A 106,863-nucleotide genomic window follows, 5' to 3' on the forward strand; every position below is an offset into this window, starting at 1 on the left:
CCTTTCGATGTATTCCAAGCTCGAGAAGGTGGGCGATGGGGCGATCGACGACTACGTGACCTTGCTCACCGATCTGGATTTGAACGCTTTGCCGGACAATCCCCGCGAGAAGCAGAAGGCGATGGCCCTGGCGGTGACCGCCAGCCGCCATGGGATCGAGGCGGCCACGAAGGCTCAGGCCGACGCGGCCACGTTGGTTGGGGGCGCCGGTGATGCGGCGGCGGAGGTGCCGGAGGCGTCTCTGGCGGAGGTGAACTTCCCTGCTAAGGCCTTTTATCTGCTCAGCGCCGTTGGCATCTGCGCCAGCAGCAGTGAAGCCCGCCGTCAGATCCAGGGTGGCGGCGTGAAGCTCGATGGCGAGAAGCTCAGCGATCCCAATCAGGAATTTGCAGGCCCCGATCAATTGGCCGGCAAGGTGCTGCAGCTGGGCAAAAAGACCTTCCGCCGTTTGGTGGGCTGATGACGAGCTTGCATCCCGCTGATCGGATCATTGTGGCTCTCGATGGCATGGCGCCCGAGCAGGCGCTGGCCTTTGCCGCTCAGGTGGAAGGGCTGCGCTGGGTGAAGGTGGGCCTGGAGCTGTTTGTGCAGGCGGGCCCGGAGGTGGTGGCCCAACTGCGTGAGCAGGGGCTGCGGGTGTTTCTCGACCTCAAATTTCACGACATCCCGGCCACGATGGCCGGGGCTTGCCGGCGGGCAGCGGCGCTGGGGGCGGAGCTGATCACGGTGCATGCCTGCGCCGGCAGTGAAGCACTCCAGGCGGCCCAGGCCGCGGCGGTGGAAGGAGCAAAAAGCGCTGGCCAACCCGCCCCCACCCTGCTGGCGGTGACGGTGCTCACCAGCTGGGAGGAGCAAAGGCTGCAACGGGAACTCGCCATTGCCCAAGGCATCGCCGAACGGGTGCCGGCGTTGGCACAGTTGTCGGCAACCGCCGGCATCGGCGGCTGTGTGTGCTCACCCCTGGAGGCCGAGGTATTGCGGGGGCAGCACCCCGAGCCGTTTGCCTTGGTGACGCCAGGCATTCGACCCAAAGGAGCCGCAGTGGGCGATCAGGCCCGGGTGATGGGGCCTGCCGAGGCGATTACAGCAGGCGCCAGTCAGCTGGTGATCGGCCGGCCGATCACCAAGGCTGAGGATCCCAGCGCTGCGTTTGCGGCCTGTTGCGGGGAGCTCATCGGAAGCCCCCAGCCAAGCGAGTGATCAGAACTTGACGTTGAGACCGCCCCAGGCGCGCCAGCTGGTGCCCAGAGCATTCCCGTAGAACACCGGCCCCCCGCGCAAGAACACGACCACCGCGGCGCTCACGGCTTTTGTCCCACCTTCGGTTCAGTGCCGTCGATCAGGCGCTGCAGGTTGCTGCGGTGACGCCAGAGCACCAGCAGCATGGCGATGAGGGCAATCAACACGTAGGGAGGGCTGCCACCGGGGTAGCTCACCATCAGCAGGGGCAGGCTCACGGCGGCGATCACGCTGGCCAGCGACACGATTCGACTCAGGCTGAACACGGCCATGAACACCCCGAAGCAGGCGAGGCCCACCGGCCAGGCCAGCCCCAAAAACATGCCCAGGCCAGTGGCCACGGCCTTGCCGCCTTTGAATCCCAGCCACACGGGCCAGATGTGACCGGCCAGGGCCGCCAGACCGGCCAGCACCTCAAGCCAGGCGCTCCAATCGGATCCATGGCCGAGGGCTCGGGCCAGCAGCACAGCCGCTGCTCCCTTGCCCACATCCACCAGAAACACCACCAGGGCTGGGCCCTTGCCCACGTTGCGCAGCACGTTGGTGGCGCCGGTGGAGCCTGAGCCGATCGTGCGCAGGTCGATGTCTTTGAGCCAGCGGCCGGCGAGGTAGCCGCTGGGAATGGAGCCGAGCAGATAGCCCAGGAGCAAGGAGAGGAAGCCCATCAGAGCAGGTCGTCGTCGTCGTAGGTCTCGCCTGGCCCGGCCGCGAAGGCCAGCCAGAGAGGGAACTGAAGCACGGGAATGTCGACCACCCGTTCGGCGGCATCAATCAGGATCAGCGGCACCTCGCCCCGCTCCTCCAGGCGGTCAGCTCGCTCCACCAGCGCATCCCCCCGCTCGAACAGCACGATGCCGCTGTTGGGGCCGAAATCCTCCCGGCCTAGACCCAGCGCATCCTGGAGGCCGCGTCGCCACTCGCCGAGTCGTTCAGGCTGGCCCGCCAGCACCAGGGTCTGGAACTGGTCGCCATAGAGCTCGCCGATGATGGCGATCAGGGCTGCACTCAGCAACACATTGCGTGGCCGGCTGCCGCGGCTGGGCTGGGCCCCGCGCCCCCCCTGATTGAAGAACCAGTCCTGCAGCAGGGCTGTGTCGGGGGCTTCCAGGCTGCGGCGCAGTTTCCAGGGATCGGCGTAGAAATCGGGTTGCCCGAGGAAGCGCTCGAGGTTGTTGCGGATCAGCGTCTCGTCTGGGCGGAAGGTGTCGGCAACTGCGGCCGGGGCTGGGGCTTCAGTTGCCTCTGTGGTGGCGGCAGCGGCCTGCTGATCGAGGGGAGAGGGCTGCACCACCACCGGCTGCACGACCAGTTCGAGGTTGTCCACCGACTGAACCAGGCCCTGGAGTGCTCCGCCCAGGTACTCCTGGAAGCCCTTCACGCGGCGGGCGATCGCATCGGACTGACCGGCAAAGCTGGTGTTGATCTCTCCCTCGAGCTGCTGTTTGCGCGCACTCAGTGTCTGGATCTCCTCTTCCAGCTCCGCGCGGCGCGCCTGCAGATCAGAGAGAGCCAGTTGGATCAACTGTTCTTTGGCTGCGGCGTCTGATTCGCCCGTGGATGGCGCTGTCCCAGCGTCCTGCGCGTCCTGGGGATGCAGGTCGGTGGGATGCAGGTTGGTGGGATTCAGGTCGGTGTCGTCAGGCATGGCAGACCGGTCCTGGCTCCATTTCAGCGGATCACGGCAAGGCCGACTGGTGAGACACGTTCCCGTAGCTTTTCTGTTGCGTCTGCGATACGAGAACGTGCCATTGGTTCAAGGCTTGCCTGTCTCCAGGGCGCCCACCCGCAGCTCCAGCTGGGCGCGCAGCTGTTGCGGATCAAAAAGGATCGGCAGGAAATGAATGCTCTTGACTTCGCGGAAATACAGCAGCCCAGGGAGCCATGGGGCGAAGAGGCGCCAGGCCTGCCAGTCGCTGTAGGGGAAGCGACGCAGCTCCTGCCCGCCGCGCCACACCACCAGGGTGTCGGGGCAGAACTCCAGGCGCAGGCTGTAGGTCTGCAGCAGTAGAAACAGGCTGAACAGAGCCACCGGCAGGGTCGGCCAGGGGCTGAGCGGCAGCGGCAACAAAGCCAGGCTGAACAGCAGCACCAGCAGCGGCAGGCGAGGGTTGGCGCTGAGGCTCACCGCCTCCAGGTTTGGGTTGGGATGGTCTTGATGCATCACGGTGGAGGGTTTAGCCGAACAGGAGTTCGGTGAGCAGCACATCCATCAGAGCCACGGTCACCAGAATCATGACCACCGAACCGGTGGTGCTGGTTCCTACCTCCTTCGGGCCTCCTTCGGTGGTGAGGCCCCAGCCGCACGAGAGCACAGCGATCTGAAGGCCGAACACCAGAGCCTTGATCAGCATGAACGGCAGGTCATCGGGCTGCAGCCAGGTGCGCACCGAGTTCCAGAACACCGCAGGCGGGATGTTGTAGAAGGCCGTGCTGGTCATCTGGCCTGCCCAGACGGCGACGCCAAAGAAGAGCAGGCATTGCACCGGTGCCATGACCACCATGGCGATCAGTCGAGGCACCACCAGGTATTCCACCGGGTCAGTGCGCAGCATCGTGATCGCATCGATCTGTTCGGTCACCTTCATGGTGCCCAGCTGGGCGGCGTAGGCCGTGGCGACCTTGCCGGTGAGCAGCGTGGCGGTGAGCAGGGGTGCGATCTCCCGGGCCAGGCCGATCGCCAGCACGCCACCCACGGTGGAGCCGGCTCCCATTCCACTCAGTTCCGCGGCCACCTGGATGTTGAACACCGAGCCTGCGGCCACTCCGGTGATCAGCACAATCAGAAAGGTGCTTGGTCCCGCTTCCAGCAGCTGATCGAAGAGGTCAATGGTGTTGATCTTGCCGCGGGAGGCGGCGGTCACGGCCTGGCCTCCGATCAGCAGACTGCTGCCGAGACGTCGTAACCAGCGGGGGGCTTGCATCAAAGGTCTCGCCTGATCAGGTGTGCTGAAGATGGGCGCCGCGGTCGGGCCAGCGACGCATTACCAACAGGCCGAATGCCACGAGTGTGGCGGGAATCAGACCCATGCACAGACGGATCGCGAGCAGAGCCGTGGCTGGTTGCTCGATGAAACTGAGGGCCCCGCTGCAGGCTTCGCTCGAGATATAGCCGGTGAGCGAAAGGAGTGCGCCGAAGACCGACATGCTCAGGCCGATGATCAGCTTCTGCCCGAAGACCATCCAGGCCGTGTAAAGGCCAGCGGGCCTGGCCGGATCGGCATCAATGGCGTCAGGCAGCAGCGACCAGGGGATCAGATAAGCGGTTGAGGCCCCGAGTCCTACGAGAAGGATGAGGCCGATCAGCGGGGCGAGCTGGGCAGCATCGGCGCCAGCGGGAAGCACCGGAAAGAGCATCGACAGCAGGCAGGCGGCAATCCAGAGGCCACCACCCCAGTGCAAGGCCTTGATGCGTCCGCGACGGTTGGACAGCAAGCTCCAGAGCTGGAGGCCCACCAGGGCGCTCAGTTGGAAGGGAAGCAGGATCCAGGTGGAGAGGCTTGGGGGCACATGGATCACCTGCACCAGCCAGATCAGAGCCACCACCTGCATCAGCTGCAGGGCGAACCAGAGCAGCAGATACAGGCCGAGAACCATCAGAAAGCGTGAATTGGCTCGAATCCGGCGCAGTTGCTGCAGGGGAGGCTCGGCGTGCCCGCCTGGTCGCTGGGCTTTTTTGGCGTAGGGGGCGAGACCCCAGCAGCAGGCGAGCGTTGCGAGAGCTGCAATCGTTCCGGTAATCCTGCCCATGCGCAGGTAGCCATCGGCGCCGTCGCTCAGCACCAACGAGGCAACGATCAGGCCGCTGAGGCCAGCGATGATCGACCCAGTGAATCGGGCGGCGTTGAGTCGGGTGCGGACGGCTGTGTCGCTGGTGAGCTCGGTGGAGAGGGCCGCATAGGGCAGGTTGACGCTCGTGTAGGCGGTCATCAGCAGGATCGCCATCACCACGTAATAGAGCGTGCGCTGCAGGGTGTCGCCCTCAGGCACCCACCACATCGCCGCTAGGCTGATCCCCAAGGGCAGGGCGGCGCCAAGCATCCAGGGCAAGCGTGGGCCCCAGCGGCTCTGGGTGTGATCGCTCATCCAGCCAATCAAGGGATCATTGAGCGCATCCCAAAGCTTGATCACCGTGAGCAGGGAGCCGGCGATGAAGGCAGGCAGTCCTGCGGCGCAAGTGAAGAAGGGAAAGAGGTAAAAGCCCAGTTGGGTGGCAGCCAGTCCGGTGCCGGCATCGCCGAGTCCGTAGGCCACCATCAGGCGGCGCCGGGAGCCCTCGGATGCAACGTTGGAGGTGGTCAAGCGAGGGGGTGTGGCAGGCGGACCGTCATAATGCTGGAGCACACATCCAGTGGCCTCACCCATTCAGGGTAACTGGTTCGGGTGTATTAGTGCGGGCGTAGTTTAGTGGTAAAACCTCAGCCTTCCAAGCTGATGATGCGGGTTCGATTCCCGCCGCCCGCTTGTCCTTCAGCTCTGATGGATCAGATCTGAACCCTCAGGTCTGGTTGCCTCCGAGCATGTCCTCGTAGCCCTCATAGGGGTCGTATTCAGCCCAGCCAGGACTGGCCTGATCTAAAAGGCCATATTCGCCATCGATCATTTGCATGCGGGTGTTCCCATAAGGAACGGTGTTGCAGGTGATGCCTCCACCGGCCACCGGCTGGCAGTCATCGAAGCTCACTTGGGCCAGGGCGGCTCCAGTGCCGGCGGAACCCCAGAGGATGAGGAGGAGCAGCACTCGTTGGGGGCAGGGGCGTGGCACGGCGGCAGCGCAACGATTGCTCGCCATGGTGGCGGTTTTTTGCCTTAGAGACCCTGGCAGTGGCGTTGAACGTCGCGCAGCGTCTCGAAGGCCTTGTCGCCTCGACCGTTCTTGATCTGCACCATGAGCACGTCGGCCTGGAGACCCAGCGTCATGCTCTGGCAGCTGTTGCGCTCGGCCCTCGCCGCCTTCCGTTGCAGGGATTCAGCCAGCACCAGCGCCTGGTGGCAGCTGGCTTCCCTACCGGTCTGCAGGCAGTCCTGCGCCGATGGCAGCAGGTTTGTGGTCAGCCCCGCCAGCACCGCCGTTGGCTGCACCAGTCCCAGCCCCATCAGCAGCCACGGGATTGAAAGGTGCGCTGTTGAACGACAAGGCTGGGTTTTGCCCCTAAACCAGAGAGAGAGCGACTGGCACCAGCGATGAAAGTGTGGATGGCGAGTGCTCGCCACTACGACATTGAGAGTTTTGTGCGTGCCCTGCAGGCGGGCTCCGACCATGTGTTCGTCTACAGCCGCGAGCGACTCACCCCGGAGACCGCGGTGCTTGCCGAGGGCTGTGATGCCGTTTGCAGCTTCGTGAATGACGATCTCTGTGACGCCACCCTGGAGCAATTGGCGCAGTTCGGGGTGCGGGTGATCGCCCTGCGCTGCGCCGGTGCCGACAGTGTTGATCTGGAGGCCGCCCGTCGGCTGGGGCTGCGCGTCGTCAATGTGCCCTCCTATGCCCCTGAGTCGGTGGCCGAATTCGCCCTGGCTCTGCTGCTCTGCTTGGGGCGTCGTCTGCATCGTTCCTACAACCGGGTCAGGGAGAACAACTTTGATCTCAGCGGTCTGGTGGGACTGCAGCTCCATGGCAAGACCGCAGGCGTGGTGGGCACGGGCAGGATCGGCGCCGCAACCGCGCTTTTGCTTCGGGCCTTTGGCATGAAGGTGATGGCCAGCGATCCTGCCCAGCAGGACCCGCGGCTTTCTGACGTGGGAATCCAATACGTGGGTCTTGAGGAGCTGCTCGCCAACAGTCAGGTGGTCAGCCTCCACTGTCCGCTCCTCCCAGCCACCCATCATCTGATCAACGCTGAGCGTTTGGCCATGATGCCCCGGGGGGCTCTGCTGGTGAATACCAGTCGAGGCGGTCTGCTCGATACCAAGGCGGTGATTGCCGCACTCAAGGCCGGTCAGCTCGGAGGTCTCGCTCTGGATGTGTATGAACAGGAGGGAGGCCTGTTCTTTGCCGATCACAGCGATGAAGTGATCGGGGATGACACCTTTGAGCGCTTGCTCACCTTCCCCAATGTGCTGGTGAGCGCCCATCAGGCCTTCCTGACCGATGCGGCCCTGGAAGCGATCGCGACCACCACCCTCAGCAATCTTGATCAGGTGGCCGCAGGCTTGCCGTGTGGGAACGATCTCCTGAGATGATGCAGCGGCTTTCTCCTTGACCGGATGTATACCGACTGGACTGCCGTCGCGCTGCTGCTGTTCACCACGGTGCCCCTGGTGGCGGTGGTCGCCACCGCTGCCTTCTTTATTTGGCAGCAGAAGCGGAAACAGCTGCGCTGAACGCTTCGGTCATCCCCAGTTCACCCGGAGGAAAGCGCAGGGACTCCTGGCCGACCTCCAGCCCTTGGCCATCGCCATGGCCTAGGCAGTCGAGACAGGTGCGGAACCGCTGATCGGAGACCCGCTGGATGCCGCTCCCCCCGCAACGCGAACAGATGGCCATGCCTGATCTGAAAGTGAATTGACTTCAGTGTGGAGAGATTCCACCTCCTTGATCCCGAAGCCTTTGTGAAGAATTGGCGCTGAGGCGTGCCTTCAGCTTCGTCGGGTCGTGATTCACGTCCTGGAGCAGCTCCTTAGCGGAGAGAGCCGAGCCTGGCGCGATCAGGCCCAGGTCAGCGGCCAGCAGTCCGATCACCTGATCCGACTGGATGCTGTGGGCCTTCAGCGGCGCAAGCCCTTCGCTGCCATCCCGTTTTGACAGCTTGGCTCCGCTGGCATCGCAAAGCAGCGGCCCGTGCCGGTAGCGCGGCGGTTCCAACGGCGTGAGGGCGGCGATGACCGCCTCTTGGGCTTCTCGCACTGCAGCAAGGTCAGCCCCGCGCACCACCTCGCTGATGCCCAGAGCGAGCTCATCCACGGCGGTGGCCAGGTGATAGGCAATGAAGCCATCAGCACGGCGCAGCACCAGATCCCCGCAGCGCTCCGAGAATGGCTCGGGAACCCTGAGCCGCCAGGCCGGAAGGCGAGCCTGTTGCCAGCCCCAGTCCAGCCTGCGGTTGCGGCAGGTGCCGGGATACAACGGCTGGGCTGCCAGTTGGCGTCGACTGCAGCGGCAGGGGTAGAGGTCTCCGCTCCGACGCCAATGGGACAGCACAGAGTTGTAAAGCCCCCGGCGCTGGCTTTGCAGGATCGGAGGGCCATCCCAGTGCAATCCCAGCCAATGCAGATCTGCACAGGCGCTGTCGATCGCTCCGGCGCGCAGACGCGGCGTATCGAGATCATCGAAGCGCAGCAGCCAGGTGCCGTTCTCATGGCGTGCCGCTAGCCAGGAGAGCAGGGCGGTGGCCAGGTTGCCGCGGTGCAGCGGTCCAGAAGGGGTGGGTGCGAAACGACCCCGATAGCCCTGAGTCCGCAGGCGCTGGCCTTCCGAGATCCATTGCTCTAGATGGTCAGGGGTCGGGCGCATGCCATCGGCCATCAAAAAAGCGGCCCCAAGGGGCCGCTTCGATCCTGAACGATGGATGGGATCAGCCCTGGACGCGATCCTTGAACATCTTGCCGGCGGTGAAGGCGGGAACGCGCTTGGCGGGAATCTTGATCTTTTCGCCGGTCTTGGGGTTCAGACCCTGACGGGCGGAACGCTCGCGGGGCTCGAAGGAGCCGAAACCGAGGATGGAGACCTTCTTGCCTTCAACAACGGAATCGATGATGGTTTCGATGGCGGCGTCGACCACCAGGGAGACGTCGGTCTTGGTCAGCTCGGTGCGAGCGGCAACGAGGTTGACGAGGTCAGCTTTGTTCATGTGAGGAGGCGTGGGATGCGGAAGCGGGTTGGCGATGCGGAAGGCGACATCCGCATGGGCTTGTCCAAGCGCGACAATCGTATGGAGGCTGCGCCGGTGCGGCAACCGAAAGACCCCGCGCCGCAACGCTTTACGACGGTAGGTCTGCGAAACCTGCCGTTGGGCTTGAGGGCATCCAGCTCTCCCAGGGGCTGAGTCGCTCGCCGCGCAGGGCGCCAAGCCCAGCGCCAGATGCCAGTGCTGGCCTTTGATCTGGAGGAATCCAATCGCGCAGTCGCTCGAGGCTGCGCTGCTGACGCGGCCAGTGGAAGCTGCGGCGATGGCGCAATGGGGCCAGCTGACCCACTGCCACAGGGATGAGCAAACGGCCACAGAACAGCAGGTCCCAAGGGGGTGGAGCATGCAACACGCAGCTGCCGGGAGAGGGGCCAGGCGTCCAGAGCAGGCGCAGGCCTGCCGCGGTGGTGTGCGTGTCTGCGAAAGTCTCGAGCGGATCGACGCCTGGCAGCAGATAGGCCTCCTGTTCCTGCACCAGCACCGGCCAGCCCAGGTGTTCCTGCAGGCGTCGCACGCGCCCATGGCCCTCTCGACTGGTGAGAACGATTCGGGGTGTACGGCCTGCCGCCAGCTCCTGCAGGGCCTTGAGGCTGCTTTCGGTCAGGGGCGGGCAGTCGATCAAGACCGGCTCCGGATCGCTGTCAAGCCACCAGGCGGAGCCCCCGCGACAGTCGCGATTGGGGGGAAACAGCCATAGGAAGGGGAGGATCTGCTGCGGCGGACGTCCTGATTCCAGAACCGAGGGAAGAGGCATGGGCTGATGGGAACGGCCGCAAGCATTAGTTTGAGCGCAGTGAGGACCGCGCCCTGCGGTCGGGGATCCTTGAGCACGATCCAGCGCGGCAGACCCTGGCCCCTGGGCAGTTCGCTCACGTCTGGAGGGGTGAACTTTTCCCTGGCGGCACCGGCGGCCAACCGGGTGGAGCTGTTGCTGTTCGCCGATGGCGATGCCCCCCAGCCCGAGCGCATTATTGACCTTGGCCCCGAGCATCGCTCCGGTGATTACTGGCATGTGGAGGTGGAGGGCCTGCGGGCCGGTGCCTGTTATGGCTACCGGGTGTTCGGTCCGCTGGAGCCGGGTGGCCACGGCTTCCGTCCCGCCAAGGTGGTGCTGGACCCATGCGCGCGGGCGATCAGCGGCTGGGGTGTCTATCGCCGGGCTGCGGCGACGGGCGCTCCCCCCAACACCGACTGCTGCTTGAAGGCGGTGGTGTGCGAGCGGGATGCCTTTGATTTCAATGCCCATCCCAGGCCACGCCACCCCTGGAATCGCACCGTCATTTACGAGCTGCATGTGGGTGGCTTTACCCGCCGCAGTGACAGCGGCGTCGCCCCTGAGCGTCGGGGCACGTTGAGAGGGGTGATCGACAAACTTCCTTATCTCAAGGATCTGGGGGTCACAGCGATCGAACTGCTGCCGATCCAGGCCTTTGATCCCCAGGACGCTCCGATCGGTCGCGACAACATTTGGGGATACAGCCCCCTGAGCTGGTTCGCTCCTCACCACGGCTACATCGACGGAAACGATCCGCTTCAAGCTCGACAGCAGGTGCGAGAGCTCGTGGCCGCTTGCCACGATGCCGGCCTCGAGGTGCTCCTGGATGTGGTCTACAACCACACCACGGAGGGCAATCACCATGGCCCCACGCTCAGCTGGCGGGGCGTGGGTGATCGTCTCTACTACCACCAGAACGCCAAAGGCGATTACCTCGATGTGAGCGGGTGCGGCAACAGCATTGCCGCCAATCGCCCCCTGGCTCGGCAGCTGATCCTCGAGTCGATGCGCTGCTGGGCAATCGAGCTGGGGATTGACGGCTTCCGCTTTGATCTCGGTATCGCTTTGAGTCGTGGGGAGGGGCTCAAGCCCCTCGACCATCCGCCCCTGTTTGAGGCGATCGAAGCCGATCCGCTCCTCAGTGATCTCAAGTTGGTGAGCGAACCCTGGGATTGTGGCGGCCTTTATCGGCTCAGCGACTTCCCGGCGGAGCGGATCGGAGCCTGGAACGGACGCTTCCGCGATGACGTTCGCAGCTTCTGGAAGGGAGATGAAAACAGCACCTGGAAGATCGGTCAGCGAATGCGCGGTAGTCCGGATCTGAACGGTGGTCGGCCCCTGACCCTGGGGCGGTCGGTGAATTTCATCACCGCCCATGACGGTTTCACCCTGATGGATCTGGTGAGTTTCAACGGCAAGCACAACCTCGCAAATGGGGAGGACAACCGCGATGGCGAAAACCACAACAGCAGTTGGAATCACGGGGTGGAAGGCCCAAGCAGCGATCGGGCGGTGACCGCCCTGCGCCGCCGTCAACAGCGCAACCTGCTCACGTCTCTGCTGCTCAGTCGGGGTGTGCCGATGCTTCTGATGGGCGATGAAGTGGGGCGTAGTCAGGGGGGCAACAACAACACCTGGTGTCAGGACAGCCCCCTGAGCTGGATGATCTGGGGCGATGACCATTGCGATCGGGATCTGCAGACCTATGTGCGGCGTTTGCTGCGCCTGCGTCAGCAGATGGAGGATTTGATCAACCCAAGCCAGCCGATCGCTGAATCACCGTTGCCGCGGTCCGGTGATCCTGATCAGCTGTGGCGCCAGTGGCACGGGGTGGAACTGGGCAAGCCCGACTGGGCCAGCTGGTCCCATTGTCTGGCCGCCAGCCTGCAGCGCGGTACCCGCGGCGCGGTGCTCTGGATTGGCTTCAACAGCTACTTCAAGGCGATGCATTTCGATCTGCCTGAACCGGCCTCCCCCTGGCATCGCCTCATCGACACCGCCCTGCCAGCAGGAGATGACCTGCCCGAGCGACCGGAGAGCTGGAGTCCCTCCGGGGTGCCCCTGGAGGCGCGCAGCCTGGTGGTGATGGTGGCCAGGGAGATGCTCAGCCCGCTCAGCTGAAGGCGGCGGCGGCCTTGCGTTGGATGCTCAGTTCAAGCTGCCTGCGCTTGTCTTCCACGAGATGGAAGCTGCTGACCACCGTGCAGGCCTCGATTCCGTCCTGCCGCAGGCAGACCCTGATCGCTCCATCGTCGAGCTGTTGTGTTTCCAGTGGCATCGCGAACCCTCGGATCATTCAGCCTGCCGCCGTTGGCGGAGCGCAGCCAGTGGTGCGCCCTAAAATCATTCCGATGAATGGCGGGCTGATGAACGGTTTTCCCCGGTTTGGGGCAGCGCTGCTGGTCACCGTTGCAGCTGTTGGAACTGCCAATGCAGCGATCTCTGGTGACTGTGATTTGCCATTGGGTCAGACCTGGGCGCCGATGTTGCCTGCTCAGGCTTCCTTGCGGCTCGCCAACCATGGCTTGATTCCCTGCCGGGAGCGAGGTGACGCAGTGACCGCCCAGGCTGGTGCGGCCTTGGCCTTTCAGTGCGATCGCTTTCAGATCGATCTGACCGAACAGCACTCTGGCACTGGGGTGTCCGCAGTGGCACTGAACCAGTTCATGGATCAGCGCTTTGTGTTTCAGGGCCCCAAGGTGCGGATCAAGAAGCAGTGCGATCCCGGTCGAAGCGTGACACTCACCCGCTTGATCAAGCTCAGAGGTGAGGGGGTGAGTGTGGACTTCTCTCAGACCTGGCAATGGCGTCCCCAGGAGCAGCCATTTCCTGCGGATCTCTGATTCGGTTGCTGTTGCCACGCTCTCCAGAGCCGATGGCTGATTGACTGCGCTCAATCCAGGGAGAGTTTGCATGGAACTGCTCGTCATCGCTGCTCTGGCGATTCCTTTGTCGACCCTGGTGATGCAGGCGCTCTCCAATGAGCATGAGGACGATTACGACTTCCTTTGATGGCTCAACGCCCCCTGTTGGATTCGAACCAACGACCGGCTGCTTAGAAGGCAGCTGCTCTATCCAGCTGAGCTAAGGGAGCATCGGCTCATCTTGGCAGCTTGCATGGACTGCAACGCCTAAGCTGATGAGCTTGCAGTCCATGGCAGATGGCGCCTAGCCGGCTCAGCGACAGGCAAAAACAGGAGCTGGTGGAGCGCTATCGCGCTGGCGAGAGCAGTGCTCAGCTTGCCGAGGCGTTCGGTTGCAGCCCCAACACCGTAAGCCGCACGGTTCGGAGCGCGCTCACTCCTGAGGAGTACGAAGCCCTCAAGAAGGGGCGGGGGGGGCGTCCCTTCTTGAAGGTTTCAACGCCGACGCTGGCTCCACCTGCCGAAGACACGCCAAGTGCTGAAGTCTCAGCAGAGGAGGATCCCGCCAGCCTGGCCCTCGATGATGCCGACGATTTCGCCGATGATCCCGATCCTGGCGACGACCTCGAGCCAGGGGACCCTGATTCCGGCAGCGAGCCCGAGCAGGAATTCCATACGGTGGCTGTCCTCACCGATCAGATCCCCGCGGATCCTGGTCTCCCGGCCGAGTGCCGTCCGATCGGCCCTGGCGTGCTTCCGGAGAGCGTCTACATGCTGGTGGACAAGCTGGTGGAGCTGGATCCCAGGCCCCTCAGTGATTTCCCCGAGCTCGGCGCGATCGCCAGTGAAGATCAGGAACGGCAGTCTCTGGCCCTGTTCGCCAGTCCCCGTACTGCCAAGCGGCAGTGCGGTCGCAATCAGCGCGTGATCAAAATTCCCGACAGCCAGGTGTTCGAACGCACCACCTCTTATCTCGTCGCTCGGGGCATCACCAGGCTTGTGCTGGATGGGTCACTGATCGCTCTCGACGCCTGAGTCGTCCGTTCAGGGTTCTCTGGGGGGCATCAGCACCGCCGCCAGGCTGCCGCCACTGAGCACACCGATGACCAGGCTCACGCCTACGAGAAATCCGGAGGGCAATGGCGCCGTGCGGCCGAAGCCAAGATTGAGCGCATGGCGTTCGTTGAGGTTCTGGGCACCAAGGCAGAGCACCAGCAGCAGGAGTCCGGCACCCCCGAGGCTCAGCAGTAGCAGGCGCAGCCGTAGCAGCATCAGTCCCGATCGCTCTGCGCACAGTCTGATCGCTCGGGGATGGCTGTTGAGCTCGAGTGGCCTGTCGAGCTTGGGGGCTCCTCCTGGTGCAGCAGGGCATAGAGCTCCCGCTTGGAGCGGTCACCGCCGCTGGCTAGTTGTTTGGCGGCGGCATTGGCGCTGAGACCGCTTGCAATCAACACCTGCAATTGGTCGCGCCAGTACTGGTCATCATGCGTCTCCTTGCGTGGCGCGGGCGCGCCTCCCAGCACCAGGGTGAACTCCCCCTGGGGCGCCAGGGCATGAAAGTGCAGACGTGCTGCTTCCACGGTGGGGCCCACCTGTTGTTCATGGCGTTTGGTCAGTTCCCTTGCCACCTGCAGCGGCCGTTGCGGGCCGCAGAGTTCTTCGAGCTCATCCAGGAGCTGCAACAGGCGATGCGGCGCTTCGTAGAGAACGCTGGTGCACGGTTGCTCGCTGATCTGCTGCAGCCGCTCCCGTCGTTCCCGCCCCTTGGCGGGCAGAAAACCCTCAAAGCAGAACCTGGCGCTGGGCAGGCCGCTGCTCACAAGGGCGGTTGTTGCCGCGCAGGGGCCAGGGATGCAAATCACGTCATGCCCGGCGGCGCGCGCGGCGGCGACCAGCTCCTCGCCCGGGTCGCTGATGCCCGGTAAGCCCGCATCACTGATCACCGCCACGCTTCGGCCCTGCTCCAGTTCTGCCAGCAGCTGGGGCAGGCGCGTGCGGGTGTTGTGTTGATGAAAGCTGCAGCGGCGGGCTGTCGATCCAAGACTGCTCAGCAGCTGGCCGCTGTGGCGGGTGTCTTCGCAGGCAATGGTGTCAACGGCCAGCAGCAGCGCCTTGGCTCGAGGCGAGAGATCCCCGAGATGTCCGATCGGTGTGCCCACCACGTAGAGCACTCCGGCATCCGGTTCAGCCCGCTGCTTCACAATGGCTCCGCCCAGAGATCTCCATGATGCCGAGCCCCCTGACCTTGCCCGCCGGGATCGATCAGGAGGCCCTGTTGCAGGCCCTGCGTCCCCTCTGCTGGGGAGCCGCTGACATCCTGCGGGCCTATGCCCGCGGCGAGCAGCCCCCGCATGGTTTTCCCAAGGCGTTGAGTGTTGATGACGGCGGGGAGGGCCCGGTGTCTGCGGCTGACCTCGCCGTGAACAAGTGGTTGCTGGACGGTCTGTCCGCCGCGTTCCCCGATGCCGATTGGACGCTGCTCAGTGAGGAGACCGCTAAAGAGCAGCTCACGGAGGGGCAACCTGTGCCGGCCGAATGGCTGTGGATTCTCGATCCCCTGGATGGCACCAAGGATTTTCTGCAGGGCACAGGCGAATACGCCGTTCATCTGGCTCTGGTGCGCGACAAGCGGCCGGTCGTTGGTGTTGTATTGCTGCCGGAAGCTGATGAGCTGTGGATCGGCATTGTTGGTGAGGGTGCCTGGTGTGAAGACCGTCAGGCTGAGCGGTCACCGGTGCGTTTCAGCGACAGAACCGCGGTTTCGGATCTGATCTTGGTGGCCAGCCGCAGCCACCGCGATGACCGTCTGGTCAGGTTGATTGAGGCCTTCGAGCTCGGCGGTTCCAAAGCCGTGGGCAGCGTTGGCTTCAAGGTGGCCACGATCCTGAGAGGCGAAACCGATCTCTACATCTCCCTGTCCGGTCGGAGTGCCCCCAAGGACTGGGACATGGCGGCTCCCGAGGCCGTCTTGCTGGCCGCTGGTGGCGCTTTCACGCACGCCGATGCTCGTGCCCTCGGCTACAACACGGGCGACGTGCGTCAGGCCGGCTGCCTGATCGCCAGCCATGGGAAAGCCCATGCCGCGCTTTGTGAGCAGGCGACATGGGCGATGGCCTCGATTGATCCTGGCTTTCAGGTCTGAGGGAAGGCTGAGGTGTGCGCCCCTCAGGTCAGTGGCGCAACGGGGGTGGGAGCGGGTTCAGGCTCGGGCTCTTCCCCGTTCTGAGGAACACCGCGTAGCGTGAGGTTGATGCGGCCGCGATTGTCGATTTCGCGGACGCGCACGGTGACCTCGTCGCCCACCTTCACCACGTCTTCCACCTTCTCCACCCGAGCTTCGGAGAGCTGGGAGATGTGGATCATGCCCTCCTTGCCGGGGAGGATCTCCACGAAGGCACCGATCGGAATGATCCGGGTGATGGCGCCGCTGAACACCTCGCCCTCGTTCACTTTGCGGGTGAGGCCCTCGATGATCTTCTGGGCTTCTTCAGCGGCAGCTCCGTCGTGGGAGGCGATGGTGACAATGCCGCTGTCTTCGATGTCGATCTTGGTGTTGGTGCGCTCGGTGATGCCCTTGATCGTGCGACCACCAGGTCCGATCACCGTGCCAATCAGCTCAGGATCGATGCGGAAGCTGAGCAGACGCGGCGCATGGGGAGAGAGGCCCTCCCGTGGCGTGTCGATCGCCTCCATCATTTTTTCGAGGATGTGCAGACGGGCCGGGCGTGCCTGATTCACCGCTTCGGCGATGGTGTTCACGGCCAGACCGGTGATCTTCATGTCCATCTGCAGGGCGGTGATGCCCTTGTCGGTGCCGGCCACCTTGAAGTCCATGTCGCCGAGGAAATCCTCGATGCCCTGGATGTCGGTGAGGATGCGCACCTCATCGCCTTCCTTGATCAGACCCATGGCCGCGCCGCTCACCGGGGCCTTGAGCGGAACGCCGGCGTCCATCAGGGCGAGGGTGCTGCCGCAGACGGAGCCCATGGAGGTGGAGCCGTTGGAGCTCAGCACCTCGCTCACCACTCTCACCACATAAGGGAAGGTGTCCTTGGCGGGCAGCACGGGGATGATGGCCCGCTCCGCAAGAGCGCCGTGGCCGATCTCGCGGCGGCCTGGGGAGCGCATCGGCTTGGTCTCACCGACGGAATAGGGGGGGAAGTTGTAGTGATGCAGATAGGTTTTTTCGGTGCTCGGGTTGAGATCGTCCATCTCCTGGGCATCGCTGGGGGTGCCCAGGGTGGCGGTGGAGAGCACCTGGGTCAGCCCACGCTGGAAGAGCCCGGAACCATGCACGCGCTTGGGCAGCACTCCTGCAGCGGCGCTGATCGGACGCACCTGGTCGAGGCTGCGGCCGTCCACGCGCTTGCCATCCTTGAGGATCTGCTGGCGCATCAGCTTCTTGGTGAGGGCCTTGAAGCTGGTAGGCAGTGCCTTGCCGTTGGCGCTCACGGCCAGCCGCACCGGGTCATCGTCCTTGAGCCCTTGGATCGTTTCGGCTGTGGATGCCTTGATCGCATCGAGCTTCTCGTCCCGTTCGCCCTTGGTTTGCTCAAACTGCTTGAGCACTTCACCAATGGCCTTGCTGCACTGCTTCTCCAGATAAGTGGGAAGTGTGCTGTCCTGTTCGGGGGCCGGAGGGATGACCTGCTCGATCCCGGCCTGCTTGAGAATGTCCTGCTGGGCTTTGATCAGTTCACAGACAGCCTCGTAGCCGAAGTCGATGGCTTCGATCACATCCTGTTCAGGCAGCTGGTTGGCTCCCGCTTCCACCATCACCACCCCTTCGGGCGTTCCGGCCACGACCAGATCGAGATCACCTCGCTCGATCTCCCGATAACTGGGGTTGAGCACGAAGTCATCGCCGAGCAGCCCCACGCGCACCGCTGCCATGGGGCCATGGAACGGGATTCCGGCCAGCAGGGTCGCCATCGAGGCCCCGGTCACCGCGAGCACATCAGCAGGGACCCGCTCATCCAGAGACATGCAGGTGGCAACGATCTGCAGGTCGTCACGGAGCCAGCCCGGGAAGAGGGGCCGCATCGGTCGGTCGATCAGCCGGGAGATCAGCGTGGCCCGCTCAGGAGGGCGGCCTTCACGACGCATGAAGCTTCCAGGGATGCGACCGGCGGCATAGAGCCTTTCCTCGTAATCGCAGATCAGCGGAAGGAAATCAATTCCTTCGCGGCCGGCAGAGCGCGTCGCCGTCACCAGCACTGAGGTGTCGCCGCACTCGATCATGACCGAGCCGCCGGCTTGGGGGGCAAAACGCCCTGTCGTCAGTCGAATCTCCCGTCCGTCAAAGGAGATCGACTGGGTTTGTCCTTGCACGTGTGTTTATGTCTTTCTGTCAACCGTCATTCTGTCATTTGACGTGAACGACTGGCCATAAAAAAGGAGGCAACACGTTGCCTCCAGTGCATCAGCAGTGAACAAAATCACCAGCTGGACTTGACCACGCCAGGAAGTTCACCCTTGTGGGCCCGTTCCCGCAGTTGGTTGCGGCACAGACCGAAATCGCGATAGACGCCCCTGGGCTTTCCGGTGGCCCAGCAGCGATTGCGCATGCGGGTGGGGGCACTGTTGCGTGGCAGGGCCTGGATCTTGCGATGGATTTCCAGACGCTCCATGGGGTCGGCTGCCTTGTCGAAGGCTTCCATCAGTGCCGCACGCTTCGCCGCATAGCGCTCGACCATTTTCTTCCGCTTCACATCGCGGGCGATCATCGACTTCTTAGCCATGCGGGCGAGATAAACGGGCGAACTAATCCACAACCTTACCTTGTGGCCGGTCGCGCATGGCTCAACGGCCGCTGAGCTGCTGCACAAGGGGCAGCTGGCTGGTGTCACGCACGATCAGCACCAGGCTCAGGCCCAGCAGCAGCAGCAGGCCTGATTGCATCACGGCCATCTGGAAACGCTCAGGCAGCGGGCGGCCTCGCACAGCTTCAAGCAGAAGGAACACCAGTTGACCTCCGTCGAGCAGGGGCAAGGGCAGGGCGTTCAGCACGGCCAGGTTCACAGAGATCAGGGCGGTGAACAGCACAAGCCCCCCCTGGCCCTGGCTGCTGAGCTGGGCTCCCATCTCAACGATCTTCACCGGGCCACTCACCTGCTGGGCGGTCTGACCAAAGTGGGTCACCAGTCCGCCGTAGCCCGCCACGGTGCTGCGAAGCAGGCCGGTGAATTCACCGCTGCCAAAGCGGATCGCCTCAAGCGGACTCCTCGCCGGGCGCAGGCTGCCCATGCGATTCACCTGCAGCTGAGCGCCGATCCGCCCCAGGCCATCACGATCCTCTGGGATCAGGACCAGGGTCTGCTCAGAGTCCGCATCGCGACGGGTCAGCAGTTTCAAGGACTGACCAGGTTCACTTTGGATCCGATCCACCAGAGTCTGGACAGCGTCCTGGCCGGGGCCGAGGGGCTGGTCATTCAGTCGCAGAATCCTGTCGCCAGGCTTCAGGCCTGACTTGGCGGCCGCTTCCCCTGGCTGCACTGCCACCACGAGGACCCCTGGATCCGGGTCGGCGGGAAGTCCGGCGAAGGCCGATTGGCCCACCAGCAGCAGCCAGGCCAGAGCCAGATTGGCCAGCACTCCAGCGCTGATCACCAGGACCCGTTGGGGAATCGGGCGGTTGCGCAACAGATCCGGGTCATCCGCTGGGATTGGGCTGTCCTCCTCGTCGTCCGGGAAGGACACGAAACCGCCCAGAGGAAGCAAGCGCAGCGCGTAGGTCACGCCACGAATCTGTCGCTTGATCAGGGCCGGACCGAAGCCCACCGAAAAGCCATTGACGCGGATGCCTTGGCCCACGGCCGCCAAGAAATGGCCTGCTTCATGGATCACCACCAGGAGGCCCAGGGCGATCAGAGCTGCAAGAACGTTCACACCGCCTTGGTCAATCGGGTCATTCTGGCTGGAGACGCTCGCGACCGAAGTACGGCACGAGCGCGGCCGGTAGTTTCACGCTGCCGTCGCTCTGCTGGCCGTTCTCCAGAAGCGCCGCCATCGTGCGCCCGATGGCCAGGCCGCTGCCATTGAGCGTGTGCACCAGACGGGTGTTTTTGTCTTCTTTGGTGCGGATCGAGGAGCGCCGTGCCTGGAAATCGCTGCAGACGCTGCAGCTGGAAATCTCTCGGTAGGCGCCTGCACCAGCAAGCCACACCTCCAGGTCGTAGGTGCGTGCCGCTGAGAAACCGAGATCGCCGGTGCAGAGCTCCAGCACCCGGTAGGGAAGCTCAAGGGCCTGCAGGACCGCTTCGGCATCGGCGGTGATCTGGGCGTGGGCCTCCGCTGAATGGTCGGGGTGGGCGAACCAGTAGAGCTCCACCTTGTTGAACTGGTGCAGGCGGATCAGTCCCCGGGTATCCCGGCCGTAGCTGCCTGCCTCACGGCGGAAGCAGGGGCTGTAGGCCACATAACGCAGCGGCAGTTGGTCTGCCGGGATGATTTCGTCTCGATGCAGGGAGGTCACTGGCACCTCTGCGGTGGGCGTCAGCCAGAGGTCATCGTCAGCGCAGCGGAAGCTCTCCTCCGCAAACTTGGGGAGCTGTCCCGATCCCGTGAGGCTGGCGGTGTTGACCAGCACGGGTGGCAACACCTCCCGATACCCCTTGCTGGTGTGGAGATCCAGCATGAAGTTGATCAGGGCCCTTTCCAGGCGCGCCCCCTGGCCGAACAGGGTGACGAACCGGCTTTGGGCAATGCGTACCGAGCGCTCCGTGTCGAGCAGTCCCAGGCGATCAGCAATCGCCCAATGCTCCTCCAGTCCGCTCTGCTCTCGCGGGGTGCCCCAGCGACGCACCTCGCGGTTGTCGTTCTCATCACGCCCATCTGGGCAGTCGGGTGAGGGCAGGTTGGGCAGGGTGAGCAGCTGATCCCGCAGGCGGGTGTTCAGTTGCTTCTCCTCGTCTTCGAGCACCGCAACCTTTTGCTTGATCGCATTGCCCTGCTGACGCAGCTCCGCGACCTCCTCGCCTTTTGGGTCAGCCCCACCTTTGATCCGCAGGCCAACCTCTTTGCCGATGCGGTTGCCTTCAGCTTGAAGGGAACTGCGCTGTTCCTCGAGATCCCGCTGTTGCTGGGCGATCAACTGCAGACCGGTGAGGTCCACATCCATGCCCCGCCGACCGAGCTCCCGGGCGATCAGGTCGGGGTTGTCACGCACTAGGCGCTGGTCGAGCACGGCGGTTGAGGAACTGGCGCCGGCAGCCTAGGTGCTGGTGCTCAGAGGACCTGGCCGACCATCACGGCTGCGACGGCGGAAAAGAGGGTGATTCCCAGGGCAGTGATCGGGTTTTGACCTTGGGCGACAGCCACAGTGGTGATCACGCCGGCTCCCAGGCAGGCCACAGCCAGCTGGCTGGTGAGATCGCTCGAACGGTTCAAGGCCCTTCTGTCGGTATTGCAGCGAACTTACGGAGCGTGTTGGAGGCTGTCCTGCCGCGTCTGAGGCTTCGTTACGCCGCGTCAGGCTTCTTCACCCTGCGCAACATGCAAAGAGGCTCCCTGGCTGGATGCGGCCCGGGCTCGGCCGCTGCTGGCCCAGCGCTGCAGGGCATCCAGCTGCTCCCGTGCCGTTCTTGAGAGAGGAACCAGCTGGTTTGCGGCACGAATCAAATCACTTTCCGCTAGCTCCCGCCGTTCGGCGAAGGCAAGGTGCATCGCCTCGATCACCGTCTGCTCGAGTTCAGCTCCCGAATAGCCCTCCGTGCGATCGACCACGGTCTGGAGCGGCAGGGTCAGGCCAGGCCGGCGGCGCTCCACATGCAGGGTCAGGATGCTGCTCCGCTCTTCCACTCCGGGCAAATCCAGCAGGAAGATCTCATCGAAACGCCCCTTGCGCAGCAGCTCGGGCGGCAGGCGATCGACTGCATTGGCCGTGGCGACCACGAACACGGCCGATCGTTTCTCCGCCATCCAGGTGAGCACCGTGGCCAGCACCCGCTGACTGGTGCCTCCATCGCTGCGGGCATCACCGCCGAAGCCCTTATCGATTTCGTCAATCCAGAGCACGCAGGGGGCCATGGCCTCCGCGCGCTGAATCGTTTCCCGTGTACGTGCTTCGCTGGCGCCGACCAGGCCGGCGAAGAGCCGCCCGACATCAAGGCGCAGCAGCGGCATGGCCCAGCTGTGGGCAATGGCCCTGGCCGTGAGTGACTTGCCTGTTCCCTGAGGCCCCACCAGCAGCACGCCCCGGGGCAAGGGCAGGCCGAAGCGTCTGGCTTCATCGCTGAAGGCCTGATGGCGCTGCTCAAGCCAGTGCTTCAAGGCATCGTGCCCACCGATGTCGGCTGGATCGGCGTCCGTATGGCAAAACTCGAGCACTTCGCTGCGGGCCAGGCAGCGTCGCTTCTCCTCCAGCACATCGTCCAAGTCGAGACGGCTCAGTTGCCCCCGCTGGGCCAAGGCCCTTGCCGCCACATGGCGCACCCTGGCCTCTGTCAGGCCACTGCAGGCATGGGTGAGCTCTTCGAGCACCACGTCATCCAGTCCCTGCCCCCCCGCCCTGGCGATCGACTGGAGCAGGGTCTTGATCTCTTCCTCCCGCGGGAGGGGGAGATCAAGAAGCGTGAGGCATTCCTCCAGCTCCGCCGGCGGCGACCAGGCTCCGCTGCAAAGCACCAGGGTGTGGGGGCGTTCCCTCAGGCCGACGGCCAGATTGCGAAGCATCCGTGCGATGCCGGGGTCGTCGCAGAAGCGATGAAAGTCTTTGAGCAGCAGCAGGGTTGGTCGACTTGCCTCTAGATCCTGCAGCCACTGGAGCACAGCCATCGGCTGCCGAGCACCGGTGCCTTCCTGGTTGAGGGCTCCTTGCAGTCCGCTGATGAAATCCCAGCGGCTGAGCTGCCGCCCAGGGAGCCGTTGAACCACGCTGGCGAGTAGCGCCTGAACCCGCTCTTCCTCCGTGCTGCGGATCCAGATCAGGGGCGTACCTGCTCGGATCAGCAGGTCGAGCTGATCACTCCATTCAGGAAGCATCGTCGTCTCCGCCCGCCAGTTGCTGCAGGGCCTTCCATCGGGGATCGATCGCTCCCTGGTTGAGGGCCTCGCTGCTGGCGTCTGTGCTGCTGGGGTCTGTGCTCAGGGTGTTCGTTGACGCACCAGGCATGCCTGGACACTCTGCACCGCAACGGTTGACCACCGGGAGCTGCAGGCTGAGCTGCTCAAATACCCAGCGCTCGGGTTCAAAGTGGCTGCGGGGATCAAGGGATTCCACGAGTCCCTCTGGGGCGTCCATGTCCAGACCGGCCTCGGTCATCGCGTCGGCACTTGGCTCGGCACCAAGCCAGATCAGTTCTTTCACCTCCGCGCTCAGGCGATGGTTGAACTGACCAAGGCAACGGTCACAACAGAGGGTCACAATCGTTTCGAGGGAGCCCTCCACCTCAAGAACGTTGCCGCGATGCTCGGCCTGAAGGTGCCCCCTCACGGGAGTCAGGCTGGGCAGATCGTCGAGACTGCCCTCCACAGTCCATTCCTTCGCGACTCCAAGGGCCTGAAGTTCACGCAGGGGGATGGGCTCGAGCCCTGGGATCATTTGCTCCTGGGCTCGAAGGGAAGACGACCCGCCTGACCGGCAGAGCCAGAGGCCCCCGCAGTGGCGGTCGATGCCTGCTGACGCAGCTGATCATCGAGGATCGTCTGCAGGTTCTCGGGCAGGGTTTCGCGGGTGAGCAGAAAGGTCTGCGCCGCTTGGAAGATATTGGCGATGACCATGTAAAGCAGAACGCCCGCCGGCAAGGGGAAGAACAGGAACATGCCGGTGATCATCACGGGTGTGATCTTGTTGGCGGTGGCCTGCTGGGGGTTGGCGGGCATGCCCATGCCTGAGAGCAGCTGGGACGCAAACAGGCTGAGGCCGAAGGCTCCAACAAGGATTGCGATATCCCAGTTGATTGCGCCATCGGTGTAGAAGCCCACCTGGCCTAACGCTTTGATGAAGAGGAAACCGCTCCGGGCTGCCAGGCCAGGAATCTTTCCTTCAACCGTGGCATCACCCGCGGCAAGGGCCGTGATCGTTCCGTCCTGAGACACCGAAACGATTGAATCGCCCTTGGTCACCGACCAGGTCGGAAGGAACGTCTGTCCGTTCTCAACGCCGCTGAGAACGTTGCTGAAGCTTTCTCCGCTCTTTGTATGCAGCTGGATAGTGGCTGACTCACCCTCACCGAGCTTCGTGCCTCCAGGCAGGCTGGCGATCACCGGCACGTGGTTGGTTTCGCTGATGAAGATCGAGTGGCTGGCGCTGTTGAAGGGCTTCGGTTCCACAGCAGCGATCTGCTCTGCCGGCAGCACCTTCAGGTTCAGGGTGTAGGGCACATCCGCGAACGGTGATCCCCGCAGGGTCGCGAACAGGGCGAACAGAATCGGCATCTGCACCAGCAGGGGCAGGCACCCCGCAAGCGGGCTGCCGAACTCCTTCATCAGTTTTCCAAGTTCTTCCTGCTGCTTCTGGGGGTTGTTGGCGAAGCGCGACTTGATTTCGGCTTGTCGCTTCTGCATCACCGGTTGGGCAATGCGCATGCGCCGGGCGCTGCGGATTGAACCGGCGCTCAGTGGGAAGAGGGCCAGGCGGATCACCACCGTGAGCGCCACGATCGCCAGGCCGTAGCTCGGCACCAATCCATAGAAGAAATCCAGGATCGGGATCAGCAGGTTGTCGGAGATGTACCCGATCACGTTGGTTCAGTCCTTGGGGAGGGGCAAAACGTGCTGCCAGTGTGCAACAGCGGCAGCGGATTGTTGGAGCTCAGGCAGCGAAGCCCTTGGCATCCTCGCTCTTGTCAGCGGTGCTCCGCGTTTGGATGCGCTGCAGCACATAGGCCTCTGCCTCGCGGAACCGCGGTACGGAACGCATCTCGAGGCGGGAGCCATCGTTGAGCACCAGCACCATGTCGCCCCAGGCTCCAAATCCGCGGGGCACGCTGCGCACCTCCCGAATCTGGCTGTAGACCACCTGACTGCGGTCGCGGCCCATCCAGCCACCGCTGACGGAGATTCTGCGACTGGTGATCGTGAAGCGCAGCCAGAGGGCCCGCACCACAGCCCCAACGGCAAAGGGCAGGCCGATCAGGGTGAGGCCGAACAGGAGATTGATGAGGAGATCTCCCCGGGCGGGACCACCCTCGTAGAAGGTCTCTTCGGACAGGGAGGCGGTCATGGCAGCAGGCCGGCGTTCTTGAGCAATCTGTCGCATTCTTCTAGCAGCGGGGCTTCGAGGAGCTGGACTCCCGGCCGAAGACTGATCAGCAGCCATTGTTCACCCTGCTCAGCAGCCTGTTCAAGCCGTCGGCGCAGGTGCTCGTGGAGGCGGCGTCTCAGCTTGTTCCGCACCACGGAGCGCTTGCTCACCTTGTTGCTGATCACGACGGCACAGCGGCAGCGACACGACTCAGGTGCCTGCTGTTCCCAGCGTTGGAGCACTGGGTTCAGCAATCTGGGTTCGGCTTGCACCACGCGGAGCACCATGTGCTCTCCATCAAGACGTCGACCGCGTCGGTGCAGACGGTTGAAGCAGCGGTGGCCCCGCAGGCGCATGGGTGCCGGCAGAACCATCGCTCAGCGGTTAATCAGACCGAGACCCGCGCCCGACCACGCTTGCGGCGGCTGCGGATCACGCGGCGGCCGGTGTGGGTGCGCATGCGAACACGGAAGCCGGAGACGCGCTTGCGCTTACGGCTGGTGCCGCCGAGTGTTCTCTTGGTCATGGATTTTCGGCGCCCGGCCTGTCGTCAATTCGATAATTTATCAGCCGGGATGCCTGGGTCAGTCGATGTCGATCAGCCAGCTGCCCAGGTAGCCAGCCACGGGGACGTCTCCCGGAGCCTGGGCGAGGGCATTGAACTGGAACATGCCACCGCGGTTCGGATTGAAGATGTTCATCACCACCGCATAGGTCCCGCCAGTCGGGATGGGGGTGTCAGGGAACACCTCGATGGCCGTCTGCTTCTCATTCACCTCGAACACCGCTGGCAGCTTCTCCTTGCAGCGGCTTCGCGAAAGCATGCCGCCAAGTTCCATGCGGCAGAGAGCCAGGTCGTCAGGCCTGATTTTTGAGTTGAAGTAGTCGGGGACCCCAATGCTGAGCTTGAGGATCGCGGTCTTGCGGTCCTTCGGACGGAGCATCAGGAAGTACTCCGCTCTCTCCAGCTGCCTCGTGGAGCTCTGGAAGTAATAGAGCTTCCTGTAGTCGCGGCTGTTCTCCCAGCGAAATTCCAGCAGGGCCGGCGTTCCCTGAGCTTGAACCTGGCGTGGAGCAGTGGCGTCCAGGAGCGAAGCCCCCCCGAGAAGCCCTGCGGCTGCAACACCGCTGGCGAGGCCGAAGCCCCCAAGGGCCTGTCGAAGGGGAGTCATGAATCGGTTGTGCATCGGGAAGCGGATGGCGACGGCCATCGGCGGAGGTCATGAAATCGATTGTCCTGAGCCTGAACGCGGGAACGACGATCCCTGGGCCGGCCCTGGAGCTGTCAGTTGTGACCGGATCGGTCTGGTCGCAGTCGACTGGCCTCGCCGAGATAGGCATGACAAGGCGTCTGATCGGCTGGTAGCCACACGTGAGCCAGTAGACGGATGCAGCGGGCTAGATCCCCCTGAACCGCCATCTGCTGGCAGTCGAGCAGAGCAACGCTGTCCCAGCCGGCATGGCGCCGGGCGATGGCTGCGGGAAAACAGGCGTCGAGATCGGCGGTCACCGAGAAGGTGACCGACACGATCCGTTCAGGGGAGAGCCGGTTGCGTTCCACCATCGCCGTCACCAACTCCTGCACCGAGGCCTCGATGGCGTCAACGGTGTTGGCCGGACAGGTGGTCGCTCCACGCAGCCCTTGCAATCGCAGTGATTCGCTCATGGGCGATACAGCCAGAGGGCCTGGCCGCAGAGCAGAAGTTCGCTTTCCAGCGCCGACCCCAGGCGGCTGAGCCATTCGGATCCTGGGAGCAGCCCCATCAGTTGCTTGCGCGGTTTGCCGAGGGTCACCGGTCGACAGTCCTCATCCAGGTCGGCCAGTTCCGCTGCGATGGTTCGGGCCGCCTCCTCATCACCCAAGACATCCACCAGACCGAGTGCCTTCGCTTGGGCGCCGCTGAACACCCGTCCATCAGCGAAGCCGCGCACCACTGACGGCTCGAGATTTCGACCCTGTGCCACGGCCTCCACGAACTGGTCGTAGCTGCTGTCAATCAGCTCCTGCAGCAGCTGTCGTTCCTCGCTGCTGAGCGCGCGATCAGGGGACAGGATGTCTTTGAAGGCACCACTTTTGACCGTCTCGAAGCGGATTCCGATCCGTTCCAGGAGCTTGGAGAGATTGTTGCCTCGAAGAATCACGCCGATGGAGCCGGTGATCGTGCCTGGATTGCTCACGATCGTTTCCGCGGCCACTCCGACATAGACCCCACCGGAGGCGGAGATGTTGCCGAAGCTGGCCACCACACGGCAGCCCTTCTCCCGCAGACGCAGCAGCGCCGCATGGATCTCCTGGCTGTCGCCCACCGTGCCTCCAGGGCTGTCGATCCGCAGCAGCAGGGCGGGGAATTCCCTCGTCTCCACCTCGCGAAGAGCCTTCAGCACGCGCCGTCGCGTGGTGGCCGCAATGGGGCCCTCGATGGCAATCCGCGCCATCCGTCGGCGGGATTTGCGGCGCCAAGGCCAGACCATATGCGTCATCCGTTGTCGTTCGGATCTTAAAAAGGAGCCTGCTGGATGGCCCCATGGTTTCTCTCCGCCTCGGGCTTCTGCTGGTCTTGCCCTTTGCTCTTTGGGGCACGGCGATGGCCGCGATGGCGCCCCTCCTCGATTCAGGAGGGCCATTGTTGGTGGCGGCGCTGCGTTTGCTGCCGGCTGGGGTCGCCCTGTTGCTGAGTCTCCCCTTCCTCGGGGCCTCCCCTCGGGTGGCGCCCGCCGATCTGGGCTGGTTTGTGCTTTTCACACTGGTGGATGCCACCGTCTTTCAGTTCTGCCTGGCCCGTGGACTCGCAGGCACCGGTGCCGGTCTCGGCTCCGTGCTGATCGATTCCCAGCCTCTGATGGTTGCCCTTCTGGCCAGGGCTCTCTTTGCCGAGGCGATCAATCCCGTCGGCTGGATCGGATTGCTGCTGGGTCTCGCAGGCATCCTCTGTTTGGGTGTTCCGGCTGACCTTCTCCACCATTGGTGGTTGCTCGGTGCCTCGGTTCCCGCCTCCGGACTGCTGGATGGTGGGGCGCTTTGGATGCTGGCGGCGGCCGTGGCCATGGCCCTGGGCACCGTTCTGAGTCGTTTCGCTTGCCGCGACAGTCACCCCGTCACCGTGACCGGTTGGCACATGATTCTTGGGGGGACCCCTCTGCTGCTCGTTCACGCTGCCGATGCCGGCCGCCCCTTCCTGCCGCCTTGGACTCTTCCCCAGTGGGGGCTGATGGCCTACGCAAGTCTTTTTGGTAGTGCCCTGGCCTACGGGCTCTTTTTCTGGTTCGCCACCCGCCGAGAGCTCACCGGTTTCACCACCCTCGGCTTCCTCACCCCGGTGTTTGCTCTCATCTCTGGTGGACTCTGGCTCCAGGAGCGGCTCGAACCGCTTCAGTGGGTGGGTGTGATGCTCGTGCTGCTCTCCGTTGTCTTGGTCAGTCAGCGCCGCCGTCTTTGGGAGCCTCTTGGCCCCGCGCCCCTCATTTCAACCGGAGAGTCCGGCTGATGGCCAGCGTTCCTCGCGATCTCGTGCTCGTCAGCACCCCGATCGGTTATCTCGGCAGTGGGCGGGGCGGAGGCGTGGAGCTCACCCTGGCCTCCTTGACCCAGGGCCTGCTGGCGCGTGGCCATCGCCTCACGCTTGTCGCACCAGAGGGTTCGTCTCTCCCAGCGGGTTGTGATGGCGTGGCTCTGCATACCGTTGCCGGCGGAGACCAGCCCAGCTGGCAGCACGCTGATGCCGACGGCCCCGTGCTGATTCCCGCCGATGCCGTGCTGCCCCGTCTCTGGGAGAGGGCCCTCGCGCTCGGGGAGAAGGCCGATGCCGTGCTCAATTTCAGCTACGACTGGTTGCCGTTGTGGCTCACTCCCCGAGTTCAGCCAAGGATTTTTCATCTGATCAGCATGGGGTCCGTGGCCCGGGTCATGGACCAGTTGGTCGCAGACCTGGCCCGCTGGGATCAACGACGGCTTGCCTTCCACACCCATCGCCAGGCGGCCGATTTCAGCTTGCCGGCAGCGGCGCAAGTGGTCGGCAATGGCTTTGATCTCAGCCGCTATCAGTTCCAGCTCGAAGCCGGGGGGGCCTTGGGCTGGGCAGGGCGGGTCGCGCCTGAAAAAGGACTGGAGGATGCTGTTGCCGTGGCCGCTGCCCTGCAGGAGCCACTGCAGGTGTGGGGTGTGGTCGAGGATCCCGCCTATGCCGCCCGGGTGGAACGTGCTGTGCCGCCCGGCACGATCGTTTGGCGTGGTTTCCTGCCGACGGCAGAACTCCAGAAGCAGCTGGGGCGTTGCCGGGCCCTGATCAACACGCCCAAATGGAATGAGGCCTACGGCAATGTGGTGGTTGAGGCACTCGCCTGCGGAGTGCCAGTGGTGGCCTATGACCGCGGGGGGCCAGGAGAACTGCTGCAGAACGGAGTGACGGGCTGGTTGGTGTCTCCCGACGATCGCGACGCGTTGTTGGCCGCGACTCGACAGGTCGATGCAATCGATCGCCAGGCTTGCCGACGCTGGGTTGAGGCCCATGCCAGTCAGGCCGTGTTCGCCGAGCGGGTGGAGCAATGGCTGGATCTCACCCTTGCGGCAGGGGATGGCAGCATCTCTCGATGCCCATGACCCCCTCGGCAGTGTCGCCAACCCCCACGCCGCGGCTCTCTCCTCGTCAACGCCGTCGCGGCCTGCTGCTGGTTCTGGCCCTCGGGCTGCTCCTCTGCGTCTGGCAGCTTGGTGGCACTGGCCTTGTGGATGAAACGCCGCCTTTATTCGCCGCCTCTGGGCGGGCCATGGCCCGAACCGGCGACTGGCTGACGCCCCGGGTGAATGGCTTGCCGCGCTTTGACAAGCCTCCTCTTGTGTACTGGTTGATGGGTCTTGGTTATGCCCTTCCAGGGCAGGCTCAGTGGGACTCTCTCGGTACCTGGGCCGCGCGCTTGCCTTCGGCACTGGCGACCATCGCGGCCATGCTCATGCTCGCCGATACGGTGATGGGGCATCCACAGGCTGGGGATGGGCAGCCGCGTCGTACCGCTGTTGCGGTTGCTTTGGCCTTCGCGCTCTCACCCCTGGTGCTCCTCTGGAGCCGCACGGCCGTCAGTGATGCCCTGCTCAGCGGCACCCTCGCTGTCAGCCTGCTTGGTCAGTGGCGCTGTCATGTCACTGGCGGTCGTCGCTGGTGGCTTGCCTGGGTGGTGCTGGGCTTCGCGGTTCTGACCAAAGGCCCGGTTGCCGTGGTGCTGACCGGACTCACCCTGGGACTGTTTGCGTTGTTGCGTCGCGATCTCCCCTCCCTCTGGAGACAGCTGCGCCCCCTCCCCGGTCTCTTGATCACCGCCCTGATCAGCGTGCCCTGGTACGTCGCGGAACTGGTGGTGGAGGGGCAGCCCTTTTGGGACAGTTTTTTCGGCTATCACAACCTGCAGCGTCTCACCTCCGTGGTGAATGACCACCTCCAGCCCTGGTGGTTTTTTGGTCCGGTGATGTTGATTGCCGCCCTCCCCTTCACACCGCTTCTACTGCTCGGGCTATGGCAGGTCATTCCCCGCCAGGTTCTGCGCCGTTCTGACGCCCGCCCCGACCAGACGCTCCAAACTTTCGCTGCCTGCTGGCTGCTGTCGGTGCTGCTGTTGTTTACGTCGGCCGCCACCAAGCTGCCCAGCTACTGGTTGCCAGCGACCCCCGCAGCTGCCTTGCTGATCGTTCTCTCTCTGCGGGCGGACCCCATGCGCTCCCGGTCCGCCCAGTGGTGGGCCTGGATCGCTGCTGTCGGACTCACCCTGGTGTTGGCGGCGGGTCTCTGGGCTTCGCCCCTCTGGGTTCCGCTGATCCAGGATCCGGAGATGCCCACCCTGCCTGCAGAGTTGCTGGCCAGCGGTCTCGTGTTACGGGCAGCGGTCTGTTTCAGCGTCGCTGCCCTTCTCGGGCTTTGGTTGGCCCGCCGCAGGCCTGCTCCTGAGGGATTGCTGGCGATGCAGGGGCCCCTGGTGGTGTTTCAGCTGGTGGCCCTGTTGCCGATGAGCTTCCTCGGAGACCGGGTGCGTCAGCTTCCCGTTCGCGAGGCCGCGGCGGAGATGCTCAGGCAGCAGCGTCAGCAGCCCCAGGAGCCGTTGGCGATGGTGGGAGCCATGAAGCCGTCCCTGCACTTCTATACCGGTCAGGTCGTCGTCTATGAGGGGCGATCCAAGGGTGCCCTGGTGAACCTGGCAGACCGGTTGCGATTCGAGCAGCGGCGAGGCTGGAGCGGCACGCCGGTCGAGCGCCCGACGGATCACCCCCCCGCCACCGTGCTGGTGCTGATCGATCAGGGCACCACAGAGCGGGAGCACTGGAGGGGCCTGGAGCCACAGCGTTTGGGACGCTATGGAATCTTCCAGCTCTGGCGGGTCGATCGGCGCCGTCTGGAGCAGCGGGCCCGTCGCCTCGCGGCCGACGGCAACGCCCCTGACTGGCGTCGCCCCAGGCCGGAGCGCTACTGATCGGTTGACGCGATCTCTGGAGCGGCCAGTTCCAGACGTCGACAGAAACCGCAATGCCCCCACAGGGCCATCTCCCCGGCCGGAGCAGGGCTCTGGCAGCGGGGGCAGCGGGCCAGTCCATGCACATCGATGCGGCTGGGATGGCGTTGCCAGATCGCGTCCTCGCTTTCCAATTCGGCTCTTTGGGCCGGATGGTGCTGCTGGATGCGCAGGTCCTTGATGCTGTGCCCGGCACTACGCAGGGCGGCCATGAGCTGGGGCCGGCTGTATTGGAGGGCCTGTCGCCATTGGGGGTGGCTGGCACCGATCGTCAGCAGACCGTTGTGTAGGGAGAGTGGCCTGCAGTGCGGAGCCAACTGGGAACCTGCCAACCGGGGCCAGTCTTCCCAGATGGCAGCCAGGGATCCCTCCATCCGCCAGTGCCGCTGCAGGTCCTCCAGGCAGCTGGCGAGGGCTTGGGCCGGTGCTGGTGCAGGCGGCTGGAGCAGCTCGCCGCGGCCGAAACGGCGGCGCTGGGATTGGGGTGCCCTTGCCATGGGGTCATGCTAGTCAGCTTCTTCGCCTCCTCTCGCTAGCCTCCGGGGGCCGCCTCACTCGCTGCTCGTCCCAACCATGGGTTTATTTGATCGGCTCAGTCGTCTGCTGCGCGCCAACCTCAACGATCTGGTGAGCAAGGCGGAGGATCCGGTGAAGATCCTCGATCAGTCTGTGGCCGACATGCAGGCCGACCTGGTCAAGTTGCGCCAGGCGGTGGCGATGGCGATTGCGAGTCAGAAACGACTTCGCAACCAGGCAGAACAGGCTGAGTCTCAGGCCGTGACTTGGTACGAGCGGGCCGAGCTGGCCCTCAAGAAGGGCGAGGACGGTCTGGCTCGGGAGGCCCTCGCTCGACGCAAGACCTATCAAGAGACTGCGACGTCTCTCTCTGGCCAGCTGCAAGGCCAGGATGCCCAGGTGGAGACCCTCAAGAAGAGCCTGGTGGCACTCGAGGGCAAGATCGCCGAGGCGCGTACCAAAAAGGACATGCTCAAGGCTCGAGCCCAGGCGGCCCAGGCGCAGCAGCAGCTCCAAAGTGCCGTGGGCAATCTCGGCAGCAATTCCGCCATGGCTGCCTTCGAGCGCATGGAGGACAAGGTGCAGGCGATGGAGGCCAGCAGCCAGGCCGCTGCCGAGCTCGCCGGGGCCGATCTCGAGAGTCAGTTCGCCGCCTTGGAGGGCGGAAACGATGTTGACGACGAGCTTGCGGCTTTGCGGCAGCGGCTGGAGGGAGGTCCGGAGGCGGTGGCTCTGCCATCAGCCGCAGCGGCTCCGGCTGATGTGGAGCCGGTGAAAGTTGAAGAGGTGGATGCAGAGCTCGAGGAGCTGCGTCGCTCGATCGACAAGCTCTGAGTCCCCATAGGATCGGAGCTATTCGTGCCTTCGCCGTGGCTCAAGCCGTCTCCGATTTCACCGATGCCGTCTTTGCCCAGGAGGTGCTTCAGGCCCCCACCACTGTGCTGGTGGATTTCTGGGCTCCCTGGTGTGGTCCCTGTCGCCTGATGGCACCCCTGATGGACTGGGCGGCTGAGACCTATTCCGGCCGGCTTCAGGTGGGCAAGCTCGAAGTGGATGGCAATCCTGCAACCCGGGACGCCTATCAGGTTCAGGGCATTCCCACCCTGATCCTGTTCCGGGACGGTGAGGTGCTGGCACGCCATGAGGGCGCCATCGCCAAGCCACAGCTGCAGGCCTTCCTGGATGCTCACCTCTAAACGCCTGCAACGCCTCGGCAGCGGCGTCTTTGATCGCAACGATCAGCGCAAGCAGCGCTACCGCGAGAGTGCTGCCGCCAGCAGGCTGCCCCTGGTGGATCTTTCGCTCGGATCCACCGATTTGGATCCTCCGCCTCAGGCGGTTGCCTCCATGGCCGCCGCTCTGCAGCGTCCAGGCAGTGCCACCTATTGCCTTCATGCCGGAACACGTCCCCTGAGAGAGGCGGTGCGTGCTTGGTGCTGGTCGCGGTTTGAGGTTGAAGTGGATCCCGATCGGGAGGTGCTGCTGTTGGTGGGTTCCCAGGAGGGCACCGCCCATCTGCCCCTGGCCGTGCTCAACCCGGGTGATGCCGGTCTGATTCTCGATCCCTCCTACCCCTCGCATCAGGGAGGACTGCTTCTAGCCGATGCTCGGATCGAGCGGCTCGGCCTTGAGGCCGACCAGGGCTGGCGTCCTCGCTGGGATCAGTTGAGTCCTTCCGTCTGGGATGAGCTTCGGCTGATGGTGATGGGATTTCCCCACAACCCCACCGCTCAGGTCGGCGAGCAGATCTGGCTGGATGAGGCGATGGACCGTGCCCGCCGCCATGATCTCGTGCTGGCCCATGACAATCCCTACCTCGATCTCGCCCTGGATGGAGAGGCTCCAGCCCTGCTGCGAACAGCAGGCTGGAGGGAGCGCGGCATTGAATTCTTCTCCCTGTCGAAGGGATGGTGCCTGGGGGGCTTTCGATTGGCGTTCGCCGTCGGGGCAGAGCCACTGATCACCGCCTTGCGTCAGCTCAAGGGGGTGGTCGACTTCAACCAGTCTCTCGCTCTCCAGCAGGGGGCGATCACGGCCCTCACCGAGGTGCCGGATTGGCCGCGGCGGATTGTGCCGGTCTACCGCGAACGGCGGGACCGCACTCTGACGGCCCTGCAGCGCCTTGGATGGCAGGCGCCGGTTCCCTCGATGGCGCTTTATCTCTGGTTGCCGGTGCCGCCCTGGGCCAGGGAGCGTGGCTGGAGTGATGAGGATCTAGCCGCAGCCCTCCTGGATCATGGTGGCCTGGCGCTCACTCCGGGATCCGGGTTCGGTTCCGCAGGTGCCGGCTGGCTGCGGCTGGCCTTGGTTCAGCCGGCGGAGGAGCTTGAAGCTGCTGTGGCTCGACTCGAGCCCTGGTGGCGTCAGCAGTGCTGAGCCCCTGCAGGTCGGCGTCTCTGGCGCGGCGACGGCACCAGGCCGGTCTGACTCCCTGGCGCCTGCGGGTCCTGCCGGTGTGCGCGAGCACCGAGATCGAATTGAGTCGTTGGCTGGCGCGGACCCCCTGGCAGGGGGGCGTGCCACGGGCCGTGGTCGCCCGTCGGCAGACCCATGGTCAGGGGCAATGGGGGCGTCGATGGCAGTCGCCTGCGGGGGGGGTCTGGCTCAGTGCTGCCTTGCCCTGGTCTGCTGCTCATGGGGCCCCGGGGCTTCTGGGACTGGCCGTCGCTCTGGCCCTGGCGGAACGTCTGGAGCGTCAGGGTTTGCCGGTGGCGATCAAGTGGCCCAATGATCTGCTCATCGGCGAGGACAAATTGGCGGGGGTGTTGCCACGGATGGTGCACCGCGGAGGCAGGCTGCGCCTGGCCCGGGTGGGTGTGGGGCTCAATGTTTGCAATCCCGTTCCGGATGGTGCGGTGGCGCTGCGGCAATGGTTGCCGCTCGGCCGTTGTGATCCCGAGGCCTGGACGGCGGAGTTGCTGCTGGCCCTCGATCGGAGTATTGCGTTGGCGGCTGCACCCCAGGCGGTGTGTCAGGGGGTGGAGGGGCGGATCTGGACCAGGACGGTCCGTGATCCCAGTGGTTCGGGGGTCTGGGAGGTGGAGGGGCTGTCGGCTGATGGTTCCTTGCGCCTACGTCAGGGAACCCGGACCAGCAGCTGGACCCGATGGCCAGCTGAGCCGGCCGCCGATCTCTAGAGTCTCGCCGTCTGAGATTCCTGTGTGCTCCCTCGCTGGCTTGCTGCTGCCTGGCTGCTGACCCTGCCGGCGGCGCCTGAGACCGCTGGTGACCTGCCTTCGGTGCAGGCTCCGCTGCGGCCTCCGGCTCAGTTGGAGGTGCAGGAACCACTCCGGTTTGATCGCTCCCTCGAGAGTCTGGAGCGCAATCGGGTGATTACTCCTTTGGAGAGGCGTCAGCTCGAGACTGAGGCCATTGGCCAGCCGATTGACGTGCCGGCACTGCAGCAGGCGTGCCGCAGCGGAGCCCTGTCCAAGCAGGAGTGTTCGGCAGGGGTCGCTTTCCGCGGCCGCGTGCGACGCCCGGAGGATGCCCGTGTGGCCCGGCGTGCTCGGGGGGATGGTCAGCCGCTGCCACCGATCACTGTGCCCGTGTCGGCGTTGCTGGCCGGTGGAGGTGGCGGTTTCCGACTGGAATCGGTTTTCGCCGTGTCGCCCCGTCCTCTGCCGCTGCCTGGCAACGGCGATCGGACTCTGTTGTTCCCGATCATTGGCTCGGCGATCACGACCAGTGAATTCGGCATGCGCCTTCACCCGGTGATCGGCAATTGGTTAATGCATGCCGGTAAGGATCTGGCGGCTCCTGAGGGCACCCCTGTGGTGGCGGCACTCTCCGGAACCGTCACCAGCAGTGGACTGGCAGGTGGTTACGGCATCGCCGTGGAATTGGAGCACCGTCAACCGCTGCGGCGCACTCTGTACGGCCATCTCTCCGAGCTTTATGTGAAGGCGGGTCAGACCGTGCGCCAGGGGGAGGTGATCGGCAGGGTGGGAAGCACGGGCCTGAGTACTGGTCCTCACTTGCATTTTGAGCTGCGCCGACCGGAGGCGGCCGGCTGGGTGGCGATCGATCCCGGCGAGCTTGATCTGCGTCCGCTGACGGCCGGTGGGGTCGATGCCGTGTCCTTGCTGATGGCTCAGCTGATGGAAGGCCTGGAGCGGAAACGCAGCTGAATCATTGCGTTTCGGTGGCATCCCGCAGGATGAAACCGACGCCGCGCACGGTATGGATGAGGCTCGGTCGATCATCCGCTTCGATCTTTTGGCGCAGATACCGGATGTAGACTTCGAGAAGGTTGTCGTCGCCGTAGAAGTTCTCCCCCCAGACGCCGCGCATGATCTCAGCCCGCTCGAGCACACGGCCTTGGCCGCGCATCAAAAATTGCAGCAGGTCGTATTCCTTCACCGAGAGCTGAATGGAGCGTTCGCCCCGGCTCACATCGCGGGTGCCGGTATGCATGCGTAGGTCGGCGACCTCCAGCACCAGGGGCTGATCGCCGGCCGTTGCTTCGGAAAAGGATTCGGCGCGACGTTGCATCGCGCGCAACCGAGCCATGAGCTCTTCGATGGAGAAGGGCTTGACCAGGTAGTCATCAACTCCAGCATCGAGTGCCTTGACGCGATCGGCGATGTCGTCGTGGCCGGTGAGCATCAGGATCGGCGTCGTGACACCACTGCTGCGCATGCGCTGGCAGATGTCGACCCCCGAGAAATCGGGAAGATTCCAGTCGAGAACGATCAGATTCGGCGTCGGCTCCTGCCGGGCCTTGAACAAGCCGCTGGCCCCGTTGCCGGCGACCTGCACCGAATAGCCCTCCAGTTCGAGCTCAAGTCGAAGCAGATCTGTCAGCCGCTTTTCATCGTCGACCAGCAGCACCCTGGTGCTGGAGCCTGCGGCGTCTGGCATGCAAATGGCATCATCCTACCCGAACCTTAGACAGCCTTAGGATCAGGATCTTGAACAACCTTCAGTTGGATTGCCGTTCCAGGCGCTCCACCCGGCCATCCCGGAAATGAGCCACCGTCTCAGCCCTGGCGGCCACCTCGTCCTCGTGGGTCACCATCACCAGGGTGATTCCCTGGCGATGCAGATCATCAAAAAGATTGAGCACATCGTCCGTGGTGCGTGAATCCAGGGCGCCTGTGGGTTCATCCGCCAGCAACAGGGCTGGTTGGTTGATGATCGCCCGGGCGATAGCGACGCGCTGCTGTTGCCCGCCAGAGAGTTGATTCGGACGGTTCTGCATGCGATCGGAGAGGCCAACGCGCTCCAGGGCCTCAGCAGCCCGTCTGCGGCGTTCCGTTGCGGAAACCCCCGCATAGATCATTGGAAGCATCACATTGTCGAGGGCGGTGGCGTGGGGCAACAGATGGAACTGTTGAAAGACGAACCCAAGCTCCTGATTGCGCAGATCGGCCAGGGCATCGTCATCGAGGGATTCCACGGCGACCCCGTTCAGGCTGTAGCTGCCGCTGCTGGGTCGATCTAGGCAGCCAATGATGTTCATCGCCGTGCTTTTGCCGGATCCACTGGCGCCCATCACCGCCAGATAATCGCCCTGGTGAACGGTGAGATCGAGATGGTCGAGCGCCCGCACCGTTGCCTCTCCACTGCCGTAGAGCTTGCTGACGTCACTGAGACGTGCGACCTCCCGCTGAGCTGTTGGATCAGCCAATGCTGTGAAGGCCTGCCCTGGCGATGGCCTGTTGCAGCAGGGGAGTGCCGGCTACGGCACTGTTCGCCCACTGGAAGAGAGGGTTGGAGAGGATGCCACCCACTGCTGTGACCAGGACACAGGCGATCAGAGCGAAGCGGAGCGGAGGGAGTCCAAGGGTGGACCACTGGATGGGTGGGTAATCGCGGACCACTTCAGAAGCTTCCTGAGGTTCCTTGACCACCATCATCTTGATAACCCCGATGTAGTAGTAAATCGAGACGACTGAAGTGATCAAGCCCACCACAACCAGCAGGTATTGGTGATCAGCCCAGCCGGCGAAAAAGAGGTAGATCTTGCCGAAAAAGCCCAGCATCGGAGGAATGCCCCCGAGGGAGAGAAGGCAGAGACTCAGCCCCAAGGTGATCAGTGGGTCTTTCTGATAAAGACCGGCATAGTCGCTGATCCGATCGCTGCCGGTGCGGATTGAAAAGAGAATGATGCAGGCAAACGCCCCCAGATTCATGAACAGGTAGGCCGCCATGTACAGCACCATCGCTGCGAAGCCATCTTCGGTGCCGCAGACGAGTCCGATCATCACAAAGCCGGCCTGGCCGATCGAGCTGTAGGCCAGCATTCGCTTCATCGATGTTTGAGCCAGGGCGACCACGTTGCCCAGGGTCATGCTGAGGAGAGCCAGCACCGTGAACAGCAGCTTCCACTGGGTGTCAAAGGAGCCGAAGCAGCCCACAAGGATCCTGAGTGCCAAGGCGAAACCGGCTGCTTTGGATCCCACCGACAGGAAGGCCACCACAGGGGTTGGTGAGCCCTCATAGACATCGGGAGTCCACTGGTGGAAGGGCACCGCTGCAATCTTGAAGGCCACTGTGGCGAGCACAAACACCAGGGCCAGAGCTGCGAGGGGCGTCGGGCTGGTGAGCAGGGCATTGCCGATCACCTCAAGGCTGGTGGATCCGCTGAGTCCGTAGAGCAGAGAGGAGCCGTAGAGGAACACGGCTGCGGCCGCGGACCCCACCAGCAGATATTTAAGAGCTGCCTCGGAGCTGCGGGCATCCCGCTTCATGTAGCCCGACAGCAGATAACTGGCGACGGAAAGGGTCTCGAGGGAGACGAAGACACTGACCAAATCAGTGGCTCCGCAGAGCAGCATCCCGCCAAGGGTTGCGGCCAGAAGGATGGCGGCGTATTCACCCACCGGAGTGCCGCTCTTCTCGGCGTAACGCCAGCTGATCAGAAGCGAGAGCAGGGTGGAGGTGGCCACAACCGCACGGAAGGCGATCGCCAGGCGGTCCGAAAGGAATGCGCCCAAAAATGAGGGCTCCAGAGGGGCGTTCCACTGGAGGGCCAGCAGCACAAGGGCGCCGCCGAGACCGAGGTAACAGATCGGCGGAACCCAGCGCACAGCAACGCGTTCTCCGGCCAGATCCACCAGGAGAGTGGCCAGCATGGCCAGTAAGACAGCACCCTCTGGGGCTACGGCCCCGGCATTCAGAGCGAGATTGAGCAGCTCTCCCGGAGCGGCCATCGCCTGGGTGGTTAGAAGCAGTGCACCCAACTCGGGCATGGTGCGCGTGGGATCCGTCCTGTGCGGCGACTGTAGCTGCGCTGCCGGGAGGCGAACGGGACCACGGGATTTCGACTGTTTCGCTGCCGAGGGAGCCACGGTGCGATAAAGAAGGGGACGGTTACCTGCCGCCTGTGGCGAACACCCTGGTCATTGTCGAGAGCCCTACGAAGGCCCGCACCATCCGTGGTTTCCTCCCCAAGGGCTACCGGGTGGAAGCGTCGATGGGCCATGTCCGTGATCTCCCCAACAACGCCAGCGAGATTCCAGCGGCCCAAAAAGGGCAGAAATGGGCCAATCTCGGCGTGAACACCGAAGCCGACTTCGAGCCCCTCTACGTGGTGCCGAAGGACAAGAAGAAGGTGGTGCGCGAGCTCAAAGATGCGCTGAAGGGTGCGGATCAGCTCCTGCTGGCGACGGACGAAGACCGGGAGGGGGAGAGCATCAGCTGGCACCTGCTGCAACTTCTTGCGCCGAAGGTGCCCGTCAAGCGGATGGTCTTTCACGAGATCACCAAGGAGGCCATCTCCAGGGCGCTTGATGAGACCCGAGAGCTCGATATGGAGCTGGTGCATGCCCAAGAAACCCGTCGGATCCTCGATCGCCTCGTCGGTTACACCCTCTCCCCCCTGCTCTGGAAGAAGGTGGCCTGGGGGCTGTCCGCCGGTCGCGTGCAGTCGGTGGCGGTGCGACTGCTGGTGCAGCGCGAGCGGGCCCGCCGGGCGTTCCGCAGTGGCAGCTACTGGGATCTGAAGGCTCGCTTAGAGCAGGCAGGGGGCGGGTTTGACGCCAAGCTCACCCATCTCGCCGGTCAGCGAATCGCGACTGGCAACGACTTCGACGAGAGCACCGGTGGCCTCAAGCAGGGCAGCAGCGTGCGCCTGCTTAGCGAGCAGGAGGCCCGCACCCTGGTGGAGACCGTGCGCTCCTCCCCCTGGCTGGTGGAGGCGGTGGAAGAGAAGCCCACCGTGCGCAAGCCCGTCCCGCCCTTCACCACCAGCACCCTCCAGCAGGAAGCCAATCGCAAGCTGCGCCTTTCGGCTCGCGAGACGATGCGCTGCGCTCAGGGCCTCTACGAACGCGGTTTCATCACCTACATGCGCACCGATTCGGTGCATCTCTCCGACCAGGCGATCAGCGCGGCGCGAAGCTGCGTCGAGACTCGCTACGGCAAGGACTATCTGAGCAAGGCGCCGCGGCAGTTCAGCACCAAGTCCCGCAATGCCCAGGAGGCCCATGAGGCCATTCGCCCCTCGGGTGAGAGCTTTCGTGCTCCTGCCGAAACCGGTCTCGATGGCAGGGATCTGGCCCTCTACGAGTTGATATGGAAGCGCACCGTTGCCAGCCAAATGGCTGAAGCCCGGCTGACGATGCTGGCGGTGGATCTGACCGTGGCGGATGCCCGTTTCAGAGCCAGTGGAAAGCGGATCGATTTCGCCGGTTTCTTCCGCGCCTATGTGGAGGGAAGCGATGACCCGGATGCCGCGCTCGAGGGGCAGGAGGTGCTGCTTCCGGATCTGAAGACCGGAGATTCCCCCACGCCGAAGGAGGTGGAGGCCCTCGGTCACCAGACCCAGCCGCCAGCTCGCTACAGCGAGGCCTCTTTGGTGAAGATGCTTGAGAAGGAGGGCATCGGGCGCCCCTCCACCTACGCCAGCATCATCGGCACGATCGTGGATCGTGGCTACGCCTCGCTCCAAAACAATTCTCTGACCCCCAGCTTCACCGCTTTTGCCGTGACCGCCCTGCTGGAGGAGCACTTCCCAGACCTGGTCGATACCAGCTTCACGGCCCGGATGGAATCCACCCTCGATGAGATCTCGACCGGCAAGGTGCAGTGGCTTCCCTACCTGGAGGGCTTCTACAAAGGGGAGGAGGGGTTGGAATCTCTCGTGCAGAAGCGCGAGGGAGACATCGATGCTGGCGCCTCCCGCACGATCGACCTGGAGGGCTTGCCCTGCGTGGTGCGCATCGGTCGTTTCGGGGCGTATCTCGAGGCCAAACGGGTCGCTGATGACGGTGAAGAGGAGCTGATCAAGGCCACGCTTCCTCAGGAAATCACCCCTGCAGATCTGGATGCAGAGAGAGCCGAGCTGATCCTCAAGCAGAAGGCAGATGGCCCTGAAGCGCTTGGCGAGGACCCGGAAACTGGTGATCTCGTTTATCTGCTCTTCGGGCAGTACGGCCCCTACGTTCAGCGCGGTCAGGTCAGTGATGAGAACCCCAAGCCGAAGCGGGCCTCCCTGCCGAAGGGGGTGAAACCGGAGGATCTGTCCCTCGAGGATGCGCTTGGTCTGCTGCGCTTGCCCCGTTTGCTCGGTGAGCATCCCGATGGCGGACGGATCCAGGCAGGTCTCGGTCGCTTCGGGCCCTATGTGGTTTGGGATAAGAGCAAGGGTGAGAAGGACTATCGCTCCCTCAAGGCTGAGGACGACGTGCTGATGGTGGGTCTCTCCCGTGCCCTGGAGCTGTTGGCCATGCCCAAACGCGGTCGCGGTGGCCGCACCGCTCTGAGGGATCTCGGGGTGCCTGAAGGCTCGGAGGAGACCGTGCAGGTCTTTGATGGTCCCTATGGCCTCTATGTGAAGCAGGGCAAGGTGAACGCGTCCCTTCCGGAGGGCAAGGGAGCTGATGACATCACCCTGACTGAGGCCATGGAGCTGCTGGCGGCCAAGGCTTCCAGCAAGAAGACGAGCAAGCGCTCCACCAAGAGCAGCACCACCAAGAGCACAACCGGCCGCAAGGCAGCCGCCGCCAAACCGGCAGCCAAGAAGCCCCCTGCCACCACGAAGACAGGGCGTCTGCGGGCCAGCGCCGTGCGGGTGATCAAACCTGGAGACACTTGATGGCTCTGCGGCGCCTGGGTTGGTTGCTTCTGCCCCTGGTACTGCTGCAGGCCTGCAGCAGTACCCCCTTCGGTCGCCAGCTTGCGGACAGCTTTGACTCCCCCGGAGCTTCCCCAGCATCAGCTCCGGCAGCGAATGGTGAGAGCAGGCCCAAGCCACCGTCTCCGCCCAAGACTGGGTCTGCGGCCAAGACTGGCCAGGAGGCTCCTGCGCCGATGTCTGCCCCGATCGCTGAGAAGCCTGCTGCACCGTTGCAGTCGCAGCCCAGGCCCGTGCCGCAATCGGCTGCTCCCCAGCCCTACCGCATCATCCTGCGGCTCTCCTCGGCGGATCCAGCCGCTCCTGCCGAGCAGGTCACGCGGTCCCTGCGCGAGGCGGGCATTGCCTTTGAGGTGGAGACGATTGAACGGATCCAACCCCCTGAACGGCTGACGGTGACCCCGGAGCGCAAGGGGGCCACGCCGTGACGCCGCCCTCGCGGTCATCCGCTTCCCCAGCGCCGACAAGCCGCCGACAGGCTTTGCGCATGATGGAAACCTCCTACCTGGCTGCTGCTGCTGCCCTGATCTGGCTGGCGCTGTATTACTTGCCGGTGGGGGGTGCCCTGTTCCGTCTGGCCCTGCCCCTGCCCCTTGCTCTGCTGCTCATTCGTCGTGGCTGGAGGGCCGGCCTCGAGGGGGTGGCGGTGTCGTTGTTGTTGCTGACCGCTCTGATGGGACCGGTGCGGGGACCGCTCATGCTGTTCCCCTACGGCCTGCTGTCGCTCTGGCTGGGTTGGTGCTGGAGTCAGCAGAGGAGCTGGTGGCTGAGCTGGGGAATCGGTCTCGTGCTGGGTGCGGTGGGTTTTCTCGTGCGAGTGCTGGCGCTTTCCCTGCTTCTGGGTGAAAACCTCTGGATCGTGATCACCCGCGCTGGGGCCGGATTGCTGGATCGTCTGGTGGATCTACTAGGGCTTCCTCTGTCTCCCGATCTCGCGGAGGTTCAGCTGATGGCCCTGGCACTGGTGTTGTTTCAGCAGCTGGTTTATGTGCTGGCTCTGCATGCGCTCGCCTATTGGATCTTTCCGCGTCTACAGGCTCCGGTGCCCGCTCCCCCTCCTCAGCTCAAGGGGTTGGTGGCATTGGATCCCCTCTGAGACTCAACCCTCCAGGAGGTGTCGCCATGGCAGCGTCCGTCCCGTCACCGCCTCTTCCCGTCGGCTGCCAATGGCTCAGCCCACTGCCGCTGCCAGCCTCCTGGCCCGAGCGGATCGAGTCGGCACTCGCTCCCTGGCGCGATTCCAGCCAACAGCCTGATCTGTTGTTGCTGTTGGCGGCCACGGCCACGGCGGAGGTGGAGGGCATTTCGGCGGCCGGCTCGTCGGCCGCCTCACGCCGCTACACCGCACTCGCCGATGCCGAGTTGCTTCTGTACGGACCGGCCCACCGTCCCCAGTGGCCCCTGCCGCCTCTGCCAGCAGGCGTATCACCGGCGTTGATCAGCTGGGTGGCCAGCCAGAGGCTTGGCCTGCAGCCCCTGGTGGCGGCCCTCGGGTTGGCGGAGCCGCCTCCTTTTGTTCACTTGCGCCTGGAACCGCTCAGCGAGGGGCCGGCGGCCTGCCTGAGTAGTGGCCAGGCCATGTCATCAACACGCGTGGAGCGTCTCTGGAGTCGGGGGATGCAGATGGGCCGCGGCTTGCGGCGTCCATTGCTGCTGGCGGAATGCGTGCCGGGGGGCACCACCACGGCTCAGGCGGTGCTCCAGGGTTTGGGCTTGTCCGTTGCCGGTTTGGTGGGAGGCAGCGCTTTGCATCCCCCCATGGTGTTGAAGCAGCGGCTGGTGGCGGAGGGGTTGAGGCGGGCGGATCTGGGCGCAGCTCCGACCCCGGGCTTGCTTCTTGCGGCTGTGGGGGATCCCTTTCAAGCTGTAGCAGCGGGGCTGCTGGTCGGGGCCTTGGAGAGCGGTCAGCCCCTGTTGCTGGGTGGGGGCAGCCAGATGGTGGCTGTGTTGGCGCTTGCCTTGGCGGCCCTGCCCCCTCGCGGACGCGCGGCTTTGGCTGCTCAGGTGGTGCTTGGCACCACCGCCTGGCTGGGGAGCGAGCAGCTTGAGGGCCTGCAGCCTGGGAGCCTGCAGCCTGGGAACCCGCCCGCGCTTTCCCGACTGCTGAACTGTCTGCAGGGGGCCATGGGGGTGGAGCTCCTGGCCCTGACCAGTGGCCTGCGATTCGTGACCAGTCGGCACCAAGCCCTGCAGGATTACGAGCATGGCCATGTGAAGGAGGGTGTCGGCGCCGGTGCGCTTGCTTTGCTGGCTCAGTTGCGCGGCGTCAGTCCTGCTGAGCTTCAGGAGAGCTGCGAAGAGGGTTTGGATCGACTGCAGCGCCAGTAGGGTCGGGCCATGACCAGGTTGCGCGTTCCTTCGACCCCAGGGCTCCGGCGTCGCCAAGTGCTGCAGCTTGGAGGCGTTTTGGGGCTCACAGCCCTAGCCGGTTGTACGCGTGGTGCATCGGCTCCCCTGCTTCAGGCTGCTCCGGAGATCCTTCCGGCCCTGTGGCGTCGCCGATTGCCCAAGCCCTGGCGCTTCGAGCCTTTGGAGCTGGCTGGGGGCCCGGGAATGGCCCCCTGGCGTCTGGATCGCTCCGCCGATCTGCTCGCTCTGAGCGATGGCTGGTTGCCGACCACCACGGATGCAGACTTCCAACCGATTGCAGCAGCGCCCCTTCAGGCTCGACTGGCCGGGCAGGCCAGGCGCTACCTGGAGTTGCTGGGGGCCGAGCGCGCCTCCCGTGTGCTTCCAGTGGCTGTCACTCCCTGGGTGATGCTCTTCCTGGGCTTGGATGGCCTGGATGGTGCATCGGAGCGCGGATGGCAGCTCCTGCTTGACCCGGACTTCAAAGGGCAGGTGGTGCTTCCCGCCAGTCCACGGTTGGTGATCGAGCTTGCCGATCAGATCCCTGGTGCGGAAAGTCTTGCCCGGCTGCGCTCCGCGGCGCTCACCCTTGATGATCAGCAGGGCCTGAACTGGTTGCTTCAGGGAAAGGCGAGGGTGGCGGTGCTTCCTCTTCAGCGTTGCATTCAGGCTCTTCGCCGGGACCCTCGCTTGCGCGCCGTCTTGCCCGACTCCGGTGCACCGTTGCACTGGACCTTGCTCATGCGTCCCGCATCCAGCCGCGAGCCTCTGCCCCAGGCCTGGGTCGAGGATGCCTGGGGGACACCCTTGCTTCGACCGCTTCTTGGGCGCGGCTGGCGTCCGCCGCTTGCGGAGGAGCTTCTGGATGCACAGCGCGATGCCGTTCCGGCCAGTTTTCGTGCGCTCGTGCTGCCGACAGCGGCGGTGTGGGCACGTTGCTGGAGCCTTCCCCCCTTGAAGACGGCGGCCGCTGAGCAGCTCAGTCAGCGCTGGCGGGATGCCGCTCCCTGAATCAGCCCCAGAGGCGCCGTCTTGGTGCTGCTGCAAGCAACTGGTGGGTCTCCGCCAATAACTCGGGAATCGGGAGCTGGTGAGGGCAGCGGGGCAGGCAGTCGCCGCAGCGGTTGCAGAGGCTGGCATCCACCTCCTCCCACCAGTGGCCTGCACGGCCGATCAGGTTGTAACGCTCCTCGCAGAAGGCTTGCATGTCATGCCCCAGCCTCAGATTGCGCAGCCGAAGCAGCTCGGGGATCGGCACCTCCCTGGGGCAGGGCAGGCAGGCGCGGCACTGTTCACAGTGCTGGCTGCCGAGCCGCTCCCGCCTTCGTATCCCAAGCTGATCAAGCACCGCCTGTTCCGTGCTGGTGAGCGTGCCGTCGGCATGGGCTAGCCGTTTGGCCAGAGCCAGCTCCCCTGGACGGCTGGCACCCACGGTCAGGGTGGAGATCCCCTCCGCCAGCAGGAAGCGGTAGGCCAGTTCGAGGGGAGAGATGGGCGCGCAGTCCTCCACCATGGTGGGGCTCGGATCCCAGAGCCGACCGCCCTTGTCAGCCGGTGAGATCGCCAGCACTCCCATCCCGTGAGCGAGAGCTCCGCGGGCCAGATCCAGGCGGCTGGGGTCGAGCAGATGCAGATGCAGGTTGCAGAAGCCGAAGACGCCGCTGTCGATCGCTTTGGCAATCAGGTCGTGGGATCCATGGCTGCTGAAACCCACCTGGCCCACCAGTCCTTCCGCCTCGGCCCAGATCAGCAGCTCCTGTCCATCCCCCTCAAGGGCCCATCGCAGGTGCTCCTCCCGGTTGATGCCGTGCACCGCCAGGTTGTCGAGTCGGGTCTGCCCCAGTCGTTTCAGGCTGGCGAGCAGCTGACGACGGCCCTCCGCCAAGCCCGCGCCCGGCAGGATCTTGCTGGTGATCAGCCAGCCTCCCTCCGGTGCCACTCCTTCGCGCATCAGACGGGAGAGAGCAGCGCCGAGAAAGGTTTCAGCAGGGCCGTAGGCGGGTGCCGTTTCGAGGTGATTGATGCCAGCGTCGATCGCGGCTCGCACGATCGCTTCCATCTGATCCGGAGCGGCGAGCGCCCGCATCGTTCCAAGTGTGAACAGGCTGACGGCGGGCCCTCTCCCGAAGGGGCGTCGCACCGCCGTGGTCATCCTTCGGCGGCAGGGTCCGCCCCAGAGCCTTCCTCTGGCTGGCGGGATTCGAGGTGGCGGACCAGAGCGGCGGGACTCACCTGATCGAGGAAGCGGCGGAAAGCGTCTTGCTCCTCGCTATCGGCTTCGGCATCCACTGGGATGGAGGCTTCCGCCACGACTTCCTCCAGCATCCAGATGCCGCTGCCCGTGCGGATTGCCAAGGCAATGGCGTCGCTGGGACGCGCATCCACTTCCTGGATCTTGGCAGTGTTCTGGACGCTTTCGTCATCCGGGCGGGATTGGGCCTCTGCCTGGTCAGCGTCCTTCATGACGCTCTCGCCTTCGCCTTCGGTGGCGTCGCCGGACGGTTCGCTCCCGGCTCCGCTCACACCGAGTTTCAGCACCGCCCGGAAGGTGTTCTCCTCAATCGCATGGATGATCACCCGCTCCAGGGAGAGGCCACCGGCCTCCAGCAGCGCCACCATCAGGTCGTGGCTCAGGGGGCGCGGGGGGGGCTCGTCTTGGATGCCGGCCATGATGTTGTGGGCCTGCGCCTGGTCGATCCAGATCGGCACCTGGCGCCTGCCGGAGGGATCGCGCAGCAGCACGATCGGGCTGCGGCTGGCCGCATCCAGGGCAATTCCGGCGACGTGCATCTCAACCACTGTCACTCCTGCCCTGATTCGATTATGACCAGGCGAGGGGCCGCAGGTGGGTGCGATGTTCACGGGTCTGGTGCAGGCAGTGGGCCAAGTGGAGCGGCGGGGTGCAGGTCTGCTGGTGACCGGCTGCCAACCCTTTGCTCCTTTGCAGCTTGGAGACAGCGTTGCGGTGGATGGGGTCTGTTTGACGGTGGCGTCTCTGGTTGCCGACGGTTTTCTGGCGGATGTCAGTGAGGAGACCCTTCAGCGCACCACGCTTGGCGCGAAGGCGTCCCGCTGTGGATCAGTGAATCTGGAGCCGGCGCTGCGTCTGGCCGATCGGCTGGGGGGGCACTTGGTGACTGGCCATGTGGATGGGGCTGGTGAGGTGATGGCGGTGGAGGCTCTTCCCCAGTCATGGCGTGTGGAGTTGCGCTGGCGCGATCCCGGCCATGAGCGTTACATCTGTGAAAAGGGCAGCATCACGGTGGATGGCATCAGCCTCACGGTGGCGGGCACTGCCGAGGAGGGGCGGCGTTTCTGGATCGCGGTGATTCCCCATACCTGGGCATCAACGGCTCTGCGGCACCTGAAACCTGGTGATGCAGTCAATCTGGAGGTGGATGTGATCGCCCGCTACACCGAACGCCTGCTCGCAGGGCGGTCCCATGCTGGGGAGGAGCTCACGGCTGCCTGGCTGGCAGGCCATGGCTGGCACTGAGAAACGATCACAGGTCCTGGTCGATTGCTGAAATCGTCAATACCTTGCAGTGATTGTTCATTCCGAACGTTTCATGACTGCCGACGGCCGCCCCGATTCTCTGGGCAGCTTCAAAGCCTTCGCCATCGCCGAAGGCATTCTTCTGATTGTGCTGGGGATCCTGGCGCTGATCTTCCCAGTGATCGCCTCGTTCTGGACCACCGGCGTCATTGCCGTGCTCTTCCTCATTGGTGGAGTGGTCGGCTGGATCAGCAACCTGGCCCGCTCAGGACGCATGGGCCGCTGGGTGTGCTTCTGGCGCCTTGTGGTGTCGACCCTGTTCATCGTGGCCGGTGGCTCGATGATCAGCAATTTCCGCGATCCCGTGGAGGCAGCGGAGCAGGTGGCGGCTTTTGCTCTGGCGATCGGCATCGTCTTCTTGGTGGAAGGCGTGGTCGCCTTCTTCAGCGGCCTGGCCAGCAGCAATCGTCCTGGCGCAGGCTGGGCGATCGCGAACGGTGTGATCACCTTCATCCTGGGCCTGCTGATCGTCACCCTCAAGTTCTGGGGGCTGCTCTGGGTGCTGGGGACCCTCGTGGGTATCAGCTTCCTGTTCAGTGGCATCGAACTGATTGCGTTCAGTTCGGTGATTCACGATGACCAGGACCCTCCGGCCCTGGCCTGATGACCACTGCGGCCAGGCCTCAGGCGTTCTCCTGATCCTGGCCGCCCCGTGGCTCTGCTGCCGGTTCATCGAGCGGCAGCAGCCAGATCGAACCGGAGTCGCGGTGCAGCTCAATCCGGAACTCCTGCCCGGGCTCCAGGCCCAATCGTCGCGTATAGGCATGGCCGATGAGCAGATTGCCATTGCCATGCACCCGTGTGCGGAATTCAGCCTGGCGTCCGCGGGTGCCATCGCCGCCACTGCCTGAATTGGACGGCAGTTTGTAGCCCTTGGCTTCGACAAGGGCGCGATAAAAACTCTTGCGAAGCACCCTGCCGCTTGGGCCGACGTATCCGCAACCCCGAGCAATTTCATCCTCAGGACGGTTACTGAGGGCCCTTGCCTTATCGAGCAGTTCCTGACCGACCAGCATCTGAGCGATGGAATTTGTATGAATTGTGGCTGGAGATCGCAACCCAGGCAAGCGATTCAGCCCTTCCTGATCTCCTAGGGGCTTAGAGCAGGTAGAGAATCACAAACAGGATCACCCAGATGCCATCAACGAAATGCCAGTAGAGCTCGGCCGCTTCGAGGGGGAAGTGGTTCTGCGCTGTGATTCGGCCTGACGGTGTGCGGCACTGCCACCAGACAATCAGAATCATCAAGGCTCCAAGTGTCACGTGAAGGCCGTGAAACCCTGTGAGGGCATAGAAGGTGCTCGCGTAGAGATTGTCTGTTAGCCCGAAGGGCAATGTGAAGTATTCGAGCATCTGGCTGACCAGAAAGGCAAAGCCCAGGGCCGCTGAGATCAGGAGCCACAGACGGCAGCGCTGATGCATGCTGCGACGAAGATTGGCGCCGGCCCGGTGAAACGTGAAGCTGCTCACTAGCAGCAGCACGGTGTTGAGAATCGGTAAAGGCAGTTCCAGCTCGTAAATCGCGCCAGCCGGCAATGGATTCACCGCCTTGAAGGTGAGATAGGCGGCGAAGAAACCCGCGAAGGTCATGGCATCCGCCACCAGGAAGGTGGCTAGCCCGAACATGCGGTGATCGGCGTGTGTCTCGCCGGCATGGTCGAGGTTCAGGTCGGTTTCGGATGGGGTGAGTGTCGTCATCGGCCGTTGCTCCAGAGGTCACGGCCGCTGGCGGCCTGAAGATCAAGTTGTTCTGCCGGAACGCCGTAGCCATAGGGTTCGGTTACCAAAGGGGCTTCCCCTCTCCAGTTCTCCACTGGAGGTGGGGAGCTGGTGAGCCATTCCGGAGTGAGGGCCCGCCAGGGATTGTCTCCAGCGATTTCCCCGTTGAAGGCACTCATGATCACGTTCCAGAGGAAGGGAAGGGTGCTGATCGCCATCAGCAAGGCTCCGACACTGCTCAATTGATTGATGAAGGCGAATTGCGGGTCGTATTCGGCCACGCGTCTGGGCATGCCGTTGAGACCGAGCCAGTGCTGGGGGGCGAAACAGAGGTTGAATCCGACGAATGTGAGCAAAAAGTGCAGGCGGCCGATCGACTCATTCAGCAGCCGGCCCGTGACCTTGGGATACCAGTGGTAGATCGAGGCGAAGATCACAAAGACCGAGCCTCCGTAGACGATGTAATGGAAATGAGCAACAACGAAGTAGGTGTCATGCACATGCACGTCGAATGGCACCTGGGCGAGTGCCACGCCTGTGATGCCTCCAAGCACGAAATTGATGATGAAGCCGCAGGAAAAGAGCACGGCACTGTTGAGTGAGATGCGTCCGCCCCAGAGAGTTGCAAGCCAATTGAAGAATTTGATTCCCGTCGGGACGGCGATGAAGGCTGTTGCGATCGTGAAGAACAGGCGCATCCACGGTGGTGTGCCACTCGTAAACATGTGATGGGCCCAGACCACCAGCCCCAGCACAACAATCGCCATGATTGATACCACCATGGTGGCGTAGCCGAACAGAGGTTTGCGGCAGTGCACCGGCAGTATTTCACTCACCAGCCCGAAGGCAGGCAGCACCATGATGTAAACCGCTGGATGAGAATAGAACCAGAAGAGATGTTGATAGACCACGACGTTGCCCCCAAGCCCCGGATTGAAAAAACCGGTATGAGCGACAATGTCAAAGCTCAAGAGAATCAGTGTGCCAGCCAACACTGGGGTGGAGAGCACGACGAGAATGCTGGTACCCAGCATTGCCCAGCAATACATGGGCAATTGCATCATCTTGAGGCCTGGGCGCCTGAGCTTCAGGATCGTCGCGATGAAATTGATCCCGCCAAAAATGGAACTTCCCCCCAGTAAAAGGACGCTCAGGATCCAGATGATCTGACCACTGGCTGGGGTTGTGATGCTCAGAGGGGGATAGGCGGTCCATCCTGACTGGGCGGCACCGGTAATGAAATAACTGCTGATCAGCAGCAGGCCTGCTGGAGGGATCAGCCAAAAGGCCACGGCATTCAGCCTTGGAAAGGCCATGTCGCGTGCGCCCACGTAGAAGGGAATCAGATAGTTCCCGAAAGCACCGTTCACCACGGGAACGATCCAGAGAAAGATCATCACCGTTCCGTGCAGGGTGAGCACCTGGTTGTAGACCTCTCTGGGCATAAAGTCGGAGAGAGGGCTGACCAATTCGGTGCGAATCGCTCCCGCTAAGGCGCCACCAATCAGGTAAAACGCAAAGCCGCACACCAGGTACTGGAGGCCGATCACTTTGTGATCAACACTGAAACTGAAATATCGCAGCCAGCCCTGCGGTTGCAGGGAAGGTGATGGATTCTCGCTTTGAGCTGGAAGAGTGGCGGTCATGTGTCAGTGGCTGTGATCTTGTTGTTCTGAGCAAACCAGTTGTCGAAAGCGTCCTGTTCCTCCACGACCACCGTGGATCGCATGCCGCCGTGATAAGGCCCGCAGAGTTCGGCGCAGACGATTGGATAACGGCCCGCCCTGGTAGGCGTGAAGTTCAACACGGTGGGCTGTCCTGGAATCACGTCTTGCTTCAGCCTGAATTCAGGAACCCAGAAGGCATGGATCACATCCTTGGCTTCCATGCTGAGGCTGACGGGTTGGCCGACGGGGACATGCAATTCGCCTGAGATGAAGTCACCTTTTGGGTAGCGAAAGAGGAACGCGAACTGCATGGCGGTCACCTCCACTGGGAGAGCTGATACGGGTGTGCCCTGCTCGGATGCGGTGAGTACCGGTGTGCCGATTCCACCCCACACCCGTTGTTCAGCACCGCTTCCTTGGTTCGAGGAGGCGTGATCCATAGCGGCGTGATCCATTGCGGCATGGTCCATGGCGGCATGGTCCAAGGGCGCCATTCCACCCATGCGTTCATAGATGTCGTAACTGAACAGTCCGATGAACAGCACGACAACAGCAGGAACGGCAGTCCAGAAGATCTCGAGCGGAAGATTGCCTTCGATCGCAAGACCATCAGACAACTCGCCAGAGCGTCTGCGGAAGCGGATCAGGCTGAAGACCACCAAGCCAACGATCCCAAGGAACAAGATCGTGCCGATGCTGAAGAGAACGCGGAAAAGTTCGTCGTAAATCGGCGCATTCGCGCTTGCATCAACAGGCAGAAGGTTGACGTTCTGTCCGATCCACAGGCCTCCAAGCACCAGGATCATCCCCAGCACAAGCGTGATGATCGATGGAGGGATCGGCACGACTCATCCGTGAGTTGTTTCAGGCTATGGAGGCTGCCGGGTGATCACCACGCGTGGATTCTTAAGACGGTTGGAAATTCCCGGGCAACCCTTTGTGTGGCTTCGGTTTTGAGCCCTTGCCCCCGATTGTTCATTGAAACAAGCGACGGTCTCTTGTCAGGGAAGAGAGACGTTTGTGTGGTCTTGGTGTTGCAGTAGGCCACACAACGTGCACGCAGGACGGCAATCGCTACGTTCCGGAAACACACCACTCCCTACCAGGAGGGATCGATCCTTGATCAGCTCATCCCTGGTTCCGATCCGTCGCCGGTTGGCACTGCTCGCCTGTCATCTCGTCGTTGCCCTGGTTGCACTTGTGGTTATCGGTGGTGCCACTCGCGTCATGGAGGCAGGCCTTGCCTGCCCTGATTGGCCCCTTTGCTACGGCTCTTTCTTGCCGGGGCGGCAGATGAATGTGCAGGTGTTTCTGGAATGGTTTCACCGGCTCGATGCCTTCGTCGTGGGCATGGCTCTTGTGGTGCAGCTCGCTGTTGCCTGGTGGTGGCGCCGACAGTTGCCGGGATGGTTCCTTCCCCTGAGTGCCCTGTTGCTGGTTTTGGTGCTTGCCCAGGGAGGCCTGGGTGCACTCACGGTCCTTCAGCTTCTGCCTTCCGGTGTTGTGACCGCTCATCTGGCCCTGGCTCTGACCCTCCTGGCCTTGGTCAGTGGCAGCAGTCAGCTGTTGCTTGCTCCCATCGAGCTCAGGGCCTTCGAGCTCAAGGCATCGAGCGATCAGGTCTCCCACGGTTCACGTTTTGAGGCTGCCCCCCTGTGGTGGCGGTGTCTCGCCGCGCTCAGTCTTCTGGCCGTCGTCAGCCAGTGCTTGCTCGGAGGCCGTATGGCGACCTCCTGGGCTGCCCAACGCTGCCTCGAGGCCGGGCAGTCCTGCCAATGGCTGCACTGGCATCGCAGTGCAGCCACCCCCGTGGCGATCTGTGTGCTGGGTTTTGTGGCCATCGCTCTGCTGGCAGGGGGCTGGGCCCGGCGTCAGTGGCCGCTGCTGCTGGGGCTGGCCGCTCTTGTCAGCACCCAGATCACCCTTGGGGTCCTCACACTCCGCCTTGGGCTCTCTCAGCCGGCCGTGACTGTGGCCCATCAACTGGTCGCCTCTCTTCTGGTGGCCCTGCTGGCGGCCTTGCTTTGCCGCCGTCAGACCTGCTTGTCCCCGGGGCCGCTCCCCGTTGTCCTTGATCCCTCCATTCTGGAGCCCGCGCATGGTTAGTTCCACCGCTCCTGCATCCGCTGCCCTCACGCGCGAGGACGTCGTGCCCTCACGCCGGCGGGTCAAGTTGCCCGCTTGGCTGGAAGTGGCAAAACCCCGTTTGATCCCTCTCCTGCTGGCCACCACCTTGGGCGGGATGGCCCTCACGGAGGGATGGCCTCTCTCCTCCCCCCGTTTGGCCTGCACCCTGGGAGGCGGTGCGCTTGCCGCTGCGGCAGCCGGAGTTCTCAATTGCCTATGGGAACAGGAGCTCGATGGACGCATGCAACGGACCAGCGGGCGAGCTCTCCCCTCCGGACGTCTGTCTCCCACTGCCGCTTTCTTCGGTGCTGTGTCCTGCACGCTGGCCGCAGCTCTGCTGTTGGTGAGTGGCGTGAATTGTCTCGCCGCCGGCCTCTCCCTGCTCGGGCTTTGCAGCTACGTGCTTCTCTACACCGCCCTGCTGAAGCCGAGAACCTCTCAGAACATCGTCATCGGCGGGGTGGCCGGGGCGATTCCTCCCCTCGTGGGCGCTGCTGCTGCCACCGGTCATGTGGGTCTCGGAGGTTGGTGGCTGTTCGCTCTTGTCATGGTCTGGACTCCCGCGCATTTCTGGGCCCTGGCGCTGCTGCTCCGCGAGGACTACCGGGCGGTTGGAATCCCGATGCTGCCGGTGGTGAAGGGGCCTGCGGTCACGGCCAGGGCGATTCGTCGCTACGGCCTCGCCACGGTCTTGCTGAGCACCCTCGGCGTTCTCGCCCTACCGGAAGGGGGGCTGCTCTACGGGCTGCTCTTGCTTCCTTTTAATGGACGACTGCTGCAGATGGTGGAGAACCTGGCGGCTGCTCCCGACAACATCGAGCGGGCCAAGGGGTTGTTCCGCTGGTCGATTCTTTATCTCTTTGGGATCTGTTTGCTGCTGGTGATCAGCCGTCTGCCTGCTGCGGCTCACTTCGATGCCCAGCTCCAGGCTGCGATCGGTCACTGGCTTGTGAGCCTCTCGCCCACCTCTGCCTAGATTCCACCCAATTCGCTGCAGGCAAAGGCCCGATGCCCGTGTTGGAGCTCACTCAGCTTGAGAAGGCCTACGGGGCGGTCAAGGCTCTCGATGGCTTGAGCCTGACGGTTCCTGAGGGCTGTCTTTACGGGTTGCTCGGACCCAATGGAGCCGGCAAGACCACCACCCTGCGGATCCTGGCCACTCTGCTGGCCCCCGACGCAGGCCGTGTGAGCGTTGCAGGGGTTGATGCCCTCAAGGATCCCCGAGGGGTTAGGCGTTTGCTGGGTTATGTCGCCCAGGAGGTGGCGATCGACAAGATCCTCACCGGCCGTGAACTCCTTCAGCTGCAGGGTGACCTGTATCACCTGCAACGCGGTGTGCGTGATGCACGGATCGCAGAGCTCGTGCAGCGGCTGTCCATGGCGGAGTGGATTGACCGTCGTTGCGGGACCTATTCCGGTGGCATGCGTCGCCGCCTCGATCTCGCAGCGGGACTGCTCCATCAGCCTCGGGTGCTGGTTCTTGATGAGCCGACGGTCGGTCTGGATATCGAAAGCCGCGCTGCGATCTGGCAGGTGTTGCGGGAGCTACGCCAGCAAGGCACCACCGTGTTGCTGAGCAGTCACTACCTGGAGGAGGTCGAGGCCTTGGCCGATGCAATGGCCATCATTGATGCCGGCCGGGTGATTGCGGAGGGCACCCCTGAGGCCCTCAAGCAGCAGCTTGGTGGTGATCGGGTCACCCTTCGTGTCAGGGAGTTCAGTGATCAGAAGGAGGCTGATCAGCTTTGCGCGCTGCTCGAACCGGTTGAGGGGGTGCGGCAGATCGTCGTGAACCGTTCCCAGGGTTATTCGCTCAACCTTGTTGTTGAGGGAGAGTGGGTCCTGCAAGGCCTGCGGGCCAAGCTCGAGGCTGCGGGCCTGCCCGTCTTTGCCCTCGCCCAGAGCCGGCCGAGCCTGGATGACGTTTACCTGCAGGCGACCGGGAGGACTCTGATGGATGCGGAGCTTGCCGTCGCTGGTCAACGCGACCCTAAGCAGGAGCGCAAGCAGTCCATGCGTTGAGTTCATTCGTTCTTGATCTGTTCCCCGCCTGCTTCCACTGATGACCCGACCCGAACCATCCGCGCTCGCTGAACTGCTGCAGGAAACCATGGCCCTGACCCGGCGCCTGTTTCTGCAGTTGCAACGCCGTCCTTCCACGCTGGTCGCAGGCGTGTTGCAGCCCCTGATCTGGCTGGTGTTATTCGGTGCACTCTTCTCAAGGGCGCCAGAGGGGCTCCTCCCTGGCGGGATGAGCTATGGGCGCTTCCTTGGCGCCGGTGTGATTGTGTTCACCGCTTTCAGTGGGGCGCTCAACGCCGGTTTGCCGGTCATGTTTGACAGGGAATTCGGCTTTCTGAATCGTCTGCTGGTCGCCCCCCTGCGCAGTCGCAGCTCGATCGTGCTCGCTTCGGTTCTGTACATCACCACCTTGAGCCTTGTTCAGAGCTTGGCGATCATGGTGACTGCCTTCTGCTTGGGCTATGGCTGGCCCGGGACAGCAGGCCTGGCTCTGGTGTTACTCACTCTGTTGCTGCTGGTGTTTGCCGTCACGGCCCTCAGTCTTGGGCTTGCCTTCGCGTTGCCAGGGCACATCGAGCTGATCGCCGTGATCTTTGTGGCCAATCTGCCGCTCCTGTTTGCCAGCACCGCCCTGGCCCCGCTCTCCTTCATGCCGCCCTGGATGGGCTGGCTTGCGGCGCTGAATCCACTTACCTTCGCGATTGAGCCCATTCGGGCGGCCTATGCAGGCCCCCTCGACCTCTCAGCAGTTCTGCTGGAGGCTCCTTATGGGGCGGTCAGCGGCACAACCTGCCTGCTGGTGCTCACCGTCCTGACCGCGGGTCTGTTTCTCCTGATCCGTCCCCTGTTGAATCGCAAACTTGCCTGACCCCGTGACCGATCTCTCCTTCCGTCAGCCCCATCAACGTCAGGAGTCCCTGCGTCGGCGTCTTCTGGCTGCTCGCGACCAGGGCGATCAACGCGTGATCGCTCTTCTGGAGATGCAATGGGTGCATCGCTTTGGTGTCGCCAGCCTGCATGGGGCTGAGGCCGCTCCCGCCACCAAGCCATGGGGTCCTCAGGCGGAGCAATCGTCTGTCGTGGAGCCCCCTGCACGTGAGACTCCAGGGCCGGTCAGCCCTTCGTTGGCCCCGAGCGAGGAGAACGCTCTTGAGAAGGCGCCGAACGAACAAGAACCGCTTCAGCAAGAACCGCTTCAGCATGAAGCGGTTGGTCAGATGGAGCTGAAGGAGGTTCCTGACCAGGTCCCCATGGATTCAGCGCTGAATCGCTTCCGCTCGCTCCTGCGTGACGGCTTTGATTCAGTCAGCGCCACGGTCCAACCCCTTCCCCGCAACGCTGATCCGATCAGCACCACAACCGTCACATCGACGACGGCGATGGAGCGATCCGAATTGCCTCCTCCCCCTCCGCCGAGCCTGAAGCGCCTGCGTCGTTGGTTGCCATCCGACGGCCGCGATCTGCCCAAGGCCTCCTGAACCATGGCTTTTCCTGATCCGGCAACCTTGCGCGGTGGCCTCATCGTGTCGGTGCAGGCGCCGGAAGGTTCGCCCATGCGCCATCCGGATGTGATTGCAGCCATGGCTGAAGCGAGTCTCGATAACGGCGCTGTAGGCGTTCGCCTTGAGAGTCCGGAGCACATCGGTGCCGTCCGTCGCCGCTGCCCTGAAGCGCTGATCATTGGCCTCTGGAAACGCACCTTTACGGGCAGCAGTGTTTACATCACCCCTCGCTGGGAGGAAATCCGTGCCGTCTGGGCGGCTGGTGCCGATGTGATTGCCCTCGACGCGACCGAGCGACAGCGACCCGATGGGGAGGAGCTGGCTGACCTCGTGCAGAGGGCCCGATCTGAGCTGGATGCCCCTCTGATGGCCGATGTCGACAGTGTGGACAACGGTTTGAGGGCTGCAGCCATGGGATTTCACTGGGTCGGAACCACGTTGTATGGCTACACGGAAGCGACCCAGAGCTGTCGACCGCCTGGATTCAATCTGCTTGCGCCCTTGCGAGAGAAGCTGCCTGAGACTGTTTCCTTGATTTGTGAAGGTGGTATAGCGTCAGCCGATGCTGCCGTGGAGGCCCTTGACGCTGGAGCCGACTTGGTAGTCGTGGGCACGGCGATCACGGGTGTTGATCTTCAGGTGCGTGGGTACTGCAATGCCCTAGGCAAGCGAGGGCCGAAATAAAAGCGACCTGCCCATCCTGTTGCGTGCTCAGAATGGGTCAAGACGCGTGAGATGGGCGATGGGTCATCGTTTCTTTGCGCCACTCCTGCTTGGAGGGGTGCTTTTGGGGATGCCGATTGCAGGTCTACCCATGGGAGAACTGCAAGCGCTTAATGCAGAGCTCGGAAGACTGTGCAAGCGCCCCCCTCGGGAAGCGCTCACGGTCTGCCGTTTGCATGCTCGGCTGGTGCATTACCTCTGAGCTCTGAATCACATCATTCCGGGCATGCCCATTCCTCCCATGCCGCCCATTCCTCCCATGCCGCCCATGCCGCCCATGGGATCGCCGCCGCCAGCCGGGGGTGCCGGAGGTTCTGGTTTGTCGGCGATCACCACCTCGGTGGTGATCAGGAGGGAGGCGATGGAAACCGCATCCTGGAGGGCGAGGCGAATGACTTTGGCCGCATCGAGAATGCCTGCCTGAAGCAGGTCTTCGAAGGCTCCAGTGATGGCGTTGAAGCCAAGGTTGTTGCGGAGCACCTCTTCAACCACCACATCACCGTTTGCGCCGGCATTGATGGCGATCTGACGCAGGGGAGCAGACAGGGCCCTCTGCACGATCTCCACGCCGGTGCGCTGATCACCCAGGAGTTGATCCGCCAGGGCATTCAGTTCCCGGGAGAGCTGGAGCAGTGTGCAACCGCCTCCAGCGACGATGCCTTCTTCCACGGCAGCCCGGGTCGCATTGAGGGCATCCTCGATCCGCAGCTTCTTGTTCTTGAGCTCCGTTTCCGTTGGGGCTCCCACCTTGATCACCGCCACGCCACCGGCCAGCTTGGCGATCCGCTCATTCAGCTTTTCGCGGTCGTACTCAGACTCTGTGTTCTCCAGTTCACGGCGGATGGATGCCACCCGTGCTGCCACGGCGTCCCGGTGGTCATCGTTGGCCACAATCGTGGTGCTCTCCTTGGTGATCGTGATCCGACGGGCTCGGCCCAAGTCTGCGATGGTCACCTTGTCGAGGGTCATGGCCCGGTCTTCACTAATGACCGTGCCGCCCGTGAGCACTGCGATATCCGCAAGGGCTGCCTTGCGGCGCTCGCCAAAGGAGGGGGCCCTGACTGCCGCAACTTGGAGCACACCGCGGTTCTTATTGACCACCAGAGTGGCGAGGGCTTCTCCATCGACTTCCTCGGCCAGGATCACCAGCGGGGAGCCGGTCTTCTGCACGGTCTCCAGCACCGGCACGAGGTCGGCGACGGCGCTCACTTTGCGGTCGGTGAGCAACAGGAGTGCATTCTCAAATTCGCACACCTGACGGTCGCCATCGGTGACGAAGTAGGGGGAGGAATAGCCGCGATCGAAGGCCATGCCTTCAGTCACTTCCAGCTCGGTGGCCAGGGACTTCGATTCTTCGACAGTGATCACACCGTCGACGCTCACTTTCTCCATGGCTTCAGCCACCATGCGGCCGACTTCCTCATCACCACCGGAACTGACGGTGGCGACCTGCTGGATGGCAGAACCGGAGACGCTCTGGCTGCGCTGCTGAAGGCCGGCCACCACCTGAGCGACGGCCTTCTCCATGCCACGACGTAGCTCGATCGGGCTGGCGCCAGCTGCCGTATTGCGCAGGCCCTCCTCGACCATGGCTTGGGCCAACACGGTCGCCGTGGTGGTTCCGTCACCGGCTTTGTCTTTGGTTTTCGCCGCCACCTGCTGGATCAGCTTGGCTCCGAGGTTCTCAAACGGATCCTCGAGGGTGATTTCTTTGGCGATCGTGTCGCCGTCGTTGACGATGTCGGGTGCGCCGAAGCTTTTCTCGAGCACCACATTGCGCCCACGCGGGCCGATCGTCACGCGCACCGCATCGGCGAGAGCATTCATGCCCCGCTCGAGGGCGGCACGGGAGTCATCCGAAAAACGTAGAAGTTTGGCCATGGTGGTCTGATACCCGCAGGTCAATGTCCCACAGGGAGGGAACCATTCGAATCCGCGGATTGGTGGGGAAAGCCGAATCGAGGCCGTTTCAATCGTGCTCGCTTGGTTGTCGCTCGTTATGGTCCGGGAATGAATGAATCAGGGACCCTCTTCTTCGTGTTGATGGCGGGTCTGGCTGGCGCCATGGCCCTCGTTTACGTGCCGCTGAGGATTTTTCTGACCGCCACTGCCCGCAGCCGCAGGTTGCGACTGCTGCAGCGGATCCGTCGCCTGCGGGATGAACTTGGCCAGCCCTTGGAGTCTTGAGCTCCCGTCACTCAGCGATCGATGGTTCAGCCCATCACCATGCCGCCATCGACCTGAAGCACCTGGCCGGTGATGTAAGCAGCGGCAGGATCGGCCGCTAGGAAACGCACGGCACCGGCCACCTGCTCAGGGGTACCGAACTGGCCGAGGGGAATGGCGGCAAGGATGCCCTCGGCATTCAGATCCTTCGTCATGTCGGTGGCGATGAAACCGGGGGCCACGGCATTCACGGTGATTCCCCGGCTGGCCATCTCTTTGGCGGCACTGCGGGTCAGTCCGACCACTCCAGCCTTCGCAGCGGCGTAGTTGGCCTGGCCGGCATTCCCCATCAGCCCCACAACGGAGGTGATGTTGATGATCCGGCCGCTCTTCTGTTTCAGCATTGGTCGGGTGACGGCGCGGGTGCAAAGGAAGACGCCGGTGAGGTTGAGATTGATCACGGCCTGCCAGTCCTCTGTCTTCATGCGCATCAGCAGTCCATCGCGGGTGATGCCCGCGTTGTTCACCAGCACATCGATACGGGCGCTGCGTTCCAGCACGGTTTTGATCAGCCCCTCAACAGCCTCCTCGTCAGCCACGTTGGCCTGCAGTGCATAGGCCTTGCCTCCTGCTGCAGTGATCTCAGCCACCACAGCCTCTGCGGCATCAGGAGAGCTGGCGTAATTCACCACCACGTCCGCTCCGGCTTCAGCGAGAGTCAGGGCCACAGCCCGGCCAATGCCACGGCTGGCACCGGTCACGATCGCTGTCTGGCCGGTCATGGGAGCGGGCGAACTCATGGGCGAGGCCTCGATGGAGGGAAGAACCGGGGCTGATCGTAGGCAGCACCCGGATCCAGCCCCCTGAGCTGCGGTGTCTAACGCCCCATCGTCTCGACCATGTCCACGGCTTCGCCCAGGAGGTCACGCAATTCGCAGAGCTGCTGTTTGCTGCCGAGCACCACCAGAAGTTGGCCAGGTTGAAGCGTCACATCACCGCCCGGATTGGCGATCAGTCGTCCACCATCACGGATTGCAATCACCATCGCGCCGGTGCGCCGACCGAGTTCCAGTTCTGCCAGGCTCCTCCCTGGCAGGTTGTGAAGCAGAAGTGGATCACGGCTGAGTCGAAATTCCTCGATCTCGCAATCGGATCCGGCCAGCAGCTCCATGAAATCCACCGCCAGTGGCCGCAGGGCTGTGGCCGCCATCATCCGGCCGCCAGCGACGTAAGGACTGACCACAACGCTGGCGCCCGCCAGCCGGAGTTTGGCGGCCGATTCCTCGCTGTCGGCCCTCGCAATCAGGCGGCAATTGGGCTCCAGTCCTCGGGCACTGAGCACCACATAGAGATTCGCGGCATTGCTGGGCAGGGCCGCGACCAGGCTGCGGCAGCGTTCCAGGCCTGCTTCCAGGAGGGTCTCATCGAGGGTGGCATCCGCCTGAAGCACCCGAAGGCCACTGTCCTCAGCGGCTTGCCGGCGTTCCGGATCCATTTCCACCACCAGCACCGGAACATTCTCGAGCTGGAGCTGCGCTCCGATCTCCCGGCCGATGCGGCCGTAGCCGCAGAGGATCACGTGATCATGCATGCGACGCAGAACCCGGCGGAAACGAAGTTCGCGAACCTGTCGGAAGTAGCCCGATTCTGTCAGTCCGAGCACCCGTTGGATCGAGAGCTGCACGACCACCACACCGCCAGCGATGATCAGCACCGTCACCAGCCGCCCAGCCTGCGAGAGGGGTTCAACCTCCCCATAACCGATGGTGCTGATCGTGATCAGCACCATCCAGAGGCAGTCACCCCAGTCCCAGCCCTCGGTGATGCGATAACCAACGGCACCCGCCAAGATCACCGCCGAAAGCGCCAGCACCGGCAGGCGCCAAGGTCGGGCCAGCATCCGCAGCCTCGGTTGGAGCGGGCTCCGATGCCGTCGCGACGGATGACCTGGTCCGCGGCGTTGGCTGGGCATCAGAAGCCCAGGGCGTTCAGGACATCCTGCGGGGTGAGGTTGGTCAGCCCTCCAGCTGGGGCTTGAACCACCCGCAGACCTTCTCGGCTGGGCAGTTGGTCTGCGTCCGCTCCCAGGGCGACGAGCGGCACTCCGCTATAGACGGCAAGGAGTTGGGTGATCGGGCAGCTGCTGAGCACGACATCGGCGCTGGCAACCTGAGCGGCCCTCGACGTCACAGATCCGCCAGGTGGAAGCACGACGGTGCGCAGACTGGCCAGTTTTGAGCGGATCGTTTCCGGCAGCTGCTGCCATTGCTCGGGGGGCCAGTCACTGCTGATTCCGCTTGCCGCCAACAGCAGCAGCGGACCATCTCCGGCTGGCTGGCGGCTCCGCGCTTCCTCAAGGGCTTTGGCTGGCAGTGACAGGCGGAAGCGTTCTGCATTGAGGCTCAGGCCGATGGCCTGAAGGAAGCCCTCCTGACGCTGGGCGAGCCAGCCTTCGCCAGGACGAGCGGTGGTCGTAGCGGAGAAGCCGCTCGTGGCCACCCGCGTGGGGATGTGGCTCATGGAGAGCATCAGGTTCACCTGACGGCCTTCGGCGAAGTTGAGGCTGAGTTGGAAATCCGGTTCGCGCACGGATCCGAGAAGGTTGGCCCAGTCGGCCAGGGTCGAGCCCGCCTCAAATTCGAAGGGGATCACCTTGTCCACCGCCGGCAGCAGGCTCCAGACCTGGCGGGACCTGGCAGGGCAGGCCACCTGAAGCGTCGCATCGAGTTGCTCGGCAAGGCTCGCCAAGGCCGGCAGCCGTTCGAGTTGCTGCTGAACGGTCCCTGGACTGAGGGCGAGAACGCGCATGAACCAGCGTCACAGGTCGTTGCGTGCTGATTGTATGGAGGACGTTTCACCCTGCCTGTTGCAGGAGTCGCTTGTGCATCTGTTGATCGCCGCCGCCGGGAGTGGTCGTCGCATGGGCGCAGACCGCAACAAATTGCTCCTGCCCCTTGCCGGTCGACCGGTGCTGGCTTGGACCTTGGAGGCTGCATTGGCAGCCAAGGCGATTGCCTGGATTGGTCTTGTCGGTCAGCCGGTGGATCGTGCTGAGATCGCCCCTTTGATGGCAGGTGTCGCTAAGCCGGTGGTCTGGATCGAGGGGGGCAGCACCCGACAGGAGTCGGTTCAGCGAGGGTTGGCGGCCCTGCCGGCAGCAGCCACCCATGTCTTGATTCACGACGGAGCTCGCTGTCTTGCGGAGCCCTCTTTGTTCGATCGCTGTGCGGCTGCAGTGGAGTCGGGTGATGCGGTGATTGCGGCCACCCCCGTGACCGACACGATCAAACGGGTCAACACAGAAGGCTTGATCCTTGACACACCTGATCGCTCGGAGCTCTGGGCCGCCCAGACCCCCCAAGGGTTTGCGGTTGAGCAGCTCCGGGAGGGACACCGCCAGGCCCTGGCGAGGGGATGGAGCGTGACGGATGACGCATCCCTCTTTGAGCGCTTGGGATGGCACGTGCAGGTGCTTGATGCTGGACCCGCCAACATCAAAGTCACGACTCCCTTCGATCTCACCGTCGCGGAGGCGGTTCTGGCTCTTAGAGCAGTCTGAGACAGCCCTGGGCGGGATCGAGTTCAGCGAGCCGCCCCATCGGCAAGGCCGCATTCCCCCCTGGGCCATGTCCCACGGGCAGTCCGCTGAGCACAGGAATGCCCAAGTCGCTGCAGCGCTCCCGCAGGACCTGCTCGAGGCTGAAGCCGCCGCGCTCGGGATCTTGGTCGTTGCAATCGCTAAAGCGGCCAAAGCAAAGACCGCCAAGCTTCTGCAGCAACCCCAGCAAGCGCCATTGGGTGAGCATGCGATCGAGGCGGTAGGGGGCCTCGGCCACATCTTCCAGCACGAGGATCGCCCCCTGCAGGGCAGGAACGTGTGGGCTGCCAAGCAGGTGAGTGGCCACGGTCAAATTGGCCGCCACGAGCGGTCCTCGGACTGCACCCGTGCTCACAGACGCTGCGCTCCAGGTTTCCCCCCGGAGATCGGGCAGCGCACGCCCGAACAGAAGATCCTGTAGACGTTGCTGACTCCAGAGCGGCTCTCCCGCGAGGGTGGTGAGCAATGGGCCATGGATTCCTCCATCGATGCCTGCTGCCAAGCGCGCCCAAAGCAGGGCTGTCACGTCGGAGAAGCCAAGCAGCCAGCCCGGTTGCCATCGGATGGGCTCTTCCAGCAACCTGGCAGCGCCCCAGCCGCCGCGGGCGCAGGCCAGCAGTGGGGCTGTCGGGCTGGGGTTCAGATCCGTCCGGCGCTGATCATCCGTGCCGGCCAGGTAGCCCCAGCGTCGCTTGCTGGCATCCCAAGGCAAAGGCTGAAGGCCCCAGGAGCTGAGGAGCTCCAGCCCCTCCTGCAGTCGGCTCGCATCGTCGATGGCTGAGCTGGCCGCCACCACAGCCACAGCATCACCGGCTTGAAGGGGTGGGGTGAGCTGACTGGATCCGCGAGTCGGCACCAGGGATCTCCGCAACGCTCAACCGATCCTGCCGAGGATCACCCCCAGCAGCAGCAAGGAGCCGAGCCACACCTGATGGCGGAAGTGGGTGCCGTAGATGGCCATTGGCTGGGGTTGGGTGCTGCGCAGGCCTTTGGTGGATCGTTCCATGCCAATGGCTGCCACAAACCAGCAGAGCCAGAAACCAGCAGCGAGTCCAGCGCCCCAGGCCGCGAAGGCCAGACTGAGTGCCGCCAGGGCGTAGCAGCAGCGCACTGCGACGACACAGTGCGGCCCAAGACTGAGAGCACTGCTGCGCAGGCCGAGCCGGGCGTCATCCGTCCGATCCGCCATGGCGTACACCGTGTCGAAGCCAAAGGTCCAGAGCAGCGTGGCCAGCCAGCAGCCCACGAGGGTGATCGATCCGACAAGCGGAGCACCGGTGGCTGCCCAGGGAATCAGCACTGCAAAGCCCCAACAAAGGGCCAGCACCATCTGGGGATAGGCGAACCAGCGTTTGGCTGAGGGGTACAGAAGAATGGGCGGCAGGGCCAACAGCGCCAGCCCCAGGCAGGTGAGGCGATGCCGGTCAGGGAGAGCCAGCACCACCAGCAGGCTCAGAAGCAGCAGCAGCACGAGGGCGACGAAGGCGGCTTGCAGCGGGATCATTCCCTGGGCCAGGGGGCGTTCTCGGGTCCGGGCCACCTCCCTGTCGAAGCGTCGATCCCAGAGGTCATTGGCGATGCAGCCTGCAGCGCTCACGCTCAGACCTCCCAGCAGGATCAACAGCACAAGCGATGCAGGAGGTGGTCCCGCAGGAGACAACCAAAGGCTCCAGCCCGCAGGGATCAGCAGAATCAGCCTTCCGCTCGGTTTGTTCCAGCGAAGCAGTTGAACCCAGGGGGTGAGAGCCGGGCGTGAGGTCGGGCCGGTCACAGCGCTGAGCAGCTGCAAAACCTTAGGCGGTGGCAAAGTGGTGCGGTTTGCTCTCCCGGTGCTTCATGGCGGCTGCCGAGCCCACCGCGCTGCACGAGTTGGAGCCCCCAGGAGTGGAGATGACGGAAAGCGCTCAGGGGCTGCAGAGTCATGGCCGTCGGATTCGCCGGGTGGCGGCTATCGACATCGGGACCAACTCCACCCACTTACTCGTGGCGGCGGTGGATCCGAGCCTGCGCACGTTCAGCGTTGAGCTTGCGGAGAAATCAACGACCCGTCTCGGTGAGCGGGACCCTGACAGCGGTCACCTCACTGATGGGGCCATGACCCGCGCCCTCGAGACCCTCCGACGCTTCCGGGAGTTGGCTTCCAGCCATCAAGTGGAGCAGATCGTCACAGCGGCCACCAGTGCCGTTCGCGAGGCGCCAAACGGGCGGGACTTTCTCCAGCAAATTAAGGATGAGCTGGACCTGGATGTGGATCTGGTCAGCGGGCCGGAGGAGGCTCGACTGATTTATTTGGGGGTGCTCTCCGGCATGCCCTTCGGCGATCGCCCCCACTTACTTCTTGATATCGGGGGGGGGTCCACCGAGTTGATCTTGGCGGATGGGCGTGATGCCCGGGCCCTCACCAGTACCCGCGTCGGTGCAGTTCGCCTGCAGCGCGATTTCGTCAAAGATGATCCGATTCCGGCCCAGCGCCGGGCCTTTCTGCAGGCTTTCATTCAGGGCTCCCTTGAGCCTGCAGTCGACAAGGTGAGGAGGCGGATTAAGCCAGGGGAGACCCCCGTGATGGTGGCCACCAGCGGCACGGCGATGGCGATCGGTGCCTTGGCTGCCAATGAAGAGGAGCGTCCTCCCCTCAAGCTGCATGGCTACCGGATTTCACGCCAGCGGCTGGACCGGGTTGTGGAAAAGCTGGTTTCGATGACTCCGGAACAGCGTCGCGCTTTGGCCCCGATCAATGACCGTCGCGCGGAAATCATTGTTCCCGGGGCCTTGATTCTCCAGACCACCATGCAGATGCTGGCGGTTGACGAGATGGTGCTCAGTGAGCGGGCCCTGCGCGAGGGTCTGATTGTGGATTGGATGCTCAGGCATGGATTGCTTGAGGACCGGTTCAGCTTCCAGAGCAGCATCCGTCAGCGCACGGTGATCCATCAGGTGCAGCGCTTTGCTGTCAATCAGCTGCGGGCGGAGCGGGTGGCTTCCCATGCTCTGAGCCTCTATGACTCGACGGGCGGTCAGCTGCATCAAGACGGTGGTGCTGGGCGCGACCTTCTCTGGGCTGCGGCGATGCTCCACACCTGCGGCCAACACATCAACCTGAGTGCTTATCACAAGCACTCTTGGTATCTGATTCGCCATGGGGAGCTGCTCGGGTATTCAGAAGCCGAGCATCTGATGGTGGCTGCGATCGCTCGTTACCACCGCCGCAGCTTGCCGAAGAAACGCCACGAGGCTTGGCAAGCTCTGCAGTCGAGGGACAACCGAACCACCGTGTCGGAGATGGCACTGCTGCTGCGTCTTGCGGCTGCCCTTGATCGTCGTCCTGAACCGGTGGTGGCTTCAATTCGGGCGGACTTGTCCGGGCGTGTCTTGAGTCTGGAACTGGTCCCGGAGCGGCTGAATCAAAACATCAGCCTGGAGCAATGGAGCCTGGAAAGCTGTGAGCCAGTGCTCCGTGAGGTTACAGGTCTTGCTTTGAACGTGACGGTGCGGCAGTAACGCGGTACCAACGCACTTGATCAATGGTCCCGAGCGGCGTCCCCGCCTGGCTGACGCCCTCCTGGCTTGTTGACACAAGATCAGGCCGGCCGGCGTAGATCTCAAGCCCCCGCTCCCCATTGAAGGTTTTGCTGGTGTTCAGGGTCCCCTCGAACAACACACCACCTTCACCATCACGGATCACCACCCAACTGGGCTCCTGTGAGCGCACAACGATCGATTGGCTTGCTGTCGAGGTTGGGGGTGATGGTTCAGCGGAGACTTCCTCCGTTCCGGAGACGGTCTGCGGTTGCGCTTTGGGTTCCGGAGCGCTGGGCATCGCGGCGAACTTTCTGGCGATCGGCCCCAGCTGATCAAGATGAAACGCTGCCAGCAGGCAAGCCGCCAGCGCTGCCAGCCCTGAGAGGGGCAGCAGCAGATTCGGGCGGGCTTTTGCGTCTTGGGTTTCCTGGGTGTCCCAACGGCTTGCCGTGGAGGTTTTCAGCCTCGGACTGCTGCTGAGTCCCTGCACCAAGGGCTCCGGGTCGATCCCCAGCTTGCTCGCCACCCGACGCACCATCGCCTTGATGAAGACCGGCTCGGGCAGATTGTCGAGCTGAGCTGCCTCTAGGGCTTCGAGTTGCTCGTCTCCCATGTGGAGAGAGGCGGCAAGCTGATGAATGGTCAGCCCTTTGGCTTCACGTGCACGCCGCAGGACTTGACCCGCCAGCTCCAAAGGAGAGATCGATTGCTCGGAGCCGTGGCTCGGCTTCAGAGAGATCGGCTCACTCTGCTCCGGTCCCATCTGGGTTAAACAATTATTCGACCGGACATTAGACCGGACATTAGTCCGAATGGCAACACTTGTCAGTTCATCAGGACAAGCGTTCAGATGGGCGATACTGGATTCGAACCAGTGACCCCTTCCGTGTGAAGGAAGTGCGCTACCACTGTGCTAATCGCCCGCACAAGCGAATCTTAAACTACCACCGGCAGGTGAATCTGGGCTTCAACGCCCCGGGCGGAAGAGGTGGTCGTGGTCTGGCGAATAGAGCTTGGATCGCTGCCCCTGGGCCTTGAGGGCAGGGCTGACCACGTAGAGCGTGGTGCGGATGAGGTCCCGTTGTTTCGAGACGGTTGCCATCTCTTGGAGTGGGACCACCTGAAGCCACTGATCGGGCCAGCTGACGCGGTAGCCAATGGCGACCGGGGTGTCGGCGGGGTAGTGCTCCATCAGAGTGGCCTGCACCTCATCGACGTGGCGGGCGCTCAGATAAAGACAAAGGGATGCTTGCAGGCGGGCCAGGTTGGCGAGTTGCTCCCGCTCTGGAACACCAGTGCGTCCCCCGGCTCTGCTGAGCACGATGGTCTGCACCAACCCGGGGATGGTCAGCTCAGCACTCAGCGCTGAAGCGGTGGCTTGATAGGCGCTGAGGCCTGGCACCACGTCCACGTCAATGCCTGCATCGGCAAGGCCGCAGACCTGTTCAGCGAGGGCTCCATAAAGACAGGGATCACCATCGTGCAGGCGAACGACCCGCAGGCCTGCGTGGGCCCGCTCGATCATCAGTGGCAGCACCTCTTCAAGCGTGAGAGTGCTGGTGCGAATTCGTTCGCATCTCTCTGGAGCCAGGGCTGCAATCTGCGGTGAGACCAAGGAGTCGGTCCAGATCAGCACCTCTGCAGCCCGCAGGCGATCCTCGGCTCTTCGGGTCAGAAGATCGGGAGCACCCGGTCCGGCACCCACGATTGAAACCTGCGCAGGGTTGGGTGAGACGGAGCTGTTCATGCCGGATCTCCCCGTCGAGCGGAGCCAAGATCGGGCAAGGCCCGTTTGCGTCCATACAGCCACCAGAGCCCAACAGCGGCAAGTCCCATGAGAGCAAGGCTCATCAGTTGGGCAATGCGCAAGCCTCCATCGCAGAAGGGTGGTTGACCTCCGAGGCAAAGCGGATCGATGCGGAGTCCCTCAATCCAGACCCGGCCAATGCTGTAGGCCAGCAGGTAAACGCAGCTGAGCGCTCCCGCCGGCAGATTGATGCGCCGCTTTCGTCCTTGCAGGAACAAGCTCATCAGCAGGGCGAACACCAGCAGGTTCCAGATTGATTCGTACAGGAACGTTGGATGGAAGTAATCGGCATCAGCGAAGACGGCCGGGCGTTGCGGATAGGCGATGAACAGCTTCCAGGGAAGATCAGTGGGTACGCCAAAGGCCTCCGAGTTAAAAAAGTTGCCCCAGCGGCCGATCGCTTGGCCCAGGGCAACGGATGGCACCAGTACATCGAGCACATCCCAGAACGACTGCCGCCGCCATCGACAGAACAGGATCACGGCCATGGTGCCCGCTAGCAGCGCACCATGGATGGCAATACCTCCACGCCAGATGGCGAACGCTTCCCACCAGGCGCCTTGATAGTTGCGCCATTCAAAGGCCACGTAATAAATCCTGGCGCCAATAACGGCCGCCAACACCAGGATCGGCAGTAGGTCGCTGATCAGTCCTTGTTCCAGGTCTCGCTGACGGGCTAACCAGCTGGAGAGGTTGAGACCGATCAGGACGGCGAGCGCAATCAGCAGGCCATACCAGCGCAAGGCAAAAGGCCCGAGCTGGAACAGCTCGGGCCCGGGTGATGTGAACATCGCGAGGAATGACACGGAAATCAGACGCCCTCAGCGGCCTGAACTTTCTCCACCTGCTTCTTCTTGAGGACCAGCATGATCTGGGCCAGTGCAACCGCGGCGAAGAAGGCAAGCAGACCGTAGATGCGAACAGGGTTCTGAAGAACGATTTCACCGTCCATCTGGCCGAAGCCACCCACGTTGGGATCGTTGGTCAGAGCTTCACCTGCTTCGATCTGGTCACCCACGGCAACGATGAGCTCTGGGCCGACAGGGATGGTTTCGTCGGTTGTGCTGCCGTCAGCTGCTTGGATCGTGACGATGCTGGCGCCGTTTTCGCCAGGGGCAATGGCGCTAATGGTGCCTGCTGCAGGAGCGGTGAAAATGGTGTTGTTGCTCTTTTCACCGGTGGGATAGACCTGACCGCGTCCGCGGTTGCCACCCACGAAAACCTGGTATTTGCCGAAGTGAATGTTGCTGTCGGCAGCAGGGTCAGGGGAGAGGATCGGGAAGACGATCTCCTGATGCTGGTCACCGGGGATAGGACCAACGAGAAGAATGTTGGGTTGGTCGTCGCTGTACTGCGTGAAATAGACGCCTTCGGTCTCTTCTTTGATTTCGTCGGTCCAGCGATCCTGGGGAGCCAGGGTGAAACCGTCCGGGAGTTGCACAACGGCACCAACCTGCAGAGGAACCTGGCTGCCATCGGCGCCGATTTCCTGCAGGCCCTGCTCGTAGGGAATCTTCACGGCTGCGGTGAAGACGGTGTCAGGCAGCACGGACTGGGGGAGCTCCACCTGGGTGAGCTTCTTGGCTAGGTGGCAGTTGGCGCAAACGATTTTGCCGGTAGCTTCCCGTGGGCTGGCGTAGTTCTGCTGAGCCCAGAAGGGGTAGGCCCAGCTGGCGGCCGGAGCGGTAAAGACGGAAACGCCGACGATCAGAGCGGCGAGGAGAGGGGAGAGGAGGCGACGCATCAGAGCAGGGAGACGGGAGAGAGGGAGGAAGCGCTGAACGAATCAGACCCACCAGGGCTTCTCGCCCGTGCGGAAGTCGGTGTCGGTCCACTGGCTCACGAACACGTTGTCGTTATCGACGCTGACGTTGGCGAGGGCCAGGGACAGGGGAGCGGGACCACGCACCACCTTGCCGGTGGCGTCGTACTGGCTGCCGTGGCAGGGGCACATGAACTTGTTGGCGCCACTGTTCCAGGGCACAACGCAGCCCAGGTGGGTGCAGATGGCATTGATTCCGTAGCTGCCGATGGCGTCGTCGCCTTCAACAATCAGATAAGTGGGATCGCCTTTGAGGCCCTGCACCAGGCTGCGGTCACCGCTGGGGTGGCTGCTCAGCCAGCCGGTCGCGGTGATCGGGTTGCCGAGCTCGTCTTTGGCCGTGGTGCCGCCGCCGCCACCTGCCGCCCGGGGCGGGATGAAGTAGTTCACCACTGGGTAGAGCGCGCCGAGCGCAACACCGGTCACAGATCCAAAGGTCAGCAGATTCATGAACTGCCGACGACCCATTCCGGGCACATCGCTCGAGGAGGCTTGGGTCATGGCGGAGGCAACCGTCACTGAATGGCGACCATTATGGACGTTGAAGTGCCCATCACGCTTTGCAACGACTGGGCTTTAACGTGTGTTGACGGCCTGTTTCCGTGCTTGAAGCAACTCCCTCCAGTCCCCCTGAGCCTCTGACGGTCGAGGAGGTGATCGGCTGTTTACGCCAGCGTTGGCAAGCGAGTTACGACCTTCAGTTGGTCGTTCGCCAGGGTCGGCTCTATGTCCAGGTGATGTGGGCTTACCTGGAACAGCAATCGTTTCCCCTCGATGAAGCGGCCTATCGGGAGCACCTTGCTGAGGTTATCGAGGTGGTCAATCGCTTGGCCCAAGCCAATGCCGTGCGCACCTGGCTGGAGAACACCAGGGATCGTCCCCGGCTTGGCAAGGCACTCAGCCTTCAGCTGCAGGGGGCTGAGCGTCTGGAAGAGTTTCTGCTTTGAAGCCCTGGGTGACGGCCACCAGTCCAACGCCGACAAGAAACAGGGCGGTGATCGCTCCTCCCAGCAGCAGCATCGTGATCGGGTCTGTGGACGGGGTGAGCACGGCGCCGGCGAGGGCTGCTGCCAGCACGACCCATCGCCAGGCCGCCAGCATTCGCTTCCAGGTGATCAGGCCGAAGAGACCGAGCAGCAGCTGGAGCACAGGCAGCTGAAAGGCCAGACCGGTCGCCAGCATCAGCAGAAGCACGAAATCGAGATAGCGCTCAATCGACCACAGGGGTTCGACCACATCAGCGCCGTAGCTCACAAGGAAGCGAAGCGCTGCCGGCACCAGGGCCCACCAGGCAAAGGCAAGACCGGCCAAGAACAGCACAGCTGATCCCGCCACTGCCGGCGCGATCAGTCGTCGCTCCTTCCTTGTGAGCCCTGGAAGTACGAAGGCCAGGCCCTGATACAGCACGAAGGGCAGCGCCAGGGTGAGACCGGTGTAACCAGCCACCTTGAACGATACGAACAGAAATTCACCGGGAGCTAGCTGCAGAAAGTGAATCGACCCCGCCGGCGCTTCGAGAAGGCGGACCAGAGGCTTGACCGCCACCAGGCATCCCAGGGCTGCGATCACCACGGCCAGCAGGCTTTTCAGCACCCGCTGGCGCAGCTCCTCCAGGTGATCCGTCAGCGGCATCTCCACATCGCCGGGCAGCTCAGCCGCAGGCCTGCTGATCCGAATGGGCGGAGGGGGAGCCTGGGGGGAGGCTGCCGCGGCTTTGGGCTCGTTCGGGTCGACGGGGCTCAGGAGGGCAGGTTCTGGCTGGGGTCAGGCTAGAAGTTCTCCGGCGCTCAGTCGCTGTTCCGCCCGTTCCGGCTCCGCCCAGCGCACGGCTCCGCCTCGGTGACGCACCGTGCCGGGGCCGGCGCCAGCGATCCTCTGCAGCTGCTCCACTGGCACCATCACCACAGGCACCTTGCGGTTCCGCCGGGCACGGCTGAACAGGGCGGCCAGATCGGCGGCCAGCTCCAGGTCCGCTTCGCCGGCGAGGCCTGTGGAAGCCTTGAGCACCACATGACTGCCTGGGCATTCCTGGGCGTGAAACCAGAGGTCCCCTGGCCGTGCCTGGCGCAGGCTGATCCAATCGTTCTGGCGGTGATTGCGACCGACCTGAATGGTGAGGCCAGCGGGACTGCGCAGTTCCAGGGGCTCCGGGCTGCCGTCCCGACGCTGGGGGGAGCCCGTGCGCTTGCTGCGTTGGCGTGGCTGAAGCAGCTCCTCCAGCTCTTGTTTCAGTTCCTTCAGGCGTGCCACCCGCTCGAGGGCTCCGTCCCAGCTGGCTGTGAGGAGATCCTCGAGAAAGCCATCACTGCCTTCAATCAGCTGCAATCGCTGCTGATGGTGCCGTTCACGCTCTTCAAGTTGGGGAACCGCACGGCGGAGCTTGCGCGCGCGCCGATAGAGCTTCTGGGCTTCATCGATTTGTGTGCGCTTCGGTTCCGACAGGCAGAGCAAAGCATCAGCCTGATGCTGCAGGGCGGAGGCCTGCTCGGTTTCTTTCAGCTTCAGCAACTGCTCTGCGAGCTGCCGCTCCTCCCGCTCCCGCCAATGGTCGAGGCTTTGTCGCAGCTCTCTGGCGATCTGCTCCAACTGTCGGCGTTCCAGTTGGTCCCGGTAGTGCCGTCCCAGGCGGAGGCTGAGCGGCTCCTCAGCCACCGGATTGGCTCCCTCCTCCCCTGACCAGACCTGGTAACGGCCCGCACGATCGATCCGTAACTGGAAGTGCTCATCCTCCAGTTGCCTCAGCCAGCTGTGCCAGCGGCTGTGCAGAGCACGCCATTCAGGCTCGCTGAGCTCCTGCACCGATTGGTTGAGGCGCTGCTTCGACACTTCTGGATCGTCATGCGCCAGTTGCCGTGCCAGGGCGGGGCTGATGCCCTGGTAGCTCTGGCGTAAAGCATCCCCGAGGGGAACCGGCAGCAGCATCAGACGCTCATGCCAGCGTTCGAAACTCTCCTGCGTCGATGGAGGGATTCCTTGCAGCGGTGGGGGCGGTAGGTAGGGATCACCGGTGCTGATCGGTCTGACCCTGGATTGGTGATCACGAACCTGTCGCCCCAGGGCAATCACTCGCTCCTGTTCGTCGAGAAGCATCAGATTGCTGTGGCGGCCCATGAGCTCCAACACAAGCCAGCGTTGGATCTCAGCTCCAGGACGTGGCGCGAATCCGAAGCGCACCACCCGTTCGAATCCGTCCTGCATGAGGCTGACGAGAGCCAGCTGCTTCAGGCTGTGCTGGATCTGTTGCGCCAGGGTGCTGCCACTGCCTTCGCGCCGAGGGGGGGGGATCTGCACCAGCCTGGCCAGCTCGGCCTGCCAGCTCAGCTCGAGCCACACCATGCCTTTCAGCGTGCGAAAGCCCAGCTGGAGACCATGGGCGTCTGGCTGCTGGGCCTTCTCAAAGCGGCTGGGCAGGATGCGTCCGCGTAGGTCGCTCAGAACAGCCCGTAGAGCTGTGAGGTCCATCACCTGGGGCGAGGCACTGAGCGGAAAGGGCTTGACCATGGCGGCGGCCGAGTTCTGCCGAGCGGATGCCTTCCTACCCTGCGGGTCGATCGGAAGCAATCCATGGTCCCCCCTGACACATCCGCCAGGCTCACGGTGCTCACCGGGCCCAGTGGTGTCGGTAAGGGCACATTGGTGGCCCGTCTGAGGGAGCGCCATCCCAATCTCTGGCTCTCCGTTTCCGCCACCACCCGATCGCCGCGGTCGGGGGAAGAGGAGGGGGTTCATTACTTCTTCCACAGTCGGGCCGCGTTTGATGCCCTGGTGCAAGCCGACGGCTTACTCGAGTGGGCGGAGTTTGCAGGACATTGCTATGGAACTCCCCGGCAGCCGGTGCAGGAGCGTCTAGCTGAGGGAGTGCCAGTGCTGCTGGAAATTGAGCTTGAGGGCGCCCGCCAGGTGCGACGCAGCCTTCCAGATGCGCTTCAGATTTTCCTTGCCCCTCCCAGCCTGGAGGAGCTGGAGCGGCGGATTCGTGGGCGAGGAACAGAGGCCGAGGAGGCGATTCAGCGCCGACTAGCGCGGGCCCGTGAGGAACTGGACGCTCAGTCGGAATTTGATGCCGTGGTGGTGAATGCTGATCTGGACAAGGCTCTGTCCGAGCTTGAGCGGCTGATGGGGATGCACAGCCATTGAGGATGGACAGCTATTGAGGATGGACAGCTATTGAGGATGGACAGCCATTGAGTGAGCCATGAAAAAAGGAGGGTCTTCACCCTCCTTTCATCGTGATGGGATTGGCTCGATGCCTCGGAGGGCGATCAACCCATCGGGTGGAAGAGAAGATCGGGGAAGAATCGGTTCCACTCGATCAGGATGCCGGCGGTCAGGGTGAACCAGATCGCGGCAACGACGGGAGCGGTGGTGAGGAATTTCTGCATCGGATCAGGGCGCTTGGATGGAATAAAAACGGAGATCTCAGCGGGGCGAGACGGTGACCTTGTTGTCGCTTTCCAGCAGCTTGCCGCTGGTGAGCTCGCCGAAGGCAGCCAGAGGCCAGGTGGCCGCGGCGATGCAGCTCTTCAGAGCGAGGGGGAGATCAATCTGGATCTCCTTGGTGTACTGCTCCTTGGTTCCGCGGGTGGCTTTCAGGTATTCGCGACCGGCCCAGCCGATGCAACCTGCGATGTAGAGGAACATCAGGCCGGGATACACGAAATCACCGGCGTGGCTCCAGCGACCATCAACGATCAGGTGAGGCAGGCCATCGTCACCGCACACAGCCTCGCTGTACATCTCGAAACGAGCCTTGGCTTGGGGGGTGGTGGCTGCCGCAGCACGCTGCTGGAAGCGGGCGCTTTCAGCGCAGGGGGTGAGACCTGCCACATCAGCCTTGGCAACGGGGGCGAAGCCGAAAACGAGCAGGGCCGAAAGCGCAAGGGCAAAGAGACGACGCATCGGATCGATTCCTGGTTGGGCCTGCCCCAGACGGCAGGATGTCACTAGCGGACAGTAGGGGAGGCTGACCAACCGGATGACAACACTGCTGGCCCTCGAAACAAGTTGTGACGAGTCGGCCGCCGCCATCGTGCGGCAGACAGACCTAGGAATCGAGGTTCTGGCCCACGGCATCAGCTCCCAGGTGGAGGAGCATGCCCAGTGGGGTGGGGTGGTGCCCGAGATCGCTTCGCGAAGGCATGTGGAGGCGTTGCCCTTTCTTGTCGAGCAAGCGCTGGCGTCCTCGGGGCTCTCCATGGATGCGCTGGATGCAGTGGCCTCGACTGTTGCTCCCGGGCTCGTGGGGGCGCTGATGGTCGGTTCGATCACGGCGCGCACCCTGGCGGCTCTCCACGGATTGCCATTTCTAGGCATTCACCATCTGGAGGCTCATCTCGCATCCGCTGCCCTTGGGGAGGCTCCGCCGGAGCCTCCCTACCTGGTGTTGCTTGTGAGTGGTGGTCATACGGAGCTGATCCGGGTGGATCTAGAGGGGCGCATGCATCGGCTTGGCCGCAGCCACGATGACGCTGCTGGCGAGGCTTTCGACAAGGTGGCCCGCCTTCTGGGTCTCTCCTATCCAGGTGGGCCAGCGATCCAGGCCTTGGCAGTGGCCGGGGATTCCTCCAGCTTTCAGCTGCCCAAGGGTCGGGTGTCGAAACCCGGTGGTGGCTATTACCCCTATGACTTCTCCTTCAGCGGTTTGAAGACGGCGATGTTGCGGCAGGTGGAGGCCTGCCGCGCCGATGGCGCCGAGCCTCCCTGGGCTGATCTCGCGGCCAGCTTCGAACAGGTGGTAGCCGATGTGTTGGTGGAACGGAGCCTGCGCTGTTGCCGCGACCAGGGGCTTCATCGCCTTGTGATGGTCGGTGGGGTTGCCGCCAACCGTCGTCTGCGTGCACTCATGGCCGACCGGGGCCAGGCCTTGGGGGTCTCGGTGCAGATCGCCCCGCTCGCTTACTGCACCGATAACGCCGCCATGGTGGGAGCGGCAGCGCTCCAGCGCCTGCAACGCTCCACTGCGGCCAGTCGCCTTGGCCTCGGCGTGGCAGCCCGCTGGCCGCTGGAGGATGCGGATGCCCTCATGGCTTCGCCACCACCGTTCTGATCCGTCGTCCTTAGACTTTCTTTCACCGCAGCGGAGTCATGGCATCAGCACCTAGACCTGATTCCGCTTCTTCTGAGCAGGATCATTCCTCCACTGACGCTGGCGGACCTGGGCCCAGCACGGTGGCTGGTGGTGAGCTCAACGCTTGGCGTCGTGGCTTTACGCCCCAGGCGGAACTTTGGAACGGACGCTTGGCGATGCTTGGCCTGTCCGTGGGCATTGCCCTGTTGTTGATCCTGCGTGTGGTCGGCGGCTCCCACTCCTGATCGAGGACCCGTCCTTCAGCTACGGCCTCTGAGCGCCTGGGCCAGTTCGTTCGGTCGAAGGCTCACCGCCACCGCCTCGGGTTCCCCTACACGACCCGAATCGACCAGGGCCTGAAGCGATTGATTGATGGTGACCATCCCATCGAAGCCGCTCCTGGCCATGATCTCCTCCACCTCGTCGAGGGCCCCCCGCTGGATGTAATCGCGACAGGCATCGGTGTTGATGAGGATGTCGTGATAGGCGGCCCGCTTGCCATCGGTGGTGCGGATCAGCCCTTGGGCGATGACCCCCAGCAATGCTTCCGAAAGGGCGCGACGCACGCTCTCCTGTTCTTCCGGGGGGTGCATGCCGAGCACGCGTTCAACGGTTTTGACCGCTGAATTGGTGTGCAGGGTCCCAAACACCAGGTGGCCCGTCTGAGAGGCCTCCAGAGCGGTGCTGAGGGTCTCTCGGTCACGAATCTCGCCGACAAGAATGACGTCCGGGTCCTCCCGGAGGGAGGCGCGTAGAGCGTTCTGAAACGTGAGCGTGTGTTGCCCCACTTCGCGATGGCGGATCAGCGACTGGCGGCTTTCATGCACGAACTCGACTGGATCTTCGATCGTGAGGATGTGGCGGGTCTGGTGGCGATTGATCCAGTCGATCATTGCGGCCAGGGTGGTGCTTTTGCCCGACCCTGTGGGGCCGGTGACCAGCACCAGTCCCTTCGGTTTCGAGGCGAGTTCCCGAAGCACCGCCGGGAGCTGCAGCTCTTCAAGGCTCAGGATCCTCTGGGGGATCAGACGCAGCACCATCGCTGGCCCGCGCAGGGAATCGAGAAGGTTGATGCGCACCCGTACGAAGGGAAAGGCATGGGAACCATCGAATTCCTTGCTGCGATGAAAGGCATCGATCTGATGCGGCGTGAGGACCTCCTGCAGCCAGCCCTGGAAGTGCTTGTGGTCTGTAATCGGCCAGTCGGTCGAGATCATTTCACCCCTTGACCGGTAGCGGGGCACCTCTCCCACCCCGAGGTGGACATCGGAGTGCCCCCGTTCATTGGCGATGCGGACGAGCACCTCAAGCGTGGGCATGGTGCCCGGATCGCTGGATGAGGGTGGGGCCGCCATGGGCGCCCCTGGTGCCGTGCGGGACGCGGAGATCGCTGTTGGGGCAGCTGGGAAACTAGGCGGCAGGACCGAATCACCCACAGGGAGCAGCGCGAGGACCTCCCCTCAGCTTCGCCAGCACAGCGCATCTGGCAAGTCGTTGCTGCTAAAGAGGGCTGAAATCACCGATAGGATCCGGCTTGATTCATCGGCTTTAACGCTGTATGGCAGGTCTGCCGCGGGTGACGATCGTCCTGGGAACCCGGCCGGAAGCGATCAAGCTCGCCCCGGTGATCCAGGAGTTTCAGGCCTGCGATCGCCTGGAGACCCGTGTGGTGCTCACAGGGCAGCACCGGGAGATGGTGACTCAGGTCATGGACCTGTTCGGTCTGAAGGCCGACCGCGATCTCGATCTGATGGCGCCGCGTCAGACCCTCACCCATGTGACCTGTGCAGCACTGCAGGGCCTCCGCGACGACTTCCAGGCGTTCCCCCCGGCACTGGTGCTCGTGCAGGGGGACACCACCACGGCCTTCGCTGCTGCTCTTGCTGCGTTTTACGAGCAGATCCCCGTGGGCCATGTGGAGGCTGGTTTGCGGACCGACAACTTGCTGGATCCCTTTCCTGAGGAGGCCAATCGACGCTTGATCTCCCAGGTTGCCCAGCTGCACTTCGCCCCGACCACGCGCTCCGAAGCCAATCTCAAAGCTTCCGGTGTGGTGGGCCAGGTGATGGTGACCGGTAACACCGTGATCGATGCCCTGCTGCGGATGGCCGAGCGGGCTCCCATCCTGTCTGATCTGCCCATCGATTGGGAGCGGCAGCGGGTGATCCTCGCCACGGTCCACCGTCGTGAGAACTGGGGGGATCGCCTGGCTTCGATCGCTGCCGGGATGCTGCAGGTGCTGGAGGACCATCCCGATGCGGCCCTGCTTCTGCCTTTGCATCGCAATCCCACCGTGCGTGAACCTCTGCAGGCACTGCTGGGGGCGCATCCGCGCGTGGTGCTCACTGAACCGCTCGACTACGACCGGTTGGTGGCCGCGATGAAGGGCTGCACACTGCTGCTCACCGACTCAGGTGGCCTGCAGGAGGAAGCCCCTGCCCTGGGCAAGCCCGTGCTCGTGCTGCGACGCACCACCGAGCGACCGGAAGCTGTGGATGCTGGCACCGCTCGCCTGGTTGGCACTGACGCGGCCACGATTGCCGCTGAAGCCTCCCGGCTGCTGAGTGATTCCAAGGCCTATGAGGCCATGGCCCGGGCTGTGAACCCCTTCGGCGATGGTCAGGCCAGCCGCCGGATTCTGGAGGCCTCACTTGCCCTGCTCGAGCGCTGAGAGTGGGACGGCTGTCAGTGGAACTGTCTTCAGTGCCTGCAGGCGCTACCGCTGGATCCTGAGCCGCAGTCTTGGCGGCGGCCAGGCCCCCAGCCTGATCTTCATCGGCCTCAACCCCTCCCGTGCGGATGGAGAGAGGGATGACCCAACCTTGCGGCGACTGCAAGGCTTCGCTCGGTCCTGGGGCTACGGACGGCTTGTGGTGCTCAATCTTTTTGCCTTGGTGACCCCTTCACCAGCGGTGCTGCGACGCAGCGCAGAACCGGTAGGGCGGGCCAATGATGCCGTGCTCAAGGCCTGGTTACGTCGCTGGTCTCTGGCGCCGCAGCAGTGGGATCTCTGGCTGGGCTGGGGGGCTGCCGGTGGACTCCATGACCGGGATCAGAGGCTGCTCGCGCTGCTCCGTGCCGTGCTCCCCCAGCGTCAGGCATGCGGTGGGGCCCCCCCTGGTGTGCTCGGTCTCACACGCGGGGGCTATCCCCGCCATCCCCTCTACCTCCCTGCTGGCCAGCTGCTGCAACCTTGGATCCAGGCAGAGGAGCCGCAGGTTCGTCATCCTGTGCCAAGGGCTCAGGGAGGTACGGTTCGCAGATGACTCGTCAACCCCGTCGTTATGCGGTGTCCCTCCATCTGATGGGGGGACAGACCGAGATGGTCCATTTCCCCAGCCTGGAGCAGTTCCAGCAGTGGTACCAGGGGCTGGTGAATGCTTCCCCCAACGGGGGATTCGTGAACGTGCCGCTCGGAGATCTGGAGGGGGAGTATCTGGTGGTGCGTCCCGACGCAGTCATCGGCCTTCGGGTGGAACCTCAGTTCACCTCGATCGATGACGCCTGAGCGGCTGGGACTGCTCTGGGGCGTCACCGTGTTTGCGGGTGCCGCTGCCAGGCTCCTGTCAGCACTTTCGGGGTTGCCGGGAGTCGTCCTACTGCTCCTCTCTGGACTGCTCATTGGCCGCTCCGGCCTAGGCCTGGTGGAACCGCTCGATCTCGGCCAGGGGCTCGAGACGGTGGTGGGGCTGCTGGTCAGCTTGGTGCTCTTCGACGGTGGGCTGAACCTGCGGCTGCCGGGAGACACGATCAAAGCGACCGTGTTGCGGATCTCTCTGATCCGTCTGCTGCTGTCGCTTGCTGCGGGCCTGTTGGCAGCCCACTGGCTGGCTGGGCTCGGTTGGTCGGTGGCAGCGGTTTACAGCGCGATCGTGCTGGCGACAGGGCCCACCGTTGTGACGCCGTTGGTGCAGCAGATTCGGCTCGCCCCTCCTCTGGGAGATGTCTTGGAGGCGGAGGGGCTGGTGCTTGAGCCGGTTGGGGCGGTGCTGGCCCTGCTGCTGCTGGAGTTGTTGCTGGGTGATTTGCATGGATGGCGGGAGTTGGCCATTGGCCTGCTCTCCCGACTGGGGGGTGGTGTGTTGATTGGTGTGGCCTGCGGCTGGCTGCTGTCAGAGGCGCTGCAACGGCTCAAACCGGATCCCGCGGTGGGGTTGCGCCTGCAGCTGACCCTGGGGGTTCTCTTTCTGATGTTTGGGGCCTGCGAATGGCTGCTGCCCGAATCCGGGCTCCCCGCTTCTGTGGCTGCCGGCGTGGTCGTGGGCCGCAGGCCCTCCACCGATGCGGCCCAGCTCGATGCTCTGATCCGTGAGCTGGCAAGGCTGGCGATCACGATGTTGTTCCCACTCCTCGCCGCAGATGTCTCCTGGGCGGAGCTAAGCCCGCTGGGCTGGGGAGGCATCAGCTGTGTGCTGGTGCTCATGGTGCTCGTGCGGCCGGTGGCGGTCAGCGTGGCCACGGTTGGCCTTCCACTCGACTGGCGACAGCGATTCTTCCTGAGCTGGTTGGCACCCCGTGGCATCGTCACCGCGGCGGTGGCGTCTTTGTTTGCGATCCGCCTGGAGCAGGCCGGTGTGCTGGGTGCCGGACGACTCCAGGGCCTTGTTTTTCTGACGATCCTGATGACCGTTGGCCTCCAGGGACTGACCGCTCAACCGCTGGCTCGGATGCTTGGTCTGATTGCTGCTGACGAGGACGAAACGGTGGATGCGACTGCCGATTCCGCAGCTGCCGATTCAGAGGCAGCGCTGAAGGCGTTGCCGGTCGTGCCCGATCCTGGCCAGTAGCCCCCAGGTGGTCATCAGGTCAGGGCCTTGAAGCCGTCCCAGCAGGGCGGCGCGCAGACTCTTCATGAGCACCCCTTTCTTTACCCCGGCCTGGTCAACCGCCTCTTTCAGCAGTGCTTGCCCGCGCTCGCTGTCGCAACCATCCCAGGGGGCTGACTCCAGCAGTGCGTTGAGGGCTGCCAGGGCCGGTCGAGCTCCTTCCTGGTCCAGTTGAGAGAGGGCATCGGCCTCCAGGTCGGGTTCGATGAAGAAGGGCCGCGCCTGCTCGATGCCGTCGTTCAGAAGGGTGAGTGACGGTCCGAGCAGCTCAGCCAGGGCCTCCTGCCAGGCCTGATCCGCAGGCAAAGTCCATCCCTGCGCTTGCCAGAGGGGGGAGAGGGCCATAAGCAGCTGCGGCGCCTGCCATCCATGCAGCACCTGGGCATTGAGCCAGTTGAGCTTGTCCCAGTCAAAGCGGGCCCCGGCCTTGTTGACCCGCTCAAAACTGAACACGGAGGCCGCATCTGCGAGGCTGAAGCGCTCCTCCATCCCTTCGGGAACGGACCAGCCGAGGAGGGTCATGTAATTGGCCAGGGCTTCTGCGGTGTAGCCCATGGCGCGGAAGTCGCTGATGGAGGTCACCCCATCTCGTTTGGAGAGCTTGCGCCCCTCGGCATTGAGGATCAGCGGGGTGTGGGCGAACTGGGGGGCTTCGAGGCCCAGGGCTTCGTAGAGAAGCAGTTGCTTGGCGGTGTTGGCGATGTGATCTTCGCCGCGGATCACGTGGGTGATCGCCATGGCGGCGTCATCCACCACCACCACAAGGTTGTAGAGGGGATCGCCGATTGCATCGGCGGGGGCCCGTCGGGCGATCACCATGTCGCCGCCGAGGTCAGCACCGCTCCAGCGCATGGCGCCTCGGACCATGTCTGTCCAAGTGATCGATGCATCATCGTCGATGCGGAAACGGATGACAGCAGTTCGGCCCTCAGCCTGGAATGCGGCCTCCTGTTCAGGGCTGAGATTGCGATGGCGGTTGTCGTAACGCGGGGCCTGGCCTGCCGCCCGTTGACGGTCCCTCAGGGCATTGAGCTCTTCCTCCGTTGTGTAGCAGCGGTAGGCGAGACCACGGTCGAGCAGGGTCTGGATCGCCTGCCGGTGCTCCTCGATCCTGGTGCTCTGCACCACGGGCTCATCATCCCAGTCGAGACCGAGCCATTGCAGGCCGTCGAGGATGTTGGCGGTGAATTCCGGCTTGGAGCGTTCGCGATCGGTGTCTTCGATGCGGATGAGGAAGGAGCCGCCCATCCGCCGAGCGAATAACCAGTTGAACACCGCCGTGCGAGCTGTGCCGATGTGAAGGGTTCCCGTGGGGCTGGGGGCCAGACGAACGCGAACGGACACTGCTGGCAGAAGGTTTGGAACGGGACCGACGGGGCTCGAACCCGCAACTTCCGCCGTGACAGGGCGGTGCTCTAACCAATTGAACTACGGTCCCAGGCTGACCATCGACAGGACATCATGCCCTGAGCGGTTGACCTGTGTCGCCTGCGCGACCAAGAAAGTATCGACCTCCGCCCTGCCCTCCGTCAACTCATCGGTCTCGAGGGCAATCGAGAACTGGTTTTATGCAGATCTCGAATGAATCGGCACATTCGCCTTCATCGATTCAGATGAAGGGGGGCATGGGTGACATAAAGGATGCGCTACTGGTTGCTCGGCTTTCCGATGCTCTCGGTTGATGCGTTGAGGATGCTGGATTACCAGCTCTGGCTGCGTTCCGGCGAGCAGGCGGCCGCCCGCCTGCACTGTTCTCAGAGCACGGTGTCGCGCAACAACAGTCAGACCCTGGCGCTCTTCGGGCTGTCGTTCCACCGCCGGGCTGGGGAGTGGCAGCTCCAGGGCGACCAGGGCCTGCTGCTGATGGAGCGTCGCGTCCATCAGCTGGCGCGACTGCGCTGCGGCATGGCTCCTGCGCGGATTGAGGCCAATTTCTGGGCAGTCCCAGCCTTCCTCGATCCTCTCCCTGAAGGCTGGGAGGGGGGAGTCGCAACCCATGTGGGTATGGCTCGCCCGCTGCAACTCCTGCGGGAGCGGGTGATCGACGCCTGGATCGGTAGTTATCAACCCGATCTGCCAGTGGATGATCCAGACCTTGCGGTCTTCGATCTCTGTTCCACAGCAGTGCATTTGGTTGCTGCCATGGATCACCCCTTGGCGCATCAGGCTGAACTGAGCGAGGAGGATCTGAGCGCGTTCCCGAGCCTTGCCCTGCCGGCAGGGATGTTCCCTCGTACTGAGGCGATTCTTCGCCGTCAGGGTCTCTGGCGGACCCGTGTGCGTATGAAGCGCTACAGGCCGGAGTTCTGGCAAGGGCGCACGGAAGATCAGGTGACGTTGACCTACGCCAACTGTCTGGCACTAAATGTCATGCCGGGGTTGGTGCGGCTGGATTACGACCTAGGGCTGATCAGTGGTGAAGCTCTGGTGGTCCGGCGTGATTTGAAGGATGAAGCCCTCATCCAAAAGCTGCTGGCTTCTCTGCGGCAACGCTGCCTTCAGCTAGCGGAGCGTCATCCTGACCTCTGGCCAACGTTGACCTTGCCAGTGGCTTAAGAGTTGAGCGTTCAGCAGCCGGAACAACCCCTGGAGACCCAAGGCATGACGGCATAAACAAGGCATAAAAAAGGTTCTGCCGGGCGGCAGAACCTCGTGCCATTGGAATTCCAATCCGTCAGGGTCGGAAGCCGGCGGGTTCAATCAGGCGCACCTGGTTACCGCGGGCAGTGAATTCACGACCCTGGTCACTTTGAACAACCACGCGACCACCGGATTTGACACGGATCACACGGGCACGAACCCAGCCGAGAGCGGCTGACTCAAGCACCTTGACGACATCACCAGGTTGTAGATCCAACTCCATGCTCAAAACCGGGAAACTGCATGAGGGGTCATCGGACGCGCCGTGGAGGACTTGAACCCCCGACATCAGGTTTTGGAGACCTGCGTTCTACCAACTGAACTAACGGCGCAAGGCGATGGACCCCTCGACCACCGCCGGAGCGATGGCATTGGATTGAACGAGGCCGGAGCCTCAGCGATCGAAGCGCTGCTTCACACGAGTGGCCTTGCCCACCCGGTCTCGCAGATAGAAAAGCTTCGCCCTGCGTACCTTACCGCGGCGTTCCACCTTGATGGAGGCCACCTGGGGGCTGTGAAGCATGAACACACGTTCCACGCCGATGCCCTGGAAGATCCGACGCACGGTGATGGTGGCATTGAGGCCGCCATGGCGCTTGGCGATCACGACACCTTCATAGGGCTGAACGCGTTCTTTGTTGCCCTCACTGATGCGCACGCCCACGCGAACGGTGTCGCCCACGTAGATGTCAGGAAGCTCGGATTTCAGTTGTGCGGCTTCAAACTCCCGGATCAGAGCTTCGGCTCCGAGCTTGGCCACTGCTTTTGCTGCAGGAGTCTCAGGTTTGCCTGCAACAGCTGCAGGCTCTTCCACTGCGGTGGCAGTGACCTCGCTCTCGGTTGTCACCACCTCAGTGGCTTCCTCCTTCGGGGAGGTCTCTTTCGGATCCGCTGCCATCCCAGCTCCGGGTAAACACGCCAAACAACCAGCTTACCCTTTCGCCTCCCCTTGCTCCCTTGATGGCGTTCCGAACGGTCGTTTCCACTGCTGCACGAGCATCGTCGCGCCGGTGATCAGCATCCAGAGGAGCCCAAGACCATTCAGGAGCACCAGCACGGGTTCCAGCTTGGGGCCCAGCCACTCACCTTCATGCAGCACCATCAGCCAGTGCACCTGGTCCCGACTGAAACCTGCCCAGTCTCTTGCCAACCGGTAGCCCACCCCTGAGCCAACGGTGAGCAGCAGTGGCAACAAAACGAAGGGCGCCAGCCAGCGATGCCATTGGCGGATGCTGCGCAGCCAGACCAATCAACCTCCTCCTCGCGTTCAACATTGATAGCGTGACGGGATCGACTATCTGTCGCGGGTTACCGCCAACGTTTGATGAATCTGTTTGCTGACCTGCTGGCAGCCTCTGGCGGTGCCAAGGCCACCGCGACTGGACCTCGGATCCAGCAGCGTCGTGGTGTGGAAGTGAAATCAGCCCGCGAGCTGAAGATCATGGCCCGGGCCAGCAGCATCGTGGCGTCTGTGCTGCGCGAGATCATGGCGTCGGTGGAACCCGGTCAGACCACCGCTGATCTTGATGCCCTCGCCGAACGACGGATCCGCGAGCTCGGTGCTACCCCCAGTTTCAAGGGCTATCACGGGTTCCCCGCCAGTATCTGCGCAAGCATCAACAACGAGGTGGTGCATGGTATCCCCAGTGCCAAACGGGTGATCCGCAAGGGGGATCTCCTCAAGGTCGACACGGGTGCGTATTTCGAGGGCTACCACGGTGATAGCTGCGTCACCATCTGCGTCGGCGAGGTGCCTGAGCAAGCCCGCACTCTCAGTCGTGTTGCCCAGGAGTCGCTGATGGCTGGACTGGCTCAGATCAAGGCCGGCAACACGCTGCTTGACATTGCAGGTGCCGTGGAAGACCACGTGAAGGCGAATGGATTCAGCGTGGTGGAGGACTACACGGGACACGGCGTTGGCCGCAATCTCCACGAAGAACCGTCCGTGTTCAATTTCCGCACCGATGAGTTGCCCAACGTGACCCTGCGGCCGGGGATGACGCTTGCGGTGGAGCCGATTCTCAATGCAGGCAGCAAGCGCTGTCGAACCTTGAAAGACCGTTGGACCGTCGTCACCCAGGACGGCAGCCTCTCCGCGCAGTGGGAGCACACGATCGTGGTCACGTCCGATGGCTGCGAGATCCTCACCGATCGGGGCGATTGCTGATCAGCCTGTTGTAGGCGGCCCGCCCTAGTTCGCTCAGGGGCATCAGCAGATAAGTCAGGGGGTTTGGGGTCACGATCACCAGGGGCAGTCCGAGCCGGGCCTGCAGGATCACTTGACCCGCCACCCAATCGGCTGACATCACGCCAATGGGATTCAGTTCGGATCGGAACGGTCCCAGCACGAGCTTGCGTAGGCGCAAGGATGGGATTGGGCTGCGCTGATGCTCACTCCAGCGGAGGCTCACCAGTTGTCCGAGCAGACGCTTGCTCAGTTCATAGGCGGGGCTTAAGGCGGGCTGGATCTCTGCCTCCGAGGTGTTCACCCAAACCTCCCGTGGCTCGGAGCCGGGAGGCAGCTCCGCGGCGATCCGCTCGTAGTGCTCGAGCAGTCGCCAGCTGCTCAGGGCGTTCACCTCCAGGGCGCGATTGAGGGTGAGGCTGCGCTGGTCAGCCCCGGGATTGATCCCGTGGTTGAGCACCAGCAGATCCAGTTGGGCCAGCACGGGTGCGAGCTCCTGCTCGCGGCCACAGTGCCACTGCACCCAGCTCTGACTTGCCGTGGTTGCGCTTGCCGCATCGCAGGGGGGCTCTCGGTGCGTCAGGCCCACCACGTGCGCGCCTAGGGCCTGAAATCGACGGCTCAGGGCCTGGCCCAGGGCTCCCTGGGCACCGGTGATGCCAATCCGGCGACCCTGCCAACGCTGGTGGTCGACGGCGGATGGGAGGGAGCTGGTCTGGGCCATTGCTCCAGCTTGGGGCATGCTTTGGGGAACTGGCGGGATTCGTGCCTACACCATCCCTCGATGCTCAGATGGCTTTGTTCGCTCCCTACTGCGGCGGTCGCAGTCGAGAGCAAGACCTGCTGCGGGTTCTGGCCTATTGGTCGGGGGGGGAGGTCCGCGGTGTGCGGAGTCTCATGGAGGCCTCGCCTCACCGGTTCGATCTGCGCTGGCAACCGGTCCGGGCACCGCTGGAAAGCACCGCTTGCACACTCAACATTGAGGCGGAGCCGCCGCTCGCCTACCGCTTCTCCGTTCCCGCCCATCAGCTGATGGTCTGGTTGATGGAAAGCGGTGATCGTTCTGATCGGCTGGAGCTCCCCGACCGCTTCTGGCAGTGGTTGCTGCTGGAAGCGGGAGGCGAAGACCTCTAAATTGCAACACCAAGAGCGCGCCGGGTCGGGTCATGGGCAACACCTTGCTGATCGGATCCTGTGAACCTTTCAGCGGGAAGTCCGCCTTAGTGCTGGGTTTGGCTCGAGCCCTCGCGAGTGGTGGCCGCCAGGTGCGGTTCGGCAAACCGCTGGCCACCAGCCTCGAGTGGAGTCCCTCCGCAGGGCCGCTCCCCGATCCGCTCATCGATGACGATGTGCGCTTCGTCGGCAGCACCTTGGGTCTTGGTGATGATCAGCTGATCCCCTCATTGCATCTGCTGTCGCCGGTCACGGCGGATGCACGCCTCGCCCAGGGCCAGCTCGCCGCCGGTGATGGTTTCATTCAGCTGCGGAACGAGCTCTCTCAGCATCAGGACGGGGTCACCTTGCTGGAGGCAGCAGGCAGTCTTCACGAAGGTCTGCTCTATGGACTCAGCCTTGTGCAGCTGGCCCAGGGCCTTCAGGCACCGGTGGTGCTTGTGCATCTCTGGCAGGACAGCCGCAGCGTTGATGCTCTGCTCGCGGCCCGTGACCAGCTCGGTGATCGCTTGATGGGCATCGTGCTGAATGCCGTTACCCCTGATGAAGTGGAGGAACTGCAGCGTCATGTGGTGCCCGCCCTCGAGGGGCTTGGCCTGCAGGTCTTTGGCGTGATGCCTCGTTCGCCCCTGCTGCGCAGCGTCACCGTCGGAGAACTCGTGCGTCGTCTCGATGCAAGGGTGATCTGCTGTGAGGAGCGGCTTGAACTCCTGGTGGAGACCCTGAGCATTGGCGCCATGAATGTGAACTCAGCCATGGAGTTTTTCCGTCGACGCCGCAACATGGCCGTGGTGACGGGCGCGGATCGTACCGATATTCAGCTGGCCGCCCTTGAGGCGTCCACCCAGTGTCTGATCTTGACCGGTGCCGGCGAGCCCCTGCCCCAGCTGATCAGTCGCGCCGATGAATTGGAGGTGCCGCTCCTGAAGGTGGAGAGCGACACGCTCGCCACCGTTGAAGTGATTGAACAAGCCTTCGGGCATGTCCGTCTGCATGAGGCGGTGAAGGCCACGTATGCCTTCCGGCTCGTGGAGGAGCACTGTCAACTGGATCGCATTTTCTCCGCCCTCGACCAGTCGGCCTGACAATCTATTTGGCACTGCTAGTTTCAATTTCAAATTGGCGGGATGTCCTTGAGCCGCTCCCTTGACCTTCCTGCCCTCGATCGGGTGGACACCCTGGCGCAGGAACTGGCCCTGCTTCAGGACAAGGGAAAACGGCGGATCGCAATTCTTGGTAGCCGCCATGTGCCAGTGGTGGCCATCCATCTGATCGAATTGATCGCCCGCTCTCTGGCCCAGGAGGGGCACTCCCTGATGACCTCAGGAGCCCAGGGGGTCAACGCCGCGGTCATCCGCGGTGTGCTCGAAGTCGACCCCGCGCGCCTCACGGTGCTCCTGCCCCAGAGCCTCGATCGGCAATCATCGGAGATCCGCGATCAGCTCGAACGGGTGCTGCATCTGATTGAGAAGCCCGAGCATGACGATCTGCCCCTGCCGATGGCCAGCAGTCTCTGCAATCAGGACATCATCAACCGCTGTGACCAGCTGATCTGTCTGGCCTTCCATGACAGCGAAACCCTGCTGAACAGCTGCCGCTTTGCGGAGGACATGGGCAAGGTTGTGAGTCTTCTGTTCTTCGACTGACGTTCAGGGCCGGAAACGGGCGATGACCTGCAGCTGGGTGCCGTCCCGCCCCACGACGAGCACCTGCTCGCCGTCGCTGATTGCCTGGTCGAGATCCAAGGAGCTGGCGGCCCAGCTCTGACCATGCCAGCGCACCCGACCTTCGCCGCCCGGGGGGATAGCACTGATCACTTCAGCCAGATCCTCCCGTTGGCGCTCCTGGCCAGGACGTGGATTGCGGCGAGCCGACCAGCGGCTGAGCCAAATGGTGCCGACGACGGTCAGCACCAGGAACAACAGAATCTGCACCAGCAGTGGCAGAGGGGTCAGGGCCGTCAGCAGAGAGAGCAGCAGTGCTGCAAGGGCCGCGACCATCAAGCCGTCGAAGCTGGGTTGGGCCAATTCCAGGCTCAGAAGCCCCCCAGCGATCAGGAGCCAGATCAGTGGAATCCAGAACGGGGGCATCGGCGGGCGGTTTGTGGTTCTGAATCCCCACTCTGCAGTCCACGGCCTTGATCGGCAGAGTGTTGCCGGCTCGAGGCACTGTCCGTAGGGTCCGGGAAGTGGGTGCTCAAGGGATGGAAGCCTTTCTCGGTCTGCCGGCGCTGGTGTTGATTGCCCTGTTGGGCAGCGGAAGCGTCAAGGTCACGAGCGGAGGCCGTTCTCGTCTGGTGGAGCGCCTTGGCAAATACGACCGTGAACTGCAGCCGGGCTTGTCCTTCGTGCTGCCGGTGGTGGAGAAAGTGGTGAGCCATGAATCGCTGAAGGAACGGGTGCTGGATATCCCCCCTCAGCTCTGCATCACCCGCGACAACGTGTCGATCGAAGTGGATGCCGTGGTGTATTGGCAGCTGCTCGAGCATTCCCGCGCTTATTACGCGGTCGACAATCTTCAGGCGGCGATGGTCAATCTGGTGCTCACCCAGATCAGGGCCGAGATGGGCAAGCTGGATCTCGATCAGACCTTCACCACCCGCAGTGAGGTGAATGAGTTGTTGCTGAAGGAACTGGATGAGGCCACGGACCCCTGGGGTGTGAAGGTGACCCGGGTGGAGATGCGCGACATCAATCCATCACCGGGTGTGAAGCAGGCGATGGAGGCGCAGATGACGGCGGAGCGGGAGAAGCGCGCGGCGATCCTGCGCTCCGAGGGCGAGAAGGAATCTCAGCTGAATGAGGCCCGCGGCCGTGCGGAGGCTTTGGTGCTGGATGCCCGTGCCCAGAAAGAAGCGCTGCTGCTCGATGCAGAAGCCCAGGTGAAGCAGCAGGAACTGCTTGCGAAAGCCAAGGCGGAGGCTGCCCTGGAGCTGGCCCGTGCCCTGGAAGCGAACCCAAAGGCCGCCGAAGCGATGCGGTTGATGTTGGCGAAGGATTGGATGGCGATGGGTGAACAGTTGGCCGAGGCCCCAGCCGGCAGTGTGCTGATGGTGGATCCCCAGTCGCCCGCCTCCTTGCTGGCGGCACTCAAGCAGTTTCAGCAGGGATAGAGAGCGGGTGGTGGTTGGTTGTTTGCGCTACGCACGCTTTAGAAAAAACCGCTAAACAGGATTTCGAAACTCAGGCGCATCAGGCTGCTGCAAAGCAGTTGTTTTTTATGTTTCTCACCGTCTTTGGTCAGAAGGGAGGGGTCGCCAAAACCTGCACAAGTGTGCACTTATCTGCGGTCTGGGCAAGACGAGGATTCAATGTCTGCCTTGTTGATGCTGATCGCAATCGATCAGCGACGGCCTATGGAGCCAGGGGGTTGCTTGATTTCTCGGTGGTTCCCATCGAGGCGGCGGCCAAGGCGACCCGTGCTGCCGACATCGTTGTGACCGATGGTCAGGCCAGTAGTCAGGATGACGAGTTGAACAGGCTGTCTGAAGGATCTGATTTGATTGTTCTGCCGACTACCCCACAGGCTCGATCGGTTGAACTCACGATTGAGCTGGCCTCAATGTTGCGAAGCAAGGAGGTTCCAGCTTGTGTGTTGATGGTGAAAGTTGACTCGCGTAAGCAGCGGCATGCCCACGAAGCCAAGGCAATCCTGGTGGATTTTGGTTTGCAAGTTCTCAGGGCTGAAATTCCTCTGCTGGCAGCCTTTGATAAGGCTGAGGTGCAGGGAAGCATCGTGATGGACGCGGTGGATGATCGTGGTCGAGCTGATCGTCGGCGCATGCTCGGTTGGACTGCCTACTGCGCGGCTGCTGCTGAGATCGAAGCGATCCATCGGGCTGCCCAGGCCGTAGCCGGTGACTCCGGGCTGGATGGACTTGCGGCCTGATGGCTACCCGTTGAGGCTTCAGGCAGTGGCGAGCAGGGCGCGGAGGCCTTCGACATAGAGCGTGCCTGTGCACAGCAAGGCGCTGGCCCAGCAGAGACCACGGAGGGGCGGCACATTGCCGACGTAGGCCCCGATGTAGAGGAGACGAAGGAGCGGCTGAAGCAAGGCCGCTGTGATTGCGGTGTTGGGAAGTGCTCCGCTGTGCAGAGCTGCGATCACACAGAGCAGGGCAGCGGGAGCGTGGAGAGTGAAGGCTTCGAAGCTGTTCTGGTGGGCCCAGCTGGCCCGTCGTCCCCAAATGGGCAGGCGTTCGAACATCGCCCGGGGCGCACCCATGTCGGCCATGGTGAAATCCGCCTGGGAGCGGGCGGCTCCGAGGGGCACGATGCTCAGGACGACAACGGCCCCTGAAAGCAACACCGACCAGGCGTAGGGTGCCGCGGCACTGGCGGTGAACAGGCTGGTTAAAGGCATCGGCGGCCGGTTGCAGTGCCCTTTTCTAAGCTGCGGGCAACCGGATGAATGCCATGGCCAGCACCTTTTCCTTTGATGTGGTCTCGGATTTCGACCGCCAGGAGCTGGTGAACACCCTCGATCAGGTCCGTCGGGATATCGGTACCCGCTACGACCTGAAGGACTCGGGAACGGAGATTGAGCTGGAGGAAACCGAGGTGGTGATCACCACCGCCAGCGATATGACTCTCCAGGCAGTGGAGGATGTGCTGCGAACCAAGGCCACGAAGCGCAATCTTTCCCTCAAGATCTTTGATTTCCAGACGCCGGAGGCCGTGGGTGGTAACCGGGTGAAGCAGGTGGTGAAATTGCGCAAAGGCCTCAGTCAGGAGATTGCTAAGAAACTGAGCAAGATTGTGCGCGATGAACTCAAGAAGGTGACGGTGGCGATTCAGGGAGAGAGCCTGCGCATCACCGGAAAGAGCAAGGACGACTTGCAACAGGCGATTCAGTTGCTGAAAACGAAGGAGGAGGAGTTGGATGTTCCCCTGCAGTTTGAGAACTATCGCTGAGAGAGCCTGGTTTGAATTCAGTTGAATTGTGTGCCCACCTGCACGGAGAAGCTCAGCTCCTCGTTGTTGGTTTTGTAGCGCGTAGCGAGGCTGGCCGTCCCCCCTGCTGAGAAGTCATTGTCGGAATTACTGCCATTCACACCGAGAGCCAAGCTGCCAGACCAAGGAGATGGTTTTGCGGTCGGTTTCAGGTCTGAGACCTGAATCTCCGGTCGCCCGAGGTTGGGGTGAAGAATCACCTTGACGGTTTCGGTGCTGTCTTCCGTGATCAGTGTTCCCGTCAGCTTGTCGCCGTTCTGAAGCAGCAGGGTCACACGTTCAGCATGGGCTTCGGCTGTTGCCGCAGTGATCGCTAGGCCTGCTGTCAGCAAGCAGTGAAAGAAGCAGGGGCGGCTGTCCAGGCAGATGAACGACAGGGACTCTCCGTCAACGGCCTCATCTTTGCATGAGCAGTTCTGCAGTCTGTCTCTCACGCTCAGTGCGCTCCGCTGGCTTCCATGAAGCCGACCTGTGACTTGGTCACAGGTTCAGATTGACCTGCACACCCCCAATCCAGCTTCCGGGAACAGTGCCACTGCCTGAGGGATTGATCAGCCACTGCATCAGTGGTTGCACCTGCACCACCTCAGAGATGTTGATGGAGTAATTGAGTTCAATCACGCCTTCGTAGGTCAGTCCGGGGTTGAGTGTTGGGCTGAAGCTGTTGCGGGTGATACCCAGTGCAAGCACATCGTCCGGACGATTGGGCAGGACACCTTGAGAGAGCCAGCCCCCTGCGGCGAAGCTCGGCACAGGGTTCTTGGCGGGATCAAGGCCGAGATTGCCAGCCAGCCAGAGGCGGTTATCGATCCCGATCGGCAGGGTGACGGGCCAGGTGATCGTTCCATACACGATCCGGTTCAACCCTTCACCCAGCTCTGTGCCTGCGCTTCCTGGCCAGGCGGTGTTGGAGAGCATTCCGCCCAGCTGCAGCAGCGGTGCTGGCAGCTGTCTGGCCACCGTGGTGCCATCCTTGCCTTCGATCGGCGCCAACAGCTCCTTCCGATGGGCCAGAGGATTGAGACTCCACTCGAGCACCTGGACGCTGCCGCGCACATCAGGCTGCCCGGGATCCACACCGAGGCTGGCGGCAATGGCCGTTTCAGAATCCAGGTTGTAGTAGCCGTAGCGCAGATCCCCCAGGGAGCTGCTGTGGGCAGCCACGGCGATCCCGGGAGCCACGAAAGGGTTGATTGGCACCCCGGGGATCGCCACGTTCAGGGTGTTGTTGAGGGTGGCGTTGGTGTAGTTGTCCAGGGCTGGTGCCGTCAGGAACTGAGGGCCAATCGACATCAGGCCCGCCTGGGCACTCCACCAGCCATCTCCTTGATTGCGGCTGACACTCGCCTGGGTGATCCAGGTGCCCACCGGATTCACGACCGTCTGAGGGTTGAAGAAGGAGCCCAGTTCAGTGGCGAGGTCAGGGTCGCCGGCGGCGTTGGTGAGCTCCAGGTTCACCTGCCAGTGGTCGATTTCGCGCCAGTTGCTTGTGTCTTTGCCCAGACCACTGCCGATCGTGAGCCCCACGACCGTCTGTTGGAACCAGGTAGCGGCTGATGGGTTCTCACCCCCAAGCAGCCCCCCCATGGGTTCTGTTGTGTAGTCGACGCTGAAGTCCACCCATTCAGGAAGCCCAAGCAGCGTCTGGATCGGACCTGCCTGCGCTGGACAGCAGAGGTTGAGCAGCCCAATGGAAGAGGTCGCCAGAAGGCGCGTCAGAAGGCGCTGCATGAGTGGGGGACGATGGGCAGCGCCAGGATCTCAGCTCTCAGGCGATTTCAGCAAAACTCTCGCGGAAGGCCGCGAGGGTGGCATCGATGTCGGCATCGCTATGGGCCAGAGAGGTGAAGCCCGCCTCGAAGGCGCTCGGTGCGAGGTAGATCCCGCGCTCGAGCATGGCGCGATGCAGGCGGCCAAAGCGCTCGGTATCAGCGGCCTTGGCTTCTTCGAAATTGCGAACCGGACCCTCACAGAGGAAGAAGCCAAACATGGCGCTGACACTGCCGCCAGTGATCGGTAGTCCAGCTTCACGGCCCGCCTCGAGGATGCCCTGGATCAGGCGTTCGGTGCTGGCGGTGAGCTTCTCGTAGCTGCCGGGTTGCTTCAGCAGCTCCAGGGTCTTAATCCCGGCCGTCATCGCCAGGGGATTGCCGCTCAGGGTGCCGGCCTGATACATCGGCCCCGCGGGAGCCACCATCTCCATGATCTCGCGGCGTCCGCCGTAGGCACCAACGGGCAGACCGCCACCAATCACCTTGCCCATGGTGGTGAGATCGGGCGTGACACCGAAGTGGGCTTGGGCGCCGCCGTAGCTGATGCGGAAGCCGGTCATCACTTCGTCAAAGACGAGAAGAGCGCCGTGTTCCTTGGTGATCTCCCGGAGCCCTTCCAGGAACCCGGGTTCTGGGGTGATGAAGCCAGCGTTGCCGACGATCGGCTCCAGGATCACTCCGGCGATGGCATCGGGGTTTTCAGCGAAAAGCTGCTTGACGGCCTCCAGGTCGTTGTAAGGGGCGGTGAGCGTGTTGGCCGTGGTGCTGCGGGGCACCCCCGGTGAGTCGGGCAGGCCAAGGGTGGCCACACCTGAACCGGCCTTGACCAGGAACATGTCCGCGTGGCCGTGGTAGCAGCCCTCGAACTTGATCACCTTGTCGCGACCTGTGAAGGCGCGGATCAGACGCAGCACCGCCATGCAAGCCTCGGTGCCGCTGTTCACGAAGCGCACCATCTCGACGCTGGGCACTGCCTCGATCACCATCTCGGCGAGGGTGTTCTCCAGGGCGCAGGGAGCGCCGAAGCTGGTGCCCTTCTCGATGGCTTCCTGCAGGGCGCTGATCACTTCGGGATGGGCATGGCCGCAGATGGCCGGTCCCCAGCTGCCGATGTAATCGATGTATTTATTGCCATCCACATCCCAGGCGTAGGAGCCCTTCACCCGGTCGAACACGATCGGCTGGCCGCCCACCGACTTGAAGGCGCGCACCGGAGAGCTCACGCCACCAGGCATCAGAGCCTGAGCGGCACTGAAGATGGCCTGGGAGCGGGAGGTGTTCAAGGTGGGAGCTGTCACGGGGACGGGAGCCAACGGACTGATGCAAACCGTGGACCATCCTGACCCAAAACGGTCAGATGCGTCTGATCTGTGACTCGAGGGAAGGCGTGCAGGGGCCATCCATGCCTAGGTTGGCTGCGAAATCGGTGGATCCCTTGTCACACGACTGGGCAGCTCTAGACAGTGATCTCAGCCGTCTGCTGCCACCGGATGCCCTGGTTCGTCGTCGTCAGGAGCTGCTGGCTTACGACTGTGACGGACTCACGATCGATCGTCAGGCTCCTCCCCTGGCGGTGCTTCCCAGGACCAGAGAACAGGTCGCTTCGATCCTGCGTTGCTGCCATCAGCACCGGATCCCTTTCGTGGCCCGCGGCAGTGGGACCGGGCTCTCGGGTGGTGCGCTCGTTGAGAGGGAGGCCCTGCTGGTGGTCACCAGCCGTATGCGTCGGATCCTTGCGGTGGATCTGCCGAATCAGACGATCACGGTGGAGCCGGGAGTGATCAACAGCTGGGTCACCCGCGCCGTGGCTGGGGATGGTTTTTATTACGCCCCGGATCCTTCCAGTCAGGTGGTTTGCAGCATTGGCGGCAATGTTGCTGAGAACTCTGGTGGGGTGCACTGCCTGAAGTACGGCGTGACGAGCAATCACGTCCTCGCACTCGAGGTGGTGCTTTCCGATGGCACGGTCACACGGTTGGGTCGTGGATTGAGTGATGCCGCTGAACTGGATCTGCGTGGTGCCTTTATTGGCAGTGAGGGCACCTTGGGCATCGCCACGGCGATCACCCTGCGCTTATTGAGGGCTCCGGAGACCGTCTCGGTGCTTCTGGCCGATTTCCCCACCATGGAGTCAGCGGGCGAGGCGGTGCGACGGGTCACGGCCGCTGGGGTGCTGCCAGCGGGGATGGAGATCATGGACAACTTCATGATCAACGCCGTCAATGACCTGTTCGGGCATGACGAATACCCCCGTGATGCAGCGGCGGTGTTGTTGATCGAGCTGGATGGTCAGGCTGAGGAGGTGGCAGTGGCTGCTGAACAGTCCGATGCCCTCTGCCGGGAGGCAGGGGCCCGGGGGGTGCGACGTGCCGATGATGCTGCCGATCGGGCCCAGCTCTGGAAGGGGCGGAAGTCGGCTTTTGCGGCCGTGGGTCAGATTTCGCCCACCTATTACGTGCAGGACGGTGTCGTGCCGCGAAGCAGCCTGCCGAGCGTGCTGGCAGCGATTGAGGGGCTCAGCAAGGAGCATGGGCTGCCCGTTGCCAACGTCTTTCACGCCGGAGATGGCAATCTCCATCCCCTCATCCTCTATCGGCGGGATGAACCCGGCGTGGATGCCAAAGTCAAGGCGCTGGGGGCAGCGATTTTGGAGGCCTGTCTTGCGGTGGGCGGCAGCATCACCGGCGAGCACGGGGTTGGTGCTGACAAGCGCTGTTACCTCGATTGGATGTTCTCTCCGGAGGATCTGGCCACGATGCGTCGACTGCGGCTTGCCTTCGATCCCAGTGGCCTGGCCAATCCAGGCAAAATCTTCCCGACTCCCAGCAGCTGCGCGGAGTCGGCTCGCCGGCGCGTCACGCTTTCAGCCCCTGCCCAGGGGGAGGGGGTGGAGCTGATCGCCTACTAGCCATTCCAGCCGTTGTCGTCCTCCTCATCGTCCTCCGGAGGCCAGCAAAGATCCACCATGACGGGTGCATGGTCGCTGGGTTGCTCACGACCGCGCTCCTGCTTGTGAATGCCGCAGCCTCTGGCGAGGGCGAGCAGCTCCGGGCTGAGATAAATGTGATCAATTCGCCAGCCGCTGTCGCGATCCCAGGCGCCGCTCCGGTAGTCCCACCAGCTCCAGTGGCCGGCCTCTGGTTCGAAGACGCGGAACACATCCTGGAGGTTGTCGCCTAATGCGCTCCGTAAGGCTGTCCGTTCCGGCTCACTCGCCATGATCCCGCCGGTGAGCCGATCCGGATCGTGGATGTCCCGCGCTTCGAGGGCGATGTTGAAGTCCCCAACGACGCAAAGTGGTTCCTCTCGCGCCTGAATGGCCGCCAGATAGCGCTGCAGGCAAGCCAGCCAGCGAAGTTTGTAGGGGTATTTCTCTGACTTCAACCCCGAGCCGTTGGGCACGTAGAGGTTCACCACGCGCACACCATCGAGCATTCCGCTGATCACCCGCTTCTGCTCCCCCAGTTCCAGAGCCTCCTCGTCTTCCTTCAGTTCGGCGCTGAAACCACAGCGCACATCGTCAAGCCCGGTGCGGCTCACCAGGGCCACGCCGTTGTAGGCCTTCTGGCCATGGATCTCCACGTGGTAGCCCTTGGCTGTGAAGGCCTCCAGGGGAAACTGAGGGTCATCGACCTTGGTTTCCTGAAGGCAGAGCAGATCGGGCTGGGCCTGATCCAGCCAGTGCAGCACATGCTCCAGGCGGGTGCGCACCGAATTCACATTCCAGCTGGCGATCTGCATGGGCATTCCGACGCGGTTGGAGACCCTTAGCATTCCTGCACCGTCGCAGGTCAACGATGTTGCGAGTGCTGCAGGCTCTGCAAACCGCCGTTGCGGTGGTTGCCTTCACACCAGCTGTGTTGCAGGGGGGGGCAGCCCAGGCGCAGAGTCCTCTCGGTGGATATCAGACCCAGCAGGAAAAGGAGATCTACAACACGGTTCCCGGCAACCGCGATGGCGGATCTCCTCTGGATGCAACCAATCCCATGGATCTGATGAATCGCCTGCGGCAGGCCACCTCCATGAACGACGCGACTGATCCGGCCGATGCGATCGATGCCGCACTCAAGGGGTATGCAACGGAGAATCCTGCTGCTGGTCCTTCGATGCGTCCTTGATGGACGCACCCTTGATCGTCACCGGCATGGCGATGCGCGCTGGGGTGGTGCTGCGAGCTGACTCCAAGGCCCAGCGCGTGGCCAACCCATGAAGCGGTCGTTGGCTCGATTCGTGAGCTGTCTGACGCTTGCTTGCCTGATGAAGCAGCTCCTGCGCTTCGGCGGATTTTCCCTGGTCTTGTCTCAGCAGCGCCAGGGCCAGGAGAGGACGCGCATCGTCTGGGGCGTCCTGGGCCAGGGTCAGGTAGGTGTCTGATGCATCCGTGAGCGAACCGGTCTGGCGCTGGAGATCAGCCAACAGCAATCCGAGGGGCACCCGCTGCTGTTTCGGGAGGGTTTGCACTCGGACCTTGATCAGCTCGATGGCCTCGTTGCCTTTGCCCTGGTTGAGGTCTGTCAGCGCTTTCATCTGGAGCACGTCAGGCTCGTTGGGCTGAAGCCGTAGCAGCAAGTTCAGCTGCTGGTCGGCCGCTTGCCGCTGGCCTGCCCGCAGCAGCAGCTGGCTGTAGAGCAGTCGCCAGCGCCAGTGTTTCGGTTGCTTTTCCAGCTGCTGACGCACCAGGCTGATCGCTTCGCGATGTCGGCCGAGGGCGATCAAGCGTTCAAGAAGTCTTCGCTCCTCAATGCCATCAAGGCTGCCCTTGCGCCGGCGGATCAGTAGCTCTTCGACCTCACGGTCGATCTGGGCTCTGGTGGCGGAGTGCAACGGGGGCGGTTGCAGCATCGGGGTGAGCATCCAGCCGCAGCCAGCCATCAGAACCAGCCCGACACACCATGCCCATGGAAACCATCGTTGTCGACTGTGTTGCCGGGCTACCACGTCGCTTGGCTGGGTGGATGAAAGCGGTTTCAGTCTGGGGGGCTTCTCCTGTGCTGGCTACAGTTGTGATGGGCTTATGGATGCCCTTTTTTCTGATGCGCGACCATCCGATCCCCCCGGTCACCGAACCGCTCCAATACCGGGCCATCGGTCTCGTCCGCGCCACTTATCGGCCGGAGGATGACGATCAGTTCACCCGGGGCCTGCTGGTGGATGACCAGGGCCAGGAGCTTGAAGCCGTCGTGCTCGGTCGGATGCTGACGCTGATGCGCCGTCATCTGGCCATGGAGGTGCCTCACCTCTGGGTGGTGTATCCCCGGTCCCGAGAAGCGGGTCATCTGCACCTTCAGATTGCTGGGATCTGGGAACCCAGCACCCTCCAATCGGGCGATTCCGACCAGGAAGCTCTTCAAGACTCCGCTGCAGCTGATCAACTTCCGGAGGGAGATGATTACTTTTCAATTCGCGGTGAATTGATCTTCACCAAACCGGAGACGGGAGATTTGGTGGTGAAAGTGCGTCAGCAGCCGCGTGCTGACGGCAGTCGCCCCCTTCCCTTCAAACTCCAGCTCAAGGGGGAGATCCCTCTGGATGTGCTGCGTCACTTCGTCAGCCTGCAGGTGCGCCGTCAGGGGCAGGATCTGCATGTGGAGTCCCATGAGGTGATCGCCCCAATGCCGACCAGAGGTGGCAAAGGACGGGGCGGAGCGGCTCGGAAGGGTGGAGGACGGAGCCGCCCACCGGCCCGCGCCTGATGGCGTCATCGCCCGTTTCCGCCAGCAGTGCCGGAGTGGCCGTGGCCGGGGCCACCGGTCTGGCTGTCTTTGGTCCGCTGCTCGGGCTTTCCCCCGCCTGGATCGCCCTCGGTCTTGGTGCTGGTCTGCTGGGGCTCACCCTTGATGCCTATCAGTGGCAAGGGCTGGGCGGCCATCTGCTGGCGGAATCCCTTCCAGGTGGTCGGGCTCGGTTGCGCCGAATCGCCAGCCACGAGGCGGGCCATTTGCTGGTGGCGCAGGCGGAGGCCTTGCCCGTGCTTCGGGTGCTGGTGGGGACACGCGCCTGTCTGCAAGCCGGGCTCCGGAGCAATGGAGCCACGGAATTCGCCTTGCCTGAGTCGGTGCGTATGCCCTTGGAGGATCTGCGGCGTTGGAGTCGCGTCCTGCAGGCTGGAATCGCGGCGGAGACCCTGCTCTACGGCAAGGCCCGCGGTGGAGCCGATGATCGGGCCTTGCTCGGACGGCTCTGGGGGCTGTCTGGCCACGATGTCGACACAGCGCAACGGGAACAACGCCGCGCTCGACGGGAGGTGGATCAGCAGCTGAGGCGAGAGCAACCTCAGCTCGAGCAGCTGCGCGATCAGCTGCTCGCAGGACCCGTCAGCTTCCAGGCCACGGATGAGATCAGTGGCGATGGCCTAAGCGATGGCTGAGCTTCTGGTCGACTGCCCCACGGGTCTGGCGGGGGACATGCTCCTGGCGGCTTGCCTGGATCTGGGCGTCCCCAGGGCTGTGGTGATGGAACCCTTGGCCGTGCTCGGTCTGACCGATGCCTTTGAGCTCCGGGTTGAAGAGGCCAGAAGCGGTGGTTTGCGAGGTCTGCGCCTAGCGGTGGACCTCACCTCTGAACCGCAGCCCCATCGCCGCTGGGGGGATCTGCGCCAGTTGATCGAGGGAGCCGCTCTGGCGATGCCCCTTAGAGATCGGGTGCTGGCGGTGTTTGCGGCCCTGGCCGCGGCCGAGGCCAAAGTTCACGGCGTGAGCGAAGACCAGGTGCACTTCCACGAGGTGGGAGCGATCGACAGCCTTGTGGATGTGGTGGGGGTCTGTGCCGCTCTGTTGCATCTGGCTCCGGAGCGCCTGCTCTGTAAGCCGCCGCCGGCCGGCCGTGGTTCGGTGGCCACCGCCCATGGGCGTTTGCCGGTACCGGTGCCGGCGGTGTTGGAGTTGGCCCGTTGCCATCACCTACCGCTCCGGGGCGGTGAGGAGTGCCCTGAAGGAGAGCTCACCACCCCCACTGGCCTGGCGTTGATGGCGGTGCTGGCTGATGCCTTTCAGGAGCCTCGCGCGTTCACCGTGGAGGCGGTGGGGGTGGGGCTGGGCCAGCGCCGTCTTGACCGTCCAAACCTGTTGCGCCTGATTCGCTGCTCCACCCAGTCGGCCGCCGCACCGGAGGCCCACTGGCAGGACCTGATTCAACAGGAGGCCTGGTTGGATGATCAGACCCCAGAAGACCTGGCGGTGCTGGCTGAGCGACTGCGTCAGGCGGGCGCCCTGGAGGTGACCACCACTCCGGTACAGATGCAGAAGGGTCGCCAGGGAATGGCCGTCACCGCCTTGGTGCATCCCTCCCAGGCTCCGTTGTTGCGACGGTTGTGGCTCAGCGACAGCCCAACTCTGGGATTGAGGGAGCGTCCTCAGGGACGCTGGGTGCTCGCCCGCCGGTCTGGTCATTGCCCCTCCCCCTGGGGAGCCGTGCGGGTCAAGCAGGTGCGGCGGCCTGGTGGTGATTGCACCATCAAGGTGGAGCATGACGAACTCAGACGGCTCAGTCTTCAGTCGGGTCAGACCCTTGATGCCGTTCGGCAGGTGGTTTTGTCAGCGGCGGACTGCTTTGAGCCCGAGGAGGACTGGCAATGGTGAAACGTTGGCTCGACCAGGCCAAGCGGGTGTTTCAGGTCAAGCGGGGGCTGCCCGGAGGTCTGCGGCTCTGGGTCACCCTGGCAAGCCTGGCCTTCATTGTTTGGGCGCTTGCGGGTCATATCCAAGGCCTCAGGGAGCTCAGTCTTCGTGGCCGCGGTTGGTGGTGGCTGGTGTTGGGGCTGGGCCTGAGTTGGCTGAGCTTGGTGGTCAATGGCTTGGCGTGGCGCACCTTGATCGACTGGCTTGGCCACAGGCCCGGCGACCTTGCCCTGGTGCCTCTCTACCTCCGCAGCAATCTGCTCAAGTACTTGCCTGGCGGCATTTTTCATTTCCTCGATCGTCTGCGGGCGCTTCAGCCCAAGCTCGGCACCAACCGAGCCCTGGTGTCGGTGCTGTTGGAACCGATGCTGATGGCCGTGGCTGCCCTGCTGTGGGTGCCCTTCGGTGGCTGGCAGGGGGGGCTCGCCCTGCTGACACCCCTGCCGGCCCTGCTCTTGCTGCCCCGTTGGCGGGAACCACTGCTGCAGCGTCTGGAGCGGGCGAAGTGGAAGCAGCTGCAGCGGGCCGCTCCGGAGCTCGGGGGTGCAGACCCTGGTGTCCTGGGCAGTGGCCGTCGTGGGTATCCCTGGGGGCCGATGGCCATGGAGCTGCTGTTCGTGCTCTGCCGTTTCGGTGGTTTCTGGTGCTGCGTGAAGGCCTTTGCGCTGGCGGATGGACATCCGATCGGGGTCTGGCTGGCGGGCTTCGCGCTGGCTTGGACCGTGGGGCTGGTGGTACCCGCTGCCCCGGGGGGCCTCGGGGTGTTTGAGGCCGTGCTGATTCTGCGCCTGGGGGCCATCGTGCCGGAGGCGCCGCTGCTTGCTGTGGCGCTGTCCTATCGATTGATCGTCACCCTTGCCGACGCACTGGCGGCAGGAGCGGTTGTGCTCGATGAGCGCCGACCCTTAAGCAGGGGTTTGCTTCGGGTTGGCGATCGCTGAGCAGCATGCCTTGGTGGTGTTGCGCTTCTCGTGAAACACAAGCATTCCGTTCAGGCTTACATCGAGGATGTTCCCGTTTGGGATGACGGGTCGCCGCTGGCTGGCCCACCGCTCTCCTCCATGCAGTGGCTGGTCTGGTCCCTGGCCACGGCGGGCAAGTTTTTCGAGGGGATGATCGTGTTCATGCAGGGGGTGGGATTACCCCTGATCACCAGGGAGTTCAGCCTTACCGATTTCGACAAGGGTCTGGTGACGGCGGCCACCCTGGCCGGAATCCTCCTGGGTGCGCTGCTCCTGGGGGGGCTGGCTGATCGGCTTGGGCGCCAACCCGTTTTCATCGGTGAGATGGTGCTGCTGCTCATCGCGCTCCTGGTGGCTTCAGCGGCGCCCTCGAAGGGCGTGTTGATCGCCAGTTTGTTTGTGATCGGGCTGTCGCTTGGGGCTGACTATCCCACGGCTCATCTGGTGATTTCGGAGAGCATCCCGGCCTCGATCAGGGGCCGGCTGGTGCTCGGCGCTTTCAGCTTCCAGGCCATCGGTGCCGTGCTCGGGACGGCGATCGCATCGACTGTGCTCGGCTCGATGGCGTCATCGCCCAATGCCCTGGATGCCTGGCGGGTGTTCTTCCTGGTGCCAGTGGTGCCCGTGGCTGCCGTGATTTGGGGGCGTCTGTTTCTGCCTGAGAGCAGTCATTGGCTGGTCAGCCGTGGTCTGCCGGAGAAGGCGGAGAAGCAGCTGCGCAAACTGCTGAATCGTCAAAACCTCACCCTTGCCGGTGTGGACCGCCTTGAGGAGATCGACGCCCAGCAGCGCAGCCATGACTGGACCAAGTTGTTTCGGGGCAAATATCTGCGTTCGACGATCCTCACCTCGGTGCCCTGGTTCCTGCAGGATCTCTCCACTTACGGGATCGGCATCTTCACGCCGGTGATCATCGCCACGGCTTTTGGGGCCCAGAGCCATGAGCACACTGTTTCGGCCCTGATCCACAACGACATGATCGGTGCCCGTGGCACGGCATTGATCGATGTGGGATTCCTGGTAGGCATCGCTGTGGCGATCCTGCTGGCCGATCGCTGGGGGCGTATCCCGCTTCAGGTGACGGGGTTTGTCGGTTGTGCGGCTGGGCTCTTCATTGCGGGCCTTGGCGGCAGCGGCTCCACCATCAACCTGCCGCTGGTGGTCGCAGGGTTCCTGTTGTTCCAGTTCATGACCAACTTCGGCCCCAATGCCACCACCTATCTGTTGGCAGGCGAGGTGTTCCCCACCAAGATTCGTGGCCTTGGGGCTGGTTTCGCTGCGGCCAGCGGCAAGGTTGGTGCCGTGTTGACGGCGTTCTTTTTTCCCACTCTGCTTCAGGTGTGGGGCACGGACAAGCTGCTGATGGTGTTGGTGGTGACCTCCCTGCTCGGTGCTGTGGTCACCTGGATTTACCGGATCGAGCCCAAGGGCCGCGATATGGAGAGCATCTGAGGCGCAGTTGTTGCGTTCAGAGCTTTTTCATCAACAGCCTTCTTATGCATCAACAGCCTTCTAACGCATTAACAGCCTTCTCTCGCACAGGGACTTGCCGGGCTTTCGATCTGGATCGTGCAATGGTCGATTCCGAGGTCGGCCAAGGCATGGTTGGCCTCCTGGAGTAGGCAGTCGTCGTTCCAGGCGTGATCCGCCGGACGGACCAGATGAACGGTGAGGGCCACCCGGGAGCCTCCCATCGACCAGATGTGCAGGTGATGGAGTGCTTCCACGGCGCCGAGGCTTCGCAGCGTTTCGCGCACGGCATCGGCATCGATGCGGTTCGGAACCGCATCCAGGCTTTCGGCCAGCGAATCCCGCAGCAGCCGCACCCCCAGCCAGGCCACACTCAGCCCGACCCCAAGGCCGGTGAGCGGATCCAGCCAGGTCCAGCCCGTGGCTCCCGCTAGCAGGGCGCTCAACAGCACGGCCGCCGAGACCGCCGCATCACTGAGCAGGTGCAGGACGGCGGCACGACGGTTGAGGTCATGCTGATGGTGATGGCCAAACAGCCGCGCTGAAACGAGATTCACCACCAGTCCGGCTGAGGCTGCCCAGGCCACCGGGCCTGCCACCAGCGGTTCTGGTCGGCCGAAGCGCTGAATGGCTTCCACGCACACCACCGCTGACGCCATCAGGATCAACACCGCATTGCTGACTGCCGCCAGTTGGGTGGACCGTCCGAATCCGTAGCTGAACCGTTCGGTGGGTGGGCGTCGGCTCAGGTGCTCAGCCCCCCAGCCCAGCAGCAAGCCGGCCACATCGCCGAGGTTGTGGAGGGCATCGCCGATCAGCGCGATGGATCCGAAGGCGATCCCCACCACGATCTGCAGACCGCTCAGCCCGCCATTGAGGAGCACTGTGAGCCTGAAGGCATCGCGACGGCCACCCGAGCCGTGATCATGGTGGTGATGATGGGCCACGCATCCCGTGCCGCTTTCCCTGATCCTGCCCTGTCCGCCCGAGGCCGGCTGGGAATTGATCCGCAGGCAGGAGTTGCCGCGTGCTGCAGATGATGGCTTGCCCCTCGGTGGGTTCTCAGCGATTGCCTACCAGCCGGAAGCCGATCGTTTCTGGCTGCTCAGTGATGCCCCCCAGGGACATCTGGTGCCCTTTGGTGGTGTGGCCCGCTGGATCCGCTCCGGCACACCTCTGCAGCCGGGGACGCGTCTGCTCCTTCGTGATGGTGGCGGTGAGCCCCTGCCCAGGCGTTTCGATGGGGAGGGCCTTGTCTTGCGGGGCGATCAGGCTTGGATCGTGAGCGAGGGCAGGCGCAGCAAGCGTTGGCAGGGCCAGCGTCCTCCTCAGCTGCTGCGCTTCTCGATGGCTGATGGTCGTCTGCAGCAGGAGATAGCCCTGCCAGTGGCCTGGCGCTTCGCCCCCGGTCGGGGCCTGGAGTCGAACAAGGGGCCGGAGGCGCTCAGCAGCGACCCTGATGGCGGTTTGCTCCTGGGGGCTGAGGCTCCTCTGAGACAGGACAGGACACAGGACGATGTCGACGTTGTGCGGCTTGCCCGCCGCGCACCCGATGGGCAGATGCAGGAGCTCGGCCGGTTGTCGATCGGTCCTGCCGGAAGCGCCAGCTTGCGCTCTCAGGGGCTCACCGAACTGCTCACTCTGAAACAGCCGCGTGGCCTCCTGGCCTTGCTGCGCAGCTATGTTCCGCCCTCTGCCTGGACGGCTCAGCTGCAGTGGTTGCCTTGGCCGGCCGGACCGGCTGCACCACCGCTTCGCCCTTTGGCGGGCTGGGATCTTCTGGCCTCAGGTCTGCCGCCGGACAACTGGGAGGGCATGACCTGGGGGCCGCGGCTGGCGGATGGTCGTCGGGCTCTTGTGCTGGTGAGCGACGACAACTTCAATCCTGCTCAGCGAAGCTGGGTTGCGGTGCTGGCGCCACGGCGTACTGCAGCTTGCAGCGCTGTGGCCCTGCCGCCTGTTCCCTCCTTCTGATTCGCTTCTCTCCCCATGCGCCGTCGCTCTGTGCTCAGCCTGCTCGGCCTCGCTGGGGCCGGACTGTTGGCCAGTCGCACCGAAGCCCAAAGCGTTGGTGTGCCGAAACCTCTGGCGAAAACTCTGGGCAAAACCAAAACAGTGCAGGCCGGGACCTGGCCGTTTCAGCCTGTGCCGACGCCCCTGCCGGTGAGCAGCGATGGTCTGGCGGCGCCTCAGCAGCAGCAGCATTACCGGCAGCTGGCGGTCGAGGATCGTCTGGTGGTGCCGGAGGGGTTTCGCAGCGATCTGCTCGCCGCCTGGGGGGATCCCCTGGCGCAGGGTCGCTTTGGCTTCAACAACGACTACCTGGGCTTTGTGCCGCGTGGGGAGAACGAGGCGCTTCTGGTCGTGAACTTCGAATACATCAGCCCGCTTCCCTGGGTCGATGGCTTTGCAGAGGTGGTGGATCAGCCCCTGCCCTGGCAGGCACTGGTGTCGGCCCTGGCAGCTCGTGATGGTCTGATCGATGCCAGCCGCCTCCCCGCCGATGACCCTCTGCTGGGCCTGATCCGCGCGGTGACCGATCAGGCGATGGCGGATCTGGGTGTGGGGGTGATCCACCTGCAGCGCGATGGTCAGGGGATCTGGCGACGGAGCGTTGACCGCCGGGAA

122 protein-coding genes and 5 tRNA genes (2 of these 127 cut by a window edge) are annotated in these 106,863 nt (G+C 63.5%); 57 read left to right on the forward strand and 70 right to left on the reverse strand.

Going from position 1 to position 106,863, the window contains the following annotated elements; all coding sequences use genetic code 11:
* A protein-coding gene (tyrS, locus tag H0O21_RS06365) for a tyrosine--tRNA ligase (RefSeq protein WP_185190768.1) crosses the window boundary here: on the forward strand, positions 1-460 show its 3' portion. Its footprint begins 788 nt before the window's first position; 460 of the gene's 1,248 nt are visible here — the last part of the coding sequence; the start codon falls outside the window, past its left edge; its stop codon occupies positions 458-460.
* A complete protein-coding gene (gene pyrF / locus H0O21_RS06370) occupies positions 460-1,200 on the forward strand; it encodes an orotidine-5'-phosphate decarboxylase (protein ID WP_185190769.1) in 741 nt (246 codons plus the stop codon). Before tyrS ends, pyrF begins: the two co-directional genes overlap by 1 nt.
* 101 nt (positions 1,201-1,301) lie before the next feature.
* Here pyrF and plsY read toward each other — a convergent pair whose 3' ends face one another.
* The 5 genes from plsY to H0O21_RS06395 all read right to left on the reverse strand — a co-directional run bounded on the left by plsY (position 1,302) and on the right by H0O21_RS06395 (position 5,493).
* Positions 1,302-1,904: a glycerol-3-phosphate 1-O-acyltransferase PlsY gene (gene plsY, locus H0O21_RS06375; RefSeq protein WP_185190770.1), complete on the reverse strand. Its 603-nt coding sequence runs from the start codon at positions 1,902-1,904 to the stop codon at positions 1,302-1,304.
* Positions 1,904-2,884, reverse strand: coding sequence for a DUF3086 domain-containing protein (locus H0O21_RS06380; RefSeq protein WP_185190771.1), 981 nt, complete (start codon positions 2,882-2,884; stop codon positions 1,904-1,906). The genes plsY and H0O21_RS06380 overlap by 1 nt, the downstream gene beginning before the upstream one ends.
* A 108-nt stretch (positions 2,885-2,992) precedes the next feature.
* Positions 2,993-3,400, reverse strand: coding sequence for a DUF3119 family protein (locus H0O21_RS06385; protein WP_185190772.1), 408 nt, complete (start codon positions 3,398-3,400; stop codon positions 2,993-2,995).
* A gap of 13 nt (positions 3,401-3,413) precedes the next feature.
* Positions 3,414-4,160, reverse strand: a complete 747-nt coding sequence (locus tag H0O21_RS06390) for an ABC transporter permease (RefSeq protein WP_185190773.1) — start codon at positions 4,158-4,160, stop codon at positions 3,414-3,416.
* 16 nt (positions 4,161-4,176) lie between these two features.
* Positions 4,177-5,493, reverse strand: a complete 1,317-nt coding sequence (locus tag H0O21_RS06395; RefSeq protein WP_185190910.1) for an MFS transporter — start codon at positions 5,491-5,493, stop codon at positions 4,177-4,179.
* 136 nt (positions 5,494-5,629) lie between these two features.
* Here H0O21_RS06395 and H0O21_RS06400 point away from each other — a divergent pair.
* Positions 5,630-5,700, forward strand: a tRNA-Gly gene (locus tag H0O21_RS06400).
* A gap of 34 nt (positions 5,701-5,734) precedes the next feature.
* Here H0O21_RS06400 and H0O21_RS06405 read toward each other — a convergent pair.
* The gene (locus H0O21_RS06405) at positions 5,735-6,028 is read right to left on the reverse strand and encodes a lactate dehydrogenase (protein ID WP_255441169.1); all 294 of its coding nucleotides are present in this window, start codon (positions 6,026-6,028) and stop codon (positions 5,735-5,737) included.
* A gap of 17 nt (positions 6,029-6,045) precedes the next feature.
* A complete protein-coding gene (locus H0O21_RS06410) occupies positions 6,046-6,333 on the reverse strand; it encodes a hypothetical protein (protein ID WP_185190774.1) in 288 nt (95 codons plus the stop codon).
* 99 nt (positions 6,334-6,432) lie between these two features.
* On the opposite strand from H0O21_RS06410, the gene H0O21_RS06415 reads away from it, so the two are divergent.
* Positions 6,433-7,419 carry a 2-hydroxyacid dehydrogenase gene (locus tag H0O21_RS06415; protein WP_370523094.1) on the forward strand — a complete coding sequence of 329 codons (987 nt, stop codon included), beginning with the start codon at positions 6,433-6,435 and terminating at the stop codon, positions 7,417-7,419.
* Between the two features lie 328 nt (positions 7,420-7,747).
* On the opposite strand, the gene gluQRS is transcribed toward H0O21_RS06415, so the two are convergent.
* The 3 genes from gluQRS to H0O21_RS06430 all read right to left on the reverse strand — a co-directional run bounded on the left by gluQRS (position 7,748) and on the right by H0O21_RS06430 (position 9,837).
* Positions 7,748-8,689: a tRNA glutamyl-Q(34) synthetase GluQRS gene (gene gluQRS, locus H0O21_RS06420; protein WP_255441170.1), complete on the reverse strand. Its 942-nt coding sequence runs from the start codon at positions 8,687-8,689 to the stop codon at positions 7,748-7,750.
* Between the two features lie 61 nt (positions 8,690-8,750).
* Positions 8,751-9,026 (reverse strand): HU family DNA-binding protein, encoded by a 276-nt coding sequence (locus tag H0O21_RS06425; protein ID WP_006043393.1) that lies wholly within the window; start codon positions 9,024-9,026, stop codon positions 8,751-8,753.
* Between the two features lie 130 nt (positions 9,027-9,156).
* Positions 9,157-9,837, reverse strand: a complete 681-nt coding sequence (locus H0O21_RS06430; RefSeq protein WP_185190777.1) for an MBL fold metallo-hydrolase — start codon at positions 9,835-9,837, stop codon at positions 9,157-9,159.
* A gap of 69 nt (positions 9,838-9,906) precedes the next feature.
* On the opposite strand from H0O21_RS06430, the gene H0O21_RS06435 reads away from it, so the two are divergent.
* On the forward strand, positions 9,907-11,979 hold the full coding sequence (locus tag H0O21_RS06435; RefSeq protein WP_255441171.1) for a glycogen-debranching protein: 2,073 nt from the start codon (positions 9,907-9,909) through the stop codon (positions 11,977-11,979).
* On the opposite strand, the gene H0O21_RS06440 is transcribed toward H0O21_RS06435, so the two are convergent.
* Entirely contained in the window at positions 11,972-12,136 is a 165-nt protein-coding gene (locus H0O21_RS06440) for a hypothetical protein (protein WP_161567574.1), read from the reverse strand. The two genes, H0O21_RS06435 and H0O21_RS06440, sit on opposite strands and share 8 nt — an antisense overlap.
* A gap of 88 nt (positions 12,137-12,224) precedes the next feature.
* Here H0O21_RS06440 and H0O21_RS06445 point away from each other — a divergent pair, with 88 nt between their 5' ends.
* Positions 12,225-12,701, forward strand: a complete 477-nt coding sequence (locus H0O21_RS06445) for a hypothetical protein (protein WP_185190779.1) — start codon at positions 12,225-12,227, stop codon at positions 12,699-12,701.
* Between the two features lie 177 nt (positions 12,702-12,878).
* Here H0O21_RS06445 and H0O21_RS06450 read toward each other — a convergent pair.
* A tRNA-Arg gene (locus H0O21_RS06450) sits at positions 12,879-12,952 on the reverse strand.
* A 67-nt stretch (positions 12,953-13,019) separates the two neighbouring features.
* Between H0O21_RS06450 and H0O21_RS06455 the strand changes: the two genes are divergently transcribed.
* Positions 13,020-13,757: a helix-turn-helix domain-containing protein gene (locus H0O21_RS06455; RefSeq protein WP_185190780.1), complete on the forward strand. Its 738-nt coding sequence runs from the start codon at positions 13,020-13,022 to the stop codon at positions 13,755-13,757.
* Positions 13,758-13,766: 9 nt separating this feature from the next.
* Here the strand turns inward: H0O21_RS06455 and H0O21_RS06460 are convergent, their stop codons facing one another.
* The gene (locus tag H0O21_RS06460) at positions 13,767-13,994 is read right to left on the reverse strand and encodes a hypothetical protein (RefSeq protein ID WP_185189098.1); all 228 of its coding nucleotides are present in this window, start codon (positions 13,992-13,994) and stop codon (positions 13,767-13,769) included.
* Entirely contained in the window at positions 13,994-14,923 is a 930-nt protein-coding gene (gene rsmI, locus H0O21_RS06465) for a 16S rRNA (cytidine(1402)-2'-O)-methyltransferase (RefSeq protein ID WP_185189099.1), read from the reverse strand. The genes H0O21_RS06460 and rsmI overlap by 1 nt, the downstream gene beginning before the upstream one ends.
* A 23-nt stretch (positions 14,924-14,946) precedes the next feature.
* On the opposite strand from rsmI, the gene H0O21_RS06470 reads away from it, so the two are divergent.
* Positions 14,947-15,864 carry a 3'(2'),5'-bisphosphate nucleotidase CysQ gene (locus H0O21_RS06470; protein ID WP_185189100.1) on the forward strand — a complete coding sequence of 306 codons (918 nt, stop codon included), beginning with the start codon at positions 14,947-14,949 and terminating at the stop codon, positions 15,862-15,864.
* 23 nt (positions 15,865-15,887) lie between these two features.
* Here H0O21_RS06470 and H0O21_RS06475 read toward each other — a convergent pair whose 3' ends face one another.
* From H0O21_RS06475 to sppA, 14 genes are all read right to left on the reverse strand, one after another.
* Positions 15,888-18,053 (reverse strand): polyribonucleotide nucleotidyltransferase, encoded by a 2,166-nt coding sequence (locus H0O21_RS06475; RefSeq protein ID WP_131594330.1) that lies wholly within the window; start codon positions 18,051-18,053, stop codon positions 15,888-15,890.
* 107 nt (positions 18,054-18,160) lie between these two features.
* A complete protein-coding gene (gene rpsN, locus H0O21_RS06480; RefSeq protein ID WP_131454650.1) occupies positions 18,161-18,463 on the reverse strand; it encodes a 30S ribosomal protein S14 in 303 nt (100 codons plus the stop codon).
* Positions 18,464-18,524: 61 nt separating this feature from the next.
* Positions 18,525-19,610: an RIP metalloprotease RseP gene (gene rseP, locus H0O21_RS06485; RefSeq protein WP_185189101.1), complete on the reverse strand. Its 1,086-nt coding sequence runs from the start codon at positions 19,608-19,610 to the stop codon at positions 18,525-18,527.
* Between the two features lie 19 nt (positions 19,611-19,629).
* Entirely contained in the window at positions 19,630-20,907 is a 1,278-nt protein-coding gene (gene serS, locus H0O21_RS06490) for a serine--tRNA ligase (protein WP_185189102.1), read from the reverse strand.
* A gap of 41 nt (positions 20,908-20,948) precedes the next feature.
* On the reverse strand, positions 20,949-21,110 hold the full coding sequence (locus H0O21_RS06495) for a hypothetical protein (RefSeq protein WP_164498732.1): 162 nt from the start codon (positions 21,108-21,110) through the stop codon (positions 20,949-20,951).
* Positions 21,111-21,191: 81 nt separating this feature from the next.
* Positions 21,192-22,703, reverse strand: coding sequence for an AAA family ATPase (locus H0O21_RS06500; protein ID WP_185189103.1), 1,512 nt, complete (start codon positions 22,701-22,703; stop codon positions 21,192-21,194).
* Positions 22,693-23,262: a DUF177 domain-containing protein gene (locus tag H0O21_RS06505; RefSeq protein WP_185189104.1), complete on the reverse strand. Its 570-nt coding sequence runs from the start codon at positions 23,260-23,262 to the stop codon at positions 22,693-22,695. Before H0O21_RS06505 ends, H0O21_RS06500 begins: the two co-directional genes overlap by 11 nt.
* Positions 23,259-24,404, reverse strand: a complete 1,146-nt coding sequence (gene yidC / locus H0O21_RS06510; protein ID WP_185189105.1) for a membrane protein insertase YidC — start codon at positions 24,402-24,404, stop codon at positions 23,259-23,261. The genes H0O21_RS06505 and yidC overlap by 4 nt, the downstream gene beginning before the upstream one ends.
* Positions 24,405-24,474: 70 nt before the next feature.
* On the reverse strand, positions 24,475-24,885 hold the full coding sequence (locus tag H0O21_RS06515; protein ID WP_131454644.1) for a PH domain-containing protein: 411 nt from the start codon (positions 24,883-24,885) through the stop codon (positions 24,475-24,477).
* Positions 24,882-25,280: a ribonuclease P protein component gene (locus H0O21_RS06520; RefSeq protein ID WP_185189106.1), complete on the reverse strand. Its 399-nt coding sequence runs from the start codon at positions 25,278-25,280 to the stop codon at positions 24,882-24,884. The genes H0O21_RS06515 and H0O21_RS06520 overlap by 4 nt, the downstream gene beginning before the upstream one ends.
* A 14-nt stretch (positions 25,281-25,294) precedes the next feature.
* Positions 25,295-25,432: a 50S ribosomal protein L34 gene (gene rpmH / locus H0O21_RS06525; protein ID WP_131454642.1), complete on the reverse strand. Its 138-nt coding sequence runs from the start codon at positions 25,430-25,432 to the stop codon at positions 25,295-25,297.
* A 58-nt stretch (positions 25,433-25,490) separates the two neighbouring features.
* A complete protein-coding gene (locus H0O21_RS06530; protein ID WP_185190912.1) occupies positions 25,491-26,078 on the reverse strand; it encodes a DUF2808 domain-containing protein in 588 nt (195 codons plus the stop codon).
* Positions 26,079-26,191: 113 nt separating this feature from the next.
* The gene (aroH, locus tag H0O21_RS06535; RefSeq protein ID WP_131594344.1) at positions 26,192-26,572 is read right to left on the reverse strand and encodes a chorismate mutase; all 381 of its coding nucleotides are present in this window, start codon (positions 26,570-26,572) and stop codon (positions 26,192-26,194) included.
* Positions 26,569-27,378 (reverse strand): signal peptide peptidase SppA, encoded by an 810-nt coding sequence (gene sppA, locus H0O21_RS06540; protein WP_185190913.1) that lies wholly within the window; start codon positions 27,376-27,378, stop codon positions 26,569-26,571. The genes aroH and sppA overlap by 4 nt, the downstream gene beginning before the upstream one ends.
* Before the next feature lie 53 nt (positions 27,379-27,431).
* On the opposite strand from sppA, the gene H0O21_RS06545 reads away from it, so the two are divergent.
* Genes H0O21_RS06545 through H0O21_RS06555 form a run of 3 tightly spaced genes read left to right on the forward strand, consistent with a single transcriptional unit; the run spans position 27,432 to position 31,359 of the window.
* The gene (locus H0O21_RS06545) at positions 27,432-28,391 is read left to right on the forward strand and encodes a DMT family transporter (RefSeq protein ID WP_185189107.1); all 960 of its coding nucleotides are present in this window, start codon (positions 27,432-27,434) and stop codon (positions 28,389-28,391) included.
* Positions 28,391-29,503, forward strand: coding sequence for a glycosyltransferase family 4 protein (locus tag H0O21_RS06550; protein ID WP_185189108.1), 1,113 nt, complete (start codon positions 28,391-28,393; stop codon positions 29,501-29,503). The genes H0O21_RS06545 and H0O21_RS06550 overlap by 1 nt, the downstream gene beginning before the upstream one ends.
* Complete coding sequence (locus H0O21_RS06555; RefSeq protein ID WP_370523007.1) at positions 29,494-31,359, forward strand: ArnT family glycosyltransferase; 1,866 nt, start codon at positions 29,494-29,496, stop codon at positions 31,357-31,359. Before H0O21_RS06550 ends, H0O21_RS06555 begins: the two co-directional genes overlap by 10 nt.
* On the opposite strand, the gene H0O21_RS06560 is transcribed toward H0O21_RS06555, so the two are convergent.
* A complete protein-coding gene (locus H0O21_RS06560) occupies positions 31,353-31,895 on the reverse strand; it encodes a DUF721 domain-containing protein (RefSeq protein ID WP_185189110.1) in 543 nt (180 codons plus the stop codon). The genes H0O21_RS06555 and H0O21_RS06560 overlap by 7 nt on opposite strands.
* Before the next feature lie 76 nt (positions 31,896-31,971).
* Here H0O21_RS06560 and H0O21_RS06565 point away from each other — a divergent pair, with 76 nt between their 5' ends.
* From H0O21_RS06565 to H0O21_RS06585, 5 genes are read left to right on the forward strand one after another with little or no spacing between them, the layout of a single operon-like run.
* Positions 31,972-32,748 carry a PspA/IM30 family protein gene (locus H0O21_RS06565; protein WP_185189111.1) on the forward strand — a complete coding sequence of 259 codons (777 nt, stop codon included), beginning with the start codon at positions 31,972-31,974 and terminating at the stop codon, positions 32,746-32,748.
* A 35-nt stretch (positions 32,749-32,783) separates the two neighbouring features.
* Positions 32,784-33,110, forward strand: a complete 327-nt coding sequence (trxA, locus tag H0O21_RS06570) for a thioredoxin (protein ID WP_131594356.1) — start codon at positions 32,784-32,786, stop codon at positions 33,108-33,110.
* The gene (locus H0O21_RS06575) at positions 33,097-34,290 is read left to right on the forward strand and encodes an aminotransferase class I/II-fold pyridoxal phosphate-dependent enzyme (protein ID WP_185189112.1); all 1,194 of its coding nucleotides are present in this window, start codon (positions 33,097-33,099) and stop codon (positions 34,288-34,290) included. Before trxA ends, H0O21_RS06575 begins: the two co-directional genes overlap by 14 nt.
* Positions 34,272-35,051: a biotin--[acetyl-CoA-carboxylase] ligase gene (locus tag H0O21_RS06580; RefSeq protein ID WP_185189113.1), complete on the forward strand. Its 780-nt coding sequence runs from the start codon at positions 34,272-34,274 to the stop codon at positions 35,049-35,051. Before H0O21_RS06575 ends, H0O21_RS06580 begins: the two co-directional genes overlap by 19 nt.
* Before the next feature lie 24 nt (positions 35,052-35,075).
* Positions 35,076-36,044 (forward strand): M23 family metallopeptidase, encoded by a 969-nt coding sequence (locus tag H0O21_RS06585; RefSeq protein WP_185189114.1) that lies wholly within the window; start codon positions 35,076-35,078, stop codon positions 36,042-36,044.
* A 1-nt stretch (position 36,045) separates the two neighbouring features.
* Here H0O21_RS06585 and H0O21_RS06590 read toward each other — a convergent pair whose 3' ends face one another.
* The 3 genes from H0O21_RS06590 to H0O21_RS06600 all read right to left on the reverse strand — a co-directional run bounded on the left by H0O21_RS06590 (position 36,046) and on the right by H0O21_RS06600 (position 39,110).
* Entirely contained in the window at positions 36,046-36,777 is a 732-nt protein-coding gene (locus H0O21_RS06590) for a response regulator transcription factor (RefSeq protein ID WP_185189115.1), read from the reverse strand.
* Positions 36,778-36,838: 61 nt separating this feature from the next.
* Positions 36,839-37,546 carry an ABC transporter ATP-binding protein gene (locus H0O21_RS06595; protein WP_185189116.1) on the reverse strand — a complete coding sequence of 236 codons (708 nt, stop codon included), beginning with the start codon at positions 37,544-37,546 and terminating at the stop codon, positions 36,839-36,841.
* Entirely contained in the window at positions 37,539-39,110 is a 1,572-nt protein-coding gene (locus H0O21_RS06600; RefSeq protein WP_131454630.1) for an NAD(P)H-quinone oxidoreductase subunit N, read from the reverse strand. The genes H0O21_RS06595 and H0O21_RS06600 overlap by 8 nt, the downstream gene beginning before the upstream one ends.
* A 134-nt stretch (positions 39,111-39,244) precedes the next feature.
* On the opposite strand from H0O21_RS06600, the gene topA reads away from it, so the two are divergent.
* From topA to H0O21_RS06625, 5 genes are all read left to right on the forward strand, one after another.
* Positions 39,245-41,956: a type I DNA topoisomerase gene (topA, locus tag H0O21_RS06605; protein WP_185189117.1), complete on the forward strand. Its 2,712-nt coding sequence runs from the start codon at positions 39,245-39,247 to the stop codon at positions 41,954-41,956.
* Positions 41,956-42,423: a hypothetical protein gene (locus H0O21_RS06610; protein WP_185189118.1), complete on the forward strand. Its 468-nt coding sequence runs from the start codon at positions 41,956-41,958 to the stop codon at positions 42,421-42,423. The genes topA and H0O21_RS06610 overlap by 1 nt, the downstream gene beginning before the upstream one ends.
* A gap of 62 nt (positions 42,424-42,485) precedes the next feature.
* The gene (locus tag H0O21_RS06615) at positions 42,486-43,091 is read left to right on the forward strand and encodes a DUF2232 domain-containing protein (RefSeq protein ID WP_255440921.1); all 606 of its coding nucleotides are present in this window, start codon (positions 42,486-42,488) and stop codon (positions 43,089-43,091) included.
* Positions 43,092-43,117: 26 nt separating this feature from the next.
* Positions 43,118-44,323, forward strand: a complete 1,206-nt coding sequence (locus tag H0O21_RS06620; protein WP_185189120.1) for a nicotinate-nucleotide--dimethylbenzimidazole phosphoribosyltransferase — start codon at positions 43,118-43,120, stop codon at positions 44,321-44,323.
* Between the two features lie 9 nt (positions 44,324-44,332).
* A complete protein-coding gene (locus H0O21_RS06625; RefSeq protein ID WP_185189121.1) occupies positions 44,333-45,355 on the forward strand; it encodes an ABC transporter substrate-binding protein in 1,023 nt (340 codons plus the stop codon).
* 1 nt (position 45,356) lies between these two features.
* Here the strand turns inward: H0O21_RS06625 and H0O21_RS06630 are convergent, their stop codons facing one another.
* On the reverse strand, positions 45,357-46,496 hold the full coding sequence (locus tag H0O21_RS06630) for an aldo/keto reductase (RefSeq protein ID WP_185189122.1): 1,140 nt from the start codon (positions 46,494-46,496) through the stop codon (positions 45,357-45,359).
* The gene (locus H0O21_RS06635) at positions 46,493-47,134 is read right to left on the reverse strand and encodes a bifunctional nuclease family protein (protein WP_185189123.1); all 642 of its coding nucleotides are present in this window, start codon (positions 47,132-47,134) and stop codon (positions 46,493-46,495) included. Before H0O21_RS06635 ends, H0O21_RS06630 begins: the two co-directional genes overlap by 4 nt.
* Positions 47,135-47,198: 64 nt before the next feature.
* Here H0O21_RS06635 and H0O21_RS06640 point away from each other — a divergent pair, with 64 nt between their 5' ends.
* Both H0O21_RS06640 and H0O21_RS06645 read left to right on the forward strand, forming a co-directional pair.
* Positions 47,199-47,840 (forward strand): riboflavin synthase, encoded by a 642-nt coding sequence (locus H0O21_RS06640; protein WP_185189124.1) that lies wholly within the window; start codon positions 47,199-47,201, stop codon positions 47,838-47,840.
* A gap of 73 nt (positions 47,841-47,913) precedes the next feature.
* On the forward strand, positions 47,914-48,504 hold the full coding sequence (locus H0O21_RS06645; RefSeq protein WP_185189125.1) for an HdeD family acid-resistance protein: 591 nt from the start codon (positions 47,914-47,916) through the stop codon (positions 48,502-48,504).
* 19 nt (positions 48,505-48,523) lie between these two features.
* On the opposite strand, the gene H0O21_RS06650 is transcribed toward H0O21_RS06645, so the two are convergent.
* From H0O21_RS06650 to H0O21_RS06665, 4 genes are all read right to left on the reverse strand, one after another.
* The gene (locus H0O21_RS06650; RefSeq protein ID WP_185189126.1) at positions 48,524-48,916 is read right to left on the reverse strand and encodes an AbrB family transcriptional regulator; all 393 of its coding nucleotides are present in this window, start codon (positions 48,914-48,916) and stop codon (positions 48,524-48,526) included.
* 82 nt (positions 48,917-48,998) lie between these two features.
* The gene (locus H0O21_RS06655) at positions 48,999-49,598 is read right to left on the reverse strand and encodes a cytochrome c oxidase subunit 3 (protein WP_185189127.1); all 600 of its coding nucleotides are present in this window, start codon (positions 49,596-49,598) and stop codon (positions 48,999-49,001) included.
* On the reverse strand, positions 49,595-51,265 hold the full coding sequence (gene ctaD / locus H0O21_RS06660; RefSeq protein ID WP_185189128.1) for a cytochrome c oxidase subunit I: 1,671 nt from the start codon (positions 51,263-51,265) through the stop codon (positions 49,595-49,597). Before ctaD ends, H0O21_RS06655 begins: the two co-directional genes overlap by 4 nt.
* Positions 51,262-52,131, reverse strand: coding sequence for a cytochrome c oxidase subunit II (locus H0O21_RS06665; protein ID WP_185189129.1), 870 nt, complete (start codon positions 52,129-52,131; stop codon positions 51,262-51,264). The genes ctaD and H0O21_RS06665 overlap by 4 nt, the downstream gene beginning before the upstream one ends.
* A gap of 274 nt (positions 52,132-52,405) precedes the next feature.
* Between H0O21_RS06665 and H0O21_RS06670 the strand changes: the two genes are divergently transcribed.
* The 6 genes from H0O21_RS06670 to H0O21_RS06695 are packed head-to-tail and all read left to right on the forward strand — an operon-like array spanning position 52,406 to position 57,621.
* The gene (locus H0O21_RS06670) at positions 52,406-53,392 is read left to right on the forward strand and encodes a heme A synthase (protein WP_185189130.1); all 987 of its coding nucleotides are present in this window, start codon (positions 52,406-52,408) and stop codon (positions 53,390-53,392) included.
* Positions 53,385-54,389 (forward strand): heme o synthase, encoded by a 1,005-nt coding sequence (locus H0O21_RS06675; RefSeq protein WP_185189131.1) that lies wholly within the window; start codon positions 53,385-53,387, stop codon positions 54,387-54,389. The genes H0O21_RS06670 and H0O21_RS06675 overlap by 8 nt, the downstream gene beginning before the upstream one ends.
* A gap of 32 nt (positions 54,390-54,421) precedes the next feature.
* On the forward strand, positions 54,422-55,435 hold the full coding sequence (locus H0O21_RS06680) for an ATP-binding cassette domain-containing protein (RefSeq protein ID WP_185189132.1): 1,014 nt from the start codon (positions 54,422-54,424) through the stop codon (positions 55,433-55,435).
* A gap of 40 nt (positions 55,436-55,475) precedes the next feature.
* Positions 55,476-56,303 carry an ABC transporter permease gene (locus H0O21_RS06685; protein WP_185189133.1) on the forward strand — a complete coding sequence of 276 codons (828 nt, stop codon included), beginning with the start codon at positions 55,476-55,478 and terminating at the stop codon, positions 56,301-56,303.
* Entirely contained in the window at positions 56,296-56,913 is a 618-nt protein-coding gene (locus H0O21_RS06690; protein ID WP_185189134.1) for a hypothetical protein, read from the forward strand. Before H0O21_RS06685 ends, H0O21_RS06690 begins: the two co-directional genes overlap by 8 nt.
* Positions 56,914-56,916: 3 nt before the next feature.
* The gene (locus tag H0O21_RS06695; RefSeq protein WP_185189135.1) at positions 56,917-57,621 is read left to right on the forward strand and encodes an N-acetylmannosamine-6-phosphate 2-epimerase; all 705 of its coding nucleotides are present in this window, start codon (positions 56,917-56,919) and stop codon (positions 57,619-57,621) included.
* A gap of 249 nt (positions 57,622-57,870) precedes the next feature.
* Here H0O21_RS06695 and groL read toward each other — a convergent pair whose 3' ends face one another.
* Positions 57,871-59,541, reverse strand: a complete 1,671-nt coding sequence (groL, locus tag H0O21_RS06700; protein WP_185189136.1) for a chaperonin GroEL — start codon at positions 59,539-59,541, stop codon at positions 57,871-57,873.
* A 129-nt stretch (positions 59,542-59,670) separates the two neighbouring features.
* On the opposite strand from groL, the gene H0O21_RS06705 reads away from it, so the two are divergent.
* Positions 59,671-59,847 (forward strand): hypothetical protein, encoded by a 177-nt coding sequence (locus H0O21_RS06705; protein WP_131454608.1) that lies wholly within the window; start codon positions 59,671-59,673, stop codon positions 59,845-59,847.
* 26 nt (positions 59,848-59,873) lie between these two features.
* On the opposite strand, the gene fabG is transcribed toward H0O21_RS06705, so the two are convergent.
* The 3 genes from fabG to H0O21_RS06720 all read right to left on the reverse strand — a co-directional run bounded on the left by fabG (position 59,874) and on the right by H0O21_RS06720 (position 62,634).
* Positions 59,874-60,626 carry a 3-oxoacyl-[acyl-carrier-protein] reductase gene (fabG, locus tag H0O21_RS06710; protein WP_185189137.1) on the reverse strand — a complete coding sequence of 251 codons (753 nt, stop codon included), beginning with the start codon at positions 60,624-60,626 and terminating at the stop codon, positions 59,874-59,876.
* Between the two features lie 77 nt (positions 60,627-60,703).
* Positions 60,704-61,726 carry a TrkA family potassium uptake protein gene (locus H0O21_RS06715; protein WP_240789216.1) on the reverse strand — a complete coding sequence of 341 codons (1,023 nt, stop codon included), beginning with the start codon at positions 61,724-61,726 and terminating at the stop codon, positions 60,704-60,706.
* A gap of 71 nt (positions 61,727-61,797) precedes the next feature.
* Positions 61,798-62,634: a glycosyltransferase family 9 protein gene (locus H0O21_RS06720; RefSeq protein WP_185189138.1), complete on the reverse strand. Its 837-nt coding sequence runs from the start codon at positions 62,632-62,634 to the stop codon at positions 61,798-61,800.
* 73 nt (positions 62,635-62,707) lie between these two features.
* Between H0O21_RS06720 and ispD the strand changes: the two genes are divergently transcribed.
* On the forward strand, positions 62,708-63,385 hold the full coding sequence (gene ispD, locus H0O21_RS06725; protein WP_185190914.1) for a 2-C-methyl-D-erythritol 4-phosphate cytidylyltransferase: 678 nt from the start codon (positions 62,708-62,710) through the stop codon (positions 63,383-63,385).
* Here ispD and H0O21_RS06730 read toward each other — a convergent pair.
* Both H0O21_RS06730 and H0O21_RS06735 read right to left on the reverse strand, forming a co-directional pair.
* The gene (locus H0O21_RS06730) at positions 63,372-64,283 is read right to left on the reverse strand and encodes an LD-carboxypeptidase (protein ID WP_185190915.1); all 912 of its coding nucleotides are present in this window, start codon (positions 64,281-64,283) and stop codon (positions 63,372-63,374) included. The two genes, ispD and H0O21_RS06730, sit on opposite strands and share 14 nt — an antisense overlap.
* 15 nt (positions 64,284-64,298) lie before the next feature.
* The gene (locus H0O21_RS06735; RefSeq protein WP_185189139.1) at positions 64,299-65,195 is read right to left on the reverse strand and encodes a 4-hydroxybenzoate polyprenyltransferase; all 897 of its coding nucleotides are present in this window, start codon (positions 65,193-65,195) and stop codon (positions 64,299-64,301) included.
* A gap of 119 nt (positions 65,196-65,314) precedes the next feature.
* On the opposite strand from H0O21_RS06735, the gene H0O21_RS06740 reads away from it, so the two are divergent.
* Positions 65,315-66,922 carry a Ppx/GppA phosphatase family protein gene (locus H0O21_RS06740; protein WP_255441188.1) on the forward strand — a complete coding sequence of 536 codons (1,608 nt, stop codon included), beginning with the start codon at positions 65,315-65,317 and terminating at the stop codon, positions 66,920-66,922.
* On the opposite strand, the gene H0O21_RS06745 is transcribed toward H0O21_RS06740, so the two are convergent.
* The 6 genes from H0O21_RS06745 to petC all read right to left on the reverse strand — a co-directional run bounded on the left by H0O21_RS06745 (position 66,885) and on the right by petC (position 71,073).
* A complete protein-coding gene (locus H0O21_RS06745; protein WP_185189141.1) occupies positions 66,885-67,706 on the reverse strand; it encodes a helix-turn-helix domain-containing protein in 822 nt (273 codons plus the stop codon). The genes H0O21_RS06740 and H0O21_RS06745 overlap by 38 nt on opposite strands.
* Positions 67,707-67,794: 88 nt before the next feature.
* Positions 67,795-67,866 (reverse strand) — tRNA-Val (locus H0O21_RS06750).
* 44 nt (positions 67,867-67,910) lie between these two features.
* On the reverse strand, positions 67,911-68,690 hold the full coding sequence (gene cobM, locus H0O21_RS06755) for a precorrin-4 C(11)-methyltransferase (RefSeq protein ID WP_185189142.1): 780 nt from the start codon (positions 68,688-68,690) through the stop codon (positions 67,911-67,913).
* Positions 68,687-69,541 (reverse strand): prolipoprotein diacylglyceryl transferase, encoded by an 855-nt coding sequence (gene lgt / locus H0O21_RS06760; protein ID WP_185189143.1) that lies wholly within the window; start codon positions 69,539-69,541, stop codon positions 68,687-68,689. Before lgt ends, cobM begins: the two co-directional genes overlap by 4 nt.
* Before the next feature lie 20 nt (positions 69,542-69,561).
* Positions 69,562-70,494, reverse strand: a complete 933-nt coding sequence (gene petA / locus H0O21_RS06765) for a cytochrome f (RefSeq protein ID WP_131454600.1) — start codon at positions 70,492-70,494, stop codon at positions 69,562-69,564.
* Positions 70,495-70,536: 42 nt separating this feature from the next.
* Positions 70,537-71,073: a cytochrome b6-f complex iron-sulfur subunit gene (gene petC, locus H0O21_RS06770; protein ID WP_131454599.1), complete on the reverse strand. Its 537-nt coding sequence runs from the start codon at positions 71,071-71,073 to the stop codon at positions 70,537-70,539.
* A 101-nt stretch (positions 71,074-71,174) separates the two neighbouring features.
* Here petC and H0O21_RS06775 point away from each other — a divergent pair, with 101 nt between their 5' ends.
* Positions 71,175-71,519: a DUF3067 family protein gene (locus tag H0O21_RS06775; protein ID WP_131454598.1), complete on the forward strand. Its 345-nt coding sequence runs from the start codon at positions 71,175-71,177 to the stop codon at positions 71,517-71,519.
* On the opposite strand, the gene tatC is transcribed toward H0O21_RS06775, so the two are convergent.
* Both tatC and H0O21_RS06785 read right to left on the reverse strand, forming a co-directional pair.
* Positions 71,470-72,204, reverse strand: a complete 735-nt coding sequence (gene tatC / locus H0O21_RS06780; RefSeq protein ID WP_131594869.1) for a twin-arginine translocase subunit TatC — start codon at positions 72,202-72,204, stop codon at positions 71,470-71,472. The two genes, H0O21_RS06775 and tatC, sit on opposite strands and share 50 nt — an antisense overlap.
* A 132-nt stretch (positions 72,205-72,336) precedes the next feature.
* Positions 72,337-74,073, reverse strand: a complete 1,737-nt coding sequence (locus tag H0O21_RS06785) for an NFACT family protein (protein WP_255440923.1) — start codon at positions 74,071-74,073, stop codon at positions 72,337-72,339.
* Positions 74,074-74,136: 63 nt separating this feature from the next.
* Between H0O21_RS06785 and gmk the strand changes: the two genes are divergently transcribed.
* A complete protein-coding gene (gene gmk, locus H0O21_RS06790) occupies positions 74,137-74,709 on the forward strand; it encodes a guanylate kinase (RefSeq protein ID WP_185189144.1) in 573 nt (190 codons plus the stop codon).
* 125 nt (positions 74,710-74,834) lie between these two features.
* Here gmk and psaJ read toward each other — a convergent pair whose 3' ends face one another.
* Together psaJ and H0O21_RS06800 are read right to left on the reverse strand one after the other, a co-directional pair.
* Positions 74,835-74,954, reverse strand: coding sequence for a photosystem I reaction center subunit IX (psaJ, locus tag H0O21_RS06795; protein ID WP_007101790.1), 120 nt, complete (start codon positions 74,952-74,954; stop codon positions 74,835-74,837).
* A 37-nt stretch (positions 74,955-74,991) separates the two neighbouring features.
* Positions 74,992-75,471 carry a Photosystem I reaction center subunit III gene (locus H0O21_RS06800; protein WP_131594871.1) on the reverse strand — a complete coding sequence of 160 codons (480 nt, stop codon included), beginning with the start codon at positions 75,469-75,471 and terminating at the stop codon, positions 74,992-74,994.
* A gap of 76 nt (positions 75,472-75,547) precedes the next feature.
* Between H0O21_RS06800 and tsaD the strand changes: the two genes are divergently transcribed.
* Positions 75,548-76,618 carry a tRNA (adenosine(37)-N6)-threonylcarbamoyltransferase complex transferase subunit TsaD gene (tsaD, locus tag H0O21_RS06805; RefSeq protein ID WP_185189145.1) on the forward strand — a complete coding sequence of 357 codons (1,071 nt, stop codon included), beginning with the start codon at positions 75,548-75,550 and terminating at the stop codon, positions 76,616-76,618.
* Between the two features lie 38 nt (positions 76,619-76,656).
* Positions 76,657-76,884 (forward strand): high light inducible protein, encoded by a 228-nt coding sequence (locus H0O21_RS13385; RefSeq protein WP_255440924.1) that lies wholly within the window; start codon positions 76,657-76,659, stop codon positions 76,882-76,884.
* Positions 76,885-76,899: 15 nt separating this feature from the next.
* On the opposite strand, the gene H0O21_RS06815 is transcribed toward H0O21_RS13385, so the two are convergent.
* Complete coding sequence (locus tag H0O21_RS06815) at positions 76,900-77,994, reverse strand: type IV pilus twitching motility protein PilT (protein WP_255440925.1); 1,095 nt, start codon at positions 77,992-77,994, stop codon at positions 76,900-76,902.
* A gap of 203 nt (positions 77,995-78,197) precedes the next feature.
* On the opposite strand from H0O21_RS06815, the gene wecB reads away from it, so the two are divergent.
* From wecB to H0O21_RS06835, 4 genes are read left to right on the forward strand one after another with little or no spacing between them, the layout of a single operon-like run.
* Positions 78,198-79,310 (forward strand): non-hydrolyzing UDP-N-acetylglucosamine 2-epimerase, encoded by a 1,113-nt coding sequence (wecB, locus tag H0O21_RS06820; RefSeq protein ID WP_185189147.1) that lies wholly within the window; start codon positions 78,198-78,200, stop codon positions 79,308-79,310.
* Positions 79,291-79,905, forward strand: a complete 615-nt coding sequence (locus H0O21_RS06825; protein WP_255440926.1) for a DUF1643 domain-containing protein — start codon at positions 79,291-79,293, stop codon at positions 79,903-79,905. Before wecB ends, H0O21_RS06825 begins: the two co-directional genes overlap by 20 nt.
* On the forward strand, positions 79,902-80,147 hold the full coding sequence (locus tag H0O21_RS06830) for a hypothetical protein (protein WP_131454591.1): 246 nt from the start codon (positions 79,902-79,904) through the stop codon (positions 80,145-80,147). Before H0O21_RS06825 ends, H0O21_RS06830 begins: the two co-directional genes overlap by 4 nt.
* On the forward strand, positions 80,137-81,426 hold the full coding sequence (locus tag H0O21_RS06835) for a sodium:proton antiporter (protein ID WP_131454590.1): 1,290 nt from the start codon (positions 80,137-80,139) through the stop codon (positions 81,424-81,426). Before H0O21_RS06830 ends, H0O21_RS06835 begins: the two co-directional genes overlap by 11 nt.
* Here H0O21_RS06835 and gltX read toward each other — a convergent pair.
* Both gltX and H0O21_RS06845 read right to left on the reverse strand, forming a co-directional pair.
* Positions 81,376-82,809: a glutamate--tRNA ligase gene (gene gltX / locus H0O21_RS06840; RefSeq protein WP_185189149.1), complete on the reverse strand. Its 1,434-nt coding sequence runs from the start codon at positions 82,807-82,809 to the stop codon at positions 81,376-81,378. The genes H0O21_RS06835 and gltX overlap by 51 nt on opposite strands.
* Positions 82,810-82,829: 20 nt before the next feature.
* Positions 82,830-82,903, reverse strand: a tRNA-Asp gene (locus H0O21_RS06845).
* Between the two features lie 203 nt (positions 82,904-83,106).
* Between H0O21_RS06845 and H0O21_RS06850 the strand changes: the two genes are divergently transcribed.
* Complete coding sequence (locus tag H0O21_RS06850) at positions 83,107-84,021, forward strand: LysR substrate-binding domain-containing protein (protein WP_185189150.1); 915 nt, start codon at positions 83,107-83,109, stop codon at positions 84,019-84,021.
* 118 nt (positions 84,022-84,139) lie between these two features.
* Here H0O21_RS06850 and H0O21_RS06855 read toward each other — a convergent pair whose 3' ends face one another.
* The 4 genes from H0O21_RS06855 to H0O21_RS06870 form a co-directional block, all read right to left on the reverse strand.
* The gene (locus H0O21_RS06855; protein WP_006043540.1) at positions 84,140-84,328 is read right to left on the reverse strand and encodes a hyperconserved protein Hcp; all 189 of its coding nucleotides are present in this window, start codon (positions 84,326-84,328) and stop codon (positions 84,140-84,142) included.
* Between the two features lie 36 nt (positions 84,329-84,364).
* Positions 84,365-84,437, reverse strand: a tRNA-Trp gene (locus H0O21_RS06860).
* 62 nt (positions 84,438-84,499) lie between these two features.
* Entirely contained in the window at positions 84,500-85,003 is a 504-nt protein-coding gene (gene rplS, locus H0O21_RS06865; RefSeq protein WP_131454587.1) for a 50S ribosomal protein L19, read from the reverse strand.
* A 33-nt stretch (positions 85,004-85,036) separates the two neighbouring features.
* Positions 85,037-85,354, reverse strand: a complete 318-nt coding sequence (locus tag H0O21_RS06870) for a PepSY domain-containing protein (protein WP_185189151.1) — start codon at positions 85,352-85,354, stop codon at positions 85,037-85,039.
* Positions 85,355-85,429: 75 nt separating this feature from the next.
* Here H0O21_RS06870 and map point away from each other — a divergent pair, with 75 nt between their 5' ends.
* The gene (map, locus tag H0O21_RS06875) at positions 85,430-86,272 is read left to right on the forward strand and encodes a type I methionyl aminopeptidase (protein ID WP_131594438.1); all 843 of its coding nucleotides are present in this window, start codon (positions 85,430-85,432) and stop codon (positions 86,270-86,272) included.
* On the opposite strand, the gene H0O21_RS06880 is transcribed toward map, so the two are convergent.
* Complete coding sequence (locus H0O21_RS06880; RefSeq protein ID WP_255440927.1) at positions 86,250-87,014, reverse strand: SDR family oxidoreductase; 765 nt, start codon at positions 87,012-87,014, stop codon at positions 86,250-86,252. The genes map and H0O21_RS06880 overlap by 23 nt on opposite strands.
* A gap of 41 nt (positions 87,015-87,055) precedes the next feature.
* On the opposite strand from H0O21_RS06880, the gene ebsA reads away from it, so the two are divergent.
* From ebsA to H0O21_RS06895, 3 genes are read left to right on the forward strand one after another with little or no spacing between them, the layout of a single operon-like run.
* Positions 87,056-87,424 carry a type IV pilus biogenesis protein EbsA gene (gene ebsA, locus H0O21_RS06885; RefSeq protein WP_255440928.1) on the forward strand — a complete coding sequence of 123 codons (369 nt, stop codon included), beginning with the start codon at positions 87,056-87,058 and terminating at the stop codon, positions 87,422-87,424.
* A gap of 32 nt (positions 87,425-87,456) precedes the next feature.
* The gene (locus H0O21_RS06890; RefSeq protein ID WP_185189153.1) at positions 87,457-88,548 is read left to right on the forward strand and encodes a phosphotransacetylase family protein; all 1,092 of its coding nucleotides are present in this window, start codon (positions 87,457-87,459) and stop codon (positions 88,546-88,548) included.
* Positions 88,549-88,590: 42 nt separating this feature from the next.
* Positions 88,591-89,109 carry a DNA recombination-mediator protein A gene (locus H0O21_RS06895; RefSeq protein ID WP_185189154.1) on the forward strand — a complete coding sequence of 173 codons (519 nt, stop codon included), beginning with the start codon at positions 88,591-88,593 and terminating at the stop codon, positions 89,107-89,109.
* A gap of 3 nt (positions 89,110-89,112) precedes the next feature.
* Here the strand turns inward: H0O21_RS06895 and H0O21_RS06900 are convergent, their stop codons facing one another.
* The gene (locus H0O21_RS06900) at positions 89,113-89,553 is read right to left on the reverse strand and encodes an NfeD family protein (protein WP_185189155.1); all 441 of its coding nucleotides are present in this window, start codon (positions 89,551-89,553) and stop codon (positions 89,113-89,115) included.
* Between the two features lie 113 nt (positions 89,554-89,666).
* Here H0O21_RS06900 and H0O21_RS06905 point away from each other — a divergent pair, with 113 nt between their 5' ends.
* On the forward strand, positions 89,667-90,575 hold the full coding sequence (locus tag H0O21_RS06905) for an SPFH domain-containing protein (RefSeq protein WP_131454581.1): 909 nt from the start codon (positions 89,667-89,669) through the stop codon (positions 90,573-90,575).
* 107 nt (positions 90,576-90,682) lie between these two features.
* Positions 90,683-91,351, forward strand: a complete 669-nt coding sequence (locus H0O21_RS06910) for a ParA family protein (protein ID WP_185189156.1) — start codon at positions 90,683-90,685, stop codon at positions 91,349-91,351.
* A gap of 18 nt (positions 91,352-91,369) precedes the next feature.
* On the opposite strand, the gene H0O21_RS06915 is transcribed toward H0O21_RS06910, so the two are convergent.
* Positions 91,370-91,825, reverse strand: a complete 456-nt coding sequence (locus H0O21_RS06915) for an MAPEG family protein (protein WP_185189157.1) — start codon at positions 91,823-91,825, stop codon at positions 91,370-91,372.
* Positions 91,826-91,878: 53 nt separating this feature from the next.
* Between H0O21_RS06915 and H0O21_RS06920 the strand changes: the two genes are divergently transcribed.
* Complete coding sequence (locus H0O21_RS06920; protein ID WP_131454578.1) at positions 91,879-92,376, forward strand: YajQ family cyclic di-GMP-binding protein; 498 nt, start codon at positions 91,879-91,881, stop codon at positions 92,374-92,376.
* A 17-nt stretch (positions 92,377-92,393) separates the two neighbouring features.
* Here the strand turns inward: H0O21_RS06920 and H0O21_RS06925 are convergent, their stop codons facing one another.
* From H0O21_RS06925 to hemL, 3 genes are all read right to left on the reverse strand, one after another.
* Positions 92,394-92,747, reverse strand: a complete 354-nt coding sequence (locus H0O21_RS06925) for a hypothetical protein (protein ID WP_185189158.1) — start codon at positions 92,745-92,747, stop codon at positions 92,394-92,396.
* Positions 92,748-92,895: 148 nt separating this feature from the next.
* On the reverse strand, positions 92,896-94,146 hold the full coding sequence (locus H0O21_RS06930) for a carbohydrate porin (RefSeq protein WP_185189159.1): 1,251 nt from the start codon (positions 94,144-94,146) through the stop codon (positions 92,896-92,898).
* 37 nt (positions 94,147-94,183) lie between these two features.
* Positions 94,184-95,485 carry a glutamate-1-semialdehyde 2,1-aminomutase gene (hemL, locus tag H0O21_RS06935; RefSeq protein ID WP_131454575.1) on the reverse strand — a complete coding sequence of 434 codons (1,302 nt, stop codon included), beginning with the start codon at positions 95,483-95,485 and terminating at the stop codon, positions 94,184-94,186.
* 104 nt (positions 95,486-95,589) lie between these two features.
* Between hemL and H0O21_RS06940 the strand changes: the two genes are divergently transcribed.
* A complete protein-coding gene (locus H0O21_RS06940; RefSeq protein WP_255440929.1) occupies positions 95,590-97,095 on the forward strand; it encodes an FAD-linked oxidase C-terminal domain-containing protein in 1,506 nt (501 codons plus the stop codon).
* Here H0O21_RS06940 and xth read toward each other — a convergent pair.
* The gene (gene xth / locus H0O21_RS06945) at positions 97,092-97,928 is read right to left on the reverse strand and encodes an exodeoxyribonuclease III (RefSeq protein WP_185190920.1); all 837 of its coding nucleotides are present in this window, start codon (positions 97,926-97,928) and stop codon (positions 97,092-97,094) included. The genes H0O21_RS06940 and xth overlap by 4 nt on opposite strands.
* 56 nt (positions 97,929-97,984) lie before the next feature.
* Here xth and H0O21_RS06950 point away from each other — a divergent pair, with 56 nt between their 5' ends.
* Positions 97,985-98,305: a hypothetical protein gene (locus tag H0O21_RS06950; RefSeq protein WP_255440930.1), complete on the forward strand. Its 321-nt coding sequence runs from the start codon at positions 97,985-97,987 to the stop codon at positions 98,303-98,305.
* Here H0O21_RS06950 and H0O21_RS06955 read toward each other — a convergent pair.
* The gene (locus tag H0O21_RS06955) at positions 98,253-99,059 is read right to left on the reverse strand and encodes a lipopolysaccharide assembly protein LapB (protein WP_185189160.1); all 807 of its coding nucleotides are present in this window, start codon (positions 99,057-99,059) and stop codon (positions 98,253-98,255) included. The genes H0O21_RS06950 and H0O21_RS06955 overlap by 53 nt on opposite strands.
* Positions 99,060-99,220: 161 nt before the next feature.
* Here H0O21_RS06955 and H0O21_RS06960 point away from each other — a divergent pair, with 161 nt between their 5' ends.
* The 5 genes from H0O21_RS06960 to H0O21_RS06980 are packed head-to-tail and all read left to right on the forward strand — an operon-like array spanning position 99,221 to position 104,217.
* Complete coding sequence (locus H0O21_RS06960) at positions 99,221-99,880, forward strand: hypothetical protein (protein WP_185190922.1); 660 nt, start codon at positions 99,221-99,223, stop codon at positions 99,878-99,880.
* Entirely contained in the window at positions 99,880-100,554 is a 675-nt protein-coding gene (locus H0O21_RS06965; RefSeq protein WP_185189161.1) for a hypothetical protein, read from the forward strand. Before H0O21_RS06960 ends, H0O21_RS06965 begins: the two co-directional genes overlap by 1 nt.
* Positions 100,547-101,764: a LarC family nickel insertion protein gene (locus H0O21_RS06970; RefSeq protein ID WP_185189162.1), complete on the forward strand. Its 1,218-nt coding sequence runs from the start codon at positions 100,547-100,549 to the stop codon at positions 101,762-101,764. The genes H0O21_RS06965 and H0O21_RS06970 overlap by 8 nt, the downstream gene beginning before the upstream one ends.
* Positions 101,758-102,744 (forward strand): lysylphosphatidylglycerol synthase domain-containing protein, encoded by a 987-nt coding sequence (locus H0O21_RS06975; RefSeq protein ID WP_185189163.1) that lies wholly within the window; start codon positions 101,758-101,760, stop codon positions 102,742-102,744. Before H0O21_RS06970 ends, H0O21_RS06975 begins: the two co-directional genes overlap by 7 nt.
* 30 nt (positions 102,745-102,774) lie before the next feature.
* On the forward strand, positions 102,775-104,217 hold the full coding sequence (locus H0O21_RS06980; protein WP_185189164.1) for an MFS transporter: 1,443 nt from the start codon (positions 102,775-102,777) through the stop codon (positions 104,215-104,217).
* A 68-nt stretch (positions 104,218-104,285) separates the two neighbouring features.
* On the opposite strand, the gene H0O21_RS06985 is transcribed toward H0O21_RS06980, so the two are convergent.
* Positions 104,286-105,182 (reverse strand): cation diffusion facilitator family transporter, encoded by an 897-nt coding sequence (locus tag H0O21_RS06985; RefSeq protein WP_185189165.1) that lies wholly within the window; start codon positions 105,180-105,182, stop codon positions 104,286-104,288.
* A 7-nt stretch (positions 105,183-105,189) separates the two neighbouring features.
* Here H0O21_RS06985 and H0O21_RS06990 point away from each other — a divergent pair, with 7 nt between their 5' ends.
* Together H0O21_RS06990 and H0O21_RS06995 are read left to right on the forward strand one after the other, a co-directional pair.
* Positions 105,190-106,209, forward strand: coding sequence for an esterase-like activity of phytase family protein (locus H0O21_RS06990; protein ID WP_255440931.1), 1,020 nt, complete (start codon positions 105,190-105,192; stop codon positions 106,207-106,209).
* Positions 106,210-106,224: 15 nt separating this feature from the next.
* Positions 106,225-106,863: the start of a PhoX family phosphatase gene (locus tag H0O21_RS06995; protein ID WP_185189166.1), read on the forward strand. Its footprint extends 1,530 nt past the window's final position; the window shows 639 of its 2,169 coding nt (coding positions 1-639); its start codon is at positions 106,225-106,227; the stop codon falls past the right edge of the window.

Origin of the sequence: Synechococcus sp. HK01-R (assembly GCF_014217855.1) — a bacterium.
Lineage (GTDB): Bacteria > Cyanobacteriota > Cyanobacteriia > PCC-6307 > Cyanobiaceae > Synechococcus_C.

Excerpts from the sequence above, each read along its gene's own strand:
- H0O21_RS06440 (WP_161567574.1), bottom strand. The coding sequence starts at position 12,136 with ATGCCACTGGAAACACAACAGCTCGACGATGGAGCGATCAGGGTCTGC.
- H0O21_RS06655 (WP_185189127.1), bottom strand. The coding sequence starts at position 49,598 with ATGACGACACTCACCCCATCCGAAACCGACCTGAACCTCGACCATGCC.
- H0O21_RS06550 (WP_185189108.1), top strand. The coding sequence starts at position 28,391 with ATGGCCAGCGTTCCTCGCGATCTCGTGCTCGTCAGCACCCCGATCGGT.
- plsY (WP_185190770.1), bottom strand. The coding sequence starts at position 1,904 with ATGGGCTTCCTCTCCTTGCTCCTGGGCTATCTGCTCGGCTCCATTCCC.
- H0O21_RS06425 (WP_006043393.1), bottom strand. The coding sequence starts at position 9,026 with ATGAACAAAGCTGACCTCGTCAACCTCGTTGCCGCTCGCACCGAGCTG.
- H0O21_RS06950 (WP_255440930.1), top strand. The coding sequence starts at position 97,985 with ATGTTGCGAGTGCTGCAGGCTCTGCAAACCGCCGTTGCGGTGGTTGCC.
- H0O21_RS06505 (WP_185189104.1), bottom strand. The coding sequence starts at position 23,262 with ATGATCCCAGGGCTCGAGCCCATCCCCCTGCGTGAACTTCAGGCCCTT.
- H0O21_RS06830 (WP_131454591.1), top strand. The coding sequence starts at position 79,902 with ATGACTCGTCAACCCCGTCGTTATGCGGTGTCCCTCCATCTGATGGGG.
- H0O21_RS06715 (WP_240789216.1), bottom strand. The coding sequence starts at position 61,726 with ATGCTGGCCCGACCTTGGCGCCTGCCGGTGCTGGCGCTTTCGGCGGTG.
- H0O21_RS06650 (WP_185189126.1), bottom strand. The coding sequence starts at position 48,916 with ATGCTGGTCGGTCAGGAACTGCTCGATAAGGCAAGGGCCCTCAGTAAC.
- H0O21_RS06560 (WP_185189110.1), bottom strand. The coding sequence starts at position 31,895 with ATGGCAAGGGCACCCCAATCCCAGCGCCGCCGTTTCGGCCGCGGCGAG.
- pyrF (WP_185190769.1), top strand. The coding sequence starts at position 460 with ATGACGAGCTTGCATCCCGCTGATCGGATCATTGTGGCTCTCGATGGC.
- H0O21_RS06740 (WP_255441188.1), top strand. The coding sequence starts at position 65,315 with ATGACGGAAAGCGCTCAGGGGCTGCAGAGTCATGGCCGTCGGATTCGC.
- H0O21_RS06620 (WP_185189120.1), top strand. The coding sequence starts at position 43,118 with ATGGCAGCGTCCGTCCCGTCACCGCCTCTTCCCGTCGGCTGCCAATGG.
- H0O21_RS06565 (WP_185189111.1), top strand. The coding sequence starts at position 31,972 with ATGGGTTTATTTGATCGGCTCAGTCGTCTGCTGCGCGCCAACCTCAAC.
- H0O21_RS06615 (WP_255440921.1), top strand. The coding sequence starts at position 42,486 with ATGGAAACCTCCTACCTGGCTGCTGCTGCTGCCCTGATCTGGCTGGCG.
- H0O21_RS06895 (WP_185189154.1), top strand. The coding sequence starts at position 88,591 with ATGTCCTTGAGCCGCTCCCTTGACCTTCCTGCCCTCGATCGGGTGGAC.
- H0O21_RS06415 (WP_370523094.1), top strand. The coding sequence starts at position 6,433 with ATGGCGAGTGCTCGCCACTACGACATTGAGAGTTTTGTGCGTGCCCTG.
- H0O21_RS06385 (WP_185190772.1), bottom strand. The coding sequence starts at position 3,400 with ATGCATCAAGACCATCCCAACCCAAACCTGGAGGCGGTGAGCCTCAGC.
- H0O21_RS06850 (WP_185189150.1), top strand. The coding sequence starts at position 83,107 with ATGCGCTACTGGTTGCTCGGCTTTCCGATGCTCTCGGTTGATGCGTTG.
- H0O21_RS06855 (WP_006043540.1), bottom strand. The coding sequence starts at position 84,328 with ATGGAGTTGGATCTACAACCTGGTGATGTCGTCAAGGTGCTTGAGTCA.
- tsaD (WP_185189145.1), top strand. The coding sequence starts at position 75,548 with ATGACAACACTGCTGGCCCTCGAAACAAGTTGTGACGAGTCGGCCGCC.
- H0O21_RS06955 (WP_185189160.1), bottom strand. The coding sequence starts at position 99,059 with ATGGCTGGCTGCGGCTGGATGCTCACCCCGATGCTGCAACCGCCCCCG.
- H0O21_RS06515 (WP_131454644.1), bottom strand. The coding sequence starts at position 24,885 with ATGACCGCCTCCCTGTCCGAAGAGACCTTCTACGAGGGTGGTCCCGCC.
- H0O21_RS06500 (WP_185189103.1), bottom strand. The coding sequence starts at position 22,703 with ATGCTTCCTGAATGGAGTGATCAGCTCGACCTGCTGATCCGAGCAGGT.
- H0O21_RS06470 (WP_185189100.1), top strand. The coding sequence starts at position 14,947 with ATGATGCCGAGCCCCCTGACCTTGCCCGCCGGGATCGATCAGGAGGCC.
- ctaD (WP_185189128.1), bottom strand. The coding sequence starts at position 51,265 with ATGACCGCCACTCTTCCAGCTCAAAGCGAGAATCCATCACCTTCCCTG.
- H0O21_RS06460 (WP_185189098.1), bottom strand. The coding sequence starts at position 13,994 with ATGCTGCTACGGCTGCGCCTGCTACTGCTGAGCCTCGGGGGTGCCGGA.
- tatC (WP_131594869.1), bottom strand. The coding sequence starts at position 72,204 with ATGCCGCTGACGGATCACCTGGAGGAGCTGCGCCAGCGGGTGCTGAAA.
- psaJ (WP_007101790.1), bottom strand. The coding sequence starts at position 74,954 with ATGCAGAAATTCCTCACCACCGCTCCCGTCGTTGCCGCGATCTGGTTC.
- H0O21_RS06520 (WP_185189106.1), bottom strand. The coding sequence starts at position 25,280 with ATGGTTCTGCCGGCACCCATGCGCCTGCGGGGCCACCGCTGCTTCAAC.
- H0O21_RS06390 (WP_185190773.1), bottom strand. The coding sequence starts at position 4,160 with ATGCAAGCCCCCCGCTGGTTACGACGTCTCGGCAGCAGTCTGCTGATC.
- H0O21_RS06630 (WP_185189122.1), bottom strand. The coding sequence starts at position 46,496 with ATGACCACGGCGGTGCGACGCCCCTTCGGGAGAGGGCCCGCCGTCAGC.
- H0O21_RS06640 (WP_185189124.1), top strand. The coding sequence starts at position 47,199 with ATGTTCACGGGTCTGGTGCAGGCAGTGGGCCAAGTGGAGCGGCGGGGT.
- H0O21_RS06590 (WP_185189115.1), bottom strand. The coding sequence starts at position 36,777 with ATGCCAGACGCCGCAGGCTCCAGCACCAGGGTGCTGCTGGTCGACGAT.
- H0O21_RS06970 (WP_185189162.1), top strand. The coding sequence starts at position 100,547 with ATGGCTGAGCTTCTGGTCGACTGCCCCACGGGTCTGGCGGGGGACATG.
- H0O21_RS06610 (WP_185189118.1), top strand. The coding sequence starts at position 41,956 with ATGGCTCTGCGGCGCCTGGGTTGGTTGCTTCTGCCCCTGGTACTGCTG.
- H0O21_RS06975 (WP_185189163.1), top strand. The coding sequence starts at position 101,758 with ATGGTGAAACGTTGGCTCGACCAGGCCAAGCGGGTGTTTCAGGTCAAG.
- H0O21_RS06930 (WP_185189159.1), bottom strand. The coding sequence starts at position 94,146 with ATGCAGCGCCTTCTGACGCGCCTTCTGGCGACCTCTTCCATTGGGCTG.
- H0O21_RS06530 (WP_185190912.1), bottom strand. The coding sequence starts at position 26,078 with ATGACTCCCCTTCGACAGGCCCTTGGGGGCTTCGGCCTCGCCAGCGGT.
- H0O21_RS06880 (WP_255440927.1), bottom strand. The coding sequence starts at position 87,014 with ATGGCCCAGACCAGCTCCCTCCCATCCGCCGTCGACCACCAGCGTTGG.
- rpsN (WP_131454650.1), bottom strand. The coding sequence starts at position 18,463 with ATGGCTAAGAAGTCGATGATCGCCCGCGATGTGAAGCGGAAGAAAATG.
- H0O21_RS06625 (WP_185189121.1), top strand. The coding sequence starts at position 44,333 with ATGACCAGGTTGCGCGTTCCTTCGACCCCAGGGCTCCGGCGTCGCCAA.
- petC (WP_131454599.1), bottom strand. The coding sequence starts at position 71,073 with ATGACCCAAGCCTCCTCGAGCGATGTGCCCGGAATGGGTCGTCGGCAG.
- H0O21_RS06745 (WP_185189141.1), bottom strand. The coding sequence starts at position 67,706 with ATGGGACCGGAGCAGAGTGAGCCGATCTCTCTGAAGCCGAGCCACGGC.
- H0O21_RS06940 (WP_255440929.1), top strand. The coding sequence starts at position 95,590 with ATGCCTAGGTTGGCTGCGAAATCGGTGGATCCCTTGTCACACGACTGG.
- H0O21_RS06785 (WP_255440923.1), bottom strand. The coding sequence starts at position 74,073 with ATGGTCAAGCCCTTTCCGCTCAGTGCCTCGCCCCAGGTGATGGACCTC.
- map (WP_131594438.1), top strand. The coding sequence starts at position 85,430 with ATGAATCTGTTTGCTGACCTGCTGGCAGCCTCTGGCGGTGCCAAGGCC.
- H0O21_RS06705 (WP_131454608.1), top strand. The coding sequence starts at position 59,671 with ATGAATGAATCAGGGACCCTCTTCTTCGTGTTGATGGCGGGTCTGGCT.
- H0O21_RS06675 (WP_185189131.1), top strand. The coding sequence starts at position 53,385 with ATGGTTAGTTCCACCGCTCCTGCATCCGCTGCCCTCACGCGCGAGGAC.
- aroH (WP_131594344.1), bottom strand. The coding sequence starts at position 26,572 with ATGAGCGAATCACTGCGATTGCAAGGGCTGCGTGGAGCGACCACCTGT.
- H0O21_RS06900 (WP_185189155.1), bottom strand. The coding sequence starts at position 89,553 with ATGCCCCCGTTCTGGATTCCACTGATCTGGCTCCTGATCGCTGGGGGG.
- H0O21_RS06555 (WP_370523007.1), top strand. The coding sequence starts at position 29,494 with ATGCCCATGACCCCCTCGGCAGTGTCGCCAACCCCCACGCCGCGGCTC.
- wecB (WP_185189147.1), top strand. The coding sequence starts at position 78,198 with ATGGCAGGTCTGCCGCGGGTGACGATCGTCCTGGGAACCCGGCCGGAA.
- H0O21_RS06600 (WP_131454630.1), bottom strand. The coding sequence starts at position 39,110 with ATGCCCGAGTTGGGTGCACTGCTTCTAACCACCCAGGCGATGGCCGCT.
- xth (WP_185190920.1), bottom strand. The coding sequence starts at position 97,928 with ATGCAGATCGCCAGCTGGAATGTGAATTCGGTGCGCACCCGCCTGGAG.
- H0O21_RS06800 (WP_131594871.1), bottom strand. The coding sequence starts at position 75,471 with ATGCGTCGTCTCTTTGCCCTTGCGCTTTCGGCCCTGCTCGTTTTCGGC.
- fabG (WP_185189137.1), bottom strand. The coding sequence starts at position 60,626 with ATGAGTTCGCCCGCTCCCATGACCGGCCAGACAGCGATCGTGACCGGT.
- H0O21_RS06905 (WP_131454581.1), top strand. The coding sequence starts at position 89,667 with ATGGAAGCCTTTCTCGGTCTGCCGGCGCTGGTGTTGATTGCCCTGTTG.
- groL (WP_185189136.1), bottom strand. The coding sequence starts at position 59,541 with ATGGCCAAACTTCTACGTTTTTCGGATGACTCCCGTGCCGCCCTCGAG.
- H0O21_RS06645 (WP_185189125.1), top strand. The coding sequence starts at position 47,914 with ATGACTGCCGACGGCCGCCCCGATTCTCTGGGCAGCTTCAAAGCCTTC.
- H0O21_RS06430 (WP_185190777.1), bottom strand. The coding sequence starts at position 9,837 with ATGCCTCTTCCCTCGGTTCTGGAATCAGGACGTCCGCCGCAGCAGATC.
- lgt (WP_185189143.1), bottom strand. The coding sequence starts at position 69,541 with ATGTTCACATCACCCGGGCCCGAGCTGTTCCAGCTCGGGCCTTTTGCC.
- H0O21_RS06720 (WP_185189138.1), bottom strand. The coding sequence starts at position 62,634 with ATGCGCGTTCTCGCCCTCAGTCCAGGGACCGTTCAGCAGCAACTCGAA.
- H0O21_RS06835 (WP_131454590.1), top strand. The coding sequence starts at position 80,137 with ATGACGCCTGAGCGGCTGGGACTGCTCTGGGGCGTCACCGTGTTTGCG.
- H0O21_RS06915 (WP_185189157.1), bottom strand. The coding sequence starts at position 91,825 with ATGCCTTTAACCAGCCTGTTCACCGCCAGTGCCGCGGCACCCTACGCC.
- H0O21_RS06685 (WP_185189133.1), top strand. The coding sequence starts at position 55,476 with ATGACCCGACCCGAACCATCCGCGCTCGCTGAACTGCTGCAGGAAACC.
- H0O21_RS06395 (WP_185190910.1), bottom strand. The coding sequence starts at position 5,493 with ATGGTGGCCTACGGACTCGGCGATGCCGGCACCGGACTGGCTGCCACC.
- H0O21_RS06455 (WP_185190780.1), top strand. The coding sequence starts at position 13,020 with ATGGCGCCTAGCCGGCTCAGCGACAGGCAAAAACAGGAGCTGGTGGAG.
- H0O21_RS06445 (WP_185190779.1), top strand. The coding sequence starts at position 12,225 with ATGAACGGTTTTCCCCGGTTTGGGGCAGCGCTGCTGGTCACCGTTGCA.
- H0O21_RS06910 (WP_185189156.1), top strand. The coding sequence starts at position 90,683 with ATGTTTCTCACCGTCTTTGGTCAGAAGGGAGGGGTCGCCAAAACCTGC.
- H0O21_RS06545 (WP_185189107.1), top strand. The coding sequence starts at position 27,432 with ATGGTTTCTCTCCGCCTCGGGCTTCTGCTGGTCTTGCCCTTTGCTCTT.
- gluQRS (WP_255441170.1), bottom strand. The coding sequence starts at position 8,689 with ATGCGCCCGACCCCTGACCATCTAGAGCAATGGATCTCGGAAGGCCAG.
- H0O21_RS06635 (WP_185189123.1), bottom strand. The coding sequence starts at position 47,134 with ATGCACGTCGCCGGAATTGCCCTGGATGCGGCCAGCCGCAGCCCGATC.
- H0O21_RS06410 (WP_185190774.1), bottom strand. The coding sequence starts at position 6,333 with ATGGGGCTGGGACTGGTGCAGCCAACGGCGGTGCTGGCGGGGCTGACC.
- H0O21_RS06695 (WP_185189135.1), top strand. The coding sequence starts at position 56,917 with ATGGCTTTTCCTGATCCGGCAACCTTGCGCGGTGGCCTCATCGTGTCG.
- H0O21_RS06815 (WP_255440925.1), bottom strand. The coding sequence starts at position 77,994 with ATGGCGGCCCCACCCTCATCCAGCGATCCGGGCACCATGCCCACGCTT.
- gmk (WP_185189144.1), top strand. The coding sequence starts at position 74,137 with ATGGTCCCCCCTGACACATCCGCCAGGCTCACGGTGCTCACCGGGCCC.
- sppA (WP_185190913.1), bottom strand. The coding sequence starts at position 27,378 with ATGGTCTGGCCTTGGCGCCGCAAATCCCGCCGACGGATGGCGCGGATT.
- H0O21_RS06575 (WP_185189112.1), top strand. The coding sequence starts at position 33,097 with ATGCTCACCTCTAAACGCCTGCAACGCCTCGGCAGCGGCGTCTTTGAT.
- H0O21_RS06920 (WP_131454578.1), top strand. The coding sequence starts at position 91,879 with ATGGCCAGCACCTTTTCCTTTGATGTGGTCTCGGATTTCGACCGCCAG.
- H0O21_RS13385 (WP_255440924.1), top strand. The coding sequence starts at position 76,657 with ATGGCATCAGCACCTAGACCTGATTCCGCTTCTTCTGAGCAGGATCAT.
- H0O21_RS06405 (WP_255441169.1), bottom strand. The coding sequence starts at position 6,028 with ATGGCGAGCAATCGTTGCGCTGCCGCCGTGCCACGCCCCTGCCCCCAA.
- rpmH (WP_131454642.1), bottom strand. The coding sequence starts at position 25,432 with ATGACCAAGAGAACACTCGGCGGCACCAGCCGTAAGCGCAAGCGCGTC.
- H0O21_RS06890 (WP_185189153.1), top strand. The coding sequence starts at position 87,457 with ATGGGCAACACCTTGCTGATCGGATCCTGTGAACCTTTCAGCGGGAAG.
- H0O21_RS06380 (WP_185190771.1), bottom strand. The coding sequence starts at position 2,884 with ATGCCTGACGACACCGACCTGAATCCCACCAACCTGCATCCCACCGAC.
- H0O21_RS06680 (WP_185189132.1), top strand. The coding sequence starts at position 54,422 with ATGCCCGTGTTGGAGCTCACTCAGCTTGAGAAGGCCTACGGGGCGGTC.
- H0O21_RS06960 (WP_185190922.1), top strand. The coding sequence starts at position 99,221 with ATGCGCGACCATCCGATCCCCCCGGTCACCGAACCGCTCCAATACCGG.
- cobM (WP_185189142.1), bottom strand. The coding sequence starts at position 68,690 with ATGAACAGCTCCGTCTCACCCAACCCTGCGCAGGTTTCAATCGTGGGT.
- H0O21_RS06965 (WP_185189161.1), top strand. The coding sequence starts at position 99,880 with ATGGCGTCATCGCCCGTTTCCGCCAGCAGTGCCGGAGTGGCCGTGGCC.
- rplS (WP_131454587.1), bottom strand. The coding sequence starts at position 85,003 with ATGGCAGCGGATCCGAAAGAGACCTCCCCGAAGGAGGAAGCCACTGAG.
- petA (WP_131454600.1), bottom strand. The coding sequence starts at position 70,494 with ATGCGTCGCCTCCTCTCCCCTCTCCTCGCCGCTCTGATCGTCGGCGTT.